This is a genomic window from Paenibacillus nanchangensis, from assembly GCF_046543445.1.
Lineage (GTDB): Bacteria > Bacillota > Bacilli > Paenibacillales > Paenibacillaceae > Paenibacillus_AQ > Paenibacillus_AQ nanchangensis.
This window is the reverse complement of the sequence record NZ_JBHOFD010000001.1, coordinates 230,687-325,538: the sequence shown is the minus strand read 5'-3', so window position 1 is coordinate 325,538 and position 94,852 is coordinate 230,687. Positions and strand designations below refer to the sequence as shown.

Genomic DNA, 94,852 nt, shown 5'->3' with positions numbered 1-94,852 from the left:
ACGTATCGCGTATTGCGGTAATCCGCTGCGGGTCTGTTACAGGAGAGGATTTGTTCCAGTTCGTTCAACGACAACAGCGCAGTCCAAGACATTGGTTATCAAGTCTTGGTTCACGCTGCTTTTATTAACTCAACTTTTGCAGCCGGAGATCGGCAGATACGCCTTAAGATCACTGGGCAAACCGGAGATCGGCAGATACGCCTTAAGATCACTGGGCAAACCGGAGATCGGCAGATACGCCTTAAGATCACTGGGCAAACCGGAGATCGGCAAATACGCCTTGAGATCACTGGGCAAACCGGAGATCCAGTGCTGGAGTTGACTTTGAATTAGGGTGGAGCATTTCTTCCCAACCTAAGTCGTAATTTCGTTCAGCCGTTCTATGAGTTGCGCCAAGGCAACTGCCCGGTCTAGCGTGCTAACTTCATCGCACAATAATACCAGCACGCCGAGCGTGCGTTCGCCGCGGGCGAAGCGGTGTGTTTCTATTTTTTCAAGACGATTACTTTTATTGCGGTTACATCCGCGCCAGAACTGGAGCTTAGCTGATTTTCGCTCTGCGAAAGTTGACTTAGTATATCTCTCCGGAATTTCAAGCCCTTTTGGTACATTATAACAGATCATACACGTAAAAGATTCTCCGTGTGATCATACAATACAAGGCAGCGTGCAGCAGCGTGTCGCTAAAGCGTCCTAATAGCCCGTTCATAACCTCCACACTGTCATCCTCATCACATTTTTTGCGGAAATGCGGCATTTCAGCAAAGGCTGTTGTCATGTTGGAATGGAATAAGCGGAAACTTTCGTCTGAAAATGAGGATTTAGGGTTATGGTTGTTCGCATAAGACACCGCCGCCAGCGCACACTAGTTTCGGAGCCGCCAATTTCCAGTAGGCGGCATAAACGGAAAATAGGAGGCGAAAGTGCGTGGCGGCGGAGCTCTTTTTTTACTTTCTGGTGTACGCTTCACTGGGGTGGATACTGGAGGCCGGACACAACCGGATCACTCGCGGCCGGTTCCGCAAAGACGGTCTGATGTTGGGTCCGGTCAAACCGATGTACGGGCTTGCCCCAGTTGTGCTGGTAGCGGCGGGGGGAACGGAGCTGCCCTTGCCCTGGCTTATCGTCCTGGCACTAACCGTTCCGACGGCGGTGGAGCTGGCGAGCGGTCTGATGCTGGAACGCTGGTTCGGCCGGAGATATTGGGATTATTCCGGTGAGCGGTACCAATGGAACGGGCAGATCTGTCTGAAGTTTTCCATGTATTGGTGGGGCTTGTCGATGATGATCCTCTATTTTGTCCAGCCGCTGCTTGAACAAGCCTACACCGGATTGGGGACGGTTTGGCCGCTTTTGCTGCCCGTGTTTGCAGCCGGTTTTCTGGCGGATTTGCTGTGGACGTTCCAGTCCAAAAAAGCGAGGAGAGGGGAAGCCTCGTAAGCCAAGCATAGGCGCGTCTGTCTTGGAACTCTGGATCATCGCGGGGAGCGGCAGCTTCAGCTTATTTTTGCCTCAAAAGCTATATAGACTGAACCATAGAAATACAGGAACTTCGCCTACTTCTTCAGTTTAGTCAATATAGCAAAATGGGGGGCGGCTGGCTGATGCATCGGACGCAGAGAAATCAACTATCCAATAAAAATGGCGGCGCAGTCACCTCTCCTGCGCCGCCATTTTGTATGCTTTTTCTTCACACTACATTGCCCACCGGCCGCCGATCTCCTTAGGGAACCGGGATCACCAATTGTTCCCCGAAACCCGGATCACATCAAAATCGGGCGATTTGGATTCGCCATAAATTGCAGCGACACCCGGGTTGTTTATCTTCACATTGGTGAAGCTCGCCGAACCGACCGCCGGTCCCTGTCCGTCCTCCGCTTTGGCGACCAGCTTGATGCCGTAGCGGCCCGGATTGTTGACGGTGATGTTCTCCAGCCGGATATTTTGCATCGGCAGGTTCTCCGGCGATTTGGACTGGAACATCAGCCCAAAGTAAACCGGGTGATTGATATCCACGTTTTTTACCAGGATGTTCTTAAGCTCCCGGTCGCCGCCGTGGAACCAGATCGCACCGAAGTTCTGGTATTCGTTGATTTTGTCGTCACCGCCTACACTGGTCCAGAAGTCGCCGCCTGTGCGGTCCAGCGTGACGCCGTCAATCACCGTATCCTGATCCCCAAACCCAAGCGTGTTATAGCCGAAGCTTAAGCTGCTGATCGTAAAGCCGGGATAAGTCAGCGTATCCGCGCCATACAGGTTCTGGAACAGATTGTTTTGCCCTCCGTATATGGCGAATGCGGCCGCCCGCCGGACGTTAACCGCCGTCAGGTTCGTGTACTTATTCCCGACATTGTAAGAGCCGCCCGAGTCGATGGCGCTGAACAAAGCAAACGCATCGTCGCCGGTACCGCGCGCATAGTTGTTGTCGATGAGATTGTAGGAGGAGCCGTTGGTCATATTGATGCCGTCCGCAAACATGTTTTTAATCCGGTTGTTTTTGAAAGTGTTATGCGAGGCGTTGACCCCCCAATACAGGCAGACAAAATGCTCGGCCCAGACGTTCTCAACGGTGACATGCTGCATGCCGTTTCCATCAATGAACTTGCCGGGACCATCCACCCGGTACACGTAGTTGCCCCACGCGGACAGATCGCGGATGGTGGAGCCGTTAGCGGAGGAGGCGATATTAAAGCCCATATCCGTATTGGTTTGACCGGATGGCGCGACAAGCCGGGTATGCCAGGGCCCTGCGCCGATAATCGCGGTTTCCCGGCCGTATACATAGATTTTGGAAGAAAGGGTCCATTCGCCGGCCGGGATAAAAATGCCTTTTTTCGCTGGATCCTGCCGGAACTCGTTTAGAGCCTGCTCGATTGATTTTGCAGCCGACACCTGGACATATTTGCCGGGGTCCGGATTTGCGGCAGGCGGTGCGACCTGTTCCGTTTCGATCAAGTCCACATAAATCCAAGGCACGTCACCGGCGTCTTTTTGGACCCAGATTTTGGTTCCGGCCGGGTAGACTTGATCCAGCAGAAGCTGTGAATCCTCGTAAAGCCAATAGGCTTTGGAACCCGAGTTATCGTATCCCAGCCGTCCGAGTGTGGACGGGGTAGCATAGACATGGGAGAACTTGGACGTGACCTGGAAGCTGCCTTGGTCCACGCCATTGATATAAAGGCTTACCGTGCCTGCGGTTTGATCGGCAACCGCGCTGCGGAGCACAAACGCATTCGCCGGGGCGGTCAATGTGAATTCCACATATTCTCCTGCGGCGTCCAGATAGACCGCCGACCGGCCGGATGCTTCGCCGGCATAATCGCCGGGCGTAAAGTTTGGAGCCAGCTTTGTTCCATTGGTGGAATTGCCCGGAGCTTCGGCTTCCAGAACCGTAAACGGCATATGAGCGCCGCGTCCGGAATACAGGGCGGCCGTGCTGGTATTGTTGGACTGCTTGGCTGCGGCTTCATTAGCGTCGGCAGCAACTGTTGTAGTAACGGTGTAGCTGCCGTTAACCGCCGTCCAGGTGCCTAACTCAACAGCTGCAGTCGCTCCTGCGGCCAAAGCTCCATTGTAGGCTCCATTAAACGTTTTTACAGTACTTCCGGCAGCATCCTTCAGGACGACAGTTATGGGATGAGCTCCGCTGGCGGCAGCAACCGTTCCCTGGTTTTTCAGGGTGACGGCAAAGGTCACGGGGTTCCCGGCAGCGGGATTACCTGGCGTCCAAGAGGCAGTTGCGATCAGGTCCGAGCTCTGCACCTGGCCGATGATCAGCTGCGAAGGCGAAGTTAAGCTGTTATTGGTATCATCGGTCTCAATGACGGTATTTCCTTCGTCAATTTTGGCGGTTACCGTATAGGACCCGGCTTCTTTTGGGCCGATATCCTTTGCTATATCGGCTGAAGCGCCTGGCTCAAGCGCGCCTGCGGATGCCGAACCGGCCAGCGAATCACCCAGATAAAAGTTTACGGTTGTTGGCGGCGAAGCCAAAACACCGGTATTCCGGACGGAGGCTTTGAGCGTCACGCCTTGTTCTTCATCCGGTGAGGCAGGGGACCAGGAGAGGCCGGTTACCGTTAGGTCAGGATTCGGCGCAGGTTTGCCAATCACCAGAAACTCCGCAACCTGGCCGCCCGGCGCCCCGGAGTTCGCTGTAAAGCGGAGCTGCACGCTGCTTGCTGTGGCGTTCACGGGAATCGTTACTGTGTTTTGCTTAGCCGGGTCAAAGGTGTAGGAGGCAGGGGAGACCAGATTCGTGAAGGCTGTAGACTGCTGGTTATGTCCCAGCACCTGGATGGTTTGGGTTCGTGCAGCCCACAGGCTGGACGGGTTCAGCTTGATGACAACCGAGCCAATTTCGGCATCGGCCCCAAGGTCCACGGTCAGTGTACTTGGGTGCCCGCCGCCTTCCCAATAGGTTTCGATATCATTGTCGTTGGCATTGGCGGCCGTATAAGTGAAAGTAGACGAGGATGCTGTAACCGGCTTGCCTGCCGCCAGATTGGTTCCTTCCCCTCCGCCGGGATTCTGTTCTTTAACAAACCGGATCCAGTTCAAATGAAAATCGGCACCTCCGGCAAGCAGGCGAAGCGTCTGCTGTCCCGCCTGAAGGGTGACCTTCGCAGTTACCGTTTCCCAGTTCTGCCAGCCCCCGGTGTCCGGAATTTCCGTTACGGCGAGCGCCGACGATCCGGACTGCAGCCGCAGCTCGCCGGTTCCGGCGCTGCCGGCAATCCGGTACTGTACGGTATACGTCCCCGCGTTCTGGACCTCCACCAGGTAATCCAGCCAGTCTCCGGCGTGCATCCGGCTTACATGCTGTCCGCCGCCATCATCTGTTGTCGCTTCCGTCTCAATGCCGCTCATTGCGCTGTAGTGTTCGGCTTCAATTGTTCCTGGAATTGTCAAGGGAACCGCTGCGGGTTCTCCGTAAACTTCCAGTTCGGCAATCTGCCCGGCCGGCCAGCCGGTATTGGCGGTCACCTGGATGCGTACATACCGTGCATTGGCAGCGGGAAAGTCAATCGTCACGGTATTTGCTGCGCCTGGATCAAAGGTGTAGCTTGCCGCAGATTTCAACTCCGTAAAATCCGTTCCGTTAACACTGCCCAGCACGGACAGGGTCTGGGAGCGGTTTTCCCAGCCTGCCGGCAGCTTCAGGACAACCCGGTCGACCAGGACGGTGTCCCCCAGATCAACTTGAGCCCATTGCGGAAACGCGTGGTTTGAGCTTTCCCAATACGTTGTCGGATTGCCGTCCGTGATGTTCGACACAACATATACATCGGCATGTCCGGATGATGCAGCCGGCTTGCCGGCAGCCAAATTCGGCTCCGGAGCGGCTTGAACCGAACCGGAAAATCCTAGCGGGGCACAAAACGTTCCGAGAAGCAGCGTCAGCATACAAATCCATGCGGTGATCCGTTTGCGGTTCGTCACAAAAATTCATTCTCCCTTCGATTTGAAGTTTCATGAATCCCTAGCAGGCTTGCGGTTGTTTACACCTTGACGGCTGGATACAGGCTGCAGAATCATCATAAATCAGGATGTTCTTACAAAAAAAGGAGTGTTTCTATCGAAATGATGTGCGGGACTATGAACCAGCTCCACATTTTTGAGAAAAGCCAACTCCGTACAAATGCACATAAGGTGCTGAGACATGGACATTGGGTTCCCGCACCGGTTTGGCTAATCTGAAAAGGAGCGGCGTCAGGCCGGTTCTGACAAGTTAAACAACATACATAGGGAGAGGGCGGAGCATGCCGAAAATTGCGGACAGATATTTGGCGGTTGATCCTTGGAAGGTTGTGGAGGAAGGATTTGATCCTGCGCGCAACCGGGTTTCCGAGTCGATTTTTTCACTGGGGAACGAGTATATGGGAGTGCGCGGTTATCCTGAGGAAGGATACGGCGGGGATTCGCTGCTGGGCAGCTACTTCAACGGCCTGTATGAGGAGAGCCCGGTCACGGCGCATTATAAAGGAATGATTAAGTCGCTGCGCTTTATGGTCAACGCGGCCGACTGGCTGTATACGCGGATTACGCTGGACGGGGAGACGCTTGATCTGGCGGTAAGCCGGTTCTCGGATTTCCGCCGGGAGCTTGATTTCAGAAACGGAATATACAGCCGGGAACTGGTATGGCACCTTGCAAACGGAAAAAACCTCAAGCTTGCCTTCGAACGTTTTGTCAGTATGAAATCGTCGCATCTTGGCGCCCAGCGGATCACATTTGAACCGCTGAATTTTTCGGGCGCGGTGACGGTGCGGACGGGGGTGGATTTTTCCGTGCGGCATGAGGACCAGGACCGCCGTTACTGGGAGATGCTGCAGCGGGGCGAAGAAAACGGCATCACAGCTATGCTCGGGCAGACGGTCCAGACCGGGAACCGGCTGTTCTCCGGGTTCAGGCTGTATGCGCCGGATACGCTGGAGATGAAGCCGGTTAAAGGCGACCGTTTTATCGGCAGGGAGCTGACGCTGAAGCTGGAGCAGGACCGCCGGACGCTGATCGACAAGCTGGCCGTCAATTACGCCGAAAAAGACCCGGACCGCAAGCCATCTGAGGTGTGGGAACACGGGCTGGCGCTGGCGTCGGAGCTGGCGGCCGCCACAGGCGGTTATGACGAAGCGGCCAAGGAACAAGCTGCGTATTGGGCCCAAGTCTGGGCGGATTCCGACATCGTCATTAAAGGCGATCCGGAGAATCAGCAGGGGATCCGTTTTTGTATTTTTCAGCTGTACCAGACGTACCACGGGGATAACCCGGGCTTCAACATCGGCGCAAAAGGTTTAACCGGCGAGGCGTACCGGGGACTGGCTTTTTGGGATACGGAGTCGTATTGCCTGCCGTTTTACATATTCAACAACCCGAAGGCGGCCAAAAGCCTGCTTGAATTTCGCTACAACTCCCTGGCGGAAGCGCTGAAACGGGCAAAAGAGCTGGACTGCGAAGGTGCGTTTTACCCGATTGCGACGATTGACGGCACCGAAAGCTGCGATCTTTGGCAGCACTCCAACCTGCAGCTTCATGTCGGGACGGCGATCGCCTACGGGCTGCGGCATTATGTCAACATCACGGGAGACAAAGCGTTTTTGTATGAAAAAGGCCTGGAAATGCTGATTCAGATCTGCCGTTTCTACGCGACCCGGGGGCAGTGGGGCCAGCAAACCGGGAAATACGGGTATTTTGGCGTCATGGGTCCTGACGAATTCCAGCTGATGGTGAACAACAACGGCTACATTAATTTCATGGCCAAAAAATTGTTTGAATACACGCTGCAGTCCATTCGCGAAATGAGAGCGGACTTGGAGGCGGAGTTCCGGCTGCTGGCGGACCGGCTGGCTTTGACCGAAGCGGAGCAAGCTGACTGGAGTGCTAAAGCCGAACATATGAAAATCCCGAGGGACCCGGTAAGCGGCGTGTTTGAGGAGCATGACGGTTTTTTTGACCTGCCGCATCTGGATATTCATTCGATTCCGGTTACGGAGTTCCCGCTGTATTCGCATTGGTCTTACGACCGGCTGTACCGCTACGACATGATCAAGCAGCCGGATGTGCTGATGTTCCTGTTCCTGTACAGCAGCGAATTTACCCGAGAGGAAAAACGGGCTAACTACGAATTTTATGAGCCGCGCTGCATTCATGAGTCGAGTTTGTCCCCGTCAATTCATTCGATTTTGGCGGCGGAAATCGGCAAGCCGGAGGAAGCTTACCGGTTTTTTGAGTTCGCGACCCGGCTCGATCTGGACAATTACAACCGGAATACACGCGAAGGGCTGCATACGACGTCGATTGCGGCGGCCTGGATGAACATTGTCTACGGATTTGGCGGCATGCGTTCCGACGGGGAAAAGCTGCTCCTGAATCCAAGCATCCCTGAACAGTGGGACAGCTACCGCTTCCCGGTCTCCTTCCGGGGAACGAAGCTGAGTGTAGAGGTAAATCAGGAGCTGGTGTCCATTCACGCGGTATCCGGCGGCGAAGTGGCAGTCGTGTTGTACGGTGCCCCCTGCGTGATCGGTTCTTCGGGGGTTCAGGTTCCTTTGCGGAAGGCGGCGATGGCATGAGCTGGAGCATTCGGGAGGCGGGTTTTGATCCAAGCCGGATTGCAGCCAGCGGCAACAAATTTATGACAGGCAACGGTTATCTGGGCTGCCGCGGCACATTGGACGAATTTGCAAAAACTGAGCTGACGGCGGTTACGCTGGCCGGCTTGTATGACCAGGTGGGGAACAAATGGCGCGAGCCGGTTAATGCGCCAAACGGCTTGTCCACCGCTTTGTTCTGGGACGGAGCGCCGCTGAGCGTGTTAACCAGGCAGCCGCTGGAGCACACGCAGGAGCTGGATATCCGCCATGCGGTTCACCGGCGGATGACGAAATATGGCGTTCCGGGCGGGGAGACGGTAACGGTCCTGTCGGAGCGTTTCTGCAGCGCGGCGCGGCTGAATCTGATCGTCAGCCGCATTTCCGTCACGTGCAGCGCAGGCGGCGAACTGACGATCCGGACGGGAATCGACGGTGACGTATGGGACATCAACGGGCCGCATCTGGAGCGGCAGGAGACGGGGGAACATGGCGGAAGTCTGGCCGCCACCGGCTGGACGCATGAGCTGAATGTGCCCGTGTCCGTGGCGGAGACGGCAGAGGTTGCTGACCGTGTTGACTCTGCATTCGGAATCCCAGCAATCCTCCATGAGGGACCCTCCGTTTACCGGGAATACCGGCTGGCCTGCCGCGCGGGGGAGACGTATACACTAGTCAAATACGTCTCGGTAGTAACTGGGCTGGACTCAGAAGGGGATACCGGTGAAGAAGCGGTCCGCTTGAGCTTAACCGCACGGGAAATCGGGTATGACCGCCTGCTTGAAGAGCATAAGGAGCGGTGGGAGCATAAGTGGAGTTTGTCGGACGTCTTGATTGAAGGAGACGAAGCAGCGCAGCAGGCGCTGCGGTACAGCATGTATCAGCTGCATATTATCGCCCCTGGACATTCGGAACACCTGTCGATTCCGGCCCGGGGATTATCCGGGCAGGTCTACAAAGGGGCGGTGTTTTGGGATACGGAGATATTTATGCTGCCGTTTTTTCTGCACACGCAGCCGGAAGTGGCCCGCAATCTGCTGATGTACCGCGTACATACGCTGGACGGAGCCCGGCGGAAAGCGGCGGAATACGGTTATGCAGGCGCTTTTTACGCTTGGGAAAGCCAGGAGACGGGCGACGATGCCTGCACGCTGTTTAACGTAAACGACGTGTTTACCGGGCGGCCGATGCGGACTTACTTCCGGGATAAGCAGGTGCACATCAGTGCGGATGTATCCTACGGCATCTGGCAGTTTCACCGCTTTACCGGCGACACCAGGCTGCTGCTGGACGGCGGGGCGGAAGTGGCCTGGGAGGTCGCGAAGTTTTTTTATTCGTATGCGTATTTTAATCCGCTCAAACAGCGTTATGAAATCCTTGATGTTACGGGGCCCGACGAATATCACGAGCGGGTGAACAACAATGCGTTCACCAACCGGCTGGTGAAGGAAGCGCTGCGAATCGCCTTGGAGGCGCTTGAAGTCGTGAAGACGCATGATCCGGAAAAATATGAGGGGCTTACTGCCGGCGCGATCCGGCCGGAGCAGATTCAGGACCTGTTTGACCGTCTGTATGTTCCGCAGCCCGATGTTCATACCCTTTTAATCGAACAGTTTGACCGGTATTTTGCGCTGGAGGATATTGCGCTTGCTGAACTGAAGGCGCGGATGCTGAATCCGCACGAATATCTCGGCGGCGGCAGCGGGCTGGCCACAACGGCGCAAATTTTGAAGCAGGCCGATGTGGTGCTGATGCTGCACTTATTCAAAGAGGATTATCCCGAAGCTGTCAAAAAAGCCAACTGGGCTTACTACGAGCCCCGGACTGAACACGGTTCGAGTCTGAGCTCCTGCATTTATGCGCTCGTGGCTGCGGATACCGGTTCTCCGGATTGGGGTTACCCTTATTTTATAAAGACGGCGACAATCGACCTGACCGGCGATTCCAAACAGTATGTCGGGGATTTGTACATTGGAGGTACACATCCCGCAGCCAATGGCGGCGCGTGGATGGCGGCGGTGCTGGGGTTTGCGGGGCTGCATTATGGCGGCGGCGATACGGTGAAGCTCCGGCCGTCGCTGCCGGCGGCATGGCGTGCGGTGGAATTCCCGCTGCGGATTCGCTCTAACGGGTATCGGATTCGAGTCGAACAGCGGCGGGTCGTCATCCGGCCGGAAGCGGCAAACCGGGAGGAGCTTACGTTCGTTATTTCAGGCGGAGGATCTGGCGAGCCGCGGAAGTTTTTTGTAAAACCGGGGTTAGAAGTGTCGGCTGATTACTGAAGGGATGGTTAAAGGGCAGTCCTACAGATTCAAAAAAAGGGAGAGAGATATACCGGATGCTGGATACAATGAAAGGTGCAATTTTTGACCTCGACGGTGTGATCGTTGATACGGCCAAATACCACTATCTTGCCTGGCGGTCGCTGGCGAACAGGCTGGGCTTCGAATTTACGGAAGCGCATAATGAACGGCTGAAAGGCGTCAGCCGGATGGAATCGCTGCGGATTTTGCTGGAGATTGGCGGTGTGGAGGCGCAAGAGGCCGAGCGGCTGCAAATGGCCGAGGACAAAAACAAGGAATATGTTGAATATATCTCAAAACTGCTTCCCGATGAAATCCTGCCCGGTGTGCGGGATTACCTGCTTGCGCTGCGGGCGCGGGGCGTGAAGACGGCGATCGGCTCAGCCAGCAAAAACGCGGCGTTTATCTTGACGCGTCTGGGTATTGCGGAGCTGTTTGACGCGGTGGTTGACGGGAACAAAGTGTCCCGGGCCAAGCCGGACCCTGAAGTGTTCCTGCTTGCGGCTGCGGAGCTGGGGCTGCCGCCGTCCGGCTGCGTCGTATTTGAGGACGCTCAGGCGGGAGTGCAGGCCGGCTTGGCTGCCGGCTGCCGGGTTGTGGGAATAGGCAGCCCGGAGATTTTGGGTGCAGCCGATCTCGTTGTCGGCGGGCTAAAAGATTTGGCGGGATAAGGCTAAGGCGTTTGCAAATGAGGGGGGAGGCTCCGGTCCATAGGATCGGAGTCTTTTTGCGTAAGAAAAAACGTACATTCACGTATTAGGGTGTGTACGCAAACTGTAAATTAAGAAAATAAGGGTCAGTCAAACGATTCCGTGATGGGTTACGAAACGCTATCCACCCTGGATCTACACCTGTTTATTGACAGATTGATCTACGACCCCTATCCTGTGACACACCACACCCGCGGCGGATGACCACAGAACGCGATACCGAGGTCTTTAGAACGCGATGCGGAGGTCTTTGCGGAACCAGCGGACGTTATTTCTGAAATTCTTGGGCTTTGGTATGCCTTGGCGGACTCCAGATCCGTTATTCGTACCGAAAACATGCAAACTATGCATCCTACGCGTAAATAGGTGCATCTGAGTCCGAAACTTTGCCAAAACACGGAATAATCAGCAAATAGGGCCTTCTGAGTCCACTTGCACCCACACTTTCTCTGGCGGTTACAAAAGGCGGGAATCTGGGATGAAATCTGAAGCATGAATGCTTTTTTAATAAAATGAAAAATTATCAGCGTTTGGCAACCCGCTATGACAAGACAGCGAGCATGTTCAAGGCTTTCTTGGCGTTGATTTCGATGAGGTTATGGCTGAAGTAAGTTTGCGTACAGACTCTAAATAACGTGTTAGTTGTCTTCATGTTTGTATACTTTATCTCCCGCATCTACGCCATATCTGGGCGCCATAGCGTATTGATAAATTCTCCCGTCCTCTTTCCGGTAAAAATACCGGGAGCTCATATCGTCACTAAAGATCACCGTGGTACTCACTAAGGGAGCTTTGCCGATGTGTGTGTTAATTTCATTAATCTCTTTTTTGGTATAGCCTTGTTGTTCGATGAGGTAGGATTCAACTTCTCTGCTTGTATTATATTTAAAGATTTGAAGCCCAGCCATAGTTAATCCGGTTATAATGACGAAAGACACGAGAAGTACACGGCGCTTGTTCATAAGCCAACCTCCGATGTTGGTGACAAATTCGAATTCTATGTACCGCCCGGACGATAGTGTGCAAAATTTATCCGCTTTTTGCTGAATTTAAGAGGAGGTAAGTCAAGTGGAGACACTTCACAGGAAGTTTATCGAACTGGGGTTGCCGCATAACTATACGATTCTACAGGTGGAAGAAATGCTGGTGAACGAATACGCCGCTAAAGAGATTCCAAAATCAACCGTTGCGGATTTAATTAACGACCCCCAAGTCGATTTCCATTCCATAGCCAAGTGTTTTGACATTGATGGTGAGAACATACTAAATAACAAATTCAGTGATACCGAAAAAGCAATTCACCAACAGTATGCAAAAGACCACTCAAATCATCCTTCCGTTCACACGGCAACGGACTGGGCTAAAATGCAGGCTGGAAAACTGCTGCGCGTAGTTCTGATAAGCAATGATAATCAAACATTAAGCAGCTTTACGATACAGGGTTTATGCAATAACCTTGTGACCGATCTAGCGGTCATGCAGGGAATCTCCCCCGAGAACTGTACGCTTAACAATGAGTATTATAAGAAATATCTTCAATTGCTGCAAAGCAAAGGACTTCTGTAAAGTAACGGCACCCCTCCGCCCGAGAAAAGACTATAGTAAAAAGGACTGGCCGAGTAGGGTACATTAGTCCAGCATCTTACAAGCGCTTACAATTAGGGTACTGGGCATTTAGGTATCGGGCGGCGGAGGGTTTGTTTCAAACCGGATAACGTTTTGGGTCATGGCCGCGCCCATCATAGAAACCCCCACAATTTCCGTAGAAACGCACATCCTTGCAGATTTGAGATGTTGATATAGTTAGATTGCCGGAGGTGTGTGGCAGGTGAAGGCAGGATGGAAAAATCCATGGGCTCAAACGAGCCTGAAGCAGCGAATGATCCTGGTTTTTCTGGTGCTTGTTGTGCCGTTGTTTGCGCTGAACACGTACGGCAATTACAGGGCCGATCAAATATTAAAGCGTTATGTGACTAACGCGTACATCGAGCTGAACAAGCAAAATTTCAAGCTGATCAGCCGGGATATTGAGTCGATTAACAAGGTGGCTTCGACGGTGTTTCAGCATCCGCTGGTACAGCAGCTGGACCCGGGAGACGATATGTCGGAGCTGGAGCGCGTCAAAAATTACGAGCGGCTGGAAAATCTGCTGAGCTATTACTCCGAAGAAACGGACCAGCTGGAGCCGCTGTATTATTCGCTTTATGTATATGATCCGTCCAATTCATACAGCTTTGCGCCGTATTATCCCGAGTCGAGAAAGTCAGGGGTGTACTTTTTCCTTGATGAGGAAAAGCCGGAATGGTTTGACGAGGCGGTCGCCAAAAAAGGAAACGGCTATCTGCGGCTGATTGACCATCTGTCGCCCCCGATCCGGGGGCAGAAAAACCAGCAAACACTCGCCTACGTCCGGGCGATCAACAATATCACCAAAGCCGGCACCATCGGCGTGCTTGTTGTGTCCAACGTGAATGCGCGGCTGGGCGGTTCAATGCAGCCCGTGACAGTGCCGGAGGGCGAGCTGTATTTTACCGACTGGAATAACCGTATTCTGAATGCTACGACGCCCGAGGCGGGCGGTGTGCTGGAGCTGCCGCCGGAGGTGAGCCCGGACCATTCGCAAAGCGGAGTAAAGGATGTCATTACCGACGACTTCATTTATGTGATGAATTACAACTATGCGCTGCAGCAAAAGCTGGTGTACAAAGTGCCGGTCAAGGCGCTGCTTCAGCAGCAAAACGAAATCAAGCGGATTATTTTGCTGCTCTCGGTCGCTTATTTTGCGCTGGGGCTCGGCATGATTACCTACTTCTGGCGCTCGCTGATGACTCCGCTGCAGAAACTCGTCTCTTTCGTTAGAAGGTATGAACCGGGCGCTTCGGTCCCGGCCACGCCGGTGTGGCGCAGGAACGATGAAATCAGCGTCCTGGTGTCGAGCATTTACGAGATGGCCCGCCGTCTGAACGGGCTGATCCATTATAAATACAAGATGGACATTAAGCAAAAAGAAGCGCAGCTGCAGATTTTGTACCAGCAGATCAACCCGCATTTGCTGTACAACACGCTGGAGAGCATTTATTGGAAAAGCACGATGGAAGGCAACACCGCTTCCGCGGAAATGATCAAGGAGCTGTCCAAGCTGATGAAAATCAGCCTGAGCCGGGGCAGAGAGCTGATTACGCTGGAAGAAGAGCTGGAACACGCCTCCGCTTATATCAGGCTGCAGGAGCACCGGTATGAATACGGGTTTCATGTAACATGGGATGTTCCCGCATCGCTGTATCCGTACAACATTCCGAAAATTACGCTCCAGCCGCTGATCGAAAACGCGATTATCCATGGCATCAAAAACATGGGCGAAGACGGCGAAATTGTGATCCGGGCGGCGGACAGCGGAGACTTCATGCAGATCCAAATTGAAGATAACGGCTATAAAACGGTGGATTGGGCCGCCATTGACAGGGTGCTGAACGAAGAACGTCCGAATCCATCCGCCGGGTACGGCATCCGGAATATTCATCAGCGTATCCGGCTGCATTTTGGTCCGGACTACGGGCTCAGTTATTCGGGCCGCCCGGGCGGCGGCACAATTGTCACCCTTACGCTGCCGAAGACGGAAGGTTCGGGGCAATAACCAAGAGGAGGAAGCGGCATGTACAACATTTTGGTCGTCGACGATGAACCGCTGATTTGCAAAGGGCTGGCCGGATTATTGACCGCATCGGGACTGGAGGTCGGGCAGATTTTAACCGCCCATAACGGACATGAAGCGCTGGATTACGTCCGGATGGAGGACATCGATCTCCTGGTCACCGACATCCAGATGGGCGAGATGAACGGCATTGAGCTGATGCATCAGGCCAAAATGCTGAAGCCGTGGGTGCAAACCATCGTCATTTCCGCCCATGAGACGTTTCAGTATGCCCAAATGGCGATCCGGCTCGGCGCCAAGGACTACCTGATCAAACCGCTGAACAGCGAGCAATTTCTGGACTCCGTCCGCAACGTGCTGCTGAAAATGGAGAAGCCGATGCCGCAAATGGAGGAATGGCTGAATGCGGAGCATCCCGAAAGCTTCCGGATGGAGCTGCAGCCGCCCGAAAACGGCGAGCGGCTGAACCGCCTGCTGAGCGACGGAACCGGACTAGGGGGACAGGACCTGGATGGCTGGCAGGAGGAAATGGTGCGGCTGGGGCTGTCCGGTCCGTATTTTTCCGTCATTAAACTGAAGCTGGCGGCTCCGGCGGACACAGGCAGGGGGGCGGTCAGCGGGAGGGATCTGGAGCTGTTTCAATATGCGGCGCTGAACATTGTCAAGGAGCTGCTGCATCAGGAGTGGAAGGCGGTATGTTTTTACTCCGGCGAACTGGAGCTTGCAGTGATCCTGCAGTGGAACGATGCGGAATACGCCGAGCAGAGTATCAACAAAATCAATCAGCTGGAGATGATCGGGCGCAGTCTGCACCATCATATCCATAAATATCTTGGCATCCTTTGCACGGTAGGGATCAGCCAGATTATGAAAGGCGCTCCCTATCTTGACGTGCTGAGCCGCCAGGCGGAAAAAGCGATGCTGTGGAGCGGGGAGCACGGGGACTATCATGTGTTTTATTATGGCGATTTTAACTGGCATAACTACGCCCTAGACCCGACCCAGGAGGAGCTGTCCAGCCAGAACAACCGGATTGTCGAAGCCGCCAAACAATACATCGAAGCCAATTACGGCCAAAAAGGACTGACGATTCACGAGGTCGCCAAACAGAATCATGTCAGTCCCAACTACTTGAGTTATCTGTTTAAGAAAAACACCGGATATAACTTGTGGGAATATGTCATCAAGCTGCGGATGGAGGAAAGCCGGATGCTGATCCTGAACACGGACCTTCGCCGTTATGAGATCGCCGAGCGGGTCGGCTATGAGTCGCCGGAGCATTTCAGCAAGATTTTTAAAAAATATTACGGCGTCAGTCCAAGCGAACTCAAGAAGTAAAAACGGCCATACTTCACATAGTTTTACACATGTTCGCCAACCGGCCTGTTTCCTACAATGAGAAGTAGAGACACTACTTAGGAAATGAGGGAGACAGATGGGGGAAACGGCCATAACGCCAGGCGGCCCGCAGCAGAATGCGGAGGCGCCGAAACGGGCCCGGCACAATCTGCGGCGGGGGTGGAGCTGGAAAAAATACAGAATGGGTTACCTGTTTCTTGTTCCGGCTATCGCTATTTTTATCGTCTTTTTATGGGTCCCAATTATAAAAGGAATGATCTACAGCTTCTACCACATCGACTTCGTTAACGGGAACACCTTCGTCGGGCTGGACAACTATATCAAAGTGCTGAACAATCCCGATGTGCTGCTGTCGGTGCGGAATACGCTGTATTATATGGTGCTGTGTCTGGTGATCGGGTTTTGGGTGCCAATCGCGGCTTCTATCGCCATTTCGGAGCTCCGGTGGTTTCAGGGTTTTGCGCGGATTGCGGCTTATCTGCCATACGTTGTTCCCGGCGTTGTGCTGTACGGGCTGTGGAGATGGATGTACGATCCGGTGGGCCCGATCAACGCGCTGCTGGGAGCTTTTGGCGCGGATCCGGTATCCTTTGTGTCGGACAGCAGATGGTCGATGGTTTCGCTGGTTGTCATGGAGACGTGGCAGCAGTTTGGCTCCGCCATGCTGATTTATTTGGCCGGAGTGCTCAGCATCCCCCGGGACTGGTACGAAGCGGCGGAGATCGACGGTGCAGGCGTTTGGGCCCGGATCCGTTACATCACACTTCCGTCCATGCGCAGTCTGATCGTTTTGATGCTGATTTTGCAGCTGATCGGGACTTCACAGGCCTATCAAGCCCAGCTTGCCATGCTGGACGGCGGTCCCAACAAAGCGACGCTTACCTATGCGCTGCTGACCGTCAAATATGCGTTTACGCAGCTGGATTACGGAGCCGGTACGGCGCTTGGCGTGCTGATGTTCCTTGTGCTCGGCGTGCTTGGCATCCTGCAATTCAAGCTGAACAGGGAGGAATATTAGCATGAGAGAAAGAGGCATCCTGTCGCCTTCCGATATGCGGAAGCCCCTGAATATCGCCGTTTACGGATTGATGGTGCTGTGCATCATCGTCATGATTGTCACCATGCTGTACCCGATTGCGATGACCTTGTTCAACGGCCTGAAAAGCAATCCGGAAGTCAACTCGTTCCCCCCGCATTTTTTTCCGCAGGAATGGCATTGGGAGAACTTCACACGGGGCTGGGAATTCATTGATCTGCCGGCGTATCTGAAAAATACGATGCTGATCTTCATCGGAAATCTGGTGATGACGATTCTGGTGCTGGGGCTGGCGGCGTTCAGCATTTCACGCATTCGTGTGCCGCTGGGACGGGCGGTGTATTTTTTTATCCTGATGACACTGTTTATCCCGGCCTCCAGCTACATGATCCCGAACTTCGTGAACCTGAAGGAACTGGGGCTGCTGAACACGTATTGGGCATTTTGGCTGCCGGCCGGCGCAAGCGCTTATTACTTTTTGCTGATCAAAAATTTCTTTGACGGCATCCATCCGGAAATCTTTGAAGCGGCCCGTATTGACGGTGCTTCCGATTTCACCAGCTACATCCGGATCGCGGTGCCGCTGTCGATTCCGATTTATGCGACGCTGGCGATTTTTATTTTCTCCTCGGCCTGGAACGACTGGTTTTGGCCGTCACTGGTCATGCAGACGGAAGACAAGTATACGCTGGCGACGGCGATCTATAAATATGTCATTGCCGCACGGAGCCTTGACGCCAACGTCAAATTTACGATTTTGTTTATGACGATGATTCCGCCGATTTTTGTATTCCTGGTCTTCCAGAAGTTTATTATGCGCAGCGTAAGCCTGTCTGCGGTGAAGGGCTAAGTTGCAGCGCAGCGTAAGCCTGTCTGCCGTGAAGTGCTGAAGTTACGCTGCCGATCGTAGACCCGCACATGAATTGAATACGATTACACATCGAATAGGGCGGCAAACTTTTTTAAGATAAAGAAGTAGTTACCATAATCAATTAGCGAAAAGGGGAGTTTTCATGCGCAAGTCACACACACTTCTGCTGTGCCTCATGCTGTTCGGTTCGCTGCTCTCGGCGTGCGGCGGGGGCGGCAGCAATGCTTCGGGCAATAACGGCAACAGCGCCAAAAACGGAGCAGCGGGGGATTCGCCTACCGCCGCCTCAACCGCCGCGGCCAGCACCGCGCCATCCTCGGGGGACGACATTGCGGACCGTAAGGTTACGCTCAAAATCCACTATCCTCTGCCGGACGAAACGACGCTGCGCAAGCAGGAAGACGACAAAATCGCGCGGTTCCAGGCCAAGTATCCGAACGTGACGATTGTGAAGGACGACTGGGATTACGACGTAAACGAAATTGGGGCGAAAATGGCATCCAACGAAGCGCCTACCTTCTACAACACCTGGGCCACCGAAGCCCAGCTGCTGGTCGAACGGGGATGGGTGGCCGACATCACGGACCTGTGGAACAAATGGGAGTACAAGGACGAAATCAATCCAGTCCTCCAAAATCAGTTTATCGTTGACGGCAAAGTGTATGGAGTTACCCAAAACGGTTATGTGACTTCGACAGTCATTAATAAAAAGTTGCTCAGCGACAAAGGCGTAGTAATCCCGCCGCTGGACTGGACTTGGGATGACATGTATAACGCCGCAAAAGGGGCGGCTAATCCGAAGCAGGGCATTTCCGGCATCGCTCCGATGGGGAAAGGAAACGAAGCGGGCTGGAACTGGACGAACTTCCTGTTTGAAGCCGGGGGCGACATCCAGAGCAATGAGGGAGGCAAGCTGACGGCGACCTTCAATTCCGAAGCCGGGGTCAAAGCGCTGGATTTCTACAAAAAGCTGAAATGGGAGGCCAATGCCATCCCGCAGGACTGGGCGCTTGGCTGGGGCGACGCCATCAGCTCATTCAAACAGGGCCGCACGGCGATGGTGATTGCCGGAGCATTTGACGTCATACAGGCTGCATTGAACGAAGGCGGGATGAAACCGGAGGATGTGGTAGCCTATCCGATGCCTGCGGCGGAAAAGGGCGGCAAGCACTACGGTATTTTGGGCGGCAACTACCTCGTCATTAATCCGAACACGACCAAAGATGAGCAGGAGATGGCGTTCCGCTATATCACTTTTGACTATTTCACGGACGATGCGCTCAAATCGGTGGAAGACACGATTAAAGCCCGGAAAGACGAAGGCAAATATTACATCCCGACTCCGCTGGAATACTTCAGCGATGATTCGGAATATGCCGCCAAAGTAAAAGCCATTTACGATAAATACGACAATGTGTATAAATACGATCCGCAGCTCTTCAGCCTGCTGGAAGGCAAGCCGGAAGCGCAGTTTGGCACGCAGGACTATTATGCGACGATGTCCAATGTCGTTCAGGAATCGTTTTCGAAGAAAGGCACCAATTCCAAGGAACAGCTGGACGCGGCCGCCAAATACGTGCAGGAAAACTACTTTGATAAAGCGCCGAAGAACTGATTTCATTATTGAGCTGAAGAACTGATGTAATCATTAAAGGGTAACAGGATCAAGCAAAAAGAACGGTCTCCCGGATAAGCAAGGGCGGCCGTTCTTTTGTTGTATTGGCAGGTCTTGAGGACACCGCCGGCTTATTCGTCGATCAGCGGCGGCTGGGGCACATGTTCGGGTGCGCTGGGGATAATCCGCAGCTCGCCTTCTTCGTCGTATTCGGCGTAAGCGATCAGCCGGACATCCGGAAAGCCCCGCTCCTGCAGCGTTTCCCGCAGCCAGGACTCGTCCTTCCGTAACCGCCGCAGCGATTCACGCTGCGCCGTCCCTTCTTCCACAAGCGGGATCGGCAGCTTAACCTGGCGTTCCTTCAGCTCCAGATCCTCGCGGGTCACCGCCTCATACGGCGGCTTTTTCATCACGCTTAAGGAGCCGTTGGTCTCATAGATGGCATAGGCCACCTCATTCATTGAAAAAATATCCTTCGAGCGCAGCATCATCCGCAGCTGGTCGAAGTCAAGGTTGTTTTTCCGCAGCTTCGACAAGTCGATTTGTCCGTCGCGAATCAAAATTTCCGGTTCGCCTTCGAGCGGCTGGCGGAGCCGTTTGTAATGCTGGGTCAACTTCTCGAACAGGATCGACAGCCCGGTCCACACGGCCAGCGTGAACACCAGCATCAGCCAATTATGCTTGTCCTCGTAAATCGTCTCGCCCACAAGATCGCCCAGAATCACCGCCGAGATGAAGTCGAAAGGGGTGAGCGCGGAAATTTCTTTTTTGCCGAGCAGCCGGGTCATCGCCCACAATCCGACGAAACCGGTCACCAGCTTCACCAACATCGGGAGTAGATTATCCACCTGTCGACGCCTCCTTGGCTGCAGACCGGACAAATTGCCGCCTGCATGATATTGCTATCCATTTAACCAAAGCGGTCCCATCTATAACACAGGAAAACATGGGAACAAGCCCGGGCCGTAACGGCCGCGGGCTGAACGTCCTGGACATAGTGAGAAAAGCCTGCTGAACAGGATGGAAAAGAGGGGAGGGAACGGAGCGGTCAGCGGATTTACGCCGCGGTCAGCGAATCCACGCCGCAATCAGCCCCACGTATTCCTTAAGCGCGGTACCGGTCTGATTCAGCGCGCCCGGGGAAGGGGAGAATTTGCCCGGATACAGCCGCAGTGAGGCGCTCGCCTGGTAGTCGGTCGGAAAAGGTGCCGGCTTCATCCCGGCGTTGTTAAATTCCACCATTGCCCTCGGCAGATGGAATGCGCTGGTGACAAGGATGGGATGGCTCAGTCCTTCGCGCACCAGCAGCTCCGCCGTGAACCGGGCGTTCTGCTCGGTATTAAGCGACCGGTTCTCCACCAGAATCTTGTCCGGCGATACGCCGAGTCCGATCAGCTGCCTGCGGGCGATATCCGCTTCGTTCCCGCTGTCGGCAAACACGCTGCCGCCGGAGAACAGGATCGGCAGGCCGGTTTCCCGGTGCAGCCGCACCGCGGTGAGCAGCCGGTTTGCCGCCGAACCCAGCAGGTTGCCGTCGCCGTCCAGATCCGGGGTGCCGGCGGTCGCTCCGCCTCCAAGCACGACGATGCTGTCTCCTTCCGGCCGAACCGGCTGCTCGTATCGGCCTTCCAGGCTGCGGATCAGCGCGTCCCCGACCAGGCTGGTGGTGCACAGGTAGAACAGCAGCGTTACGGCCAGCAGCATCCAAGCCTGCTTCCGGGCATTCCGCCACAGCCACAGCGCCAGCAGCAGCAGGAGCACGACGAACAGGCCGGGGGGAAGGACAAAGCTGTACATGAATTTGATGAAATAGATCAAAACCTAACCGCCTTCCGCTGGATAATTACACTGTTCAAATTGTACCATCCCGGCGTTGAGCGGGCCAGTCCGCTGCCAAGCCGCCGCCAAGCCGCAGTCAGTCCGCACCCTAGCCGCCGCCAGTCCGGACCATCATGAAAGTGAATGATGTCACATTCATGTCGCTTTTTTACGGCAGCCTACCAACGTGTAATCATTATTGACACAAAAAATAGGATAAATTAGGATGGGATCAGAAGGCGGAAACGCTCAGTCTGCTGCTTAGATTCAGCAAGATACAGGAAGTTTTCATGAAATTCTACCGTCACAGCATGTTGTTTTCGCTAATTTTCACTTATTTTCGTTTAAGCTGTTTCAGCAGAAGCGGCGGCCGGAAAGGCCGCCCTCATCACTACCGAAGGAGTGAAAGGCAATGGGGGAAATGCGAATCGAGAACCGGCTTAAAGAAAAGGTGTCATTGTCCAGACAATATCCAATTTATCTGGGGGATACCATCGGCGTGACCTCCCAGTACCAGCGGCTGCATTCGCATGACGTGCTGGAGATCAATATGATCAAATCGGGGACCGGGTATTACATGATCAACGGCGAACGGTATGATTTTCAGGTGGGGGATATCCTGCTGATTAATTCCAACGACCTCCACTGCGCCTACGAAACCGGTAATCTGGTCATGCAGGTCATCACGTTTGACCCTTCCTGGTTTCTGGGCAGTCTCCGCTGCGACCCCGAAATTCTATGCCCGTTTAAGGAAATGGGCGTCTACTTCCGCAATCTGCTTGACCGGAACCATCCGCAAATCGGCCTGCTGCGGGATCTGCTGCTAAAAATGCAGGAGGAACATGAAGCAGAGCGGCCCTCCTACACCTCGGTTGTCTATTCGTACCTGCTGCAGTTTCTTGTGTATGTGAACCGCTACTTCCGCCAGGACAATGTAACGAAAACCAAAAACACGGTCACTGACCTTCAGCTCGAAAAAATGCGGCGTGTTACGCAGTTAATGGAAGAACGTTTCGCGTACCCCTGGACGCTGGAGGAGCTGGCTTCCCTCGTCTACCTCAGCCCATCCCGTTTTAGCGACATTTTCCGCCGGACCGTCGGCATGCCGCCGCTGCTGTACCTCATTCACCTCCGATTGGAGAACGCCTACTCCCTGCTGGAGTCCACCGACCGTAAAATCGTCGATATTGCGATGGAATGCGGCTTCCGTACTTTGTCCAACTTCAACCGGCTGTTTAAACGCCATATTGGAACCGAACCCAGGAATGTCCGGGGCCGTTCCGGCTCGGCTTGCAGTAAGATAGTGTTAGTTTTTGAGCACTTAGGCGGAGAGTCGCCGGTACAGGACGCATAATATGGAGTTAGATAATATAACCCGAAAAGTTACAGCTATTCACACGCATAAGGGGGAAGGGAGGTCACCATGCAAAAAGTTGCCGTTCAAATCGAGCTGGAGAAGAAACCCCGCAGGCCGTCTTTGCTGAAGCGGATCATCCGTCAATGGGACTTGCAGCTGATGGTGGTGCCGGCGCTGCTGTTCATTATCGTCTTCAGCTACATTCCGATGTACGGTGTCCTGATGGCATTTCAGGATTACAACATGTTCAAAGGATTTACAGCCAGCCCTTGGGTGGGCGTCAAGCATTTTGAAATGTTTTTTAATGCCCCCGAGTTCTGGAATGTGATGCGCAATACGATTGTCATCAGTCTGCTGAAGCTGTTGGTCGGCTTTCCGGCACCAATCCTGCTGGCGCTTATGCTGAACGAAGTCCGCAGCCGGGTGTTCAAACGCACGGTGCAGACCATCAGCTATTTACCCCACTTTCTGTCATGGGTCATTGTCTCCGGATTTGTGATGTCCATGCTCTCCACCGAAAACGGCAGCATCAATATGCTGCTGCAGAAGCTGAGTCTCATCGACCATCCAATCAGTTTCCTGTCGCTGCCCGAATACTTTTGGTCCATCCTCGTGACAACCGGCGTCTGGAAAGAAATCGGGTTTTCCTCCATCGTTTATTTGGCCGCCATTGCCGGAATCGATCCGCATATGCACGAAGCGGCCGCAATGGACGGCGCCAGCCGGCTTAGACAGATGTTTTCCGTCACCCTGCCTACCATCCTGCCCGTCATCATTGTTTTTCTGATTCTCGCCATCGGCAATCTGCTCAGCGCAGGTTTTGAAGATATCCTGCTGCTTGGCTCCAACCCCGTACTCCGGGATGTCGGGGACGTTATCGACACGTACGTGTACCGGATCGGTATACAAAACAACCGTTATTCCTATGCGACGGCGGCCGGGCTGTTCAAATCGCTGATCGGGGTCTTCCTCCTCGTCGGCGCCAACTACGCCGCGCGCAAATCCGGCAACAGCCTATGGTAAGGCAAGAATGGAGGCATGCAATTCATGAAACCGACTTTCGGTGACAAAGTGATGACGTCAATCATCTACGTCCTCCTGGCCATTCTGGCGTTTGCCGCATTTTATCCGTTCTGGAACGCAGCGGTGATCTCGTTTAACAACGGGACGGATACGATGCGCGGCGGCGTGACGTTTTGGCCCAGGCAGTTTTCGCTGGAGAACTACAAGGTGGTGTTCGAGGACAGCCGGCTCGTAAACGGCTTTATCATCTCCATCCTGCGGACGGTTGTGGGTACGCTGGCCTCCATCGCGGCGACGGCGATCTTCGCTTACGGGATGAGCAAATCGGAGCTGATTGGCCGCAAGCCTTACATGGTTATGTGCATCATCACCATGTATTTCAGCGGCGGTCTGATTCCAAGCTTTCTTTTGATCCGCGAGCTGGGCATGTTCAATACGTTTTGGGTCATGGTGATTCCAGGACTGATCAGCGTGTGGAACATGATTATTTTCCGGACCTTCTTTAAGGGGATTCCCGCGGGGCTGGAAGAATCGGCGCGGATCGACGGCTGCTCCAACTGGGGCGTGCTGTTTAAAATCGTGCTGCCGCTTTCGGGTCCGGTGCTGGCGACGCTGTCGCTGTTCACCGCCGTGTATCACTGGAACGACTGGTTTACACCCAGTATTTATATCAGCAACACCGACCTGATGCCGATTCAGACCAAGCTGCAGCAGATTCTCAACTCGAACATCATGAGCGAACAGATGGCGCAGCTGGATGCGGCGGCCCAGGGACGGATGAACAAGATGCGCGCGGTAACCACCAAATCGCTGTCAATGGCGACAATGATGGTTGCGACGCTGCCGATCCTGTGCGTGTACCCGTTCCTGCAGAAGTATTTTGTCAAAGGCGTCATGGTCGGATCGCTGAAAGAGTAGCTGGCGTAAGAGCGTATGCTTTTTGCCATAGATAGCAAATCGAAGGGGGACTTGCGATGAAATCCGGTATAAAAAGGCTTCTCTCATTGACGGCGGTAATCAGCTTGGCGATTGGACTGACGGGGTGCTTCAGCAGCAATAATGCGCCTTCGAATTCGGCCGACCCGGCGGGGTCTGGCGGTAACGGCAACACGCCCAAGGCGGATGCATCCGCCCAAAGCGGGTATGAACTGGGCAAGGAACCGCTGGAGTTCTCGTTCTACGGTCATTATGACTGGTATACGATGCCAAACTGGGGCGATGACCTCTCGTCCAAGTGGATTAAGGAAAACAAAAAGGTTAACGTTGTTCCCATCAGCTCGGGCGGCAATGCAAAGCAGAAGCTCAGTACGATGATCGTCTCCGGGGAGCTTCCGGATGTGATCTGGACAGAACGCGGGGCCGACGTGGAGCAGCTGCGGCAGGCCGGGGTGCTGGTGCCTTTTGACGATTATCTCGATAAATATCCGAACCTGAAAAAATGGGCGGGCCAAGAGACGCTCGATATGCTCCGGTCCGAAGACGGCAAGCTGTATCAGTTCCCGAACTGGTATACGACCCAACCGAACGGCAACACCGGTTATCTGGTCAATAAAAAAATCTACAACGAACTTGGCGCGCCAAGTCTTGAAACAACGGAAGATCTGCACAAATATTTACTGGACGTCAAAGCGAAATATCCGGATGTCATTCCGCTTGAAGTTGGACAGGGTGCCGAAGGGATCGATGTGCTGTCGTCCGCTTTTGCCGAAAACCGGCCTTATGCATACAGCGCACTGAGCATGATGGCGATCCCGAGCGGAAGCGAAATGACGTCCGTCTTCAAAGATGAGGCTTTCCGTTCGTCGCTTGTTTACGCGAACCAGCTGTACCGGGACCGGCTGATCAGCCAGGATGCGTTCACCCAGACGATGGAACAGGTGGAGCAGAAAGTAATCACGGGCAAAATCGCCGTTTACGCAGCATCCAGTCCAACCGAATTCGGGGCGATCGGCAATGCGCTTCTGAAGGAGCAGGACCCGGAAGCAGGCTACATTATGGTGTGGCCGATTCACAAGCCGGGCCTCGACAAAAACAAGATTTTCCCCGGATCCTACAACCAGCTCGGCTGGAACGTCAGCGTCATCACGACGGCGGCCAAAAATCCGGAAGCGATTTTCGCCTTCCTCGACTGGTACACGGGGCCGGAAGGCCAGCGGATCATCATGTGGGGACCTGAAGGGCTCTATTGGGATGGAACGGATGACGAAGAAGCGCCGCTTTTCACTGAGAAATTCACCTCCGATACCAAAGGGCGCGATGAGCTGATGAATGCCACCGTCAATCTGCAGTGGACCGGCAACACCGTCTATGTCGATAACTCCAAGATGAAATTCGAAGCCTCACTGCCGGAGGACAAGAAAAGCTGGGAAACGAAATGGCAGTCCGAAATCACTTGGAAAACACAATACGATACGACGGAATTCGTTAATCTGGCGCCGTCCGGTGATTCCCAGGAAGGTATTATCTCGCAAAGCGTAAGCGAAATTTACGAAAAAGCGAGAGCGCAAGCCGTGCTGAACGCCGGTAGCGAAGCCGAGGTGCTCTCCATCCTCGATAAAGCGGACGAGGACGCTCAAAAAGTTGGATATGCGGATCTGCTGAAGTTCAAAACGCAAAAGTGGCAGGAGAACTTGAGCAAGCTTGGCAAATAAGCAGAAAAAAGACTATGACGCAATTTCGCAAATAAACTACTCACCCGCGAGACGCCGGGCCTTTAGGCAGCGGATGCTGTGCCGCAGCCAGGGTCCGGCCGATGCGGGCAATGGGAGCGGGAGACTGTGAACTACTATTTGGGCGTTGACGGAGGGGGCAGCAAAACGCTGGCGGTCGTAACCGATCAGGCCGGCCGGATTATCGGGCGGGGGGAAAGCGGCTGCGGCAATCATCAGACGGGAGCGGATCGCGCCGAGCTGAATATTCGTTTAGCGGTGGACCAGGCGATGAAGCAGGCCGGACTAAGCCGCGCGGATATAGCCTTTGCGCTGTTCGGGCTGGCCGGGGCCGACCGGGAAGCCGATTTTCGGATTCTTCGGCCGATGATCGCGGGGCTGGGTTTCCAGCGCCACGGCATCGTGTGCGATACAGTGATCGGCCTGCGGGCCGGGACACGCCAGCCCGACGGCGTGGTCGTCATCTGCGGCACAGGCACCAACTGCTACGGAATCAACCGGCTTGGCCAAGAGCTGCAGATCGGCGGGTTTGGTTATGCCTTCGGCGATTTTGGCGGGGGCTCGGATCTGGCGGTGGAGGTGTTCCGCTCCGTCATCCGCTCCTGGGAGGGGCGGGAAATGCCGACCCGCCTGTCGGAAGCCGCACTGAAAACACTCGGCTTCCAGACGGAAGAAGAACTGTTCCATCACTATCTGGACCATAAGAAACGGATTCCGCATCATCTCGCCAAGCTGCTGTTTGACGTGGCGGAGCATGATGAAATTGCCCGGGCCATTCTCCGCAGGCAGGGCAGGGAGCTTGGCCTGACGGCCGCCGCGGTCATCCGCAAGCTGGGGATGGAGCGGGACAGCTTTGACCTGGTGATGGCGGGGAGTGTGCTGACCCGGGGAGACAGCCGTTTCGTTGTTCCCTACATTGAAGCGGAAATCAGTCTGGTGGCTCCGGGCTGCCGGCTTGCCATGCTGACGCTTGAGCCGGTGGCGGGTGCAGTTTACTTGGCGATTGAGCAGGCCGGGGGTACGGTGCCGGATATCGTATATGACAATATGCACCAACAACTTTCTGTAAAGGCGGCGAATGCGGTATGGGTCAACGATTGAAAGTAGCGGTGATCGGGGGAGGCTCCTCGTATACGCCGGAGCTAATCGAAGGTTTTATTCTGAATTACTCCACGTTTCCTGTAACTGAAATCGTCCTGGTTGATATCCAGGCAGGTTTCCGCAAGCTGTCCATCGTCGGGCAGCTTGCCCAGCGTATGGTGGCCAAATCCGGGCTGCCGATTGAAGTGAAGCTGACGCTGGACCGGCGCTCCGCGCTGGAAGGCGCGGATTTTGTCTCCACCCAAATGCGTGTCGGCATGCTGGAGGCCCGGGAATGGGATGAGACGATCCCGCTGAAATACGGGATGATCGGGCAGGAGACGACGGGACCGGGCGGGATGATGAAGGCGCTGCGGACCATTCCGGTGCTGCTGGAGATTGCGCGGGATATGGAAGAGCTGTGCCCGAATGCGTGGCTGCTTAACTTTACAAACCCGGCGGGAATGGTGACGGAAGCGATCAACAAACATTCCAACATCCGCTCAATCGGGCTCTGCAATGCGCCCATCGGGGCTTATAAATGGCTGTCCTCGCTGTATCAGGTACCGCCTGAACGGATCTACTGCGAGTTTGCGGGACTGAACCATCTGCACTGGATCAGCCAAATTACCGTGGACGGCGAATCGAAGCTGCCGGAGCTGCTGGCTAACCGGGACGGATATTCTGCCCGGAATGTGCCGCAGTATGAATGGAACGCCAGCCTGCTGCGTACGGTTGGTGCGATTCCGTCTTATTATTTGAAATATTATTATTTGCACCGGGAGCTGCTTGCCGAGCAGCAGGCTTCCGCCGCCAAAGGCGAAACCCGCGCGCAGGTGGTACAGCGGCTTGAAGATGAGCTGTTCGATTTGTATCAGAACCCGAATCTGGCCGAAAAGCCGAAGCAGCTGGAGCAGCGGGGCGGGGCCTATTATTCGGAAGCGGCCGTCCGGCTGATGAACTCGCTGTACAACGACTCGGGCGATATTCAGACACTGAATGTCCCGAACCGTGGAATTCTGGATTTCCTGCCGGACGACGCCTGCATTGAAGTCAACTGCGAGGTACGCAAGGACGGCCCTGTTCCGGTGCCGGTCACAGTAGTCCCCGAAGCGGTTAAAGGCCTGATCCATGCGGTAAAAACGTATGAACAGCTTGCGATTCAGGCCGCGGTCACCGGCTGCCGGGAAACAGCGCTGACTGCGCTGGCTCATCATCCGCTGGTACCGTCGGTGAATGATGCCGAAGCGATGCTGGACGAGATGCTGGAGCGGAATCAGGCGTATTTGCCGCGTTTTTTTGAGCATGCGGCCAAGTAGGCGTTCCGCAAGTAAGGCAGACATACCGCATGTAAGCTTACCGCAAGTAAGCATGCGCGCCAGCAAGGTTGCAACTAAGTGAGTATGCAGCCTAGAGTCTGTACGCAAACTTATTTCAGCCATAACCTCATCGAAATCAACGTCAAAAAAGCCTTGAACATGCTGGCTGTCTTTTCATAGCGGGTTGGCAAGCGCCGATAACTTTTCATTTTATTAAAAAAGCATTCGATTTAATGCCGTTTTTTATAAGTATCCTTTAAATGCCGTTCTCTATAAGTATCCTTGTCGTAAGCTCGTTTCTTATACCGGTTTCGCTTGCTCGGAATGACGGGAGTTGCGTTTTGTTTTTTTAGCAAGGCAATCATTACACCGGTGTCGTAAGCCCGATCGGCCAACACTTCTCGATTCTGTAGCTCCAGGGTTGAAGCATTTCGTAACCCGTCACGGAATCGTGTGATTGTCCAGGTGTGAATTCAAAGCGTAGGTACAAGTTGACGGACTCAGAGGACCCTATTTGCTGACTATTCCGTGTTTTGGCAAAGTGACGGACTCAGATGCGCCTATTTACGCGGAGAATCCATCGTTTGAATGTTTTCGGTACGAATAACGGATCTGGAGTCCGCCAGGCCTACCAAAAGCCCAAGAATTTCAGAAATAACGTCCCCTGAGTCCGGAAAGACCTCTGTATCGCGGTTCTGTGATAATCCACTGCGGGTGCCGGTAATGGTGGGCTGTTTCGACGAGCACCCGCGGCAAATGTGCATTGCCAGCCTTACTGGAGAGGATTCGTAGATCGATACGACGGTTCAGACACTGAATGGTTCGCCTGCCGGATTCACTAGACTGAGCAGGCCGCGAACTGGCTTAGAGAGGAGAAGCGACAATGACGAAACCCGTTCCGACGGAGCTGAGCCTGGAGCAAAAAGCGGCCCGGCTCTGCGTAACCGGTCTCCCCGGTCTGGTGGCGGACCCTGCCTTTTCGAACAGATTCGCAAACACAGGTTTCGGCGGCATTGGCCTGTTTACGCATAACATTTCGTCGGAAAAACAGCTGCGGAAGCTAGTGCAGGATGTCAAGGAGAATGCCCGCCGAAACGGGCAGCGGGAGCCCTATTTTATGTCCATCGACGAAGAAGGCGGGAGCTTGTCCAACCTGAAGGCCTTTTATCCGCAGCTGCCGGGCAACCGTGCGGTAGGTCTCACCGGGGAAGCTGACTGCGCTTATGAACACGGCCTGCTGCTTGGCAGCCAGCTTGCTGCGCTTGGCATCCCGATGGACTGGGCGCCCGTGCTCGATGTGAACACGAATATCGGGAATCCGGTGGTCGGCATCCGGTCGTTTGGAGAAGATCCGGCGGTGGTAGCGGATCTTGGAGCGGCTTACATCCGGGGGATGCACCGGGCGGGGACTGCCGTAACTGCCAAGCATTTTCCGGGCCATGGGCAGGTGGACGGCGATTCACATGTGGAGCTGCCCTACTGCGGACTAACTCTGGAGGAGCTGAAGAAGGGACCGCTGCTGCCGTTTGCGGCAGCAGTACAGGCTGGAGCGGAAGCCATCATGGTGGCGCATATTGTGTTTCCGGCCATTTCTGAAGCCGGAGGGCTGCCCGCGTCGCTTAGTCCGTTTTTTGTTACCCGGCTGCTGCGTGAAGAAATGGGTTACGAAGGCATTATCTGCACGGATGATGTGGAAATGGGGGCAATCCGCAGTACGTATGAGCCTGAAGCGATCGGCGAGATGGCTATCCAAGCAGGAAACGATCTTGTGCTGATGTGCCATACCCCTTCCTTTCAGGACCGGGTGGCGGCAGGTATTGTGGAAGCGGTAAAAGCAGGCCGGATTGCGGAATCCCGGCTTGATGCCTCCCTTGCACGGCTGGAGCGGCTGAGCGCAGCCATGGCGGAACTTGCTGACCGGGCGGACCCGGTGCCAGCCGGGGAGTGGACGCGGCGGACGCTGGAACTGGCCCGGCGCACGGTACGGGTGAGCGCCGATCCCAAGGGGCTGCTGCCGGTCACGGCAGGACGGCGGTATGCCCTTGTGCTGCCGCGCCCGGAGCGGTTTACCTTGGCGGATAACTCGCATACCACGGATGTACCCCTCCACCGCCTGCTTGAAGCCAAGGGGCTGGAAACCAACGAATTCAGCTGTCCGCTTCATCCGTCAGACAAAGACATCAATCGGTTAATGGAAGAATTAAGTTCGTATGATACCGTGATTATGGGAACGCTGAATGCCCATCTGCATACCGGCCAGCTGCGTCTGGCTGAAGCCGTCTCGGCGGCGAAACCGCTCATAACCGTCTGTCTGCGCGACCCTTATGACAAAGCTTATCTGCCAAATGCAGCGGCGTGTGTGCTGGCCTGCTCGGCGGACCCTTCGACGCTGGAAGCGGTGGCTGATCTGATTGTGGCCCGCTCCGCAGTACCGGAGGAGTAGGCTGCCCGCGCAAGTGCAGAGGCCGCCCCCGGACTCACTACCCCAGTTGAACAGGAGCTGAAACGAATGACAGCTGAACACCCGGATCTGGACCGGATCCGCAAAAAAGTCGGCCGCATGTTTATGTGCGGATTCGACGGCATGCAGCCAAGCGATTCCATTCTAAAGCTGATTTCGGACTATGAAATCGGCGGCGTGATTTATTTCCGCCGCAACATCGGGTCCGTTGAACAAATCCACGCCTGTTCCTCAGCGCTGCAGGCCGCATCTAAGGAGCCGCTTTTGATAGCGGTAGATCAGGAGGGCGGCATGGTGGCCCGCATTGAAGCCGGCGTAACGCTGATGCCCGGCAATATGGCGCTGGGGGCGGCGGGCGATCCGGCGGCTGTACGGCAGGCCGCCGCCATCGCCGGAGCCGAGCTGCGCCACATCGGCATCAATATGAACTTTGCTCCCTGCGTCGACGTGAACAACAACCCGGCCAATCCGGTGATCGGGGTCCGTTCATACGGCGAATCGCCGGAGCTGGTCGGCGAGCTGGGCGCCGCGGCGGCTTCGGGTTATATGGAAGCCGGTGTGGCCGCCACTCTGAAGCATTTTCCCGGTCACGGGGATACGGACACCGATTCGCATCTGGCCTTGCCCACGATCCCGCATGACCGTGAGCGGCTGGAACGGGTTGAGCTGGCGCCGTTCCGCCGGATTATTGCGGAAGGCGTCGATGCTGTGATGACGGCTCATGTCGTGTTTCCGGCTTACGAGCAGGCGTCTGTTCCTGCGACGTTGTCCTCCCGCATTTTGACGGGACTGCTTCGGGAGCAGCTTGGCTTTGAAGGCGTGATCGTTACCGACTGCCTGGAGATGAACGCCATCTCGTTAACCGTCGGTGTAGGGAAAGGAGCGGTTGAGGCGGTAAAAGCCGGCTCCGATCTGATTTTGGTCTGTCACCGTTATGACCGCCAGGTGGAGGCGATTGAAGCGGTGGCTGACGCCGTGCTGCGGGGAGAAATTACCGAGGAGCGAATTGATGCGTCCATCCGCAGACTGCGTCTGCTGAAAGCCAAACGCTCGATTGGGAACGGCAGCGCCGGAGACTTCGAAAGCGTCCGACCCCAGCTCGCAAAGTCTTCCTCCCTGCAGCTGGCCGAAGCATTTAGCGAGCGCAGCATCACGCTGGTCCGTGATGAAGGGTTCCTCCCGCTGGATCCGTCCGAACCGGTGTATGTCGTCTGGCCGGAGGTCCGGGTGGCCCATGAGGTGGTGGAGGCGCTGCATGAAGAGGTGACGTTAGGCCGGGCCCTTGGCGAACTGCTGCCGGAGGTCAAAGAGCGTATTATCGACGTCCATCCCGACACCGCAGAAATCGGGGACGTACTGCGGGAGAGTCTCACGTATTCCCAAATCGTCGCCGTAACCTATAATGCCGGGTTTTCGCCAGGCCAGCAGGAACTGGTCCAGGCGCTGCTGGAGCGGGACGGCGTACGTCTTATTGTGCTGGCGGCGCGCAATCCCTTCGACTACACCGCGATACCCGGCATCCGGACTTATCTCGCAAGCTATGAAAACAAACCGCCGGCGATGCGCGCCGCCGCCAAGGTGCTGACCGGCCGGATTCCGGCCCGCGGCGTGCTGCCGGTCACTGTCGGCGAATACCGGGCGGGGACGGGCAGCACGGGATAAATAGGCAAACGGCCGCCTGGATAATCCGGGCGGCCGTTTTCAGTCTGTCCGGCTTCCGGAGCGGCCGGAAGCGGGCGGGCTATTTTCTTTTTTTGCGCCGTTTGACCGACGATACGGTACAGATTTCATCCTTCACACTAACCACCGGTACATGGTAAGGCATGGGCACGCAGTAGTGCTGTCTAATAATTTCAATGGGATGTACGACCTGCACCGGCTGCGGGTGAAACACCGGATCGTACACCGTTTGAGTGGGGGCAACAACCGTCTGTGGGGGACAAGGGGAAGACCAAGGCATTGTTAACTCAGCTCCTTTGCTCTAGTACTTATCCCTATAGTACGCTGGCCCGCATCTTCCGCCTGTACATTCGGCCAGTTAAGCGGTAAATAGGCCCGGAAATCAGGCGGTTGTCCATACTAAGCCGCGACTGCCATGACTGCCAGCTGCCTTAAGTATTGACTGCCAGATTGCGGACAAACGGCTTTAACCCTGGCTGCCAGTCAGGCGGCCGTTTGTTATTTTACTCTGAAGGTTTTGTGTGCCAGCTTGCGGACGGCAGTTGTCGATGCCGCCAAATATACAAATGACACGGTAATAATGAAATAAGCAAAACCGTTTGTGCCCGCAAACCGCAGGCTGATCACTGTCAGAAAGGAGATAAGGCCGCTCGCCAGCAGATACAGCGGGTTTCTGACGTTAAGTTCGGTGGAATAGGGCTGGAGCAAATAATACAGGCTGAGATGATAAGCAGAAAAAAATAACGACAACGCGAGAATACCGCCAGCGAGGAGCAGGCCTTCACCTGCCGCCATCGGTGCACCGGTCAGCCAAAACAGGATCAGCACAGCAGCGGCAAGGGCCGCCGCCGGAATCAGATTTAAACCCGCGAGGCGCAGCAGACGAATCCGGTAATGGGTCCGGACCGCGTCCGGCTTTTTGTAGAAGCCGTACCGCAGTAGGGGCAGATCACAGTTGTAAAACATCGCTTTGCACACCTTTTCGCCAATCGACAGAAAATACAAAATCATCATGGAAAAGGGCAAGACGGTCCGCCGCAGGAATCCGGCCACCTCTGCTTTTTCGTCAGGCAGGAACAAAATCACGCTGACGCCAACCAGGAACACAACCAGGATTGCCCACAGCCGCTGCAGAACCGGCCGCAGCAGAAACCGCCGGTGGCGTTCAAAAAACAGCGCGTTCAAATACGTGTAACCCGTTTTGTTTTCGTGTTTCCCGCTCTGCAGCCGGTCCGCCGAGATATCCCCGTCTTTGATGGAAACGGAAGCGACCTGGACGTCTTTCACCATCTGCCCGACGTTCAGAAAAGGATCATCGATTTTGGTGATCGCCTCCATCGCGGCAGGGTACCGCCGGTAGCGGATCAAGTAAGCGGCTGCTGCCCCTGCCGCCAGGAGCAGGAGCGCGGACAGCGGGTGGAACATCAGCCGGTCCACAGCCGGCTGCCAGCCAGCAAGCAGCGGCAGGAACGCCGCGGCAGAACCAAGGCCGATGCCGATCCACACCCACACGCTGTTTTTAATCAGGTTGATCCCGGTTTTGTCGAACACAACAAGATGCAGCGCTTCCGCGCCAAGCCGCCAGCTTGTGACGAGCACAGCCAGCCAGACCCCCTGCCATACCGGACCTCCAAGCATAGCGATGGTAAGCGACAGGGCGGCGGCATACGTCACCAGGAACAAGCCGTACCGCAGGAGCAAAAACGAACGGACGTAACGGGCGGCAGGCATACGCATCAGCTTGACGCAGACGTATTTTTCCCGTTTCGGCTCCAGGATGGCGGCACTTGCGAACAGGGCGGCTCCAAAGCTTAAGCACAGAAAAACATGCAGAAAAGAGGGAAAAATGGCCAGCCCCGGCTCCCTGTCCACAAGCATCATAACAGGCAGCCAGATGACTATGAACAGATAGGCGAGTTTCGTCGCCACAAATCCCAGCGCCCCCAAAATCATCGTCAATGCCGACAGCTTGCGCTTCAAGGCCATGTTCGCATAAAAGCCGTCGCCAAGCAGCCTGCCGATCCAGGGCAGACGCTGGAGGTAGAAGTAGAGGCGGTTGGTCCACGAAACGATACGGAGAACGGTGATGCTGCGGATCGTATCAAGCATGGCTTTCATCCTTTAAGAGGGCGATGATGCGCTCCTCGAATTCTTTTTCCTCCCGGGTGCCCGGCGGAACCTCTTCCAGCCGTCCGTTGTTCAGCAGAACAAGGTCGTCGCACAAATCGGCGGCCAGCTGCAAAATATGCGTGGAAAAAATAAGTATATGATCCTGCTTCATTTCCCGCAGCAGTTTTTTGATCTCCAGCGCCACAACAACGTCAAACGAAGTCAGCGGTTCGTCCAGCAGAATGACCGGCGGGCGTGTAATAAAAAAACACAGCATCTGCACTTTGTTTTTCATGCCGTGCGAGTACCCTTTAATCAGCCGGTGACGGTCCTCGGGCTCGATTTTGACAATGTCGAAGTAATCATCTATGCTCCGCCCGTCCAGGCGGCGTTGTCCTTCGCCATTGATTTCGATAAAAAACTTGACGAACTCGTAGCCGGTAAGAAATTCCGGAAGAATCGGCAGCGAATAGACGTAACCTATATCCTCCTGCCGCAGCTCGCGCCTTGTCTCCCCGTCCACCAGATAAAACGATCCGCCGTCAATTCCGGCTTCCCCGCTGAGACAGTTAAACAGCGATGTTTTGCCCGCGCCGTTGCGTCCCAGCAGGCCGTAAATCCGCCCCTGCTCAAAGGTGTGGGTACAGCCTTTCAGCACCTCTTTGTCCCCAAAACTTTTGCGTATCCCGTCCAAAACCAGTTTCATCCCGGTTAGCCGCCTCCCTCTGTATCATGAATATGTATATGTGACTTGACCTTAAGCAAAAAAAGAGTGGTACCGCGCCAAATGCACAGTCCACCCTGTATTTACGAACAAACGGTCCGGGACGTTTCAATCGATTCCGGCTATGAAGCCGCCTTAATTCTTGAAGCTGTGAATCGGAGCCGGAATGCGGCCGCCGCGCGCGATGAACGGGGCGCAGTCGAAACCGTTCACCGGCATCACCGGCGCATAGCCGAGCAGGCCACCGAATTCGACAATTTCGCCAACTTCCTTCCCGATCACCGGAATGATGCGGACGGCGGTTGTCTTGTTGTTGACCATGCCAATCGCAGCTTCGTCGGCGATGATGCCGGAAATCGTCGCGGCGGACGTGCTGCCCGGAATCGCGATCATATCGAGCCCGACGGAGCAGACACAGGTCATGGCTTCCAGCTTCTCCAGCGTCAGCGCGCCGCGCTGCACCGCTTCAATCATGCCGTGGTCCTCGCTGACCGGGATGAATGCGCCGCTTAATCCTCCTACATATGAGGAGGCCATCACGCCGCCTTTTTTTACATTATCGTTTAAAATCGCGAGCGCAGCCGTCGTTCCCGGAGCTCCCGCTTCCTCCAGCCCCATCGTCTGGAAGATTTCGGCGATGGAATCGCCAATCTCCGGTGTGGGGGCGAGCGACAGGTCGATAATGCCAAACGGCACGCCCAGCCGCTTGGAGGCTTCCTGGGCGACCAGCTGGCCAACCCGGGTGACCTTGAAGGCGGTGCGTTTGATCGTCTCGCACAACGTCTCAAAATCCTTGCCTTTGACCTCATCCAGCGCGCGTTTGACAACGCCCGGGCCGCTGACGCCTACATTTATGACGCATTCGCGTTCCCCGACGCCGTGGAAAGCGCCCGCCATAAACGGGTTGTCCTCAACCGAATTGCAAAACACAACCAGCTTGGCGCAGCCGATCGACCCCCGGTCTGCCGTCCGTTCGGCCGTCTGCCGGATGATGTCGCCCATCAGCTTCACCGCGTCCATATTGATGCCGCTGCGGGACGAGCCGACATTGACGGAGGAGCAGACGCGTTCGGTGACGGCCAGCGCTTCCGGGATGCTGTCGATCAGCATGCGGTCGCCTTTGGTGCAGCCCTTATGCACGAGCGCGGAGAAGCCGCCGATGAAGTTAACGCCAACTTCTTTGGCGGCCTTGTCCAGCGTTTCGGCAACAGGCACAAAGGAATCGGTATGCAGCCCGCCGGCCGCAATGGAAATGGGGGTAACGGAGATCCGCTTGTTTACGATCGGGACGCCGAACTGGCGTTCCAGATCTTCTCCGGTCCGAACCAGGCGCTCTGCGGAGCGGGTGATTTTGTCGTAAATGTTCCGGTTGAACACCGCGACATCCGAATGCGCGCAGTCCATCAGGCTGATGCCCATGGTAATTGTCCGCACATCCAGATTCATTTCGCGGATCATCGTATTTGTTTCTTGCACTTCTACACGCGAAATCATGGGAGGCCTCCTTAAATGCGGTGCATGATATTAAAAATGTCTTCGTGCTGCAGCTTGATTTCGACGCCAATGGAGGCGCCAAGCGCCTGCAGCTCTTCCACCAGTGTCTCAAATGCCTGGGTCGGCTCGGTAATGTCGACAATCATCATCATATTAAAATATCCCTGAATGATCGTCTGCGAAATGTCGAGAATGTTGACGTTATGCTCCGCGAGATAAGTGCAGACGGCAGCAATGATGCCGACTTTGTCTTTGCCAAGTACCGTAATAATCCCTTTCAATGCCAAAAGCCTCCCTTATAAGTTCGCTCCGCTTCCCCAAATGGAAGGAACGCGATTCGTTTCGCCTATTATGGCAAAAGTTGCGAAATGCGGCAATGGTCGTTTTGTTGAATATTTTTGGCGGGTTCATAAGGTGTATGAATACCATTGGTGATGGATGCATGATTCCAACGAGCAGCGGGCGAGTAGTAGGCGCCATGTTTGGCAGAAAGGAAATTCACAAACACCGGCGTACCATTACCCCTGCCGGCTTCAGAGCAAAGATCTATTGCGCACTGGCCTGGGTTCTGGTAATATGCGGAACATATTAAACGAGAAATGAGGGAATAGAATGCGACAAACCAACTTGAACACGAATCGACAGGGAAGCCGGGCAGATCAATCCATTAACAATAATAATATCCGGAGGCGTCTCGCCAATCCTTATGGCGGTTGTGTGACTGCGGCGGTTTAGCGCTGCTAAGCTGTTTCCTAATAACCGATGTGGGACGCCTTCCAGGGAAGGCGGAAACAAATGAAGTCTTTGAACACGGCAAAAGTATATAATTTTCTCAGTTTTATGATGGCACTTGCGAGCAGCACGATTTTTACTACATACAGCATTTATTATATAACGCGTCTTGGGCTGAATCCGCTGGAGCTTGTGCTCGTCGGAACGGTGCTGGAGGTGACCGTCCTGCTGTTTGAGGGAATCACGGGGGTGGTTGCGGATTATTACAGCCGTAAGTGGTCTGTAATTATCGGCGCTTTTGTTCTCGGCTGCGGATTTCTGTATGAAGGGAGCATTGTCTGGCTTGGGGCTTTTGACGGCTCCGGTTCCGCGGTGGGCTGGGTGCTGGGGGCTCAGGTCATCTTTGGCATCGGCTGGACCTTTGTCAGCGGCGCAAACACGGCATGGATGGTCGACGAGCTGGGCGAGGAACAGGCGGGTGCTGTACTTGTCCGGTCCAAGCGTTACGAGCTTATGGCCAGTCTGCTAGGGATTCCGCTCAGCGTGGCCCTGTCTACAGCAGCCTCCAATGCTCCTTATCTGGCGGGTGGCGTAATGTATTTGGCGCTGGGAGCAGTACTGGTGTTAACCATGCGTGAAACAAAATTTGTCCGCCCTTCGCGTCCGGCGCGGAGCAGCATGTTTGATGGACTAAAAGGCATGAAGGACACCTGGGTCAGCGGACTGCGGACGATCCGGGGCAACCGGCTGCTGATCCTGCTCACCGGGGTGACCCTGGTAACGGGAGCGGCATCGGAAGGATATGACCGGCTGTGGGAAAGCCTGATCCTCCGGGATATCGGCTTTCCCGCCAGCGGGTTATCCCCGGCAGGCTGGTTCGGAATGATTGCCGCGGCCGGAACCCTTCTCAGTCTGGCGGCGGTATGGACCGCGGAGAAATGGGTGGACTCAGCGCGGATGCGGCTGGTCACGGCCTTACTCCTTGGTCTGGCCGGCATCCGGGTCCTCGCGCTTGCGGGGCTTGCTTTTGCGCCGGGCTTTGGTTGGGCACTGGCGGCCGTGCTGCTGATCGGAACCGCTCAAGCAGTGGGCGAGCCTTACTACAATGCCTGGCTGAACCGGAACCTGCAGAGTGCGAACCGGGCGACGGTGCTGTCGATGATCAACCAGACCGATGCGCTCGGCCAAAGCGCCGGCGGTCCGTTTGTCGGCTGGGTGGCCGGACGTTTTTCTGTCCGCACCGGTATGCTTGCGGCCGGTCTGCTGCTTATGCCGCTGCTCGGTGTATATGGCGGCGTGCTGGCCCGCCAGAGACGTCAAGCCGCTGCCGGTAACGGTGACGGCGGGGAGTCCAAAACGATCTAGTATGAGAGGTTGACAGGGGGAGAACACGGGATGCCGGTAAACCGTGAAACCGGGAAACCGTGAAATCGTGAAACCAAAATCAGGTATCCGTTAACTTCATCCGCCCGCTTAAATTACGCCAGCGGCCGGCCCGATTAATCGGGCCGGCCGCTTTTTCATTTGTTTCCTATAGCTGCACCAAACTACACCGGGATGCTAAAAGTAACCGTTGTTCCTTCGCCGGGGCTGCTTGCGATCGTCAAGCCTTCGCCGTAACGCTGTTTCAGCCTGCGGTGCGTATTAACGAGTCCAATGCCGCGTCCAGCGTCCGAACCGCTCTCCAGGAGGCTTCGGACCTTGTCTTCGTCCATCCCGATTCCGTCGTCCGAGATCAGAAACCGGACGGCCGCAAGTTCGCTCCAGATCCGAATCTTCAGCGTTCCGCCGGCAGAACGCCCCAGCAATCCGTGTTTCACCGCATTTTCTGCCAAAGGCTGAACGGTCAGCGGAGGGAGCAGCAGCGAAAGTCCTTCTTCCACCTCCCACACCACCCGCAGCCGGTCTTCAAAACGTTCTTGTTCAATATACAAGTAGGCGCGGACAAGCTCCAGCTCATGTGACAGCGGCACCAGCTTGGCGGAATTAAGAAAATCAATGCTGATCCGCATATAGTCGATAAACGCATCTCCAAGCGAACGCATTTTGGCGGTATCGAATTCGGCGAGCGTCAAAATGGAATTCAGCGTATTAAATAAAAAATGCGGGTGAATCTGCGCCTGCAAATAAGCAGCTTCCATACGCAGGGCATCATTAACCGACTGCCTCAGCGCAGCGAGCGCGGCAACCCGGTTTTTCAGCTCAAGCGCGCCGACGGGTTTGGTGACATAATCGTTGGCCCCGGCTTGGAACCCCGCCGCAATATCTTCAGGTCTGCTTCTGGCGGTCAGCAGCAGGATGGGCAGCTCGGATAGCGTATACCGCTCGCGGATCATCCGGGTCAGTTCATAGCCGGACAGGCGGGGCATCATGACATCCAGAATCAGCAGATCCCAGGGCTGGGCGCCAATCAGCGTCAAAGCTTCATTTGCGGATGTCGCGGTCCGGATAGAGTAGGCGTCTTCTCCCAAAATACCCGACAGCACCTTCAGATTCACCGGGTCATCGTCTACGGCTAAAATCCGTGTCCGGCTGTCTCCTCCAGCCAGAACCTCCGCTCCCGGACCCGCCTGTTCATACCGCCCGGCAGCGGCTTCGTCGACCGGTGTCAGCAGCCATTCTGCAGCGGCCGGGGATGCTGCTTCCGAATTCGCAGACAAAGCGGCAGGGGAAGTGGTCAACGGCAGCGTGAAGCTGAAGACGGAGCCTTGGCCGGGAAGTGAATCCGCCTGCAGGGTCCCGCCATGCAAAGCAACGAGCTGTCTGGCGATATCGAGTCCCAATCCGATTCCTCCGGCTACCTGTCCCTGGGGGCCTTGTTCATAAGGCCGGAAAATCCGCTGTATCGTCTCAGCGTCCATCCCGACGCCGGTATCGGCGACACGTATAAGCATTGTGCCGGATTCCTGCTGGACGGCTCCGTCAATGGTGATTGTCCCCGCTTCGGTAAATTTGATGGCATTATGGATCAGATTAAACAGAACCTGCACGATCCGCTGCTCGTCCGCCCACACGGCAGGGAGTGACGGAGGAAACCTCAGTTCGATGGAGATATTTTTGCCGTCACTCAGATAACGCAGCATGTCGACAACGCCAGCGGCGGCGGATTCGATCCGGACAGCTCCCCGGTTCAGTTCAACCCCCTTGGATTTCAGCGTAACCATATCCAGCAAATCATCCACCAGATGAGACATCCTTTTGCCTATGGAGAGCAGCAGCTCCAGGTTGTTTTGGCTGCGTCCGTCGAGTACGCTGCGGCTGGAAGCCAGCACATCGTGGGCGATATTGACCATGCCGTGCAGCGGCGTGCGAAGCTCATGCGAAGTGTTCGCCAGGAATTGGTCCTTTAACCGGTCTTCCGCTTTCAACTGCTCATTCAGCCGTTCGTTTTCCGTGGAGTTGCGGATGTAACGTTTAAACCAATAGGCCGAAAAGCAGAGAATCGCTGCAATAATATCCACGGGGTAATAAATATTGCTGTGAGTCTTCATTAGCGGCATGGCGGCCCAGCCGGCGCTGGAACCGATGCTTGCGGCAGCCAGCAGCATATAGACGGTGTCTTTTTGCTGTGTCCGCACCATCCGGAAAATCAGAATAAGCGACCAGAGCATCGGCCCGAAATACAAAATCGGGAACATCAAAAACTTATAATAAGAGATGTAAATCCACTCAGTCGATACCATTAAAATGAACGCGGAGTACAAAGTCAGAATGGCTACATAACCTTGATACAGTCTGTTTTTTTGAGGACTTCCCGAAAAGAAGCGGGACATAAACAGAAAGAAAAAGGGCAGCCACAAATAAGTGAGAATCCGGATTTTGATCAGCCACGCATAGTTCAGCGACAGCCAAAGCGCAAAAATGGCATGGTTCGCCGTTATAACTGACAATCCCGCGGTGATCAGCAACAGGAAAAAGACCAGCAGCATGCGCTCCTTCCGGTTAAACAGGTAGATGATCAAGGTATACAAGGCATGCAGCATCAAAATAAAAAAGGTTGCCAGCTCAAAGCCGACGGAATAAAAATGCTCGTTATCGATAACTGACTGAGGCCCGAAACGGATGGATTTCACCATACCGCCCAAGGTGGGATGGTCGTAGTTGGATACCTGAACTAACAGATCGATTTGAGCGGGATTTTCTTTGTCATAGGTAGCGATATAGTAAATATTGCTCGGGATGGCTTCCGCAGAATCGCTTGCCGGCCGGCTAAGCGTCGGAATCTCCGTACCGTTGATTTCCATTTTTGATGCCGACTGAATATTCTCCACCCAAAACGACAATGGTTCGTCCGGGACGGAGTCAAAAAGGATCTGCAGGCGATAGGTCCCGTAGCCGAAAGAGGGTTTGTCGTCGTCAGGAAGCGCGTCGCTCCAGTCGCCCGGCACCTGCACGTAACCCTGCTTCAGCGGCTCGGAAGCAAGTAGATCGCTGTAGCGGACAAACGTTTCCGGGTAGAAGGTCCACTCCCCGTCGAGCGGGATGGAAGGAGCGCTGTGCCAGTTGATCCCGCGGAGATCCATCACGCCGTTGACGGCCTTTGGAGGATGGTCCAGATGATAAGGCTGATACCAGGCAAAACGGATAACGGCCAGAAGCGACAGGTAAACCAACATGATCAAAAGGTGTTTTATGTAGTGGATGATGGTTTTATTTTTCATGATTCCTTCAATTCGATCAAGCGGAGGATAATTCCTTCTAAGCTGTAAAAACAGCCGATAACAGCTGGTCGCCCCCTGTTTAGCCAAGCGGTTAGGCGGGGCCACAAGGGGCGAAACAGCTGCGGTGTAGTGTATTATTCTGACTCCGGAAGCTCTGCGGCCCAGTAGGAGGCTCCGTCCTCCGTCCGTTTCAGCCGGCCCGCATCGACCAGCTCGCGCCGCATGTGACATGGATCGCCCCAGATGTGGAGCGTGTTCAACCGCTCATTCACCTCCCGCTCGGTGAACATGCGGCCGCGGGGGAAGCTCGCTGCCATATGGTCGAGCACAAGCAGCTGGTTGCTTCGTTTTGCGGGCCAGGTGTGCACTATGCGTTCTGAATTCAAAAAGTTATCCAGCTTGTTTTTCATCGTAATCCCTCCTTGTTATTTAGCTGTACAACTAATTATACACATATCTAATTAAAGTTATATATAAGTATATGGTATTAAAGGGATTGGGTAAAAGATCCGTGGTTTCTGGAAGCCGTGGCATATCAAAAAAACCTAACCTCCTTTCTGCAAGAGGATAGGGTCATCAATGCAGCAGGCGAAGCAAATCCCGGCTGTAACCCTCCTGGCATTCCACCTCGATGGAGGCTGCTCCAAGGGACATGAACAGAGCGGCCAGCTCATGAAATTTTGTTCAAAAGTCTTATGATGAAACTGCTGGACCGGGTAGTAAACATCCGGCTTGTGAGGATGGGCAGCGTATAGGGTATCCGGCCGGGGATGTCCTGCGGAAAATTTTAGGCAGGGCGCATCCAGCGCGGACAACTCGATCACCTTGCTTTGTCTGAAATGCAGCCGGACCGCTTCAAATTCCGCTTCGGTTAAGGTATGATTTTGTTCTGAAAGCCAGGGAATGCAGCACGCGCACATTGCTTGTCGGGTTCATCGCAGAAGGCCACCTTTATATGAGAATATGGAACGATTATAGCGGGAAGCGGTAAGGGGCTACAGGATAATCAATGTAAGGATTTAGCATATATTAAGACGTTGTGTCCGCCATGCGGAAGGAGGCTGCTATGGGATTTGTGCTGAATGAAACAGTTATCCGGCATTTATGCGGCCGGTTCGCCTGCGAAGACGGAGAAGAGCTGCTCCGGGAAAGGGCCGTCCGCTTTATGGATGGCGATCCGGCGGTCGAGCCGTTTGTGGCGGATATCAGAGATAAAACGGAACGGTTCCGGGTACATGCAGATCTATCCGACCCCGAAGAAATCCGTGCGGAATGCGATTGTCCGGCCTATCACCCGGAGGATCAGTACTGCCGCCATATTGCGGCGGTGCTCTTGGCCTGCCACAGAGGGGAAAGCGTTCCCTCTGCTGTTCCGGGAAACGCCGGCTTCCCCTCGGTTGCCGACAAGATATTGGCATTGTTTGACGATGGACCCCGTATCCCGACCCGGGCGGGCCGCCTATTTGATTCAAGAACCGTGCTTGCGGCAGAGTTTTTGGTTAAGATTCAAACGTCAGGCGCCGTGACCGGATTTCTGCTGGAGTTAAAAATCGGTCCGAAGCGGCTGTTTGCGGTGAAGGAACCGGCAGTGCTGCTGGACCGGATGGAGCGGCGGGAGCCGTATTCGTTTACCCGCAGCTTCACCTACGATCCGGAGCTGTACAGCTTCCGGCCGGAGGACGATGCGGTGCTGCGCGTTCTGGCCCGCCTTGTCCACGGTGAGGCGTTATATCCGGAGATGCCTGATTCAGCGGGAGCTGGCAGAGGCATCTTTATACCGCCCTCCCGGTGGAAGGAGCTGCTGCCGCTCCTTCGGGCGGCGGGGTCTGCCAAACTGTCGTCCGGCGGAAGAGTGTACGAAGGTCTCCAGGCGGGCGAAGGCGTCCTGCCGCTGACCTTTGTATTCGACCGCGGCGCCGGGTCTGCGGAGGAATACCGCCTGACGGTCAATGAGCCGGAAGACTTTGTGCTGCTGCCGGCCTATGAGACGGCTGTGGCGGACGGTGTGCTATATCCGCTCACTTCGGGGCAGGCAAGCAAGCTGGCAGGATTAAAGCGGATTATGGAAGAAGCGCGAAGCAGCCGGATTCCCGTTCGTTCCGATACTGCGGAGGTTTATCTGGAGAAGGTGATTCCGAGTCTGCGCCGGATCGGCACCGTTCATCTTACCGAGCCGGTCTCCCGCCAGCTCGTCCAAACCCCGCTTAAGGCTAGCCTGTTTCTTGACCGCGTCAAGGACCGGCTGCTTGCCGGGCTGGAGTTTCAGTACGGGCCAATCCTCATTAATCCGCTGGAGCATACGCGGACCGTGAGGGAAGAAAACGGGCTTTTGGTACGCGACGGCGAAGCCGAACGGGAGATTTTGGAGCTGATGGCCCGCTGTCCGTTTGTGGAGACCGAAGGTGGTTACGTGCTCGCCGACCAGGAAGAGGAGTTTGATTTTCTCTACCGCGTGCTGCCGCAGCTAGGCAAAAAGCTCCGCGTCTACGCCACCACGGCGGTCAAATTGAATATGGAATTCATCCAGACCGCACCGAGCATTAAAGTGGAGCTGGAAGAACGGACGGAATGGCTTGAATTCTCCTTTGATATCGATGGGATTCCCGAGTCGGAAATCCGCCGCGTGCTGCAGTCATTGACCGAGAAACGGCGGTTTCACCGTCTGAAAAACGGGATGCTGCTGCCGCTCGATACCGACGAGTTCAGGGCCATAACCGCCTTTCTGATCGATCCGGATCTTGGAAAATGGGACAAGGCGAACCGCATGCGGGTGCCTGTGCTCCGGGGGCTGCAGGCTTTGGAGCATACAGATGACGGCCGGGCTGTCCGGCTCGGTAAATCGCTCCGGCTGCTGCTGGAACGGCTGCGGAATCCCGACCACACCGACGCCCCGGTTCCCGCAGGTCTTGCTCCGGTGCTGCGGGATTACCAGGTTTACGGCTACCAGTGGATGAAGACGCTGGCTTCCTACCGGTTTGGTGGCATTTTGGCCGATGAAATGGGGCTGGGCAAGACGGTTCAAGCGATCGCTTTTCTTGTGTCTGTACTGCCCGAAATCCGTCAGGACAAGCAGCCCGCCCTTGTGGTTTGTCCCGCCTCGCTGATGTATAACTGGTTATATGAATTCAGCAGATTCGCTCCCGGCCTTCGTGTAAATGTGCTGGATGGCAGCAAAGAAGACCGCCTCCGCAAATCCCGCCAGGAGGCGGATGTGATGATTACTTCTTACCCGCTGCTGCGCATGGATGCGGAGCAGGGCCGTAAAGCGGCATATCACACCTTAATTTTGGATGAAGCGCAGTTTTTCAAAAACCATTACACCCAAACGGCGCAGGCGGTGAAGTCGATTTCCGCACGCTACCGTTTTGCGCTCACCGGCACGCCGGTCGAGAACCGGCTGGAGGAGCTGTGGTCGATTTGCGAAGCGGTTTTACCGGGCTTGTTCCCGGACCGGCGGGCGTTTGCGGAAATGCCGCGTGAGACCGTTGCCAGGCGTATCCGGCCTTTTCTGCTGAGACGGCTCAAAGCCGATTGTCTGCGCGAGCTGCCGGACAAAATCGAATCCTTGCAGTCCTCGGCCCTGCTGCCCGAGCAGCGTACGCTCTATGCCGCTTACCTCGCGGAGTTGAAGCACGAAGCGCTGAAACATTTGAGCGCAGGCACGCTGAAAAAACAGCGGGTCCGGATTCTCGCCGGCATCACCCGGCTCCGGCAGCTGTGCTGCCATCCGGGGCTTTTTATCGAAGGGTATACAGGCAGCTCCGCCAAGTTTGAGCAGCTGCTTGAACTGCTGGAGGAATACCGGGGGCTTGGAAGACGGATTCTTGTTTTCTCGCAGTTTACGGAGATGCTGAAACGGATTGGCACTGAGCTGGCCGACCGGGGAATGCCGTTTTTTTACCTGGATGGCAGCACCCCTCCCAAGGAACGGGTGGAACTGTGCGACCGGTACAATATGGGCGAACGGGATTTGTTCCTGATGTCATTGAAGGCGGGAGGGACAGGCCTGAACCTGACAGGAGCGGACACAATCATCCTGTATGATTTGTGGTGGAATCCCGCGGTGGAGCAGCAGGCGGCCGACCGGGCGCACCGGATCGGGCAAAAACAGGTGGTTCAGGTCATCCGCCTTGTCGCCAAGGGGACGGTTGAAGAAAAAATGGTTGAGCTGCAGCAGAAGAAAAAAAACCTGATCGACGAGGTGGTCCAGCCGGGGCACGGCAACCTGGAGGGCCTCACCGACGAGGATATCCGGGAGCTGCTGGCGCTGGACGCTCCGGGTTTGTCCGCTGTTCTGGCGGAAGGAACGGATATTTAAGACCGGACAGGATAGAGAGCTAGCCAAAGATGAGTGATGGATGGCGGAGAAGGGGTACAATCTGCTGCCAGGCAGAGTAACGGCAATCGCCGGATGGAAGAACCAGCATTCATCCGGCGTACGGCTTACCGGCCGCTGCCTGGGCGGCGGGTGATCCGGCGCTCTGGTGAGGGGGGCTGCTGAGAGATTCCCCTGCACCGCTTTCTTTTTTTACATTTATGGAATCTGGAGGTAATTAATATCACAGTCAGAGCTCCTGCGCTCCTCTATAATGTAAGCGTTATCAAAAAGGAGGAGCGAGGAAATGCGGACTGCGCTTGGAACGATGGACAGAAGGATTGTCATAGGTCTTGGTCTTCAGTACGCCCTGATGGAGTGGTTTGCCGCAGGCAAAGCGGCGGTTGTTGTGACGACGCTGGAGATCGTTGCGTTTGCATTGTATACGGTGGCCGGGTTGACGGGGTTTGTCATCGGCGGAGTCAAACGGATAGGACAGCCGGTATCGGGGGCATTCCCGCTGTTTATGCTGGTGCTGTGGACGGTAGCTTTGTTTTCCCATCTGAAGAGCGGGATTCATCCCCCGGCCGCACATGCGTTTAACGCTGCTGGAATGGCCACCTCCGCCATTATCCTGTGTACCGTCTTGTTCGCGCTGAATCCGGAACTACCGGCGGAAACGGGGGACAAAAAAACGGATCCGCAACTCCGGTTTGAAGCCGCTCCGCAGCCCGAAACGAAGCCGGGAATTGATATTCGGACCTGAGCCCCGGAACCAAAGCCGGAAGCTGAAGCGCGTAATGACCTCCGGACTAAAGCCGGAAGCCGAAGCGTGTAATGACGTCCGGAACTGTAGCCGGAAAGCGATGCCCGTAATCAAAATTCCGATCTCGAAGTGACCGCAGAACGGAACAGAAGTCCGAAGCCGGTTCCTCGAACCGAACTCCGGACCTCAACTTCAGCTTTATCCGCTTCCTTTTTTGCAGAATGACGGAAAAAATGCCGGGCTTATCTTAAGCTGTGTTAATCCATAATCCCGCGGTTGTAATATTCGATGATATCCTTGCGGCGGATAATGCCGAGGAACTGACCGCCGGTATCCGTAACCGGAACAAAGTTCTGATCCGCCGCCAGGCTCAGCATGTCCTCCATTTCGGCATCAATCATCACACTTTCGTTCACGAACCGCCGCGGCACATCCGCCACCGTAACGGACCTCATACCTTCAAACGTCAGTCCCGGCGTATCTTTCAGCTTCCACAGCAGATCCCCTTCGGACAAAGTCCCGGCATACCGGCCCTCGTCATCGACGATGGGAATGGCCGTGTAATGGTATTGTTCCAGCTGGCGCATCGCATCGTACATGGATAGCGACAGGGATACATAAGATACTTGCTCTTTTGGCAATAAAAAGTGGGAAATCTCCATCGTCCAGATCGCTCCTTACCGTGTTAGATTTCGCTTCACTTCTCATTAAAACACACGACAGGCGGGTTGGGATGACAATATCTTAAATTTTTCACAAAACTTAAGGCCGCAGCAGGCGAAGCACCTCGTCCACTACCAGCTCCGGTTCGTCATGAATGATCATGTGTCCGCTTTGTTTTGCCACGACCCACCGGCTTCGCTGCGACAGCTTCAGCATGTTGCGCTGGCCTTCCTGCCAGATCTGTTCAAGCTTGCGGCCGGCTTGCTCCGACAGACCCGCCTGCGCATAATCCTGCGGCAATCCCCGGGCAATGACCGTTACGGGCAGCGAGCCTAGATCTTGTCCCCGGACCGCATCCTCCGTACTGCCGATCAAAGCGGCTTCTTCTTCCTTAGCCTCAAAATAAGACCGTTTCGCTATAACATTTACAAACCGTTCCCGGTCCTCCTCCGGCACCAGGCCTTCGAGCAGGAAGTCTTTAAAAATGCGCATTGCACCGGAAGACTTCAACAGGGAGAGCAGGCCCGACTGCGGATTTCCTTGATAGCCCTCCTGCTCCAAAATGGGGCGTGTCAACCGTTCATCATCTTCAGGTCTTGCATCAATCAGAACCAGGCCGGCGACTTCATCCGGATATTTCTCCGCATACAGCCGGGTGTAGAGTCCGCCAAGGGAATGTCCCACAAGCAGATAAGGACCTGTTAGACCTTCCGCACGCAGCGCGGTGCGCAGTTCATTCACCACATTGTCGCCGGTCCGTTCGGAAGCGGCGGGTTCGCTCCAGGCGTAACCCGCCCGGTCGTAGGATACGACGGTTGCATATTTGGACAGCTCTGCCGGGATGTTTCTCCAGGATAAGCTCGTTTCTCCGCTTCCAGCTTCCATGACGATCACCGGCGAACCGTTGCCTTGAATTTGAAGATGGAGCCGGTGGCCGCCGACGTCAACCAGCTTGCCGGGCGGCGGGTAAGCGGAAGCCGCCCGCTTGTCCGCTATCCATTCATATCCAAAACCAAGGCCTATAAGCAGCAGCAAAACGGCAAGGAATCCTAGCGACACCCGCAGCAGCTTTTTGCGGAAGGGCGTTTTCTTTCGTTCAGTAGTGGGTGCGGCAGTGGATGGGTTCATGATTCAGTTCTCCTTTTTGATACAATGTATTAAATAAACACGAATGTATTATAGCACGTTGTATTAAAAAAAGAAAAGCATGTATAATAGACGTATGCCAAAAATCGTAGATCACGAAAAACAAAGACAAGCTGTCGCCGAAGCGGCCCTGCGGGTGATCCGCCGCTCGGGGCTGGATTACGCTACCGTCCGCAACATTGCCGAAGAAGCGGGATTATCCGTTGGTTCCATGCGGCACTATTTTTCCTCTCAGGCGGAGCTGTTTGCATTCTGTATGAACTTGTTTGTCAAACGGGTCGAAGAACGGATTGACGGAATGACCTTTAGCGGGCCGGTCCTGCAGGACTTGGTAAAGCTGCTGCTGCAGTTTATGCCGCTGGATGAAGACCGAAAAACGGAAATGGAGGTTTGGTTGTCGTTTAACGCCAAAGGGCTCAGCTATCCGGAGCTCAAAACGCTTAGCAATGAAATGCACGACGGATTGTTCCAGGCATCGGTGTTTACAGTGAAAACGCTGGTGGAGCAGGAGCTGGCGCTGCCGGGTCTGGACGCGGAACTGGAAGCGGAGAAGCTGTATGCGATTATGGACGGGCTGTCGATCCATCATGTGCTGCATCCGGGCCGGATGACCAACGAGCGGCTTGAAGAAATAATCCGACTGCATCTTCATTCGCTGTGCAGCAAGGAAGCACTGGATTCCGGAAAAGGCGGTGACCCGATTGGATGAGGAAGTAGAAGCTATACTGGCGCAGTATGAAGGAGTTTGGAACGGTGCGTTTGAGCGGGCGGAGGGAGGATGGAACAATACAACCCGGCTGCTCCGGCAGGCCAGTGGAGGGGTCGTGCTCCGAATCTACGAGACCCATCGGGACCGGGCCAAAATCGAATTTGAACATGAGGTGCTTCTGCTCCTCAGCGGGCAAAAGCTGCCGTTTCGTGTACCGGTACCGCTCAAGACCCGTTCCGGTGAAACGCTGGTTCAATTGAACGACGGATCGGGGAGGTTTGCCTGTTTGTTCGAGTATATTGAGGGAGAACAAGTGTCAGATCCTTCGCCCATGCTCGGCTATGCGTTTGGCGAAGCCGCGGCCCTGCTGTCCAAGGCGCTTGCCGCCATTTCGCCAGCCGGCACCCCCGCCTATCCGCCGTATTATGAGCTTGCGGCCGCTTATCCGGACTGCACGCCGGAGAGGGTGGCCGCATTCTGCCGGCAGCCTCCCGCGCCGTTCGCTGCATTAAGCGAACCGTTGAACCGGCTTGGCCGGCTGTATGCAGATCTGCCCGGACAGCTGGGAGCACTGCGGCGCCTGCCGCATCAACTGGTGCACGGCGATCTGAATTACTCTAATTTGCTGGCCGATGCCGGCGGCGGGCAGCGGGTGGCGGCACTGCTGGATTTTGAATTCTGTACCTGGGATGTGCGGGCGATGGAAGCGGCTGTGGCCATCTCCGGGTTATCCAAAGGGGAAGATAAGGGCAATGAAGCCGTCCGGCAGTTCTGCCGCGGTTTCGGCGGTCAGCTGCGGCTGACGCGGGAAGAAGCCGACGCGGTTCCGGCGCTGCTGCATCTGCGTAAGCTGGATGTATTCCTGCATTTTCTGACCCGCTACTGGAACGGCGTAGACGGAGCGGATCCCCTGATCCGGCAAATCGGTCAGCAGGCGGCTGAGCTGGACCAACTGGAACGGAATATGCCTTGGTTAACTGAGACGGTTAAGGAGGAAATGCTGGAGAAGCCCTGAGTATTAATCAGCTTCGGCTGCGGCAGGGCATCCGCTGCAGATTCAGTCCGCTTTCAAGAGCTGCAGACAATTTGGACAAATGCAGGCGTCTTCAGGAACATCATCGGCTGACGAGCCAAGCGCTTCGCGCGGGGGAAAGGTTTCTTTCATACACCAGCAAGCGCCGGGTTCCCGGCCTGCCGCCGCAGCGCAGCCGTTTGGCTCTCCGCACAGCGGGCAGCGTCCGGCAGCAGCTGTGGAGTTCCGGCTGGAACGGGTGGCACCGGTTTCCGAGGGCGAATGTTCATTGGGGAAGTGGTTAGTCATCTGTAGCGCCTCCTTCTACCGGAAGTATAGCATAAAGAGGACGGTCAGTTTCGGCTGACCGTCCTCTTTACGTGGTTAGTTGGCGGCATTTGGAGTGACAACGGTCCCTTTGACCGGCATTGCGCCGCCATCCGTACCTTTAAAATACAGAGGCAGCCCCTCTGCGAGTATGGGGTACGGGGTCTTCAGCGGATTTTGGCGCTGGTGGTGGATATGCAGATGCGGTTCGGACGTCGATCCGCTGTTGCCGACCCGGCCCAGCACGTCGCCTGTTTTTACACGGTCACCGGTTTTCACCTTCAGGCTGCCCTGCTTAAAATGATTAAGCAGCAGGTAAGTGCCCTCGGGCTCCAGCCGGATATAAACATGATTGCCTTCCATCGTTGCGCTTTCCTCGTCCCCCGGCCGGAGATCCGCTTCACCGTCATACGCCTGGATAACGATTCCGTCTGCGGGAGAAAGCACTTCCTGATCCCACACTCCGTAATCCTCCGGCCGGTTGGTTCCCGTGCTGTAAGGCTCCATCACCAGATCGTAAGCCCACCGCTCGGACGCCCAAACCGCATGCGGCAAATTGTCGTTCACCGAGTCGCCGCCCCAGCCGACGACCGCTGCTTTCGCAAATGGCCAGCTTACGGTCACACCTGGTCCGGCTTGAGCGATGGTGATCGGGTAAGCCAGTTTGGCTACATTCATAGTCAGCAGCAGATGGGAGGACCAGACGGCGCACAGCAGCAGGCTGATCAGCTTACACCCCAGCGGTTTTTTCTTTGCTGCACGGAGGGCCAAAGTCAGCAGATGATACACTAAGCCCAGCAGACCGGCAAACGGCACGACCAGCTTCAGTGATGCCCAGGCATACGTGCCGGGAAGGCCGTGGATAACCGCAGCGGTAACCCACAAAAGCAGGATAACCGCCGCCAGCAGGATATTCCCATAACCAAATTTTCGCAATACTCGCATCATTCCACTCCTAGTCCAAATAAATTACGCCGCGTTGTTTGCTGAAACGAAAAGCGCCGCAGCCCTTCCATTCATCGGGATAAGGCGGCACGATCACTGCTCCGGCAAAATGCTGCGGTCATTAGACATGTACAATCTTCCAAATGGATGGGATAATATGTCTATCTATTAGACGCCGGCATCGCGGGAAACCCTTCACCAATTTTTGCGGAAGCAGCTGTTGCGGAAGCGGCCATAGAAGCAAGGTGCAGGCGTCCCCTTTCCAATGGCAGCTGCGGTGAAGAGCCGCGCCTGTCCGGTGAAGGGATAGACAGAGGAGCGTGGAACAAACAGCATGATAAAAGACATCGTAGACAACCTCCCCCTGGTTCCGGGCGTGTATTTGATGAAAGACGCACACGGAGATATTTTGTATGTCGGCAAATCCAAATGTTTGAAAAAGCGGGTCCAATCCTATTTTTATCACAACAAATCGCACGCGCCCAAAATCAAACGGCTGGTCAGCAACGTACGCGGGCTCGACTACCGGGTAACCGATACGGAGTTTGAAGCGCTGATGCTGGAATGCAGGCTGATCCGGGAGCTGCAGCCGATGTACAACAAAAAGCTGAAGACGCCCGCCGCGTACGCATTTATCACCGTCCGTGATGTCCGTGGTATCCGCCGGATCGAGGTGGCCGATCAGCCCGTCGCCCAGGCCGGCCAGCGGCTGATCGGTCCGTATACGGCCAATCACGGCACGCTGGAACGAGCGCTGCAGGGCATCCGCGAGACGTTCCGGATTGATTGCGCCCGAAGCGCGCGGGCCGGATCGGCCTGTTTGAATCATGCGCTGGGCCGCTGCCAAGGCGCATGCCTCGGCGGACCGGCGGCGGATCGGCATAACGAAATCATCAGCCGGGTGGCCGCGCTGTTGGAAGGGACCGACCGGAGTCTGCGCGAAGAAATGGAGCGGATGATGCATGAGGCGTCCGCAAGCTTCGACTTTGAAGCGGCGGCCAAGCTCCGCGACGATCTGACTGCGGTCGACCACCTGCTGAGGAACGGGACGATGATCGGTTTTGCTTCGGAAGGCTGCTGCAATCTGGTCGCCGAACCAATGGATGATAACGGAGTGAAGCTGTTTCTTGTCCGGCGCAATCAAGTGTTGTGGAGCGGCTATTTCGGCTGGAACAGCAGCGGCACGGGACTGGCGGTTCCCACACCGGTAGTGGCCGGGGCAATGTCCTGCGCCTTCCGTGAGAGTCCTCCCATGGCAGCGGGTCCGGTCCGGAGAGAAGAAATCGATGAAGCGCAGATTATTTACAGTTATCTTCACAGCGGAAACTGTGCTTATCTGAGCATTCCGGATGAATGGCTGCAGCCGGAGACCGGCGAACCGCTGTGCCAGGCGGTAGAAGAGCTGCTGGGCTCCGTCACTGCGGGGATTAAATAGGAGGTCTGAGCACACCTAATGCTGAAAAGCAACGAGCAGTTGCTGGTCGAATTTTATGTCCGACTCACGCTGATCGGGTCGCTGGCGGAAGTGACCGAAGCAGGGTGGAAGCTACCATTGGCGCCGGGCAAATGGCCGGCCAAAGCGCTGGTCTGTCATCTGATATTGTGGGTAGACATGACCGGCATCACAGCAGGCAGCTGGATAAATGGCTCAACATGCTGCGGACGGAGGGGGAAAACGATGATTTATGCGGCGCTGCTGCGCGGAATTAATGTTGGCGGCAATAACAAAATCGATATGAAACAGCTGAAGCTGACATTCGAGCAGTCGGGGATGACAGCGGTGAAGACGTATATCAACTCAGGCAATATCATTTTTGCGGATACCGGGCGTTCCCGGCTGGAGATCGCGGCAGTGCTGGAACAAGCGATTCTGGCCGATTACGGCCTGGACATCCGCGTGCTGGTGCGCAGCATTGTCGATATGGCGGCAATCAATGCAGCGATCCCGGCCGATTGGACCAATGACAGCCGGATGAAAAGCGATTGTCTGTTTCTTTGGGATGAAATTGACCATCCGTCGATCCTGGAGCGCATGACGATGAAGCCAGAGGTCGATACAGTGTTTTATGTGCCCGGAGCGGTTTTGTTTTCGGTCCCTAAAGACAAGGTTACGCGCAGCGGAATGCTTAAGCTGGCAGGTACGGCCTTATACAAACAAATGACCGTACGGAATGTGAACACGGCGAGGAAAATTTTTGAGCTGATGCAGGCGGCGGAAGTGCAAGAACCGGCCGGTGGAACAGCCGGCAGCGGAAGTGCAGAAATTAGCTCGTGAACAGCCTGCTGCAGGTCACGGGAGAAGTTAAGCAGTAGAATCAGCATTTATCTTACTAGTGCTAGGAGAGGGGAAGATCATATGGGGATGATTGGTCAAATGCGTGCGGTGACGGAGCTGACGCTGCTGCAGCTGCAGCGGGGAAAATTGATTATTGAGGATTTGCTGTTCAGTGAAGCGGAAGACGAGGGAGTACTGGATCTCGACAAGGCCTGGCATGGCATTCATTATCTGCTGAACCAATCCGCCTGGGAAGGGGAGGAGCCTTTGTTCAACGCGGTGCTTGGCGGGTCGCCGATCGGCGACGATTTGGGTTATGGTCCGGCACGATCGTTGACACCGGCCCAGGTTAAACAGGTGGCTGCCGCCCTGCCGGTTATTAATGAAGGGAACTTGGCGAACTATTATCATCCGGAGGAAATGAACGAACTTCCCTTATATCCCGATATCGATTGGCAGGCGGCGGAAGAAGGAGATTATTTGCTTTCTTATTATAAAGAGATGTATGCCTATTACCAGCAGGCGGCGGAAAAAGGAGAAGGCATGCTGCTGTACATTGTGTAGACGCCTGCTTACTGTACTTAAAAAAACGCAGCCGGGAAAGGTTAACCCTCCCGGCTGTTTGCGCGGGGATCTAGCCGCGCGCCTTCTTCCACTTCCGGATTTTACTCCGGAACGATTTGAACGGAGCGGCCGAGTTGATGTGAATCCAGCGCACCATCGGCCATGCCGGGAGATCGCCGGTCCACCGGCGGATACCTTGCGTAAACAGCTCCTCTTCGCTCAACGTATCAATCCACGCCAGAAACTGGCCTTCCAGCTCCTGAAACTGTTCCCTCAGCTCAGCGAGTGTGTTCGCTTTATACCGGTCATAAAACGACTGGTATAATCCTCCAAGCTGATTCCATTTGTGTCCGGGAGCCGGCATCTCCGGTATTTGGCCGGCGCATTCGCTCCGGTCCCAGCCCATCACCAGTTCCAGCCAGCCAAGCTGGTAGGCGATGATTTCCGACGGCGTGCGGTCCACATCCGGCAGACGCAGATGAAGCTCCTCCTCGGAAACCTCATCAAATTCCGCGTCCAGCTTCAGATAAGCTTCATGAATCGCCTGCTTCAGCTCCTGCTTCGATGCATATTGATAGCTTGCCATGTGCGTTATAACCTCCTGATTCGCTTATAGCGTATGTATTAACAGATTAATATAAGCAAATTTTAACACGTATACCTGACAGCAGTGCGTCCAGTTTGTCATAAAAAACGGCAAAAATGGAAACTTCCCGGCTGATCCGGTAAACAGCGGCATACACACGAATGAAGAAACCAAGAGCCGGGGGGACTAAGCGATCATGGTTGCAAGGGCCCGGCATGAGGCTGGTCCGTTGGGGCAAATGCGCATAACAGAAACAAATCTATGAGACCTGAGCCGGAAAAATAGGCGATTTCGTGCGATATTTTGGAAATCACCATTGTCCTTGTGGTAACCTCTTTACTGAAAGCAGGAGGGGAGATAATGAAAATTCGCAAATTTTTATTTATGTTTGTCTATTTTATACCGGCTGTGTTCCTGAGCTTTATGGTATGGAGGGATTACAGCGGCAGATACCTTGCGGAGGAGAGCCTGCCAAAGGTAAAGCAGGCGTTTTATCTGGACGCCGGCCGTAAGGCCGTGCTGATCACAAACGGGGATTACGACCTGAATGCCAACCTGTACGATACCGCCACCGGTCAAAAGACAACATCGGTGCAGATGAGAAGCGGTCCAAGCCAGGAGCTGTTGGCTACGTATCAGCAGGGTAAGCTGATCGCAGCCACTCTTGAACCTGGATGGGGGCTGTCGGTCTATGCTATTGATCCGTCCGGGCAGTCCGAAGAGCTGGTCATGGGAACCATCGATATGCAAAGCAATTTAACCGGGAATGCTTATGTATGGCGGGGGCGCCTCATGTTTTCTAGGGACACGGAGCTTCAGGCGGTGAATGTCGGCGTCGTTGAAGCGGCCAAGCTGAAAAATGCCAATCTGAACGGCTGGAGCAAACTGCCGATGAGGCCGGAGCGGATTGCGCCGGTTTTTAATTTGAAGCCGAATGAGCTGCCAGTCCCGTTTTATGAAGCTGATTTGATTGATGGACGCACGGTGTATGTCAGCGGTCTAATCAAGCCGGACGGTAAGCCGGACATAATGATCGTGGAGAAGGATACGGCTTTTTTTGTATCCCAGCCAATTGCGATCAAACAGTTCTCAAAAACGTTTGGCCGCGATGCCACCCGGCTGCTGAAACAGGAAAGCGACTTTCCCGGACGCGTCCGGTTTTACAACTCGGTAACCGGCGACTACGGACCTTATGTTCCTACTCCGAAGCCGCTGTATCAGACCTTGGTCTTCCCGCTGAATGACGAGGAGACACTGATTGCCGGTTCGACCGCAGAAGATGAGCTGAACGGGACGACAGCAGGGTACCTTTATAATGAAAAGTCAAAGAAATTAACAGATGTGACGCCGTTTTTGACGCATTTGACCTATGATGATCTGAAATCCAATCAGATCACTTTTTACAAGGAAACGAATGCAGGCGAGCTGTATTTCTCTTCACCAGAAGCCGGTGCGGGATGGGCTGACACAGCGGGCACAGGGAATATGGGAATCATGACCATGCCTGATATGGAAGCTTTATTAAGAGGACCAGTAGGCGACGGGCCGTCCGTACAGAAATTCATCGATTATGTCAAGGAAGGCGGCGCGCTGGTGATTAACTGGGCGGCATGGCTGGTTATTCCGCTGGTATCGCTTTTTGGCCTTCCGCTGATCCTGATGCTGCTGCAGCGGCGGCATAAACGGCAAATCGAGGACGGTGAGCTGATTCAAGGCACCATCGCCGATTATTACGAGACGGGAACGTATGTGAACGAACAACCGCAAGTCGCTTTCAAAATCCGGTTCGAGGACGAAGGGATCATGAAAGAAGTGGAGGTCCGCAAAGTGGTCTCCTACCTCACGGAAATGCGGCGCGGGATGCCGGTCATGATCAGCTACAACCGCAAAAAGCATAAGGCCGTTCTGGTAACGGAGCGCGACCTGCCGGACCAACGGCCGGAAATGATCCGCGGCGCGGTGCTGCGCAGCGTCGACCGGCACGGCAGCGTCAACCGGGGAACTGCGGTGCTGCTGCATTTTGAAGCGGAGGGCCGTACCTATTCCGTGCCCGCCGTGCAGCCCGCCGGGTTCGAATACCGGACCGGCGAACGGGCGAATCTGATTTCGGTCGGCGGACTGATTCGTCTGTACCGGTACAAAACACTGGAGGAATACGACGAGTCGAGAAATGTCACCCTGGAAGGACAGGTAGCTAAAGTTGAACGCTATCCGGTAACCGTATCGGGCCGTCAGCTTCAGCTTTTGGAAGTGATGGTTACCATTGGGGATAAAAGGGTAAAGAAAATCAACAGCCAATTTGTTCCTCAGAACCTTCATGTGACAACGGATACTGTCCTTCCGGTTGTGATGGAGCAAGGCGAGCTGGATAAGGAGCAGCGGCTGCTGGCGGGCAAACAAGGCGCCGCACGGGTCCTTCGCGTTGAGTACAATGGAACCAAGGGCGAACGGCCAATGGCACGGATCCTGGTTGAACGCGGCGGCGGCGAATACCGGATCGAGCAGTCGATTGAGCCGGTGTACGGCGTGATGCCGGGCGACGAACTGTGGATCGCGTATGACGAATCGACACGGGAAGCGCTGATTCTGAATTATGCTTCCGTTTGATTTTGCCCCGGATTGTGATTAATCGTTATCATCATATCCTGTGTCTTATCCAGGATTTTGTCGAATTTAATGAAATTATGACGAAAATAGAATGCGATCTATGATGTTTATCACATTTAATAATTAAAATTTGATGTATACTGGGCACATAAAACAGAGAAGGGGAGAAATCATCATGAAACTGATTAAAGGATTGGTAGTAGCAGGCGTATCGGCGGCTTTACTTGCAGGCTGCGGCTCGAACAACGGAGAAGAAGCGGGAAGCCCTGCGGCATCGGCTCCGGCGGCAACCGCACCAGCAGCAACCGCTCCCGCTGCAGGACAGCAAACCGATGCGAAAACGACAGCATCGATCGTCAATGATGCCGATGCTTTCAGCAAAGCAGTCGGACAGGACGGCACCTGGATTATCGCTATTCTCAACGACCTTACAGTGGACTCGGATGTCACTGTAGCCGGCGAATTCCATGACAAAAACGATCCTGCCAAGGACATTTACCGCAAAATTGCGTTGTATTCGCAGGACGCTGACCACAATATCACCGCTTCCTATACGCTGACTGTGCCGAAGCTTACCGTTCAAAGCGAGAACCTTAGAATCCAAGGCGGTACAGTGAAAGGCGATGTAGTTGTTGAAGCAAACGGATTTAACCTCGACAAAACGGCAACCATCGACGGCAACCTGTATTTTGCCAACGCCGATGTGCAGGCCAGCGCAAAAATCGACGGCAAAGTAACCGGCAAAAACGAAGTTCAACAATAATTTATAGCAGCAGGGAACAAAGTGATTTGCTGTGAAGACCCGATCGGCGGATGCCGGCCGGGTTTTTTGCTTCTCGGCTGCACTTTGCGGCCCAAACCAGCTAAGGGCTGAAAACAGGGAGAAGCAGGAAGAAGTAGGAAGAAGCAGGAAGAAGCAGGAAGAAGCAGGAAGAAGCAGGAAGAAGCAGGAAGAAGCAGGGGTGGAGCAGGGGTGGAGCAGGCGAAAAAGAGTATAACCGTTTTCTGCCTAACCGTCAGGTGAGTCTTGTGATAAGCTACAGATAGGTTAAATCATGCGGAAACAAGGAGATGAGCAATGAAAAAGATGGATGCCCAAGCCGTATTGGCCGATATGCTGCGAGCGAATGCTGACGATCCCAGCTGGTATCCGCCATTTAAAGAGGCGGTGCAGGATTTGAGCGAGGCAGAAGCGCTATGGAAACCCGGCGAACAAATGCACAGCATCGCAGAGCTTATGCGGCATTTGCTGTACTGGAACGAAACATGGCAGATCAGGTACCTGGAGCAAAATATTGGCGCGGTTCCTCCGGTTGCCAACAATGCTTCAACTTTTGTTATGTACGGGGATATTCCGTTGTCCGAGTTAAAGCAGCGGCTGCTGGACACCCTGCTGAAATGGCAGGACCTGCTGCCTGTTCATCCATTGGAGGCGGAAGCGGAGGGACTTGGCGGGGCATGGTGGCAGGTCGCCGGAAACGTCGCGAGCCATAATACTTACCACATCGGGCAAATTGTGCTGCTGCGCAAATTGTGGGTAACAACAGCAAGGCTCCCCGGCAGTCGTTAGGTCTCGCACTTTATCGAAGTAAACTATATCGTCAGCAAAAAGGAGCGGAGTTCCGCTCCCTCCAGGCTTTTGCGCAACCAGCAGCGGCAGCCATTGCGTTACTTGTTTTTTATATCACTTGCCAAGCAGGCCAGCCACCGGCTAAGCTGTTGTTCCCGCTGGGCGGATTCCCCGGCGTAGAGGCCCAAACGAAGTTCACCCGCCAGCCTGCCGTCCAGCAGATAAAGCACCCGTTCCGCCCGGGCCGCAACCCTTGTATCATGGGTGACCAGAATGACGGTTGTGCCCGATAAGTGGATGTCCTGAATGATGGACATGATCTGGTCCGCCGACTCCGAATTGAGCGCTCCGGTCGGCTCGTCCCCGAACACAACCGCAGGCCGGTTGATCAGCGCCCGGCAAATAGCTGCCCGCTGCAGCTGCCCGCCCGATACCTGCGTGATTTCCCGCTGTTCCAATCCTTCTATTCCTGCACGCCGCATCAAATTTGCCGCCCGGGTATTCAGCTCTCCTCTTGGTCCTGTCTTGGCACGGTAAGCCGGCAGCAAAATGTTATCCAGGATACTCAGATTTTTTAACAAATGCATATGCTGAAAAATAAACCCCATTTTCTTCAGCCGGAGATCGGCCAGCTGCCGTTCCGTCTGCCCGTTATAAGACAGGCCGTCAAACCGGACGGTCCCCGAGGTGAGCTCATCCATACTGCTAAGCGCGTAAAGAAGCGTAGACTTGCCAGAACCCGACGGGCCCATGATGGCGGTGAATTCCCCTTTGGAAAACTGAACCGAAACGCTATCAAGAATCGGTTGCGGCGGCCCGGCGCCATTGGCAAATTGTTTTGTAATGTTGTTGGCTTCAAGCAGATACACAGAGCGCATCCTCCATTTTTATGCAGCTATACGGCGTGCTGCAGCCGTACCATCCGCAGTTTTTGTATTAAGCAGTGTCGCTGCCACTCCGATTGCCGCAAATAAGCATGGAATCAAAATATAGGCGACACCCGGCTGAATTTCCAACCGGACGGCCGACGCTCCCATCATACCTCCTGCCGCCTGAAGCAGTCCCCGGCCTATCGTTCCCGCCGCAAGCATTCCCAGCAGAATTCCGGTAAAGACCGCAGCAAGCAGCGCTGTTAGATACTGCGCTCGAATATCCCTTTTGCTGAACCCGATGCAGCTCAAAACAGCAATCCGCGAGGCTTCTCCGGTCAAGCGCATACTCACAAACAAAGCGGTTAACAACCCGGCCACCGTCCCGGAGACGGCTATGGCTAACAATGTGACGGTATGGAGCTGATTGATTGTGCCCCCTAATGTCTGGTTTAAATAATGGTCGATCGGCGTTACTTTGGCTGGCGAAAACCGTGCTTCGTAACGGTCCGCTTTTGCCGCAGCATCAATCCCCGGCTGGATGTCCAAAGCTACCGTATACCAGAGAAGGGTGTCGGGATTCGGAGGGACAATTGCTTTCGCCGTACGCCCGCCGTTTGTGATGTCCTGGTAAACGCCGGAAACCCTTAAATCCCGCCCGGACCCGTTGACCAGCATGTGCAGCGTATCGCCCGGCTGTTTTTTTAATTCTTCCGCATTCAATTCGGAAAGAGCAATCTCTCCCTCGGCCGACGGAGCCTGTCCGCGTGTGTAGGACAGAGGGAATAAGCTGAAATCCCCCGTTTCTACTTGAAGACTAACGCGCTCCTCTCCCGCATCCTGAACAAGGAAACGGCTTGTGACTAGAGGCGAATATTTCCGGATCTCCGGGTCTGACCGGAGGGCAGCGACCAGCTCCCGGAATTTATTTCCTCCTTCCTCGGATGCGGGAAGGTCGATTCGCAAATCGCTTTTGCCGACGCCCATGTAGGTGATGAAATTTGGCGATTTGAGCGTATGCAGCAGGTTGAGGGGAACAACCATAATAAAAAAACAAACGGCAAAAACGGAAACAAGCAGACCATATAAACGGAGTTGTCCCGCCAGTTCTTTGAAGCCGATGAGCAAATTGATAGGTAAGCGGCGGCTTCGGGCAAGAACCGGCATGCGTCCCGCTTTGACGGATGTTCCGCCTGCCTCGTTGCGCAGTGCGGCATAAGGGGATATCCGGCCAAGACGCCGCAAAAACCGGCTGCACATTCCAGTGGTTATCCCGAATACAGCTATAGCCGCAAGCGCCGGATAGAGATAGCCTGCGCGGGAGGGGCTGACGGAACCAAGGTACAGTCCGATATTGGCGGTGAACATGCTCCCCGCACCCAGTAAGGCTGTATAACCCAAAATGGATGCAGCCCAGGCTATCACGGCATATTTGGTCAAGTACAGCCTTCGCAAGTCGCCGGATGGCAGGCCAATGGCTTTCAGCATTCCGATTTCCGCGGCCTCTTCCTCAAGCTTCGCAATTACGGTAAACCGGAGGCAGAGAAGGGCCACAAGCAGCAGCAGGCCGCTGACCACTATAATCACGCCCGCGATCAATCCGTCCGTAAGAGAATTAAGCATCCTGAACAGACCGTAGTCGACCGAAGGCCCCCTTGCCGGCAAACCGGCGGACTCGTAAGACCTTTGGAATTCGTTTAACCGTGACGGATCGGTTAGCTGGAATTCAATTAAAAATTCGGACTGGCCCAACCGGGCCGATTTCATCGCTTCATAATCACGGTCACTAACCACAAATCGCTTGGAGCTGACGATTGCCGGGTTCATTTGAACGTCACGAACCAGGCCGGCTATCCGTAAAGTGCGGGAATACGAATGGCCGGTCAGACGGACTTCGTCACCGACCTCCAGGTTGTTTTTCTGCAGGTAATAAATAGGGACGGCGATTTCCCCTTCTTGGACCTCCACTGGGCGATTATCTTTGTCCAGTAAAAAATCAAATAGAGGGTTCTGCTTCACCAGACCGAGATCCATCACTCCGCCAGTTTCCGGTTTACCACCCTGGCCGAGCCGGATCTGCGAACCGTCGATCACCAGCATCTCCGCCGTCTGATGCTTGGCGACAAGCGGATTGGCATCTGAGAAAGCGCGGATTTGTCCTTCATCCACGTCTCCGCTATGCATTTGAACAAAATGAGGCGTATCCGCCGCTTCCAACAGCCTGTTCAGTGATCCGGACAGTTCGGCTAGGATTCGGACAGCGCCTCCGGCAAGCAGTGTCGATATCGTTAGAAACAGCAGGATGCCGAAAGTAACGATTTTGTGCCGCATTAGGTCCTTTACAGCCAGTTTAAACAGCATCATGTGCTCCCTTCCCATAAGCGGCCGCAGCCATATAAAAGATAAATAGTCAGCAATTGAAGGTTAGGCCCGCCGTTCCAGCTCCCGCAGAGCCCCTAGACGGGAGACGATCCAAGCGATCAGAACTATAGCGGCTCCCAGCAGAATCAGCATAAATCCGATTCCGCGGCCTGCTCCCGTACCGATCCACGCCCCCAGCGATGCGGCAAGCTTGCCCCCTTTCTCCAGCAGCGGATTAAACCAGCGGTCTGCTGCAGGTCCCGCAACTGCATAAGCCACAACGTATCCCGTTTGAGACAAAATACCGATAATTCCCCACGCTCTGCCCTGGGCTTCATTCGGAATGGTACGCCGAATCAGTACTTCCGCGCTTGTGTTAACAAAAGGAAGCGAGGAGAAGAACAGAAATGCCGCAGCGGTGATGATGACAACGTTCACGGAAGCCCCAATAAACATCAGGAATAAGCCGGCCATTACCAACCCTAGAGACAAAAACCGGAGAAGATACCGTTCGATATGGAGAATTCCGACAATCAGACTTCCTGCCAGCAATCCCGTTGCACTGATGGAGAGGACGGTGCCAAGGGTATCGGCATCGGTTAGGGGAAGCAGCAGCGGAGTAAACAGGGTCTGCACAAATCCCACATTAAAAGTAACGGCGGCAAGCATACCGGTTAACAGCAGTACGCCCGTTTCGCTTCTCACCATCCTCCAGCCGGCCATGAGCTCCCCGATTGCGGACCGGTTCGGATCCGCCGGTTGAACCAGACCAGGCGCAGACGGGCTTGCTGTTACTTCGCCGGGCTGCGCGGGGCGGGTATTTTGTCTGCGCACAGCGGCAATTGCAAAAATGGTTACAGCAAACGTCCCGATGTCCAAAATCAAAATCCACTGGATGTCCAAAACCATCAGCAGCTGCCCGGCCAGGACGGGGGATAGCAAATATTTGGAGGCGGCCGCTAGCTGCACCATACCGCTTGCCCGCGCATACTGCTGCTCACCAAGCAAATCGGTAATGGATGCTTTATAGGCGGGATCAAGCAGCGATCCAAAAACCGAGCTGATGCCCATGCCAACGCAGATGTGCCACACCTGAAGCTCCCCCGTCAGCATCACACCCACGATGCAGAACAGTCCCGCTGCAGAACCAAGATCCCCAAGTATCATTAACAACCGGCGATCGTACCGGTCTGCCAGAACACCGCTGATTGGACTCAGCAAAATGGACGGCAGGAAAGCGCATAACGTTACCATGGACACGGAAGCCGCTGTACCTGTCTGCTGAAAGACATAGATTCCCAGTACAAAGGCAGTCAGTCCGCTACCAATGCTCGAAACCCACTCCCCCAGCCAAAGCACAACAAAACGGGAGAAACCCGAGCGGGAATTCGTTCTCATGTGTTGGAGCCGGCTGCGTTTTCAGCATCAGGGCGGTCTTTTTCCTTTCGCTGGTCCGGACTCTGACCGAACATGCCGGCCGCATAAGCCAAGCTTCCGGTTTCCGCTCCAAGAACGGTCTCCATGATGTGAATAAATGCTTCAATTTTGCGGGACAGCGCTTCGGGCTGCCAATGGAACAGTCCTTCATCGAACAGAAACTGGGAAGCGGCCAGCAGAAATTCGACCGATTCCCGCGGAAAAGGGGTATGAAATAGCCCTTCCGCCTTGCCTTGTTCGATCACCCGGGTCAGCACCGGAGTCAGCCGCAGCAGCGTTTCCGTAAGGCTTTTCTGATGAAGCAGCGCATTTTGCGGTTCGTGAAACTGTTCCAGCAGCCGTTCCTGAACGCCAGCTTCGGGTTTTTGCGCCATGACCACCCGAAGCAGCTTCTCGTGTACTGTCAAGCCGGGGTCTGAAACAATCTGTTCCGCTGCGGCAACCCCTGCTTCGATGTAACGGATAACTACCGCATCCATCATCTCTTCTTTTGACTTGAAATAATGATAAAATGTCCCTTTGGCAATACCGGCAGCCTGTAAAATGTCCTGAACGGTTGTTTGGTCGTAGCCTTTAGTGAAAAATAGTGACTCCGCTGTATCCAGCAGTTCGTTTTTTCGAGTATGGTGGGATTTTACCGTTCTCATCGTTCCCCTCCTTGTTGTAGACCGACCGTCGGTCTATTTATAAGCATTATGAGTCTGCTTTGGCCCCTTTGTCAATCCTTTCCTGGAGAAGGCGCTGCTCAAAAGAAAAAACCGGCCGCCGGCCGGTTTATTTCATCAGGTAGTCTGCCGCTCCTTTTTGGCGCGTTATTCAAGCAGGGAGGGTTTAACCGGTTCTGCTTCCTTGAGCGTTTCGTAGTCTGCGACTACAGCCCGGCCATTTTCAACCCCGAACACGATTCCCTCCACCGTCCGGAATTCCGCCGGTTCGCTGGTGCGGGTCTGGTAAGTGATAAGTGCGGCATCACCTTCTAGTGAAATCTCATAACCTACGGCCCAAGGGCTCGATACGCCGATATTATAATTCCAGTTCTCGCCCGATCGGCTGCTCTGCTCCTGAGCAAACTTGGTTATGGCAGCTTGAGACATCATATGGTAACGCGGTTCTCCGTCCCGTGTAATTAGAGCGTCGGCCCAAACCGAGGCCATTGTGTAACGTTCGATTTGCTGGTAGTTTTTCTCCGGAACGACGTAGAACGTAGAGCCGCCGCCCTGTAGATCTACAAGCTCAGCGGAAGCCGGTTCAGTCCGGTACAACCGCAGCTCCACCTGCTCATTCCCCGGCAGCGGCAGGATCATGTCCGCTGAGACGGATGGGTTTGGCCGGCCGGTAGCAGGTTTCCAATTTGCCGTATCCAGAAGGGACTTCAGCTGATCTCCGGGGACTTGGATTATGCCGTATGGGGACGTAAGCTTCACTGGACCGCTGTAATCACCCAGTACGGCCAGATGCGCTTCCGTTGTCACGCCGGGATTGGCCAGGAAACCGGCGGTACAGACAATCGTCAGCACATATGCGGACGCAGCAGCGGCGAAACGCGGTTTCCGGTACTTCAGCACATTTTGGATCCGGCTTTTCGCCTGGCTTGTTCCGAAGGCTGGAGGTCCGCTCGGGTTCCAGCGGCTTCCGCGGGAGGCAAAGGAGAGCAGAGACTTCGAATACGCGGTTTTGACGCCGCTGCCCAACTGACGGAGCACACTTTCATCGCAGGCCATTTCCATGTCCCGGCTCATGCGGAAAAAAGCGAACCAGACGAGCGGATTAAACCAATGAACAGCTAGCACGGCGTAAGCGGCAGGTTTCAGCAGATAGTCACGGCGGTTGATGTGCGTCCGTTCATGTGCCAAAATAAGGGATAATTCCTCTAATGGCACGCCTACAGGTACATAAATTTTTGGGTGAAGCCAGCCCAGTATAAAAGGGCCGTCGATCCTGTCCGTTTCGTATACGTTATCGTAACCAGGAATCCGCACCGCGGTGCGGACCTGCCGGTTGATGCGTATATAGGATACGGCTCCCGCGCCAAGCAGGATGACGCAGCCGATGAGCCATAGGCAGCTTGCGGCTGGCAAAACATGCATCCATGGGGACAGCGGGTGGGCAGCTTCTGGAAAAGGGGCCAGAACCGCTTTTGGTAATGGATCGGGAACTGCTTTCGATAGGAAAGGACCCGCGGCTGGCAGCTCTGCGGTACCGGACAAGTCTGCTGGAGGATGGCTTAGTCCGGTGATACCGGTGAATTTCAGCCTGCCCGTGTCGGAGGATGACTCGAGTCCGAGCAAGCCGAGCAGGCTGAAAGCGGAGGTGAAGCTGACCGGCAGCGTTAACCGGATCCAGACGGGCAGCCACAGCGCATAAGCAAATAATTTAGGGAGACGCCGGTAGAACAATCTGACGGCCACAATGCCGGCAATGACATAGCTAGCCGTAATGCTCATGTTCAGAACGGTCAGGAATAAATCCGTCATTCCTCCGCCTCCTCAATAATGCGTTTCAGCTCCTCGGCTTCCTGCGCGGACAGCTTGCGCCCTCCAAGAAAAGCGGTAAGAAACTGGGGCAGCGAGCCGCCGAACGTTTTTTGCACCAGCGATTCGCTCTCCTGCTTTTGCACCGCTTCTTTTTTGACGAGAGTTGTAACGGTCGCCGCATCATTCCGCAGAAAACCGCGCTCGCACAGCTTCCGGAGGACGGTGTACGTAGTGGACTTTTTCCAGCCCAGCACCGTATTGCTCAGTTTGACCAGTTCGGTCGAGTTCACCGGCTCATGGTCCCACACAAGCGACATAAATTTGTATTCCGCATCAAATAGTTTGTAAGATTCCAAGTTAGTTGGCTCCTTTGCAGGGGAAATTAAAGTTTTGCTCAGGTTTATTGCAGTAAACCTTATCATGGAACGAAGTTTACTCTAATAGACCTTGAGTGTCAATCCTTTTGTTAAATCTGAATTTTCGGAAAAGGAGACAAGAAATTGCCACCTTATTTTTCAATTGAAATCCAGTTTCCGTACACGTGCGTCAGCGATTCACTGGTCCAACAGGTTCATGCTGTATTATTTGACAATTTGCCGTTTCGATCCGGGTATGGCGATGATAAGCATCTGTCTGCCAATGAGATCGCTGACTGGAACGGGCGTTTGCTTACGAAGCGATTTCAACTGGGTTTTACCGAGCATTACAGCAAAGGGTATAAGCAGGTTTTGCTTGAGAGCGAGGTGTTTAGCGAAGTAAGAATGTTCTGGAGCTGTCAGGAGGATAGCATCGTTATGACATGTATTATTCCTGAGAGCGATGTCCTACTTGATGAAGATGTATGGATGTTCGATCCTGTCCGAATGGAAGTTCTGCGTAAGATATGTATACATATATGGAACAACACACCGGCTGCCTGCCTTCAGACCTGTCTTGAGGGGGATGGGGGTCCCGTGGGTATGAACCGGCTGCAGGCTGGTGACCTGCCTTCAATTGACCCTATTGCCATTGTGCCAAGTGCCTTGGCCGCAATGCAGCCTAATCTTAAGCCAACGATTCAAATACAGACAATACCCAAGGCAGGGCTGCTGCTTTTTGACACCGCACTTCTATCGTGAACCGCCAACTTTGTCTTGAAAGGATGATTCCGATGAATAATGACGATTTCGGCAACCGCATGAAAGGTTATGAACAGGCGTTCCGGCATGAACTGCCAAGGCGGCTTCCGGTGCTGATCCGGATCGACGGCTGCCATTTCCATACACTAACCCGGGGCATGGACAAACCTTTTGACGAAGCGCTTGCGCAGGCTTTTTGGGAGACCGGCAAGTATTTAGCTGAAAATATTATGGGTTGCAAACTGGTGTATCACCAGAGCGACGAGCTTTCCCTGCTGCTGACCAATGATGACAAGCTGACGACCGAATCCTGGTTTAACAACAATCTGCAAAAAATCGTGTCCGTCTCCGCTTCCCTTGCAGCCGCCAAGTTTAACGAATCGCTGGCCAAAGCTTACCCGGATAAACCGCTGGCCGCGTTTGACAGCCGGGCTTGGGTGGTTCCGCATGACGAAGCGGCTAACTATTTTATCTGGAGACAGCAGGATGCGACCAAAAACAGCATCTCCATGACAGCACAAGCCCAGTTCCCGCACGGACGGCTGGAGGGGTTAAGCGGGAAGCAGCTGCAGGACCTGCTGTTTCTTGAACGCGGCCTGAACTGGAACGACCTGCCGGTATGGCAGAAACGGGGCGTATGCATCGTGAAGCAGGAATACCATAAAGGGGAGGCGGTCCGGAGAAAATGGGAGGTGGACCTAAACATTCCGATCTTCAGCCAGGAACGCGATTATATTAACCGGCATGTCTATACGCGGAGGGATGAGCCGTAATGGAATGCGTCATTTTTATCGGCATCCAGGCATCGGGCAAATCGACCTTCTACAAAGAGCGGTTTTTTGCCACGCATATGCGGATTAATCTGGACATGCTCCGAACGCGCAACCGGGAGAGCATCTATCTTGAAGCATCGCTGCGGGCAAAGCAGCCGTTTGTCATCGATAATACAAATCCTTCCGCTCTGGACAGGCAGCGCTACATCCAGCCGGCCAAGGAATTGGGGTTTTCCGTAAAAGGCTACTTTTTCGAGCCCGATTACGAGGTGTCCATGGAGCGGAACGAACGGCGGGAGGGCCGGGCCAAAGTGCGGGAGGCCGGGATCAAAAGCACACTGGCGAAGCTGGAACGCCCCCATGCCGCGGAAGGCTTCGACGAGCTGTATCTTGTCCGGTTCAGGAATGGATGTTTTGAAGTGGAGCCGTTGCTGCCGGATGAGAACCGGATGGAGGATGAGGCAGAAGACCCCAACTCCACTATTTAGGATTTTGAATTGAATTCGTCTGTAAGTCTGGTTAACTTATGCTTCTGAAGCGGCCGCCTTGTTCTCAAGCAGGGCGGCTTTTGTTATAATCGCTAATGATAATCATTATCACTAGTTGCCATAGGCCAGAGAAGCAGGAGGGATCAGTATGGAACAAAAGCGGACAGGTCAGCCGGATATCGGCGCGCTTGTCGTTCGTATAAAAGGAATTGATCTGTTCACCGGCTCGTCAGGGGAGCAGCCGGAGCACCAGCTAAGCCGGCATGCCGCGCTGATTATGCCGGTATCGGGAAGCGCCGAAGTCATGGTGGGAACGGAGGAACGGCTGGTCCGTCCCGATCACGCGGTGGTCTGCCCGCCCGGCGGCACCTTTGCGATCCGCTCCAAACCGGGGGAGGAGTTGTCGCTGTATGTTATCCGCTTCGAGCTGCTGGAGCTGCGGGAAGAAGATGGGGAGTATGCCGCCGTACCCGCTGGTGAGGCGGTATTCCTTGACTGGAATCGTGTCATCCTGTTGCAGCCGCCGGGAAAAGCGGCGGAGCTGTGCCGGGAGATTCACCGCACTCTGTACAGCCGGGACGGCAGGCAGCGGCTGCGCGCCCAACTGGACGGTGCCGAACTGATTTATCTGCTGCTGTCGGGCGCAGCGGAGCCGGCCGAGGGGGGGACGGCAGAAGCGCTTCAGCGCGCCAAGGCGTTTCTGGACGACCGGTACCAAGAAGATATTTCAATGGAGCGGCTGGCTTCGATCGCCGGGCTGAGCTCCAAATATGCATCCGATCTGTTCAAGCGGACATTCGGGCAAAGTCCGCTCGACTACTTGTCGCAGGTAAGGATGCGGGAGGCAAAGCGGCTGATGCTGCAGACGGACTGGCGGATGCGCGACATCGCACATGCGGTTGGCTACCGGGATGAGTTTTTTTTCAGCCGGAAGTTTAAGCAATCGTTTGGGCTGTCTCCCTCCGCGTACGTAAAGAAACGGAGTGTTAAGGTAGCCGCCTATGGCTCGGCAGGGCTCACGGGTTATCTCCTTCCGCTCGGGATCATTCCTTATGCTGCTCCGCTGCATCCCAAATGGTCCGGCTATTACTGCGACCGCTACGGAGCGGATATTGCGGTGCATCTGGATGCCTACCGCCACAACCATTATAAGGAGGCCAATCTGAAGCGGCTGGAGTTGGCCCGCCCGGACCGGATCATTACGGGATGGGATTTGGAGGAAGAAGAGCTATGGCGGCTGAATCGGGTTGCCCCTGTCCATTCCATTCGGGACGATTGTTTGGACTGGCGAAAGGAATTGCGGGAATTAGCGGAGCTGCTGGGCGAGCAGGCCGAAGCGGAACGCTGGATTGATGCTTTTGACCAAAAAGTACGGGAGAAAAAACAAAGATTCAAACGGCTGGCTGGTGAAGAAACGGTTATGGTCGTCAAGCTGCTAAAAAATCAGCTGTATGTCTATCGCGATCACGCGGTGACCTGCCTGCTGCACCGGGAGCTGGAATTCCGGGCTGCCGGACCCGGCAGCCTACCTGCACACAATCAGCCGATTTCGCTGGAGGAGCTGGACAACATGAACCCGGGGCGTGTGCTGCTGCTGATCTGCAAAGAAACGGAAACGCTGGATTATTGGAAACAGCTGCAGGCTTCGTCCGCTTGGGTTACGCTGCGGATCGTTAAGGAAAACAGAGTCCGCCAAATCGCGTCAGAGCCGTGGCGGGAGTACTCGCCGGTTGCGCTTCAGCGGATGCTGGAGGATACGGAGCGGATTTTTTCCGGAGATTGTCCATCAGGCTTCGGAAGTTTGTCCATGGAATAGACACGAATGCCCCTTTACAATTGGTTATGATAATCATTATCAATTAGACGAGGAAAAGGGGTAGGCATCAAGTGTTGAAAAAAGGATTAGGTGCTGGAATCATTCTGCTGTTCACTATAGCGTTAACCGCATGCGGGGGAGGGAACAACGCAACCGGCGGTTCGAATAACGGACAACCGGCCGCGACAAACACCGCCACTCAAACAGCCGCGTCGCCAGCCGCACAGCCGGCGGAAACCGCGCAGGCGTCTGCGGCACCGGCCGCGGACGCGAGCGGTGAAACGCGCACGATTACATATCTGGGCAAAGATTACGAACTGCCCGCCAAAACTGAACGGATTGTTATTGCCGGCGCGGTTGAAGCGATGGAAGATGCGCTGGTGCTGGATGTGCAGCCGGTTGGGGCCATCAGCTTCGGCGGAGCTTTCCCGCCGCTGTTCGGGCCGGTGACAAAAAACGCCGTGTCGATCGGCGAAAAGACAGAGCCAAACTTCGAGGCGATTTTGTCGCTGAAGCCGGATGTGATTTTAGGCTCGACTAAATTCCCTGAAGAAGTCGCCGAGAAGCTGAATCAAATCGCGCCGACCATTCTGGTATCGCATATCTCTACCAATTGGGAAGCGAATCTGCACTTGCTCGGACAAATCAGCGGCAAGGAGGCGCAGGCGGAAGAGGCTATCACGAAATACAAAGCCGATCTGGAGCAAGCCAAAGCGACGCTCGGCGAAAAGCTGAAGGGCAAAAAAGCTGCCGTGGTGCGTGTCCGTCAAGGCAAGATGTTTGTCTACCCAGCGGATGTCTATTTTAACCCGGTTATCTACGAAGAATTAGGTATGGACGTACCGGCTGAAATCGCCGCCGCCAAAGCCCAGGAAAAGCTGTCGGTCGAAAAATTCGCCGAAATGAACCCGGATTACCTGTTCATCCAGTTCGCAGAGAACGAAAATCCCGACAGTCCAAAGGCGCTTGAAGAACTGCAAAATAATCCGATTATTAAAAATTCGGCCGCATTCAAAAACGGCACAGCGTACATTAACGTTGTTGACCCGCTCGCTCAAGGTGGAACAGCTTTCAGCAAAATCGAGTTCCTCAAAGCCGTGGTAAACGAGCTGTCAAAATAAACCGCTTGTTCAACTTAGGAACGGAATGGTCAAGGAATGCCGTGCCGGATGCCCCGGCACCACCGGATCCCCCCGGCACCACCGGCACCGGTCTACGGGCAACCTGGACTGCCAGATTAAACTGGCCGGCTGGCCTGGTCTGGCGGGAGGAGTACATTTCCAACCGGCAAATCTGCTCAGGAGGACTGGCACTGCCAGTCCGCTCCCGGCTACACTAACTTTAGTTAAGGTGTGTTGTAATGCGATATTCTCGATCCCTGCCGGCTGTCATCTTCTGGATGGCGCCGGCAGCGGCTATATTCACCGTCATTTTATCGGTCTCCTTCGGCGCCAAAGCGATTTCCGCCTCCGTCATCTGGGATGCGGTGTTCCATTTTGACCCGGGGAACATGGATCATCAGATTATCCGTTCCTCGCGTCTGCCCAGAGCGGTTGGCGCGCTGCTGATCGGCGCGTTTTTGGCCGTGTCCGGCGCGCTGATGCAGGGGATGACACGCAACTATCTGGCTTCCCCCTCCATTATGGGTGTCTCGGACGGGTCCGTTTTTCTGGTAACGATGTGCATGGTGTTCCTGCCCTCCACCGGATCGGTCAGCCTGATTGTTGTGTCAATGATCGGGTCGGCGCTTGGCGCCGCGCTTGTCGTCGGCATCGCCTGGCTTATTCCGGACGGATTATCGCCGGTGAAGCTGGCGATTCTGGGAACGATCGTCGGCACATTTCTGAATGGGGTGTCCGCCGCCGTGGCGAGTTATTTTCAAATCTCCCAGGGGCTCAGCTTCTGGTACAACGCCAGGCTGCATTCCATTGAGCCGCAGCAGATTTGGTTGTCTCTCCCGTTTGCCGCGGCAGGGCTCCTGCTTGCAATCGGGGTGTCCAAGTCGATTACGGTATTGTCGCTTGGGGACGATGTATCGGCAGGTCTTGGACAACGTACGGCGCTGATTAAGGGACTGACCGTGCTGTCGGTTGTGATTTTGACCGGGGTCTCTGTCGCGCTTGCGGGCAAAATCGCGTTTGTTGGTCTGATTATTCCGCATATCGCCCGGTTTGCCGCTGGTATGGATTACCGGCTAATCGTGCCGTTGTCCGGAGTGCTGGGCGCGCTGTTTTTGGTGCTGTGCGATCTTGTCTCCCGGTTTTTGAATGCGCCGTTTGAGACGCCGATTGGCGTGGTGACGGCATTTTTGGGCGTCCCTTTTTTCCTGTACCTGATCAAGAAGAAAGGGGGCGGCAAACATGCCTGATTTGGCGCGCGGCTCAGCGGCAAAAGCATGGGCAGCGGCGGCCGGTGCGGTTGCCGTCATTTTGCTCGGCGTATACCTTAGCTTGACAAGCGGCCTGTTCGACATGTCCTTAGGCGACGTACTCCGGACCCTGCTTCGTTTGGATGATTCCCAGGAGAACAGTCTCGTTATTTTTTCATTCCGGCTGCCGCGGATTGTGCTGGCTGTATTGGTGGGAGCGGCGCTCGGGATGGCGGGAACCGTCATTCAGGGAGTGACCCGCAACGGGCTGGCGGACCCGGGAATTCTCGGGATTAACGCCGGCGCTGGGTTTGCGGTGGTGGCGTTTATGTTTTTGTTTCAAGGAACCATTACGCTGACCGGATGGATGGGCGTGATGATCCGTCCCGTTTTTGGCCTTGCTGGCGGGCTGCTGGCGACGGTGCTGATTTATTTTTTTGCCAGGGAACGGGATAGCCTTGATCCGCAGCGGCTTGTGTTAGTCGGGATTGCGATTGGGCTGGGTTTTGGGGCAATGACGTTGTTTTTATCGCTAAAAATGAACCCAAACGACTTTGAGATGGCGACGGTCTGGCTTGCGGGCAGCCTGTACAGTGCGAACTGGAAGTTTATTGCCACGCTGCTGCCGTGGCTGGTCATTATTCCGCCTATACTCTGGTACCGTTCACGCGGACTTGATCTGCTGCAGATGGGCGAACATACGGCGACCGGGCTTGGGGTGGCAGCCGAACGCGAGAAAAAAATACTGCTGGCCTGCGCGATTGCACTCGTCAGCGCCAGTGTAGCTGTTTCGGGCAGCGTGGGGTTTGTTGGTCTGATTGCTCCGCATATGGCGAGACGGCTGGTCGGGCTGCGGCATGCCCATGTGCTGCCGATCAGCGGCCTGATTGGTGCGGCGATGGTGGTGCTGGGCGACTATATCGGCAAAACCGTGTTTGCGCCGGTGGAGCTCGCTGTCGGGATTGTGATTTCGATCATCGGCGTGCCTTATTTTGTTTTTTTGCTGCTGAAGAAAAAGTAAAGACTGCCTGCGGGTGCCGAAGAGAGGAAGACGGCGATGTTTATACAAGAAAAGGTACAGGGAAGAGAGCTGGCGGTTTATCTGCCCGTCTCCTACAGCAGTGAGCTGGAGCGCCGCTATCCGGTCGTTTATGTACAGGATGACGGGGAACTTATCATGCAAACTTATAATGAGCTGCAGCATCTCATCCGGACGGGACAGCTGCCTGAGCTGCTTCTGGTCGGCGTCGGCACGCCCTGCCGGAACGATGAATACACCCCATGGCCGGCTGACTCGCTTGCGGCGGGATACCCGGGGTTCGGGGGAAAGGCGAAGGCGTATATTGATGAGCTGGCGGATGTCTGCAAACCCTGGATCGACGGTAAATACCGGACGCTTCCGGATGCAAAACATACGGCGATCGTAGGCGGCTCACTTGGCGGTCTGGTTTCGCTGTTCGCCGGTCTCTGGCGGCCGGATACCTTCGGCAGTTTGGGCCTGCTGTCCGCTTCGCTGTGGTTCGAAGGGGTGAGCTCTTACCTTCAAGAACTCCGTCCTGGATTTGACGGGCAGCGGGTCTACATGTCGGTCGGAGACGCCGAGGGCATCTACAAGCAGTCGATCCAGCGGACGATGGTGGAGTCTTCGCTTGCGGCGCAGCGCCGTTGGGCCGCAGACGGCCTGTCTGCTGACCGGTTCCGGTTTCAATTGGATGCCGGAGGGACACATGACGTTCATTATATGGCGATGAATTTTCCGAAGGCGTTATGTTGGCTGTTCGCCCCGGCTGCAGCAGAAAGCGGAGCTGGAGAAAGGCCGGCGGGCAGCGGCGGTGACAGTGCGGGCAGCGGCGGTGGCAAGGTGGGCAGTGGCGGTGACACGGCGGGAAGTGCCGGTCGCAAGGGGGAAAGCGGCAGTGGCAAGTTGGGCAGCGGCGGTGACATTGCGGAAAGCGACGAGGGCAATACGGAGAGCGCCGGTGATGTTCGCAACCTGAGCAGCGGGCACGCTGGCGGAAGCGCCTGCAACAGTGTCAGCCTCTCCATGTTCAAATATGGCCGATGGACAACGGAGGCTGCAATCCCGCGCACCGAACATTTTATTTTGCGGTCTGGACAAAACGGCAGAGATTACCGGATTTTCGTCTCCGTCCCGCCTGATGCGCCGCCTGAGCAGGGTTATCCCGTGCTGTATACGCTGGATGCCAACGCCATTTTCGGATCGCTTGCGGAAGCGATGCGTCTGATGGGGCGGCGGCCGCATGGGGTAGAGCCCATGGTCATTGTAGGCATCGGCTATGACGATGAAGGGCCGATGGTTACGCGGGAGCGGTTCCTCGATTATACCGATCCGGCGAGTCTGGAAAAAATGCCGCAGCGCCCCGACGGCTCGCCCTGGCCGGAGACAGGGGGAGCCGAGGCGTTCACTGCTTTTATCGAACATGAGCTGAAACCCCGGATGGAGGCGCTGCTGCCGATTGACCGGCAGCGCCAGGCGCTGTTCGGGCACTCGCTGGGCGGGTATTTTGCACTCCGCACGCTGTTTCGGACACCGGAGGCCTACCAGACGTTTATCGCGGGGAGCCCTTCGATCTGGTGGAACGGACGGATGCTGTACGACTGGCTCCCTTCGTTCATCGAGCGGCTGCAGGACGGTTCGCTGCCTCAGGTTTCGCTGCTTATGGGGGTGGAAGCGGATACCGGCAAAATGCTGGCAGACGCCGTAGACCTGCACAGCAGGCTGGAGCCGCTGGCAGGCGAAAATTTCCGGCTTAAGCTCAAAAAGTATGAGGGAGAGGGGCATGTCACGATGCTGTATCCTTTTATCAGTGAGCTGATCCGGTTCAGCAGCCGGAGTTATAAACCGAAATAATCCGGCAGGCTGGCCGGAAATGTAAAAACGCCGAGTTCCTTTACTAAGGAACCGGCGTTTTTTTGGGGCTGGGCAGCGTTTATAAGACGAGGGCTAAATTTCCGCCGTCTCCTGGGCCAGCCATGCCCGGTGTTCGTCATCCAGCCGCGGAGACAGCCGCTCGAACACCTCCCGGTGATAGCGGTTCAGCCATTCCCGCTCGTCCGGGGTGAGCAGCTCGGGTATAACAGCGCTCCGGTCGATTGGCAGGAAACACAAATTTTCGAACCGGAGAAACCGACCCGACTCCGTTGTCCGGTCTTCCGCGACGAGCAGCGTATTTTCCGTGCGGATACCGTGACGGCCTTCTTTGTATACGCCGGGTTCAACCGTAATGATCATTCCGGGTTCCAGCCGGACGTCGTTTGTTTTCTGGGCGAAACGCTGGGGCTCCTCATGCACATTTGAAAAATAACCGACGCCGTGGCCGGTACCGCACTTATAGTCCAGCCCGTGGTCCCACAACGGCTTGCGGGCCAGAATGTCCAGGTTTGAACCCGTGCTGCCGTACAAAAACCTTGCTTCCGACAGCGCGATAACCGATTTCAGCACCAGCGTAAAATCTCGTTTTTCCTCATCCGTCAGCGGCCCGAGGGGGATTGTGCGCGTAATATCCGTGGTCCCGTTCAGAAAATGCGAGCCGGAATCAAGCAGGTAAAACCCCTTGCCCCCGAGCGTGTATTGGCCTTCCGTTGTCGGCGCGTAATGCATCATGGCCGCATGATCGCCATATGCGGAAATGGAGGCAAAGCTGAGGTCAACAAACAAAGGCTGCTGTTTGCGGAACTCCCGTCCTTTCAGATCCACCTGAAGTTCCGTCACTGGCTCAACCGGCACCGTCTCTTTCAGCCATTTGAACAGCTGGATTAGCGCGGCGGCATCCTTAAGATAGGAGTCGCGGATGTTTTCGATTTCCACTTCGTTTTTAACCGCTTTGAGCAGGGTGACGAGACCGCGGGTTTCAATAACGGCAGCGGAGGAAGGGATAGCGGCCTTCAAGCTGACGTTGGTTTTGTCCGGATCGTAGACGATGGCAGCCTGGTCCAGCTCACCAAGGTAACTGTAAATGCTGCTGTAATCCAGTACCCGAATCCGGTCGCTCGCAAGCGTCTCTCGTACGGAATCGGGTATTTTGTCGCTGTCGATAAAAAGAACGGCCGAATCGGCTTCAATCACCGCAAACGAAGTGCCGTACGGGTTATGCGGAATGTCGCCGCCCCGGATGTTGTACAGCCAGCAGATGTCGTCCAGCGCGGACAGCACGTAATGGGTAGCGCCGTGGGTGAACATCGCTTGGCGTACGTCGGACAACTTTTGCACGCGCGTCCGTCCTGCGTGACGGTCTTCGTGGATATAGATTGTATCCTTCGGGATTTCCGGTCTGTCCTGCCAAAGGGCGCCCGCCGGGTCCTGGGCGGTTACAATCGTTACGGTTTTATTCCGCAGCGCTGCGTTTAGCGAATTGCAGCCGCTGACGGATAGAGTTCTGCCGTCGACAGCCAAGGTCCCTTGAGCAGGAAGCGTCTCCGCCAGCCATTCCTCTACAGTGGGGACGCCGGGTTGTCCCATTCTGAACAGCCGGATACCCGAACCCTGCAGCTGCCGTTCCGCCTGGATAAAATACCGTCCGTCCGCCCACAGTCCCGCATCATCCAGTGTAACAACCGCGGTTCCAACCGATCCGGTGAACCCGGTCAGCCATTGTCTTGTTTTCCAGTGCTCGTCTACGTATTCGCTCAGGTGCGCATCCGCGCTTGTGATGAGGCAGGCGTCCCAGCCCTCCTTGCGCATGCGGTTGCGGAGCTGTTCGACCTTGTCCGAGGTTTCCATCATTGCTTGTCCTTCTTCCTATGTACAATATAAATTCTGCTTCCCTTCGTTTGGCCGCGCCATAGGCCGCCTGCTCCTGCTGGAGACCGCTGTTTACTTGATATGGCTTTGTTCCCCTATTCCCAGGTGCTGATTTGCGCTTGCCTAATCCTCCCTTTGGCGCTACCGGAAGGAAGTGGAATAAGTTAAGATTAAAGGAATGCAGGCTGATGTGCAATTGCCTGGGACCAAACCATTCCGCAATGGGAAAAGGGGCAAGGTCTCATCTAGTCCATGCAAGCGAATCTGGCGAATTTGTGAAAAGACGCCTGGAGGAAGTGGCCCCCGAGGCGCCTTGCGCAAAGGAATGAGAGGCGGGCAGGCGTTCACGCTGCCCAGCCAGCCGCCCCGCCGGGAGAGCGAAAGCAAAAGCGACCATTAACCGGCAAGCGGATGTAAAAAAACGAACCCGATGGAGGAGACAGCATGCGTCTAACAATTAAAGACCGGACGTTTACCGTTCAAGAGGCGGCAATTACAGGAGGAATCGTTGATCCTTATTGGAGAGCAACTTATGGACCTGAATACGCCGAGCAGCTGATGTGGAGCATCGATATTCAGTGCGAAGGCGAGGTGTATGACGGAGAGAACTGGGAGCCGCGTTTGTACCATGAGCAGCTGCAGTTTAACGTTGGCAGCTGGAAGGAGCTGGAGGGCGCCGCGTACAGCTGGAATGATCCAACCGGCCCGGACGGTGAGATGGAGGGCGGCCTATACGTATTTGAACATGAACCGCTGACCCAAGGCAGCTTGATGATCGGGCGCCGATCCGGTTCGCTTTTTCAAGTGCGGTGGAGCGGGCTGTGTGACATCTGGTGGGATGAAGAATACGGCGGAGGGCTGCCATTCCTGCTGGAGTGTGAAGCGGAGTTCAAAGGGATTCAAGTGAATGCAAGCGCACGCGACAACGACGATACGGTACGTGAACGGCTGGCCCGGTATATCCGGCTGGACGGTCTGAAGCAGCAGCCGATTCTGCACAGCGAGCATAAATATCAGAGCGGCGTCGGGATGGCGTTATCTTGGTTTATGCCGGAAAAAGCGTGAGGGGGAATGAAGATGACCATTCATATTAGACCGCTGCATGCGGACGAACAACCTCCAATGGACCTGCTGCTGCTGGCAGACCCGTCCGAAAGTCTTGTGGAAAACTATCTGAATCGCGGGGTTTGTTACGTAGGTGAGAAGGCTGGGGAAGTGGTAGGAGAGTATGTTTTGCTGCCTACCCGGCCCGACACCGTGGAGCTGGTGAATGTTGCGGTAAAAGAAGACCTTCATGGACAAGGGGTAGGCAAGCAGCTGGTGCAGCATGCCGTACGGCAGGCGGAGGCGCTGGGATTCAAAACGATCGAAGTTGGCACAGGCAGCACCGGCGCTGCTCAGCTGATGCTGTATCAAAAATGCGGATTTCGGATGACGGGGATCGACCGGGATTTTTTTATCCGGCATTATGAGGAACCGATTTTCGAAAACGGGATGCAGCTGCGTGACATGGTGCGATTAAGCCAGGATCTTGGATTGAGGTAAGAAGATGGGGCGGGCAGTATCCCGGGATAAACGGACATCTGGTCCGCGGGCTGCCAGGGCTTGTCTACGTCTCAACGTCCATCCTCTAAAAAAAGGAGTGTACCACATATGGACAAACCCGCCTTTACGAATACGGAGGAGTATATCGCGCAGTTTGATGAACCGTTGCGTGTCAAGCTGGAGCAGATCCGCAGCGTCATTCGGGACATCGTTCCCGAAGCGGAGGAGCGTATCAGCTATCAGATGCCGACGTTTTATTTGAACGGGAATCTGGTGCATTTTGCCGCGTTCGATAAGCACATCGGGCTGTATCCGGGACCTAGCGGCATTTCCGCTTTTGAGGAGGAACTTACGCCATACAAGCACGCCAAGGGATCGGTGCAGTTTCCGCTGGATCAGCCGCTGCCGATTGAGCTTGTGAAACGGATTGCCGCGTACCGCGCGGACGAAAACCGGGCGAAAGGCAAACCCAAACGCGGGACAAAACGTAAGGTGAAGGAGCAGAATTAGACAATAAATGAGCTGAAAAGAAGGCCGGCAGGTGAGGAGAAAGAGAATGAACGGTTTTTTTGATGAAGCACTTTCGCGTCTTCAGCGGATCGATGTGGAACCTTATATCGTCAATCTGCATAAACGTTATCATGAGTTTCGGACAGACGCTGAATATGTAGCGGATGCACAGTTAATCGCGGAGTATTACCGCCGGGTCGGGGTTTTGCTGCAGGAGCTTTCCATCGAGGGGGTCAGTATTTGGGGCGGTATGGCGCAGGTGGCGAAGCGCGATAACAGTCAACTGCTGGACTACGAGCAGCTGCCCACGCTGTGCCCCAATCTGGGCAGGGTCGAACTCCTGCTGATTAAGCTGATTTCTTTTCATTATCTCAATTGGTGTATTTTATTGGACAAGAACGATCCGGTTGCCGCCCGGCATAAAGATATTTATGAACCGATGATCCGGCTGTTTGAACGGGGAGGCGGGATGATCAGCACGCACCATCATGAGCTGGTGGGCGGGTTTGGTGCTTTTTCGCGGTCCATTTCAGCTTCAAGGGGAGATATGCGGGAGTTCGACATCAGTGATGCAGCTCTAGCGCGCGTCGGAGCGGAGGTAGAGTATGCGCAAGATTTTGTGGAGGAGTTCAAGCGCGGCCATGCGGCTGACCGGAGATGTTTACGCTGCGGCGGCAAACTGAACATCACAGAAAAATCGGATTATACCGTGTGGTATAAAGTAAGCTGCGAAACACCACAGTGTTTTAACCGGAATTTTAGCTGATCGGTGGGGAGGTAGGGACGTGAGACCTTTTCGAGTGTTGAAGACAGCCGTTTCGGTTTGGATGGGGTTCATCCTGATGTTTGTTTTATCCAGCTGTACTCTGGTTGAGGACGCACGCGATCAAGTCGAGCCGGGGATTCTGATTCTGCCGGGCAGCTACAGACTATTTCAGGTGAATGATCAGGCTAATATGATTAGAGGCAAAACAGACGCTGAGCCGGTGTATGCTTCCTACGTCAATGAAATCGGCTGGAACCAAGATTACATCGCGTTTCGGATCCATTCGACGGACGGGGAAGGAACGGAAGGGCTGATCAATGTGAAATCGGGGCGGGTCTCTTTTTGGAGCGGCAAGCTGCGTTTGGAGGAGATTTTTGCGAGTAATCATATCACGGACATCAAGCTGTCCCCGGTGCAGGAGCTTATAGAAGAAAAGGAAGCCAAGTCGGTTAAGTATTCTTCGGTTCGGTGAGGGAGGATCACGTGAAAAAAATCAATGTACTGGAAACGAGGCTTGCTGCACGCTTTAAAGATTCGGACCCTGACCGGGAAGGCAACAAAAACACCTTGTTTGCAGATTTTATTATTGATGGGCGATCCCTTTACCAGATGCTTAGAAAGTATGATTTTGTCCCTGCACTTGGTTGGGGCAGTGAAGAGCATCAAAAAATGATGATCGATTATTTTTTATTAAAACGGCAGCACGACTCCTTGTACTACAGATACCCCGCTTTAGTGTGTCCATGGTGTGCGGATGAAGAGTGCGGGTTTATTTCCTTGTACATTGAGTTCGAGGATGGTCTCTATGTATGGCGTGACTTCAAACTTGAACCTGGCGCCGTGCCCATCTCAATCGGACCTTTTTATTTTGAGCAGGACTTATACGAGAAGGCGATTATGAGCACCCAGGGAATGGCAGGGGTTCAATAAGGCAAAGTATCATTAGTACAAATGCCGCGAGATCAAACCGAAAGGAAGAGACTATGGCAAACCGGATTTCCATGCCTGACGCGCTGGACTCGGTGGTAGAGTCGTTTCGCATGTCCAATGGACTCACCTCCGTGTTCCTCAGTGTGCTGGTGCTGAGCGGATCGATGTTAGCAGAAACAGACCGGGAGAAGGAACTGATCATCTGGCTGGCGCAGCAGGACCAGTCGGTGGTGGGAATTGGTACAGTGGGATTTCAAATTGATGAAATGCCCTGGACAAAGGATTCTTTTGACAGTGAAAAAGCCTTCCTGCTGCGGGCCATCGAAGGGGCAAAACAAGGTCTGGGCTGGGACCGGCTGGATTACGAGCCACGCCAGGATTGGGTCATAAACTGCCTGGAGCAGTTTCAGGTGATGATTTTAGCTTTTGAACGAGAACATGTAAATTTAAGCAATTACCTGGAATGGTCGGAAGTGATTGAAGGCGACGATTATCCAACCATCCCTCCGGGTTACCCGAAATGCGAACAGCACGGGGTGTACCTTTCCTGCCATGGATGTATGCTGTGCAATGATAAGTAAAAAAGGTGGAAGCGAATTGAAACATCTGCTGAAAGAAATGAAGGACAGAGCGCGTTACATGGCCGAGGACAATAAGGCCTTTCATGATTTTGTCAATCAAAGCCTCGAAGCTTATCTGGATGGGGGTGAGCAGGAATTTATCTACCGCTACTTCGTTAATGAGAAGGTGGGAAACCGGAGCTTTTCCGTGGGGATCACGGATTTGCTATCCGAAAAAATTAACGAAATCCCCCAAGCCGTCCTTGACTATCATCGCAATCCGAGCGAAGCGAACTTTATCTCCCTGATCAACTGCTATTACATGGAAGTGTTGACCCTTATGACCGGCTACATGCAAAAGACAGTGGTGCCAGCGCACATGGATATGACGATCAGCTCCGCCGGGCTGCTTGCCTTAGGGTTCTTTGGACCCGAAGAGCAAAATATGGTTATGAATTACCTGCGATTTTACTTGGACAACCAGATTCGTGCATTTGAACAAAATGAAAACCCGGCAGTAAAAAGGTGCTTTGGCGCATCCAGCGTTATGCCGCTTTATATCCTGCTCAGCCGCAACCATTCGGAGAGCGAACCGGCGGTCCGCTCTTTTGAGGGACATCTGGACGGAAACATGCAGCCGTTGAATCCGGTGATCGAACACAACCTGAATCCAGTGTACGCTTATGCCTATGAGCACTATTTAAGTGATGATGAAGCCGCGGTAACCAAGCTGTTTCAAGACCTGGGTGATTATCACAGAGACCACTGCAGGAAGGACTCCAAAACCTTTTACGTCTTCGACAGCTTTGAATGGAGATATCTGCCTGCCGAAATGTTATGTCTGCTAAAGCTGAGAATGAACCGGCACAAATCAATCGACTTCATTTCCCATCCGCTCCTTGATCCGTTTAAACCGTATTTAAAGCTGGATACGGCTTCGCTGCTCAGCGAAACCTCTTTGCGGCTGAAGCGGGAGATCATGAGGAGAAGCGGGATATAAGGGACAGAGCGAATTCAACCGCATTAATAGATATTTGGAGGCCTTATTTTGCGTACACAACACTTGAACGGCCCTTATCTGATGGTTACACTCAGCAAACCGGATACCCCGGAAGGCCTGTTCCACACTCTTCTCGCGTTAAAAAAATGTGCGGAAACAGACCCTGGTTTATTGGTGTATACCCATGACGTGCGTAAGCGGATTATCATTGCCGGACTAGGCGAACGGCATATTCAGGGAATCATCACCCGGCTGATCGAGGAATTTCACTTGGAGATCCAGGCGGAGACTCCACAGATTTTATATAAAGAAACCATCAAGAGCGTTGTGAAATCGGAAGGCAGTTTTGTCAGGCAGGCCTCAAGCCTCTGCCGTTACGGACACTGCTGGATTGCGATGGAGCCGGCGGTTCGCGGAGCGGGATACGAATTTATAAACCAAATTACAGGCGAGGCAGTGATTCCGTCAAAATATATCGAAAGTGTTGAAGAAGGGCTTCAACGGGCGATGACCAGCGGGGTTTTAGGAAATTTTCCGGTAGTTGATTTTAGGGTAACTTTGTATGATGGATCGACTCATCGCACAGATTCCAGCTCCATGTCATACATCATTGCAGCCGCTATGGCGTTTAAAAATGGGCTAAAGCGTGCTGCCCCGGTGCTGTTAGAGCCGATCATGAACTTAACTGTGGTAGTTGAAGAAAGCTTGCTATCGCTTGCGAGAAATGAGATTCATGCGATGAATGGAAGAAATGTGTCGGTTGAATATGAAGGAGAAATGGTGATCCTTACGGCTGACGTTCCGCTAAGGGAGTGGTGGAACAGCGGGAAAAGCGATACTTTGAAGAAGGGGCACCCGTCGCTGGCTTTTGCCTATTACGACGAGGTTCCGGGTGACGTTCAAGCGACTTTAGTGGCGGAAGCAAATTTGCGCGACGTTTCCTATACCGATTTGTTTTTCTGGAGCAAGTGGGGGGAAAAGAATGAAGAATATTACTTGAAACAATTTGTCGACGATTTATGGGAAGGAGAGTGAGGAGAAACGGTGGACCGGACGGAAAGCGGGCTTGATGTTGCAGCGTTTATCGATAACACCTACCGCTTATTGGGGCAGCGCCTGCCGGAACTGAGTGCTAACCATTTTGCCTGCAGCCGTTATGAATACAAAATGTCGGAGTGGCATGAGCCCGAGATGCTGATTCAGCTTGATTACAGGTATGATACCAAGCTTTATGATCCGTTTGCCCCTTATAATGAGGTACGGGTAGAAATAAGCGGCATGAAGATTTACAGTCCCACAACGCAGGGGTTTCTGCCTTTTCGCGCCTTGGGCAACAACAATCTGTTGACACATTTTTATCTTCCGGATGACCGGAAGTTCCAGCTGGCAGCACAAGACCTCAGAATGGAACAAGCCCAAATTACACAGCAGCCGACGAACCATACCGCACGCAAAAAGCTGAAAGGCCTGCTGAAACGCTATCCGGCGAAGATCACGCAGAAACTGGATATCGAGCACACCCACTTGTTCAAAATCGACCGGCATTACTACACCATCAAGCGGCTGGAAAAGGATCAGTATGCTGCGATCGACAAAAACGGGCAGGTTTACCTGGTGCATTACCGGCCGACAAAAGTGGATTTTCACCCGAACTATACCGAGATCTTCAATCAAAGCTATGCCGAATTTGTGTGCGGTTCGATAGAGGAGTTTGTGCGCCGGTATGAGCTGTAGTTGTGATGAGAGAACGCAGTATTGTCCCATTTTTAATTGAAAAAAAGTAGAATTCACAGATCGAATTCTACTTTTTTTGTGAACGTAGATGGTAACGGAGAACTAAACATATTTACATTAATTAATTATTTGCGGATCCATTAAGGGTGTGTAGGCAAACTAGAAATTAAGGAAATAAGGGTCAGTCAAACGATTCCGTAATGGGTTGCGAACTGCTATCAACCCTGGATCTACACCTGTTTATTGTCCGATCGATCCGCGAATCCTCTCCTGTGATGTAACACACCCGCAGCGGATTACCACAGCACACGATACAGAGGTCTTTCCGGACCCAGAGGACGTTATTTCTGAAATTCTTGGGCTTTTGGGTTACTTTGCGGACTCCAGATCCGTTATTCGTACCAAAAACATCCAAACGATGGATTCTCCGCGTAAATAGGCGCATCTGAGTCCGTAACTTTGCCAAAACACGGAATAGTCAGCAAATAGGGTACCCTGAGTCCGTGAACTTGTACCACGCTTTGAATTCATACCTGGACAGTCAAACGATTCCGTAATGGGTTACGAACTGCTTTCAACCCTGGACATATAGTATCGAGAAGTGTTGGCCGATCGGGATTACGATACCGGTGTAATTATTACCTTGCTAAAAAACCAAAACGCAACTCCCGTCATTCTGAACAGCGAAACCGGTATAAGAAACGAGCTTACGACAAGGATACTTTTAGAGAACAGCATTTAATTGAATGCTTTTATAAAATATAAAATCGGCGCTTGCCAACCCGCTATGACAAGACAGCCAGCATGTTCAAGACTTTTTTGACGTTGATTTCGATGAGATTATGGCTGAAATAAGTTTGCGCACAGACTCTAGTCAGCCGTTCTTCACCATATCCTTCCACACGTCTATAGCATGAGACTCCAGGCTGAAAAAAATATCGTCTTCATCATCTTCGTCTTCAATCTCTGCTTCGTTCACCAACCCGGTCAAGTAACGCGGAATAAAGGCGGCCAGGTTCGGCGCCAGTACAACCTTTTGTTCCTCATCGCGCCCAAAATTGATGATCTGGCCGTAAGTCCCTGCATGATCCGGATCCAAATCGATACCCACTGCATTCCCTGCCCCATCATAAAAAAGAGGAAGCCAGTGTGGGTTGGCATATACGGTTTTAATCGCACCGGTTGGAGTGGAAGTGCAGGCTTTTCCCAGCTCAGCCATCCCGTCAGGCCCTTCAGACTCAATCAGTGCTTTCCAGCCCACCCACTTCTCGCACAGCTCTTGAAGTCCCAGAAAATCCAGCCCGTAAACGATGCCATACATGTGATCTTGTCCATTATGTATACGGTACAATTCCTTAACATCCTCTGGCAGGGGGAATCCCAGCTGTGCTTCGGCTTCCGCAATCTCTTCTTCTTTAACCGGCGCGTTTAAGTAACCGGCGAACTTTGGTTCACGTTCATTCATGGCATCGACAAATGCCGACCATGCCGCGGTAACGTTACCCATTGTGTTAACCTCCTGGCTGCTTATTTTTACTCGCTCAAATTTAACATGTCATTCATCAAAACGCAGTGAAAAATGGAGGATTCGCTTTGCCGCAGCGACGCGCCATTAAAATAGTCACTTCATAGTCACTTCGGCAAAACAGGCCCGACAATCCCCAGCTCATACCCTTTGGCGACTGCGCCGACCCGCGATTTCACCCCTAGCTTCTGCAGAACAGCCGTCAGGTGGTATTCTACGGTGCGTTGGCTGATATGGAGGTCTTCGGCAATCTCGCGGTTGTTCATTTCCCGGGCCACCCGCACCAGCACCTCGCGTTCTGTCGGCGTCAGTTTATCTTGTGCCGAAGTGTTAAAAATCCGCTCAGGCACCAGCAGATGCCCCGCTATACTTTGTCTGATTGCATTAATAATCTGCGCATAGGAGGCCTGCTTGGACAAATAAGCGTTGACTCCAAGCTCGTAAGCCTTCCGGTAAAATTCATCATAGGTGTACCCGGACAGCATGATGATCCGCAGCGTGGAGTCGAACTGCTGTTTCAGTACAGCCGCCAGTTCAAAGCCGTCCATATGAGGCAGAGACACATCCAAAATCAGCACATCCGGCTGAAGTGTGCCGATTTGCTCCAGCAGGCGACTGGGGTCAGCGAAGGTGTCTACCACGCAAATATCGGGCTCTTGCTCCAACCGGGCTCTCAGCGAATCCATCACCAAAGGATGATCATCGATCAAAATGACCCGAATCTCTTCAACCATATTGTTTTTCCTCCTGAGCGTTCTGATGCGGCGGAAGCCGCAATGTAATCACGGTCCCTTTTCCGGGTGCGGACCGGATGTCCAGCTCGCCGCCCAAAAACTCGATTTGACTGGTTACAGACAGCAGCCCGAGGTGATGGCCGTGCATAAAGCTGTCTTGTTTGGTCAAAGCGGCTGCGTCAAATCCTACGCCGTCATCGCGGACCTCGCAGCGGACTTCGCCGGTTGGACACTGCGCCAGGTGCAGCTCCAACCGGCTGGCTTCGGCGTGTTTTTGCACGTTTCGGACCAGTTCGCGCAGGATACGGAACAGGTTGGATTTTAACATGGGGTCTGGCGGTGTGTCAGCGTTCCATTGATAATCCAGGGACACCGAAAGGCCGCTCTGCTCTTGGGCGGTACGCAGCAGCCAGCGCAGGGATTCCTCCAGTCCTGTTTTGTCAACGATATGGGGGTACAGCTCATCGCACAGCTGCCGGATTTCCTGCTGCGAAGTATACAGACATCTCAGCCACACCGCCAGCCGCTTGGCATCCACCTTCTGCTGATCCCCCAGCTCTTCCAGATCCCGGGACAAAAAAATCAGGTTCTGCAGCAGGCTGTCGTGCAGCCGATAGGAGAGGCGGATTCGCTCCTCTTGCTGGGCTTCCAGCAGGAGATGCTGGGTTTCGCGGATGCCGGTCATATGCCGCTCATAAGCGGCATTTTGGTCTTTGAACTGTTGAGACTGCTTGTAGATTCCAGCCATATGCTTAACATTCGCCAGCAGCCGGACGGATTCGCCGCAGACCGCTTCGATCAGCTGTTTTTCCTCGGCGGAGAATAACGACCGGTTCCGCTTGGGGCCTACATACAAAAAACCTTCCCCGCTATCGTCTTTCCCGTCATTATCTCCTGCATGAACTTCTGCATGAATCTCTGCATGGATCTCAGCGTTGTCTTTCCCGGCATTATTTTTCCGGTCTTTCCTTTTCCCGCCATCACCGCTTCTCCCAGCGGGACTTGCAAGCGCAACCACATGCTCAAAATCGAAGCGCTGTTCCCAATAGCTTTGGTCCATAATCCGGTTGTCTTCTACGGAGAGGGGCTCGCCGTTCAGCAAACCTTCGTATTTTCCCGTCCCGTAAAAAACCGGCCGCATGCCCGGCGCCTCCCGCCAGACGATAAATATCCCCTCAATATCCGCCGCGTAATGTGCCATATCGCCCATCATCTGCAAAATATCTTGGATATTCTGTTTTTCGGCGGCCTGCACCGAAAATTTATAGGTCTGGTGCTCCAGCCACTTTTTGCGGCTCTCCGTGTTATTCTTGGATTTTTGGAGGAGATGCCGGTACGCCCAGGAGCCGGCTGCAAAACAGAGGAACAAAGCGATTACGTAAGCAGGCTGCTTGACCCGGTAAGCGAGGGCAAATAACCCGAATACGCCTCCGTAGTAAACGGTGTGCAGGATCGCGCGGGGCAGATACACCTGCATATCCACCATGCTCCGTTTATTTAGCACATAGAGAAACAAGACGGACAGCGGCACAAGACCGGTCAGTGCATATTCGGGAGCAACAACATATCCTCCTCCCCAAAAACTGGGGAAAGCGTACAGCACAAGAAAAGGCAGCAGGCTGATGAGCAGTCCGGCGGCAAGGACTAAAGCATGGTTTTTTTCCACGTTGTCCAGCGATCTCCAATAAAAAGCGACCGTCGCCAGCAAAAACAAAAGCACTGCTAACAGCACCACATGCAGGGTCCCCCGGATCCAGCCGGGAATCTCAGGCTGCGCCACTGCCCAAAGCGCGCATAAGGAAAGCAGCAGGCTAAACACCCGACAGGCCAGCAGCGCATTCACCCATGCCTTGGGGACCGCCCGAAGCACAAACGATATACAAAAAGTGAGGAGCAAGTAGGGCAGCCAGACGGAGGAAAGGGCAAGAATCCAATTCGCCGCTGCTATCTCTGTGGAGTACACCGCCAAAATAACCAACGCCATAACATAGTTCAACAGGGCGAATTTGCGGACCGTGGACGAGCCGGGATTGGCCCGCCAGGCAAGCCAGGCAATGGACAGGAGGAGAACCTCCAGCAGCAGGGCGAACAGACTTTTTCCTATATCCGCGGCTGATGCTTTAAATTGCAGTTCGTAAGTCAAACCTTTGCTGTTCAGGAAAGTAGCCGCTGCGGCTTGGGTAAGCGAAGTTTGGGTCTGGTCCTTATATTTGATTGCGGCGGGTACGCCGTCAATGGAGATGATGCGGTCGCCCCGGAGCATAGGACCATGTCCGGCAATGCCTGAAGGGTCCACCCGGGTAACCCGCCAGCCCGTTTCGTCACGCTCCAAGACAGCCCCGATATAAGGATGACGGATAGTTTCCAGGTGAATACACACGGCCAGGAACAGAAAAACAGCTGCAAGCGCCGCAGCAAGCAGGGAAGGTTTAAATCGGGTGACAACCATCGGCATTTTCTTCTATCATTCCTCAATCCAAAGTCATACGCCAACCAAACACAGTGTAAACGAACCGTTATACGCCAACCAAATACAGCGTAACCGCACCCCACAGGGTGTTGATGTAGATATGAAACAAAATGGCTCCGTACAGATTTTTGCGGAGCTTCACCAAAATCTCGCACGGGATGATCACAGCGAGTGGGATAAACGCCCAGTTCATAGGCGCCTGCCACATGTGATACAGCTGGAACAACACGCTGATAATGAGCCAATCGCAGGGGAGGCGGCCGATTTTTTTCAGCAGATAACCGCGGAAATACAACTCTTCTCCGATAAAATTCCCGATCAGTCCGATAACGAGCAGCGGCCACGGAAAATCATAATACCCTTGGTTGAAGATGTGCCACTCGCCCATATGCAGTGCAGGCAGGTTGTCCAGGAAGGAGGAGAGGGGCGGAAAAATCCATTTCATATAAGGCAGGGAAAGCAGCGTGAACATTACCGTAATGATCGGAAAAACCACGAGCAGTCCTTTTGCATCCCCTTTGCGGAATCCGAGATAAATAAACGTCTGCTTCCAGGTCAGCTTATCTACAAATTTTAGCATGAAGATTGGAAAAAGAATATGCCACCCGCTGGCCATCACAGCCAGCACAAGAAACTGAATGTAGTGGCTGGAGAGGCCGGTCAGCTCCATTAGAAAGGGATGAAGGGGATAAATCAGCAAATAGGCCAAAAAGCCGGGCAACACTGCGCAGGACAAATAAAACACAATCGACTTCGTGCTTTTTGCTTCATGCTGGCGAAGAAACTCATCGTATTCGGGGTCTGATTTTACAAAAAAAGCGGCGGCTCTACGAGCCCAATCGGTTGTCATTAACGAACGCTCCTCGTGTCGGATATTGTGCACACAAGGAGCATAGCATGGCAGGGGATTTCTGAAATCCGTATGCCGCGCGGGTTTTACGGGGAAGGGCGCAGGTTTTTTGCGGGGTCACGCAAAACAGGGTGAAGCCCCAGAATTGGTGAAGTAGTTTAAACTCGTCTATTCCTTTATACATCCAATAATAGCCTTTATAGTAATTTCCGTGAATACATGGTAGAGTCAAATTTAGAAAATATTCCTTGAAAGGGTATGATTGGATGGCTAAGGTTTTAAAAAGAATGGCTTGGGTACTTATGGTATTAAGTTTCATTGCAGGGTTAATTATCGGCTACGAGATGGCTTCGATCCCAGAATACACTTTTGAAGACAAGAGTTTCTCATGGTCTAATGCCTTAATGGTATGGGGGCCTGGAATTATAGGATCGTTGTTCATTCTAGCTTTCTCAGAATTACTTGAGCATGTCTCGACCATCTCGAGTCGGTTACAAATGGTTGAAAGAAGTCTGAATCAAATCTGCGCCAATACTAGTCAAAGTGCAAACGTTTTTTCCGCTTCTACAGTTCCAAACTTCACTGACACTACTGGTTCATCTCCTGCTTCGGCTGATTTTCATAACGATGTTGCTGTCTCTAGCGACTCCTCCTCAAGCATAAGAACCTGTCCTAACTGTAATCGTGCATGGACTGAGCCTTTAGAGACCAAGAAAGGGAAACCAGCATACTGCCGAGCTTGTCAAGAACATTATGCAAATAGAGAAAAATACTACTCAAAATAACAAACGACAAAACAGCCACCCTCATCCGAGAGTGGCTGTTCCTCTTTCATATATCAGTTGTAAAATGAACCGTATCAATATCAGTTCAAAAAAGAACTGCATCAATCTTCCTCCTCAACCTCCCGATCCGGCAGCTGCGTGACATAGCTGTCGGACAGCTGCAGCAGCTTCAGGGCGCGGTTGAATTCGTCTTCGGTGGATTGCAGCGGCCGGTTGCCGTCGCCTGACAGCGTATAGTGCTGGCCGTCTTCAAATCCGCTGCCCGACAGAAACAGCTCTTCATTGTTCACAAAGGAACCGGTCGGCAGATAATAGCGCTGCGGGAGCAAATTATAAGCCGTCTGATTCAGCAGATCCTGCCCAAAATGAAGATGGTCTTTTAAAGAAACGCCCAGCAAATTCGAGACCGTCGGCAGGATATCCACCTGACCGCCCAGCTGCTCCTTCACACTGGGGGACCCGACTCCGCCAGAGGCGATAATCAGTGGAATATTGATCAGGTCGCGTTCCGTGTATTCGTGGCCCAACAGCTCTTCCAGCAGCAACTTGTCTTCCTGTTGCAGCGAAAAAATCGGCAGTCCCCGGTGATCTCCATACAGTAGAACCAAGCTGTCGTCCCAGACGCCGCTGGCCTTAAGCTCGCCGATAAATTGCCCAAGCGCATAATCCGCGTAATTCTGGGACCGGATGTAAACCCCGATTAAGGTGCCTTCATACCGCTCAGGGAGCTGCATTTTATATTTGTTTTCCGGAATGGTAAACGGATTGTGGGCGGACATGGAAATCACATGCGAATAAAAAGGGGTGTCCCTCTCGTTCATCCGCTTAAGTTCTGCGGCGGTCTTCGCATACAGCACTTCGTCGGATGCCCCATAAAATACGGCGTCTTCTTCACCAAAATAAGTTTTGTCATAATACCGGTCGAAGCCCAATGCGTCATACAGCGCACCGCGATTCCAGAAATCCACTTCATTGGTATGGAAGGTGGCGGTATCGTAGCCTTGAGCCTGCAGCAGCTTGGGCAGACTGGGCAGCACTTTGGAGGCGTAAATATCCGTAGCCGGCCCGTCCGGCGGAACATAAAAGGACGTATTTACGATAAACTCTGCGTCAGAGGTATTTCCCTGTCCAACCTGCTGAAAAAACTTCGGGAAGTACATGCTGCCATCCGCAAGCTTGTTCATGTTCGGTGTGATTTCCTGCCCGTCAATCGACAAGTGAACCAGAAAGTTCTGGAAGGATTCCATTTGGATAATAATCAGGTTTTTGCCTTTGGCTGCACCAAACAACACAGGGTTGGGCACAACAGAAATGCCTTTTGTTTGATCGATGGCGGGTTGCGTAATTTTGGACAGCTCGATCGGCTCTTCCTGTTGGTCTGCAAGCAGCGAGTAGGCTTCGTAATTCAAAATGCCCATCTGTTCGGCTTGGATTGTTTCATTCATGCTGGCCCGGTTCGGAAAAATGTTCATTGAACAGAGGATCAAAGACAAACCGAACAACGCGGCTACCCATTTCCGGTTGCTTGGGCGGGACATGGCCCGCTTCCAGTCCAGCGCTTTTTTACGGCTGAGCATGAGCAGGCTGATAATCGCAATGTCGAGGAACAACAGCATATACTGCGGGTGGATTCCGGCAAAAATACTTTTTTTAACGGCTCCAACTTGTTTGGCCTGGCCGATGACCTGCGACGTGGCAATGATGCCAAAGTGGTTATGGTAGACAATCAAAGAGAAAAACAAGACGGTAATTAACAAATTGACCAGCATGTATACCGCGATTTTTCGTTTGGTGGTGAACCATTCGATAATACAGAAAATGAGCAGCAGAAAGGGAATCTCCTTGAGCCAGGTGCTCCAGGTCGGCCCGTCCTCGAATAAGTAATACCAGGCGAAGTAGCTTTTTAGCAGCATAATAAACGAAAAAAAGAGAATCGATCTTTTGCTGAGTGTGCGTGGTTCCTTTATCCGCATGGTGATGCGCATCCTTTTCTATTATTAATGATGATGAGTACTAGCGTTCAATCAATCCGTCTATTCTATTACATACCCTGAGCCGGAATCAACTTCTAATTCTACCCTCTGCTGAGGTTCAAATCAATGCGGATTCTCTTACCGCTGACGGCAGCAATCATGAAATGTTATGAAGCTTTTTTTGAAACCTTATGGAGTTGTGGCAGGCTAACCATTATAATATGACGAGTACACAATATAATGAAAAAGGTGTTAAATTCAAAATGAGTATTTTAAACGTAGAACGTTTGAGTCACGGGTTTGGAGACCGTGCGATTTTTAACGACGTATCCTTCCGCCTGCTGAAAGGCGAACATATCGGTCTGATTGGCGCCAACGGGGAAGGGAAATCCACCTTCATGAACATCATTACAGGCAAGCTGCAGCCGGATGAAGGAAAGGTGGAATGGTCAAAACGCGTGCGGACCGGTTATCTGGACCAGCATGCCGTGCTGACCAAGGGACAATCGATTCGCGATGTGCTGCGCGGGGCGTACCAGTATCTGTTCGACCTGGAGCAGGAGATGAACGACATGTACGGCAGAATGGGAGAGGTATCCGCGGAGGAGCTGGAGCAGCTGCTTGAGGATGTCGGAACCATCCAGGATACGCTGACGAACCAGGATTTTTATATGATCGACGCCAAAATCGAAGAAACAGCCCGCGGACTGGGGCTTACGGATATCGGCTTGGACAAGGACGTTCATGACCTAAGCG

At 54.2% G+C, this 94,852-nt stretch carries 79 protein-coding genes (1 of these 79 only partly in view); 50 read left to right on the top strand and 29 right to left on the bottom strand.

Features of this window, described 5'->3' with window-relative positions; genetic code table 11:
- Positions 1-322 (top strand): hypothetical protein (locus tag ACE6ED_RS01495; RefSeq protein WP_410825175.1); only part of this gene is annotated, 322 nt, incomplete at its 5' end.
- Between the two features lie 605 nt (positions 323-927).
- The gene (locus ACE6ED_RS01490) at positions 928-1,440 is read left to right on the top strand and encodes a putative ABC transporter permease (RefSeq protein ID WP_410825174.1); all 513 of its coding nucleotides are present in this window, start codon (positions 928-930) and stop codon (positions 1,438-1,440) included.
- Positions 1,441-1,737: 297 nt separating this feature from the next.
- On the opposite strand, the gene ACE6ED_RS01485 is transcribed toward ACE6ED_RS01490, so the two are convergent.
- Positions 1,738-5,406 carry a discoidin domain-containing protein gene (locus ACE6ED_RS01485; RefSeq protein ID WP_458782614.1) on the bottom strand — a complete coding sequence of 1,223 codons (3,669 nt, stop codon included), beginning with the start codon at positions 5,404-5,406 and terminating at the stop codon, positions 1,738-1,740.
- 356 nt (positions 5,407-5,762) lie between these two features.
- On the opposite strand from ACE6ED_RS01485, the gene ACE6ED_RS01480 reads away from it, so the two are divergent.
- From ACE6ED_RS01480 to pgmB, 3 genes are read left to right on the top strand one after another with little or no spacing between them, the layout of a single operon-like run.
- Complete coding sequence (locus tag ACE6ED_RS01480) at positions 5,763-8,072, top strand: glycoside hydrolase family 65 protein (protein WP_410825172.1); 2,310 nt, start codon at positions 5,763-5,765, stop codon at positions 8,070-8,072.
- Complete coding sequence (locus ACE6ED_RS01475; protein WP_410825171.1) at positions 8,069-10,372, top strand: glycosyl hydrolase family 65 protein; 2,304 nt, start codon at positions 8,069-8,071, stop codon at positions 10,370-10,372. The genes ACE6ED_RS01480 and ACE6ED_RS01475 overlap by 4 nt, the downstream gene beginning before the upstream one ends.
- A gap of 56 nt (positions 10,373-10,428) precedes the next feature.
- On the top strand, positions 10,429-11,064 hold the full coding sequence (gene pgmB / locus ACE6ED_RS01470) for a beta-phosphoglucomutase (protein ID WP_410825170.1): 636 nt from the start codon (positions 10,429-10,431) through the stop codon (positions 11,062-11,064).
- 677 nt (positions 11,065-11,741) lie between these two features.
- Here pgmB and ACE6ED_RS01465 read toward each other — a convergent pair.
- A complete protein-coding gene (locus ACE6ED_RS01465; RefSeq protein ID WP_410825169.1) occupies positions 11,742-12,065 on the bottom strand; it encodes a DUF3139 domain-containing protein in 324 nt (107 codons plus the stop codon).
- Positions 12,066-12,171: 106 nt separating this feature from the next.
- Here ACE6ED_RS01465 and ACE6ED_RS01460 point away from each other — a divergent pair, with 106 nt between their 5' ends.
- From ACE6ED_RS01460 to ACE6ED_RS01435, 6 genes are all read left to right on the top strand, one after another.
- Positions 12,172-12,669 (top strand): hypothetical protein, encoded by a 498-nt coding sequence (locus ACE6ED_RS01460; protein ID WP_410825168.1) that lies wholly within the window; start codon positions 12,172-12,174, stop codon positions 12,667-12,669.
- Between the two features lie 262 nt (positions 12,670-12,931).
- The gene (locus ACE6ED_RS01455; RefSeq protein ID WP_410825167.1) at positions 12,932-14,737 is read left to right on the top strand and encodes a sensor histidine kinase; all 1,806 of its coding nucleotides are present in this window, start codon (positions 12,932-12,934) and stop codon (positions 14,735-14,737) included.
- 18 nt (positions 14,738-14,755) lie between these two features.
- On the top strand, positions 14,756-16,093 hold the full coding sequence (locus ACE6ED_RS01450; protein WP_410825166.1) for a response regulator: 1,338 nt from the start codon (positions 14,756-14,758) through the stop codon (positions 16,091-16,093).
- 97 nt (positions 16,094-16,190) lie between these two features.
- Positions 16,191-17,132, top strand: a complete 942-nt coding sequence (locus ACE6ED_RS01445; protein ID WP_410825165.1) for a carbohydrate ABC transporter permease — start codon at positions 16,191-16,193, stop codon at positions 17,130-17,132.
- 1 nt (position 17,133) lies between these two features.
- Positions 17,134-18,000, top strand: coding sequence for a carbohydrate ABC transporter permease (locus ACE6ED_RS01440; RefSeq protein ID WP_410825164.1), 867 nt, complete (start codon positions 17,134-17,136; stop codon positions 17,998-18,000).
- Between the two features lie 163 nt (positions 18,001-18,163).
- The gene (locus ACE6ED_RS01435; protein ID WP_410825163.1) at positions 18,164-19,636 is read left to right on the top strand and encodes an ABC transporter substrate-binding protein; all 1,473 of its coding nucleotides are present in this window, start codon (positions 18,164-18,166) and stop codon (positions 19,634-19,636) included.
- Between the two features lie 131 nt (positions 19,637-19,767).
- Here the strand turns inward: ACE6ED_RS01435 and ACE6ED_RS01430 are convergent, their stop codons facing one another.
- Positions 19,768-20,484 carry a DUF421 domain-containing protein gene (locus tag ACE6ED_RS01430; RefSeq protein ID WP_410825162.1) on the bottom strand — a complete coding sequence of 239 codons (717 nt, stop codon included), beginning with the start codon at positions 20,482-20,484 and terminating at the stop codon, positions 19,768-19,770.
- A 220-nt stretch (positions 20,485-20,704) separates the two neighbouring features.
- Positions 20,705-21,454 (bottom strand): YdcF family protein, encoded by a 750-nt coding sequence (locus ACE6ED_RS01425; RefSeq protein ID WP_410825161.1) that lies wholly within the window; start codon positions 21,452-21,454, stop codon positions 20,705-20,707.
- 412 nt (positions 21,455-21,866) lie between these two features.
- Here ACE6ED_RS01425 and ACE6ED_RS01420 point away from each other — a divergent pair, with 412 nt between their 5' ends.
- The 8 genes from ACE6ED_RS01420 to nagZ (ACE6ED_RS01385) all read left to right on the top strand — a co-directional run bounded on the left by ACE6ED_RS01420 (position 21,867) and on the right by nagZ (ACE6ED_RS01385) (position 33,025).
- On the top strand, positions 21,867-22,808 hold the full coding sequence (locus ACE6ED_RS01420; protein ID WP_410825160.1) for an AraC family transcriptional regulator: 942 nt from the start codon (positions 21,867-21,869) through the stop codon (positions 22,806-22,808).
- Between the two features lie 69 nt (positions 22,809-22,877).
- Positions 22,878-23,834: an ABC transporter permease gene (locus ACE6ED_RS01415; RefSeq protein WP_410825159.1), complete on the top strand. Its 957-nt coding sequence runs from the start codon at positions 22,878-22,880 to the stop codon at positions 23,832-23,834.
- Between the two features lie 24 nt (positions 23,835-23,858).
- A complete protein-coding gene (locus ACE6ED_RS01410) occupies positions 23,859-24,752 on the top strand; it encodes a carbohydrate ABC transporter permease (protein WP_410825158.1) in 894 nt (297 codons plus the stop codon).
- 56 nt (positions 24,753-24,808) lie between these two features.
- Complete coding sequence (locus ACE6ED_RS01405; protein ID WP_410825157.1) at positions 24,809-26,485, top strand: extracellular solute-binding protein; 1,677 nt, start codon at positions 24,809-24,811, stop codon at positions 26,483-26,485.
- Between the two features lie 126 nt (positions 26,486-26,611).
- A complete protein-coding gene (locus tag ACE6ED_RS01400) occupies positions 26,612-27,604 on the top strand; it encodes an N-acetylglucosamine kinase (RefSeq protein WP_410825156.1) in 993 nt (330 codons plus the stop codon).
- On the top strand, positions 27,589-28,902 hold the full coding sequence (locus tag ACE6ED_RS01395; RefSeq protein WP_410825155.1) for a 6-phospho-beta-glucosidase: 1,314 nt from the start codon (positions 27,589-27,591) through the stop codon (positions 28,900-28,902). The genes ACE6ED_RS01400 and ACE6ED_RS01395 overlap by 16 nt, the downstream gene beginning before the upstream one ends.
- An 883-nt stretch (positions 28,903-29,785) precedes the next feature.
- Positions 29,786-31,345: a beta-N-acetylhexosaminidase gene (gene nagZ / locus ACE6ED_RS01390; RefSeq protein WP_410825154.1), complete on the top strand. Its 1,560-nt coding sequence runs from the start codon at positions 29,786-29,788 to the stop codon at positions 31,343-31,345.
- Between the two features lie 66 nt (positions 31,346-31,411).
- Positions 31,412-33,025 (top strand): beta-N-acetylhexosaminidase, encoded by a 1,614-nt coding sequence (gene nagZ, locus ACE6ED_RS01385; RefSeq protein ID WP_410825153.1) that lies wholly within the window; start codon positions 31,412-31,414, stop codon positions 33,023-33,025.
- A 79-nt stretch (positions 33,026-33,104) separates the two neighbouring features.
- On the opposite strand, the gene ACE6ED_RS01380 is transcribed toward nagZ (ACE6ED_RS01385), so the two are convergent.
- From ACE6ED_RS01380 to ACE6ED_RS01360, 5 genes are all read right to left on the bottom strand, one after another.
- A complete protein-coding gene (locus ACE6ED_RS01380) occupies positions 33,105-33,323 on the bottom strand; it encodes a hypothetical protein (protein ID WP_410825152.1) in 219 nt (72 codons plus the stop codon).
- 218 nt (positions 33,324-33,541) lie between these two features.
- Positions 33,542-35,152 carry a hypothetical protein gene (locus tag ACE6ED_RS01375; protein ID WP_410825151.1) on the bottom strand — a complete coding sequence of 537 codons (1,611 nt, stop codon included), beginning with the start codon at positions 35,150-35,152 and terminating at the stop codon, positions 33,542-33,544.
- Positions 35,145-35,858, bottom strand: a complete 714-nt coding sequence (locus ACE6ED_RS01370; RefSeq protein ID WP_410825150.1) for an ABC transporter ATP-binding protein — start codon at positions 35,856-35,858, stop codon at positions 35,145-35,147. Before ACE6ED_RS01370 ends, ACE6ED_RS01375 begins: the two co-directional genes overlap by 8 nt.
- A gap of 153 nt (positions 35,859-36,011) precedes the next feature.
- Positions 36,012-37,370: a PFL family protein gene (locus tag ACE6ED_RS01365; protein WP_410825149.1), complete on the bottom strand. Its 1,359-nt coding sequence runs from the start codon at positions 37,368-37,370 to the stop codon at positions 36,012-36,014.
- Positions 37,371-37,381: 11 nt separating this feature from the next.
- The gene (locus tag ACE6ED_RS01360; protein WP_410825148.1) at positions 37,382-37,651 is read right to left on the bottom strand and encodes an ACT domain-containing protein; all 270 of its coding nucleotides are present in this window, start codon (positions 37,649-37,651) and stop codon (positions 37,382-37,384) included.
- A gap of 514 nt (positions 37,652-38,165) precedes the next feature.
- On the opposite strand from ACE6ED_RS01360, the gene ACE6ED_RS01355 reads away from it, so the two are divergent.
- The gene (locus ACE6ED_RS01355) at positions 38,166-39,467 is read left to right on the top strand and encodes an MFS transporter (protein WP_410825147.1); all 1,302 of its coding nucleotides are present in this window, start codon (positions 38,166-38,168) and stop codon (positions 39,465-39,467) included.
- A 182-nt stretch (positions 39,468-39,649) separates the two neighbouring features.
- On the opposite strand, the gene ACE6ED_RS01350 is transcribed toward ACE6ED_RS01355, so the two are convergent.
- A complete protein-coding gene (locus ACE6ED_RS01350) occupies positions 39,650-42,763 on the bottom strand; it encodes an ATP-binding response regulator (protein WP_410825146.1) in 3,114 nt (1,037 codons plus the stop codon).
- Positions 42,764-42,897: 134 nt separating this feature from the next.
- Complete coding sequence (locus tag ACE6ED_RS01345; RefSeq protein ID WP_410825145.1) at positions 42,898-43,173, bottom strand: DUF2087 domain-containing protein; 276 nt, start codon at positions 43,171-43,173, stop codon at positions 42,898-42,900.
- A 656-nt stretch (positions 43,174-43,829) separates the two neighbouring features.
- On the opposite strand from ACE6ED_RS01345, the gene ACE6ED_RS01340 reads away from it, so the two are divergent.
- Both ACE6ED_RS01340 and ACE6ED_RS01335 read left to right on the top strand, forming a co-directional pair.
- On the top strand, positions 43,830-47,081 hold the full coding sequence (locus ACE6ED_RS01340; RefSeq protein ID WP_410825144.1) for a DEAD/DEAH box helicase: 3,252 nt from the start codon (positions 43,830-43,832) through the stop codon (positions 47,079-47,081).
- A 304-nt stretch (positions 47,082-47,385) separates the two neighbouring features.
- Entirely contained in the window at positions 47,386-47,844 is a 459-nt protein-coding gene (locus ACE6ED_RS01335) for a hypothetical protein (RefSeq protein WP_410825143.1), read from the top strand.
- 257 nt (positions 47,845-48,101) lie between these two features.
- Here ACE6ED_RS01335 and ACE6ED_RS01330 read toward each other — a convergent pair whose 3' ends face one another.
- Both ACE6ED_RS01330 and ACE6ED_RS01325 read right to left on the bottom strand, forming a co-directional pair.
- The gene (locus ACE6ED_RS01330) at positions 48,102-48,506 is read right to left on the bottom strand and encodes a CBS domain-containing protein (RefSeq protein ID WP_410825142.1); all 405 of its coding nucleotides are present in this window, start codon (positions 48,504-48,506) and stop codon (positions 48,102-48,104) included.
- A 100-nt stretch (positions 48,507-48,606) separates the two neighbouring features.
- Positions 48,607-49,635, bottom strand: a complete 1,029-nt coding sequence (locus tag ACE6ED_RS01325) for an alpha/beta fold hydrolase (protein ID WP_410825141.1) — start codon at positions 49,633-49,635, stop codon at positions 48,607-48,609.
- Positions 49,636-49,729: 94 nt separating this feature from the next.
- Here ACE6ED_RS01325 and ACE6ED_RS01320 point away from each other — a divergent pair, with 94 nt between their 5' ends.
- Together ACE6ED_RS01320 and ACE6ED_RS01315 are read left to right on the top strand one after the other, a co-directional pair.
- Complete coding sequence (locus tag ACE6ED_RS01320) at positions 49,730-50,362, top strand: TetR/AcrR family transcriptional regulator (RefSeq protein WP_410825140.1); 633 nt, start codon at positions 49,730-49,732, stop codon at positions 50,360-50,362.
- Entirely contained in the window at positions 50,355-51,377 is a 1,023-nt protein-coding gene (locus tag ACE6ED_RS01315; RefSeq protein WP_410825139.1) for a phosphotransferase, read from the top strand. Before ACE6ED_RS01320 ends, ACE6ED_RS01315 begins: the two co-directional genes overlap by 8 nt.
- 42 nt (positions 51,378-51,419) lie before the next feature.
- Here the strand turns inward: ACE6ED_RS01315 and ACE6ED_RS01310 are convergent, their stop codons facing one another.
- The 3 genes from ACE6ED_RS01310 to ACE6ED_RS01300 all read right to left on the bottom strand — a co-directional run bounded on the left by ACE6ED_RS01310 (position 51,420) and on the right by ACE6ED_RS01300 (position 52,994).
- Positions 51,420-51,683, bottom strand: coding sequence for a cysteine-rich CWC family protein (locus ACE6ED_RS01310; RefSeq protein WP_410825138.1), 264 nt, complete (start codon positions 51,681-51,683; stop codon positions 51,420-51,422).
- Between the two features lie 75 nt (positions 51,684-51,758).
- Positions 51,759-52,646 carry a M23 family metallopeptidase gene (locus ACE6ED_RS01305; RefSeq protein WP_410825137.1) on the bottom strand — a complete coding sequence of 296 codons (888 nt, stop codon included), beginning with the start codon at positions 52,644-52,646 and terminating at the stop codon, positions 51,759-51,761.
- A 195-nt stretch (positions 52,647-52,841) separates the two neighbouring features.
- On the bottom strand, positions 52,842-52,994 hold the full coding sequence (locus ACE6ED_RS01300; protein WP_410825136.1) for a hypothetical protein: 153 nt from the start codon (positions 52,992-52,994) through the stop codon (positions 52,842-52,844).
- Here ACE6ED_RS01300 and ACE6ED_RS01295 point away from each other — a divergent pair.
- The 3 genes from ACE6ED_RS01295 to ACE6ED_RS01285 all read left to right on the top strand — a co-directional run bounded on the left by ACE6ED_RS01295 (position 52,981) and on the right by ACE6ED_RS01285 (position 55,485).
- Positions 52,981-54,081 (top strand): UvrB/UvrC motif-containing protein, encoded by a 1,101-nt coding sequence (locus ACE6ED_RS01295; protein ID WP_410825135.1) that lies wholly within the window; start codon positions 52,981-52,983, stop codon positions 54,079-54,081. The two genes, ACE6ED_RS01300 and ACE6ED_RS01295, sit on opposite strands and share 14 nt — an antisense overlap.
- A gap of 243 nt (positions 54,082-54,324) precedes the next feature.
- A complete protein-coding gene (locus ACE6ED_RS01290; protein WP_410825188.1) occupies positions 54,325-54,921 on the top strand; it encodes a DUF1697 domain-containing protein in 597 nt (198 codons plus the stop codon).
- Between the two features lie 81 nt (positions 54,922-55,002).
- Complete coding sequence (locus ACE6ED_RS01285; protein ID WP_410825134.1) at positions 55,003-55,485, top strand: YfbM family protein; 483 nt, start codon at positions 55,003-55,005, stop codon at positions 55,483-55,485.
- A 70-nt stretch (positions 55,486-55,555) separates the two neighbouring features.
- Here the strand turns inward: ACE6ED_RS01285 and ACE6ED_RS01280 are convergent, their stop codons facing one another.
- The gene (locus tag ACE6ED_RS01280; protein WP_410825133.1) at positions 55,556-56,071 is read right to left on the bottom strand and encodes a ClbS/DfsB family four-helix bundle protein; all 516 of its coding nucleotides are present in this window, start codon (positions 56,069-56,071) and stop codon (positions 55,556-55,558) included.
- Positions 56,072-56,431: 360 nt separating this feature from the next.
- On the opposite strand from ACE6ED_RS01280, the gene ACE6ED_RS01275 reads away from it, so the two are divergent.
- The 3 genes from ACE6ED_RS01275 to ACE6ED_RS01265 all read left to right on the top strand — a co-directional run bounded on the left by ACE6ED_RS01275 (position 56,432) and on the right by ACE6ED_RS01265 (position 60,248).
- Positions 56,432-58,678, top strand: a complete 2,247-nt coding sequence (locus ACE6ED_RS01275; protein WP_410825132.1) for a hypothetical protein — start codon at positions 56,432-56,434, stop codon at positions 58,676-58,678.
- A 175-nt stretch (positions 58,679-58,853) separates the two neighbouring features.
- Positions 58,854-59,441 (top strand): polymer-forming cytoskeletal protein, encoded by a 588-nt coding sequence (locus ACE6ED_RS01270; protein ID WP_410825131.1) that lies wholly within the window; start codon positions 58,854-58,856, stop codon positions 59,439-59,441.
- A 324-nt stretch (positions 59,442-59,765) separates the two neighbouring features.
- The gene (locus ACE6ED_RS01265) at positions 59,766-60,248 is read left to right on the top strand and encodes a DinB family protein (RefSeq protein ID WP_410825187.1); all 483 of its coding nucleotides are present in this window, start codon (positions 59,766-59,768) and stop codon (positions 60,246-60,248) included.
- A gap of 98 nt (positions 60,249-60,346) precedes the next feature.
- On the opposite strand, the gene ACE6ED_RS01260 is transcribed toward ACE6ED_RS01265, so the two are convergent.
- From ACE6ED_RS01260 to ACE6ED_RS01235, 6 genes are all read right to left on the bottom strand, one after another.
- Complete coding sequence (locus tag ACE6ED_RS01260) at positions 60,347-61,126, bottom strand: ABC transporter ATP-binding protein (protein ID WP_410825130.1); 780 nt, start codon at positions 61,124-61,126, stop codon at positions 60,347-60,349.
- Between the two features lie 9 nt (positions 61,127-61,135).
- Positions 61,136-63,481 (bottom strand): ABC transporter permease, encoded by a 2,346-nt coding sequence (locus ACE6ED_RS01255; RefSeq protein ID WP_410825129.1) that lies wholly within the window; start codon positions 63,479-63,481, stop codon positions 61,136-61,138.
- A 60-nt stretch (positions 63,482-63,541) separates the two neighbouring features.
- The gene (locus ACE6ED_RS01250) at positions 63,542-64,876 is read right to left on the bottom strand and encodes an MFS transporter (RefSeq protein ID WP_410825128.1); all 1,335 of its coding nucleotides are present in this window, start codon (positions 64,874-64,876) and stop codon (positions 63,542-63,544) included.
- Positions 64,873-65,562, bottom strand: a complete 690-nt coding sequence (locus tag ACE6ED_RS01245) for a TetR/AcrR family transcriptional regulator (RefSeq protein ID WP_410825127.1) — start codon at positions 65,560-65,562, stop codon at positions 64,873-64,875. Before ACE6ED_RS01245 ends, ACE6ED_RS01250 begins: the two co-directional genes overlap by 4 nt.
- A gap of 165 nt (positions 65,563-65,727) precedes the next feature.
- Positions 65,728-67,389, bottom strand: a complete 1,662-nt coding sequence (locus ACE6ED_RS01240; protein WP_410825126.1) for a M56 family metallopeptidase — start codon at positions 67,387-67,389, stop codon at positions 65,728-65,730.
- Positions 67,386-67,745: a BlaI/MecI/CopY family transcriptional regulator gene (locus ACE6ED_RS01235; RefSeq protein ID WP_410825125.1), complete on the bottom strand. Its 360-nt coding sequence runs from the start codon at positions 67,743-67,745 to the stop codon at positions 67,386-67,388. Before ACE6ED_RS01235 ends, ACE6ED_RS01240 begins: the two co-directional genes overlap by 4 nt.
- 144 nt (positions 67,746-67,889) lie before the next feature.
- Here ACE6ED_RS01235 and ACE6ED_RS01230 point away from each other — a divergent pair, with 144 nt between their 5' ends.
- The 8 genes from ACE6ED_RS01230 to ACE6ED_RS01195 all read left to right on the top strand — a co-directional run bounded on the left by ACE6ED_RS01230 (position 67,890) and on the right by ACE6ED_RS01195 (position 76,824).
- Positions 67,890-68,507, top strand: coding sequence for a hypothetical protein (locus ACE6ED_RS01230; protein WP_410825124.1), 618 nt, complete (start codon positions 67,890-67,892; stop codon positions 68,505-68,507).
- Between the two features lie 32 nt (positions 68,508-68,539).
- Entirely contained in the window at positions 68,540-69,280 is a 741-nt protein-coding gene (locus ACE6ED_RS01225; RefSeq protein ID WP_410825123.1) for a tRNA(His) guanylyltransferase Thg1 family protein, read from the top strand.
- Positions 69,280-69,768, top strand: a complete 489-nt coding sequence (locus ACE6ED_RS01220; RefSeq protein WP_410825122.1) for an AAA family ATPase — start codon at positions 69,280-69,282, stop codon at positions 69,766-69,768. The genes ACE6ED_RS01225 and ACE6ED_RS01220 overlap by 1 nt, the downstream gene beginning before the upstream one ends.
- Before the next feature lie 148 nt (positions 69,769-69,916).
- Entirely contained in the window at positions 69,917-71,584 is a 1,668-nt protein-coding gene (locus tag ACE6ED_RS01215) for a helix-turn-helix domain-containing protein (RefSeq protein WP_410825121.1), read from the top strand.
- Between the two features lie 71 nt (positions 71,585-71,655).
- Entirely contained in the window at positions 71,656-72,705 is a 1,050-nt protein-coding gene (locus ACE6ED_RS01210; protein ID WP_410825120.1) for an ABC transporter substrate-binding protein, read from the top strand.
- Between the two features lie 239 nt (positions 72,706-72,944).
- Positions 72,945-73,952 (top strand): FecCD family ABC transporter permease, encoded by a 1,008-nt coding sequence (locus tag ACE6ED_RS01205; protein WP_410825119.1) that lies wholly within the window; start codon positions 72,945-72,947, stop codon positions 73,950-73,952.
- A complete protein-coding gene (locus tag ACE6ED_RS01200) occupies positions 73,945-74,973 on the top strand; it encodes a FecCD family ABC transporter permease (RefSeq protein WP_410825118.1) in 1,029 nt (342 codons plus the stop codon). The genes ACE6ED_RS01205 and ACE6ED_RS01200 overlap by 8 nt, the downstream gene beginning before the upstream one ends.
- A 36-nt stretch (positions 74,974-75,009) precedes the next feature.
- Complete coding sequence (locus ACE6ED_RS01195; protein WP_410825117.1) at positions 75,010-76,824, top strand: alpha/beta hydrolase; 1,815 nt, start codon at positions 75,010-75,012, stop codon at positions 76,822-76,824.
- A gap of 93 nt (positions 76,825-76,917) precedes the next feature.
- Here ACE6ED_RS01195 and ACE6ED_RS01190 read toward each other — a convergent pair whose 3' ends face one another.
- A complete protein-coding gene (locus ACE6ED_RS01190; protein WP_410825116.1) occupies positions 76,918-78,696 on the bottom strand; it encodes an aminopeptidase P family protein in 1,779 nt (592 codons plus the stop codon).
- A 462-nt stretch (positions 78,697-79,158) separates the two neighbouring features.
- Here ACE6ED_RS01190 and ACE6ED_RS01185 point away from each other — a divergent pair, with 462 nt between their 5' ends.
- From ACE6ED_RS01185 to ACE6ED_RS01140, 10 genes are all read left to right on the top strand, one after another.
- The gene (locus ACE6ED_RS01185; RefSeq protein WP_410825115.1) at positions 79,159-79,779 is read left to right on the top strand and encodes a hypothetical protein; all 621 of its coding nucleotides are present in this window, start codon (positions 79,159-79,161) and stop codon (positions 79,777-79,779) included.
- A gap of 12 nt (positions 79,780-79,791) precedes the next feature.
- Entirely contained in the window at positions 79,792-80,259 is a 468-nt protein-coding gene (locus tag ACE6ED_RS01180; RefSeq protein ID WP_410825114.1) for a GNAT family N-acetyltransferase, read from the top strand.
- 108 nt (positions 80,260-80,367) lie between these two features.
- Positions 80,368-80,769, top strand: coding sequence for an iron chaperone (locus ACE6ED_RS01175; RefSeq protein WP_410825113.1), 402 nt, complete (start codon positions 80,368-80,370; stop codon positions 80,767-80,769).
- Positions 80,770-80,815: 46 nt separating this feature from the next.
- Complete coding sequence (locus ACE6ED_RS01170; protein ID WP_410825112.1) at positions 80,816-81,535, top strand: hypothetical protein; 720 nt, start codon at positions 80,816-80,818, stop codon at positions 81,533-81,535.
- 19 nt (positions 81,536-81,554) lie between these two features.
- Positions 81,555-82,007 carry a hypothetical protein gene (locus ACE6ED_RS01165; RefSeq protein WP_410825111.1) on the top strand — a complete coding sequence of 151 codons (453 nt, stop codon included), beginning with the start codon at positions 81,555-81,557 and terminating at the stop codon, positions 82,005-82,007.
- Positions 82,008-82,018: 11 nt separating this feature from the next.
- On the top strand, positions 82,019-82,465 hold the full coding sequence (locus ACE6ED_RS01160) for an oxidoreductase (protein ID WP_410825110.1): 447 nt from the start codon (positions 82,019-82,021) through the stop codon (positions 82,463-82,465).
- Positions 82,466-82,518: 53 nt separating this feature from the next.
- Positions 82,519-83,046 (top strand): hypothetical protein, encoded by a 528-nt coding sequence (locus tag ACE6ED_RS01155; RefSeq protein WP_410825109.1) that lies wholly within the window; start codon positions 82,519-82,521, stop codon positions 83,044-83,046.
- A gap of 16 nt (positions 83,047-83,062) precedes the next feature.
- Complete coding sequence (locus ACE6ED_RS01150) at positions 83,063-84,025, top strand: hypothetical protein (RefSeq protein WP_410825108.1); 963 nt, start codon at positions 83,063-83,065, stop codon at positions 84,023-84,025.
- Between the two features lie 48 nt (positions 84,026-84,073).
- A complete protein-coding gene (locus ACE6ED_RS01145; protein WP_410825107.1) occupies positions 84,074-85,060 on the top strand; it encodes a translation factor GTPase family protein in 987 nt (328 codons plus the stop codon).
- 9 nt (positions 85,061-85,069) lie between these two features.
- Positions 85,070-85,759: a hypothetical protein gene (locus ACE6ED_RS01140; RefSeq protein WP_410825106.1), complete on the top strand. Its 690-nt coding sequence runs from the start codon at positions 85,070-85,072 to the stop codon at positions 85,757-85,759.
- An 874-nt stretch (positions 85,760-86,633) separates the two neighbouring features.
- Here ACE6ED_RS01140 and ACE6ED_RS01135 read toward each other — a convergent pair.
- From ACE6ED_RS01135 to ACE6ED_RS01120, 4 genes are all read right to left on the bottom strand, one after another.
- Positions 86,634-87,266 (bottom strand): SMI1/KNR4 family protein, encoded by a 633-nt coding sequence (locus tag ACE6ED_RS01135; RefSeq protein ID WP_410825105.1) that lies wholly within the window; start codon positions 87,264-87,266, stop codon positions 86,634-86,636.
- Between the two features lie 125 nt (positions 87,267-87,391).
- Positions 87,392-88,018, bottom strand: coding sequence for a response regulator transcription factor (locus ACE6ED_RS01130; RefSeq protein ID WP_410825104.1), 627 nt, complete (start codon positions 88,016-88,018; stop codon positions 87,392-87,394).
- Positions 88,011-90,467 (bottom strand): sensor histidine kinase, encoded by a 2,457-nt coding sequence (locus ACE6ED_RS01125; protein WP_410825103.1) that lies wholly within the window; start codon positions 90,465-90,467, stop codon positions 88,011-88,013. The genes ACE6ED_RS01130 and ACE6ED_RS01125 overlap by 8 nt, the downstream gene beginning before the upstream one ends.
- Before the next feature lie 67 nt (positions 90,468-90,534).
- On the bottom strand, positions 90,535-91,338 hold the full coding sequence (locus ACE6ED_RS01120; protein ID WP_410825102.1) for a CPBP family intramembrane glutamic endopeptidase: 804 nt from the start codon (positions 91,336-91,338) through the stop codon (positions 90,535-90,537).
- Positions 91,339-91,604: 266 nt separating this feature from the next.
- Here ACE6ED_RS01120 and ACE6ED_RS01115 point away from each other — a divergent pair, with 266 nt between their 5' ends.
- The gene (locus tag ACE6ED_RS01115) at positions 91,605-92,123 is read left to right on the top strand and encodes a hypothetical protein (protein ID WP_410825101.1); all 519 of its coding nucleotides are present in this window, start codon (positions 91,605-91,607) and stop codon (positions 92,121-92,123) included.
- Between the two features lie 101 nt (positions 92,124-92,224).
- Here ACE6ED_RS01115 and ACE6ED_RS01110 read toward each other — a convergent pair whose 3' ends face one another.
- Entirely contained in the window at positions 92,225-94,096 is a 1,872-nt protein-coding gene (locus ACE6ED_RS01110; RefSeq protein ID WP_410825100.1) for an LTA synthase family protein, read from the bottom strand.
- A gap of 263 nt (positions 94,097-94,359) precedes the next feature.
- On the opposite strand from ACE6ED_RS01110, the gene ACE6ED_RS01105 reads away from it, so the two are divergent.
- Positions 94,360-94,852 carry the beginning of an ABC-F family ATP-binding cassette domain-containing protein gene (locus ACE6ED_RS01105; protein WP_410825099.1) on the top strand. Its footprint extends 1,064 nt past the window's final position, so the window shows 493 of its 1,557 coding nt (coding positions 1-493); its start codon is at positions 94,360-94,362; its stop codon lies beyond the right edge, outside the window.

Coding starts and splice junctions, on each gene's coding strand:
- ACE6ED_RS01370 (WP_410825150.1), bottom strand. CDS start 35,858: ATGAAACTGGTTTTGGACGGGATACGCAAAAGTTTTGGGGACAAAGAG.
- ACE6ED_RS01130 (WP_410825104.1), bottom strand. CDS start 88,018: ATGGTTGAAGAGATTCGGGTCATTTTGATCGATGATCATCCTTTGGTG.
- ACE6ED_RS01290 (WP_410825188.1), top strand. CDS start 54,325: ATGATTTATGCGGCGCTGCTGCGCGGAATTAATGTTGGCGGCAATAAC.
- nagZ (WP_410825153.1), top strand. CDS start 31,412: ATGACAGCTGAACACCCGGATCTGGACCGGATCCGCAAAAAAGTCGGC.
- ACE6ED_RS01345 (WP_410825145.1), bottom strand. CDS start 43,173: ATGAAAAACAAGCTGGATAACTTTTTGAATTCAGAACGCATAGTGCAC.
- ACE6ED_RS01335 (WP_410825143.1), top strand. CDS start 47,386: ATGCGGACTGCGCTTGGAACGATGGACAGAAGGATTGTCATAGGTCTT.
- ACE6ED_RS01395 (WP_410825155.1), top strand. CDS start 27,589: ATGGGTCAACGATTGAAAGTAGCGGTGATCGGGGGAGGCTCCTCGTAT.
- ACE6ED_RS01445 (WP_410825165.1), top strand. CDS start 16,191: ATGGGGGAAACGGCCATAACGCCAGGCGGCCCGCAGCAGAATGCGGAG.
- ACE6ED_RS01380 (WP_410825152.1), bottom strand. CDS start 33,323: ATGCCTTGGTCTTCCCCTTGTCCCCCACAGACGGTTGTTGCCCCCACT.
- ACE6ED_RS01155 (WP_410825109.1), top strand. CDS start 82,519: ATGGCAAACCGGATTTCCATGCCTGACGCGCTGGACTCGGTGGTAGAG.
- ACE6ED_RS01285 (WP_410825134.1), top strand. CDS start 55,003: ATGGGGATGATTGGTCAAATGCGTGCGGTGACGGAGCTGACGCTGCTG.
- nagZ (WP_410825154.1), top strand. CDS start 29,786: ATGACGAAACCCGTTCCGACGGAGCTGAGCCTGGAGCAAAAAGCGGCC.
- ACE6ED_RS01275 (WP_410825132.1), top strand. CDS start 56,432: ATGAAAATTCGCAAATTTTTATTTATGTTTGTCTATTTTATACCGGCT.
- ACE6ED_RS01475 (WP_410825171.1), top strand. CDS start 8,069: ATGAGCTGGAGCATTCGGGAGGCGGGTTTTGATCCAAGCCGGATTGCA.
- ACE6ED_RS01120 (WP_410825102.1), bottom strand. CDS start 91,338: ATGACAACCGATTGGGCTCGTAGAGCCGCCGCTTTTTTTGTAAAATCA.
- ACE6ED_RS01305 (WP_410825137.1), bottom strand. CDS start 52,646: ATGCGAGTATTGCGAAAATTTGGTTATGGGAATATCCTGCTGGCGGCG.
- ACE6ED_RS01270 (WP_410825131.1), top strand. CDS start 58,854: ATGAAACTGATTAAAGGATTGGTAGTAGCAGGCGTATCGGCGGCTTTA.
- ACE6ED_RS01280 (WP_410825133.1), bottom strand. CDS start 56,071: ATGGCAAGCTATCAATATGCATCGAAGCAGGAGCTGAAGCAGGCGATT.
- ACE6ED_RS01185 (WP_410825115.1), top strand. CDS start 79,159: ATGCGTCTAACAATTAAAGACCGGACGTTTACCGTTCAAGAGGCGGCA.
- ACE6ED_RS01450 (WP_410825166.1), top strand. CDS start 14,756: ATGTACAACATTTTGGTCGTCGACGATGAACCGCTGATTTGCAAAGGG.
- ACE6ED_RS01405 (WP_410825157.1), top strand. CDS start 24,809: ATGAAATCCGGTATAAAAAGGCTTCTCTCATTGACGGCGGTAATCAGC.
- ACE6ED_RS01465 (WP_410825169.1), bottom strand. CDS start 12,065: ATGAACAAGCGCCGTGTACTTCTCGTGTCTTTCGTCATTATAACCGGA.
- ACE6ED_RS01225 (WP_410825123.1), top strand. CDS start 68,540: ATGAATAATGACGATTTCGGCAACCGCATGAAAGGTTATGAACAGGCG.
- ACE6ED_RS01325 (WP_410825141.1), bottom strand. CDS start 49,635: ATGAACCCATCCACTGCCGCACCCACTACTGAACGAAAGAAAACGCCC.
- ACE6ED_RS01330 (WP_410825142.1), bottom strand. CDS start 48,506: ATGGAGATTTCCCACTTTTTATTGCCAAAAGAGCAAGTATCTTATGTA.
- ACE6ED_RS01250 (WP_410825128.1), bottom strand. CDS start 64,876: ATGAGAACGAATTCCCGCTCGGGTTTCTCCCGTTTTGTTGTGCTTTGG.
- ACE6ED_RS01115 (WP_410825101.1), top strand. CDS start 91,605: ATGGCTAAGGTTTTAAAAAGAATGGCTTGGGTACTTATGGTATTAAGT.
- ACE6ED_RS01200 (WP_410825118.1), top strand. CDS start 73,945: ATGCCTGATTTGGCGCGCGGCTCAGCGGCAAAAGCATGGGCAGCGGCG.
- ACE6ED_RS01320 (WP_410825140.1), top strand. CDS start 49,730: ATGCCAAAAATCGTAGATCACGAAAAACAAAGACAAGCTGTCGCCGAA.
- ACE6ED_RS01420 (WP_410825160.1), top strand. CDS start 21,867: ATGGGGGAAATGCGAATCGAGAACCGGCTTAAAGAAAAGGTGTCATTG.
- ACE6ED_RS01265 (WP_410825187.1), top strand. CDS start 59,766: ATGGATGCCCAAGCCGTATTGGCCGATATGCTGCGAGCGAATGCTGAC.
- ACE6ED_RS01175 (WP_410825113.1), top strand. CDS start 80,368: ATGGACAAACCCGCCTTTACGAATACGGAGGAGTATATCGCGCAGTTT.
- ACE6ED_RS01135 (WP_410825105.1), bottom strand. CDS start 87,266: ATGGGTAACGTTACCGCGGCATGGTCGGCATTTGTCGATGCCATGAAT.
- ACE6ED_RS01260 (WP_410825130.1), bottom strand. CDS start 61,126: ATGCGCTCTGTGTATCTGCTTGAAGCCAACAACATTACAAAACAATTT.
- ACE6ED_RS01180 (WP_410825114.1), top strand. CDS start 79,792: ATGACCATTCATATTAGACCGCTGCATGCGGACGAACAACCTCCAATG.
- ACE6ED_RS01220 (WP_410825122.1), top strand. CDS start 69,280: ATGGAATGCGTCATTTTTATCGGCATCCAGGCATCGGGCAAATCGACC.
- ACE6ED_RS01125 (WP_410825103.1), bottom strand. CDS start 90,467: ATGGTTGTCACCCGATTTAAACCTTCCCTGCTTGCTGCGGCGCTTGCA.
- ACE6ED_RS01310 (WP_410825138.1), bottom strand. CDS start 51,683: ATGACTAACCACTTCCCCAATGAACATTCGCCCTCGGAAACCGGTGCC.
- ACE6ED_RS01215 (WP_410825121.1), top strand. CDS start 69,917: ATGGAACAAAAGCGGACAGGTCAGCCGGATATCGGCGCGCTTGTCGTT.
- ACE6ED_RS01190 (WP_410825116.1), bottom strand. CDS start 78,696: ATGATGGAAACCTCGGACAAGGTCGAACAGCTCCGCAACCGCATGCGC.
- ACE6ED_RS01485 (WP_458782614.1), bottom strand. CDS start 5,406: ATGCTGACGCTGCTTCTCGGAACGTTTTGTGCCCCGCTAGGATTTTCC.
- ACE6ED_RS01355 (WP_410825147.1), top strand. CDS start 38,166: ATGAAGTCTTTGAACACGGCAAAAGTATATAATTTTCTCAGTTTTATG.
- ACE6ED_RS01195 (WP_410825117.1), top strand. CDS start 75,010: ATGTTTATACAAGAAAAGGTACAGGGAAGAGAGCTGGCGGTTTATCTG.
- ACE6ED_RS01415 (WP_410825159.1), top strand. CDS start 22,878: ATGCAAAAAGTTGCCGTTCAAATCGAGCTGGAGAAGAAACCCCGCAGG.
- ACE6ED_RS01240 (WP_410825126.1), bottom strand. CDS start 67,389: ATGACGGATTTATTCCTGACCGTTCTGAACATGAGCATTACGGCTAGC.
- ACE6ED_RS01170 (WP_410825112.1), top strand. CDS start 80,816: ATGAACGGTTTTTTTGATGAAGCACTTTCGCGTCTTCAGCGGATCGAT.
- ACE6ED_RS01295 (WP_410825135.1), top strand. CDS start 52,981: ATGATAAAAGACATCGTAGACAACCTCCCCCTGGTTCCGGGCGTGTAT.
- ACE6ED_RS01350 (WP_410825146.1), bottom strand. CDS start 42,763: ATGAAAAATAAAACCATCATCCACTACATAAAACACCTTTTGATCATG.
- pgmB (WP_410825170.1), top strand. CDS start 10,429: ATGCTGGATACAATGAAAGGTGCAATTTTTGACCTCGACGGTGTGATC.
- ACE6ED_RS01205 (WP_410825119.1), top strand. CDS start 72,945: ATGCGATATTCTCGATCCCTGCCGGCTGTCATCTTCTGGATGGCGCCG.
- ACE6ED_RS01440 (WP_410825164.1), top strand. CDS start 17,134: ATGAGAGAAAGAGGCATCCTGTCGCCTTCCGATATGCGGAAGCCCCTG.
- ACE6ED_RS01410 (WP_410825158.1), top strand. CDS start 23,859: ATGAAACCGACTTTCGGTGACAAAGTGATGACGTCAATCATCTACGTC.
- ACE6ED_RS01255 (WP_410825129.1), bottom strand. CDS start 63,481: ATGATGCTGTTTAAACTGGCTGTAAAGGACCTAATGCGGCACAAAATC.
- ACE6ED_RS01110 (WP_410825100.1), bottom strand. CDS start 94,096: ATGCGGATAAAGGAACCACGCACACTCAGCAAAAGATCGATTCTCTTT.
- ACE6ED_RS01245 (WP_410825127.1), bottom strand. CDS start 65,562: ATGAGAACGGTAAAATCCCACCATACTCGAAAAAACGAACTGCTGGAT.
- ACE6ED_RS01340 (WP_410825144.1), top strand. CDS start 43,830: ATGGGATTTGTGCTGAATGAAACAGTTATCCGGCATTTATGCGGCCGG.
- ACE6ED_RS01435 (WP_410825163.1), top strand. CDS start 18,164: ATGCGCAAGTCACACACACTTCTGCTGTGCCTCATGCTGTTCGGTTCG.
- ACE6ED_RS01365 (WP_410825149.1), bottom strand. CDS start 37,370: ATGATTTCGCGTGTAGAAGTGCAAGAAACAAATACGATGATCCGCGAA.
- ACE6ED_RS01375 (WP_410825151.1), bottom strand. CDS start 35,152: ATGCTTGATACGATCCGCAGCATCACCGTTCTCCGTATCGTTTCGTGG.
- ACE6ED_RS01480 (WP_410825172.1), top strand. CDS start 5,763: ATGCCGAAAATTGCGGACAGATATTTGGCGGTTGATCCTTGGAAGGTT.
- ACE6ED_RS01300 (WP_410825136.1), bottom strand. CDS start 52,994: ATGTCTTTTATCATGCTGTTTGTTCCACGCTCCTCTGTCTATCCCTTC.